This window comes from Pseudomonas sp. R3-57, from assembly GCF_051132065.1.
Classification (GTDB): domain Bacteria; phylum Pseudomonadota; class Gammaproteobacteria; order Pseudomonadales; family Pseudomonadaceae; genus Aquipseudomonas.
The window spans coordinates 4635766-4750093 of sequence record NZ_CP071655.1; the positions used below are offsets into that span (position 1 = coordinate 4635766).

The window sequence follows — 114328 nt, forward strand, 5'->3', positions numbered from 1 at the left end:
GGTTGGGGCGAGCGCTGGCTTTGGGGCTCGCTTGTTTCCACTACAGCCTTGAACGGGCGCCCGCTGATCGTGTTTGAGTACAGCGATGAGGCGAAGAAAAAAGGCCTGGAACTGTCCTCCCTTCGCCTGCCGTTAGCGGGTGGGAAGCTGAGGCGAGATTTTCCATCGCATCAAATGGGTCTCCCCGGCCCGGTCTATGACGCGTTGCCGGATGGTTGGGGCATGCTTCTGATGGATCGCTTGTTCAAACGTCGTGGCCTCAACGCCGCGCGCATCGGCCCCTTGGAGCGTTTGGCCTATGTCGGCGCGAACGCGATGGGCGCCATGTCGTTCGAGCCTGTCGCTCCTGAGTTAATGGTACCGGCCACCCATGACTCGATTGAGCTGCTGGCGGCTGAAGTACGCGAAGTGCTCGACGGCGACGGTGCACAGTTGCTGCAGAAATTATTATTGGTGGGTGGCTCGCCGCAAGGTGCCAGACCCAAGGCGTTGATCTATCGCGATCCCAAAACCGGGACGTTTACCACGGCGACTGTCTCTGGATTCGAAGCCTGGCTGGTGAAATTTCCCGGCCAGGGCGAGCATCCCGAAGTTTGCGCAGTCGAAATGGCCTATTCAGAATGCCTGCGTTTGTGTGGCATCGAGACGCCCGACAGCCAGCACTTCCGCCTGCCTGATGGAATGGCCGCTTTCGCCAGCAGACGCTTCGACCGACAAGACGGTCTGCGCATCCCCATGCAGAGCCTGGCAGCCTTGACGGGAGCCGACTTTCGTTCTCCAGGCGCATTGGATTACGTGAATTTTCTCCGTGCGACCCATCACTGCACTAACGACGTGCGCGAGAAAGCGCTGGCCTTCGAACGAGCGGTTTTCAACGTCGCGTTCAACAACCGGGATGATCATCCGAAGAATTTTGCCTATCTCATGTCGTCTTCCGGCAAGTGGAAGTTGTCGCCTGCCTTCGATGTGACCTTTTGCGAAGGGCCCGGCGGTTATCACCAAATGGACGTCATGGGTGAAGCTTTGGAAATTGGCCGCAAAGAGATGCTGAAGCTTTCGCAGGAGGCGGAAGTAGCAATCGATCAAGCGGAGGATATGATAGAGCGAATATGCGCCGTCGCCAGCCGGTTTTCGGCAATTGCTGCCGAGCTGCTTCCGAACGAAATAACCCCAGAGACATTGCAAGTCATCCAAGGCAGGATCGATAGCAACGTCGCCCTCCTTCGTTGAACCGGCAGATTCCGGCGCTCAGCAAACTGAGCCTGCATGCAGGACATAAAAGCGAGCCTGCTGAAGGAGTGTTTCAACGCGTCGCTACAATAAACAACCGTGGAAACGGCAACAGCACCGAGCCGTCAGCCAATGCTGGATAAGCCTCTTCAACCGCTGCCAGATATTGCTGCAGATACTGCGTCCGTTCCTCTTCGGTCAACGGGCTCAGAAACGGAATCAACCCGCTCCCCTTGAACCACTCCACGACGCCGGCCGCCCCGCCAGACAACTGATGGTGATAAGTCGTACGCCATACATCCACCCGCGCACAGTACGGACGCAGCATTGAAAAGTACTCGCTGGCACTGGCCATGTCGGTGCGCTGTCCGGCCGCGCCAGCGAGTTTGCTTGCCCACGGGCCATTGGCGGCGACTTCGCGCATCAGTCGGTGTGAGGGTTCGTTGAGGTTGTCGGGCATCTGGATCGCCAGACTGCCACCCGCTGACAGCTTGCCCGCCAGTGCCGGCAGCAACGTCGCGTGATCAGGCACCCATTGCAGCACGGCGTTGGCGAAGATCACATCGAACGGACCTGCATCCGCCCATTGATCAATCTCGGCCACGTCGAACTGCAACTGCGGCAAGCGCTGGCGTGCCGCATCGATCATGTCCGCCGAGCTATCGAGTCCACTGACTTTTGCCGCAGGAAACCGCTGCACCAGCAACTCCGTGGAGTTACCAGGACCGCAACCGATATCGACCACCGTTTGCGCATCAGCGGTAGGAATCGCCGCCAGCAAATCACGGGCCGGGCGGGTGCGTTCATCTTCGAAAGCGACGTATTGCTTGGCAGACCAGGTCATTGCGTTCTCCTGTCGGGGCGGTTCAGCGGTGGGTCACCATACCGCGATCCGAAGCACCTGCCTTCCCTACCAACGTCCAGTGTTCAGAGTCGAATTGTAATTAGAATTTTCCAAGCGCAGCGACTGTCTCAATTTCAAGCTCGCTGAAAAGGAACGCTGTCATGAAATTCGCAAAAATCGCCCAGAAACTGGCCCTGTGGGCCGGTAGCCCGAAGACGTTCATGGGCGCGTTGATCCTGATCGGATTATGGGGTTTGAGCGGTCCGATCTTTGGTTACAACGACACCTGGCAATTGATCATCAATACCTCGACCACAATCATTACGTTCCTGATGGTTTTCCTGATTCAGAACACGCAAAACCGTGACACCGACATTCTGCATCTCAAGCTTGATGAGTTGTTGCGGGTCAACAAGGAAGCGCAGAACGCGATGCTCGGGCTGGAAGCGCTGGACCTCAAGCAACTGGAGGAATTGCGTAAGCACTATCGCTCGCTGGGCGAAAACCAGGTGTTCGAGCTTGAGGGGCTCGGTGACAAGAGCAAGCCAAAGCAGGATTTGAATGAGTGCTGAGCACTCGAGCAGGCTCGCTCCCACAGGGGGCGCGTCGCAGGCGTAAAAAAACCTTCGGCAGTGCCTGCATCAAGCAGGCGCTGCGAAGGTTTCGGTGATGCCTGGATCAGCGTGAGATTTAGCGACTGGCTTGCAACGCGCGGGCCTTCTCCAGATGGCTTTGCAGTTTCGGCAGAGTCTCATCGGCAAACGCTTTGATTTCGGGCACGTCGGTGGTCTGCGCCTGTTGCTCGATCTGGGTGATGGCTTCTTCGGTGGCCTTGACCTGACTGGCCGCGTAGGCCTGATCGAAGGTCGCGCCATCCTTGACTTCCGGTATCAGCTCCTTGGCCTTGTCGGCAAGTTCTTCGCGCGGCGCAACGGGTAAGTCGAGCTTCTTGGCGATTTTCGCCAAATGCTGGTTGGCCGTGGTGCGGTCGTTGATGACGACGATGGTGTAATCCTTGACCTCTTTCGATTCGGTCTTGCCGTGGGCCTGACGACTGGCTTCGATGTCGGCCATGCCTTTGGCGGAAGCATCGTTGATGAATTCGGCAGGCGACTGGGCGAACGCACTGCTGGCGCAAAGGCCCAGTAGCGTTGCAAAACTGGCGTTACGTAAACGGGTGGCCATCCGGCTCATGGTCGCGCCCTCCTTCAATGAATATTCAAGCGGGCCATGTTTCACCCGCTGCTTAAATCCTCGCGGCAGACAATCGTCCGCCTCAGTTAGGAATGCTTTGACGCTTAAAGGTTTAGAAAAACTGGCCCAGGCGCGACGAACGGCGCGTCGAGCAAGTCCAGCATCAACCCTTGTTCGACATCAAACCCGGCAGCGCATGCATCAGCGCGTTGATGGCGAAACCGATGAACATCACCCCGCACAGGCGAGTGATCAACAGTTCGTGACGCTGATAAACCTTGCGCACGCGATGTGCGCCGACCACGCCCACCAGAATTGCGTAAGCCAGCGCGCCGCCAACGAAACTCAGGGCAATCAGCGCTGGCAGCATTGACCAGTTGAGTAGTTCGGCGCGGCTCGACAGCAGCGCCGTGAACGTCGCCACGGCCACCGGGTAGGCTTTGGGATTGGTCAGACCGAAGACAATGCCGTGCCAGAACGGCTGTCGCGCGGCGCCTTGCGCTTCGTCGCCGTTGCGCCGTTGGGCACGCACCGCACGCCAGCCGAGCCAGAACAGGTACAGCGCGCTGAGCACACCGAGCACATCGAACGCCGTGCTGCCGATTTCACGGGCGCCGACAATCGCGATCAACGCCGTGCTGCACCAGACCACATCACCGAGCAAATGCCAACAGAGAAACCCCGCCCCGGCCCGCCGCCCATGCGCCGCACCGATGCCGAACACTGCCAGCACGCCGGGCCCCGGGGTGATGCCGTAGATGAAACCCGAGGCCAGCACGGCCATAAGCAACGATGGAGTCATGGGGAACCTGCAAGCGCCAGAACACGTGGCGGCCAGTCTATATCAGCCGCTTGCGCGAGATCACGGCTCGTCGTGAAAACCCATGCCGGCGAGTGTGCGCAAAGTAGCCAGCAGTTACAGCGGATGAATCAATAACCCCTGAATTCTTCGGGAACGACATATTGCTCGCCGTCGTAAGTCAGGGTGATTCGGGTCTGTTTCAGTTGGGTCGTGTTGGACACACATTGCTGACCCGACCGGGTGTTTTTCGTCTTGCTGCCACGGGTAGTGACAATCAGATCAGCCAGACCATGGTGGCTGGTGGGGCCGATTTCGACGCTGCGGCGAATCGTTTTCTCGTAGCCTTCGCAATCCACAAACTCGCCGTTGCTCTTGGCAATCACCAGCCCCTCCAGCACCGGGCGCAGCGCATTGCCTTCGCGCACATACAGGGCCAGATCGGTTTTTTTGTAGGGGTTGGCCTGGGAGCTGTGCGAAAACCTCGAGTGCAGGCCAAAAGCCCGAGTCTCCGGCGCCAGTCGATAACGCGCCGTGTCGATACGCAGGTCGTCAAAACGCACGGCATCAGAGTTGTACGCCCCCGGTTTGCGGTAGGTGGCGATGGGTTTGGCGCTGCTCGCATCGACAATTGCCAGGTCCAGATCGAACACACCGGCCTCATCGTCACCAGGGTCGGCCAGATACGTCGAGGTCACCGCGATCGCCTGGTTCTGCACCGCAGGCCAGACCTTGCAGCGTGACAGGGATTTGCCGTCGAAGGCCTTGATGTCGCACGCGGCCTGGGCCTGGAAGGCACAGGCGAGAAAACCAACGGCAATCAGCAGTCTGGTGGGCGGGAGCATGGTTCTTCCTTGATAACAGTCGTGTGAATACAGGTCGGTTAAAGCCCTTTGAAACCTTGTGGCAGAACGTAAAATGTGCCGTTGTACCGCAAGGTTGTCGAAACGGGTTTGGACTCGGTGATTTTATCCTTGCAAGCATCACCCTTGCCCACACTGGAAGTACCTGTTTCTCTGGTTCTTACGATAAGGTCCGCGTAGCCATGGGAGCTGGTTTTGGCGATCTCTACGGTTCGGGTGATCTCACTGCGCTCGCCCTCGCAACTACCGTCCCACTCGCCGCCATATTGATAGACCAATAATTGCTGCAACACGGGGCGCAGCGCTTCACCTTCTCTGACGTAGAGGGTGAGCTGAGTTTCATCCAGCGGATTGAGTCGAGAGCTATTGGTAAAACGGGTACGAACGCCAAAGGCGCGCACTTCGGGAGCGACCGCATAACGGGCGGTATCCAGCGTCAGCTCATACAACGCGACGCCATTTGATTCGAAGGCGCTGTCCTGATGCAGGGTGGCGATTGGCCCGGCTTGCCCGTCCTGCGCAATAGACAGGTCGAGATCATAAAAGCCGCTCGTGTCAACATCAGAGCCGGCTGCGCGCTCGAACGTGGCTTTGGCGCTGATGGACTGCCCCGGATAAGCTGGCCAGTCCTTGCACACAGCGAAATCAAGATCACCGGAAAGGTTGGGTGGCCCGCACTGGGCAATGGCCTGTCCTGCCATCAACGCTGCGTACAATGCCGCACATGCGATTCTTGCCGACGTCAATGTCACTCCCCTCCTTGATCACGTTTCAGCCGCGCACTATCCCCTTCCCCATCAGTCGTTTCAACCCGTTCGATGCGTGATCAACCAGCCAGTGTGAGCAATTCACTTCAAATCAGGCTTTCGTGCAGCATGACTGGGGTTCGTCCGGGTCGGCAGGACAGCCCGGATTCCAGTCACCCCCACAATGTGATTGCCCGCCGTCAGCCAACCGCTGCGGTCAATAATCGCACCACATAAGCTGCACCGTCCTTGTGCCCCAGCACCAGCACCGAAGAATCCTGCAGACAGGCCGCCTGCGCCGTCCATTCGATCCGGGCAGTGCCTTCGACGTCGAACGCGGGGTCCACGGCGCCGTCGATCAGGAAGCCTCCGGTCAGCAAGCGTCGTTCGCCGTGCGAGGTCTGTCCGACCGTGACGACTCGCATGTGATCCGTGTCGTCCAGCGCAAAACCTGCATTCCAGCTACGCAGGTCCAGTGCTTCGGTGGCCGCGGTGATGACCGGTACACCGGCGTTGAAGTCGCGGTCGAGTTGGCCATTTTTCAAGATTCCACTCATGAACGCGTGCTGAACCCCGCCGGCGTCAACAGCCGAACCGATCAAGAGCAAGTGCTCCGCCGATTGCACAATGATATGTTTCACCGTGCTTTTGAGCGGTGCACCATCCTTCTCGATCAGCAAACGCAACACACCCCCCTCGCCAAATTCCGCGACCGCTCCGCTCTGGTCGAACGCCATGACCAAACCCTGACCGAGTCCTTCGAGCCCGCCGTTCACAAGAATCAGCCCATCGTTCAGCTGCGTGACTCCATGCAAGGTGATGCCAAGCTTGGGTACTTCCAGATGTTTCCAGCCTTTACCGTCGAACGTGTCGTCATCCTTGCCATCGAGATGGAAACGCGCCAGCAGTCCGTTTCCGTTTCGCGAAGTCATGAACAGCAATCTGTCAGGCTCCGCAACCTGAGGATCCGATTTTGCCAAAATAAGGCTTCCGCCAGTGGCACCGAACAGTGAGGGAATGCGCATGGGCACTTCGCGATAACCCGGCTGCGGACCACCGAAATAGACGTCGGGCGAGCCATCAGAATTGAATCGAGCGATAACCTGTTGGTACTCGGTGGTTATGCCGCTTTTCACGCCACACATCCAGATGCGCTCATGCTTGTCAACGAACACCTGCCCGCCCCGCGAGGCCGCATCATGATTGAATTGGCCGGTAAGGTAGCCCGCCGTACCAAAGTTCAAGTCTGGATGACCTTCGGCGTCCAGACGCGCAAGCCCGTGACTGGATTTTCCCGCTGCATCGATGACGGTCGCGCTGACGATAACTTGCCCCGACGGCGTCGTTGCCACACCTTCGCCTATCGTTCTGCCCTCGCCTGAAAAACGCAGCGTGCACAAACCTGAGGTACCGAAGGTGAGATCCATCTCTCCCGCTGACTGTGCGATTGGGGCTTCGTTGTTTGACATGTTGGTGCGCTCCTCGAAAGATCGATTGCGTTCCCGCTGTGCAGGACATTCGATCCGAAGCACTCCCGCCCGACAACTGATAGAAATGACAGTTTTTAAACACCTAATGCGATAACACTTAAATCAATAAAACCTAAAGGACTGTTATTTCTTACAGGTTTCAAACTCAGGCGAAGCTGTAACGCTGGGATCCCCTGTTTTCAAGTGAGCAAACCGGTCATGACTAGCGCGCATCAAACAAGCGGCCAGCCGCGGATCTTGTCGATCGTGTTCCCGTTCGAGGGCAGCAAGACCGCACGCCGACCGCATCTTTTCGGTACGGGCCAGGCTGGCGGTCTGATCGAGATATGGGACGCCAGGGAAAACTTTCACTATGCGTCGGGTCCGATCGATTCCGACGGACGCTGGACAGTTGATGTGTTTGAAGAACTCTCCCCGGGTCCACATCGAATCCGCGCACGTGTCATCGCCGGAACCACTTCGGACTGGTCTGCCGACCGCTCATTCGAAGTCACCGCCACGGACGACGCGCCTGTGATCGTTTCTCCTGAAGAAAACCAGAGAGTCAGTGACGTTGTGACGTTTGAGGGAACAGTGCCGCGCGAAGGCGGTTACGTCGATATTGTCGATTTGAACAACGGCCGTCACCTCGCCGAAGTGATAGTTGAGGCTGACCGTACCTGGTTCACTCAACTGACCAATATCGACGCTGCGCAACAGCAGCGGATCTGCGCCAGTCATCGCTTGAGTGGCATCGCGTCGAACTGGTCCCGCGTGCGCACATTCACCGTGCTTGTGGAAGCACACGGAGGACTGTTCGACTTCGCTCGCCTTCGCGCCTTTTATCAAAACGCGTTGCGGAAGATTTCCTCGATCTGGCGCTGATCCGCCGCCCGTGGATTGGTCAATCCGCAAGCGTCTTTCAAGGCGTTGGCGGCGAGCAGCGGAATGTCGCTGAGTTTGGCGCCCAGCTCACGCAGGCCACCGGGGATCTCGACGTCTCTGGCCAGGCTGCGGATCGCGCTGATCGCGGCCTGCGCGCCCTGCTCCGCGCTGAATCCGCGAATATCCGCCCCCATTGCATGGGCGACGTCTCTCAGTCGCTCAGCACACACTTGCGCATTGAACGCCTGCACATGCGGCAGCAACACCGCATTGCACACGCCGTGCGGCAAGTCATAGAAGCCGCCCAACTGGTGCGCCATGGCATGGACGAAACCCAGCGAGGCATTGTTGAAGGCCATGCCCGCGAGGAATTGCGCGTACGCCATGTTTTCCCGTGCGGCGAGGTCGCTGCCGTCGCGCACGGCCAGACGCAGGTTGTTGCTGATCAGGCTCATGGCCTTGAGCGCGCAGGCATCGGTGATCGGATTGGCGGCCGTCGAAACGTAGGCTTCGATGGCGTGGGTCAGCGCGTCCATGCCGGTTGCCGCAGTCAGGCCTTTGGGCATGGCGACCATCAGTTGCGGGTCGTTCACCGACAACAGCGGTGTGACGTTGCGATCGACGATGGCCATTTTCACGTGGCGCGATTCGTCAGTGATGATGCAGAACCGGGTCATCTCGCTGGCGGTGCCGGCGGTGGTGTTGATCGCGACCAGCGGCAGCTGCGGCTTTGCCGATTGATCGACGCCTTCGTAGTCGCGAATGTGCCCGCCATTGGTCGCGCAGAGAGCGATGCCTTTGGCGCAGTCGTGGGGCGAGCCACCGCCCAGCGAGACGATGAAATCGCAGTCGCTGGCCAGCAAAAGTGCCAGCCCGGCCTCGACGTTGGCAATGCTCGGGTTGGGTTTGGCACCGTCGAAAATTACCGAGTCGATGTCCTGCATCGCCAGTTTCTCCGCCACCCTAGTCGCAACGCCGGCCTTGGCCAGACCGCTGTCGGTGACGATCAACGCCTTGCGAAAAGCATAGTTGCGGATGGCAACCATGGCCTCGTCGAGGCAACCGCTGCCCATGATGTTGACCGCCGGAATGAAGAAGGTGCTGCTCATCGTTTGTCTCCTGACTGGGCCGGTTCGAGCGCTGCGCTCCGGCGGATGCACACAGGATCGACCGATCGGTCACGACGGATGTTGATCTGGCTCAATGCCCGCTCGTGATAAAGTCGCCGCCCATCTGCCCCTTTGTTTTGAGACGCCTGCGCAATGACTGATTTTCTGAATGTCGACGCCACCCTCGAAGACTGGAACGCCCTGCGCGCCGCGACCGATTTCAACGGTTTGCTGGTGGGCAACGGCGCCAGCCGCGCGGTTTGGGACGACTTCGGCTACGACTCGCTGTTCGAAAATGCCCGCACCGTGGAAGAAAAACCCCTGAGCGCCTCGGAGCTGGCGGTGTTCGATGCGCTGCAAACGCGCAGTTTCGAGCAGGTACTCGGCGCACTGAAAACCACCAGCCGGGTCAACAAGGCACTGGCCGTCAGCTCGGCGGCGCCGCGCAATCGCTATTACGCGATCAAGGAAGCGCTGATCAACACTGTGCACGCCATGCACATCCCGTGGCGGCTGGTGCAGCCGTCAACGCTGGCGACGCTCAATGAAGAACTGGCGCGCTATCGCACGGTGTTCACCACCAATTACGATTTGCTCAACTACTGGGCACTGCAACACAACAGCGCAGTGATCGACGATCTGTTCAACGGCCCGAACGCCAGTTTCGACCTGAGCGACAGCGCCACTGACAAACCGCGCTTGCTCTATTTGCATGGCGGCCTGCATCTGGTGCGTAACCAGGACGGCACGGCGCGCAAACTGACCTCGACCGAAGGCACACTGCTCGGCAGTTTCGCCATCAATAACACGCTGAAGACGCTCGATGACGTACCGCTGTTCGTCAGCGAAGGGCCAAGCGCGGACAAGCTCAAGACCATCCGCAGCTCGGATTATTTGTCGTTCTGTTATCAGCAGTTATTGGGACACGGCGGCAGCCTGTGCATCTTCGGTCATGCCTTGGGTGAGCAGGATGCGCACATCGTCCGTGCGCTGCGCCTGGCGAAACCGGCGAGCGTGGCGATCTCGATTTACCCGCGCAGCGCGGCGTTCATCCAGCATCAGAAGCGCCATTACCGCAAGGTGTTCGACGGCACCGGGGTCGAGTTGCGGTTCTTCGATGCCAAGAGCCATGCGCTGGGCAATGCGAAGTTGTCGGTGCCGGTCGAGATTTAGTGGCGCGGCCACCGACGCCATCGCGAGCAGGCTCGCTCCCACAGGGGATCGCATTTCAACTGTAGGAGTGAGCCTGCTCGCGATGGCGGTCTATTGTTCGGCATCTCTTTCGAAGCTGATGGCCTCATCGCGAGCAGGCTCGCTCCTACAGGGACCGTGTCATGTTCAGAGGACGGGCACGGTCTTGTCCTTGATCACCTTGGTGGCGCCGTTGCTTTTGACGCTGGCGATACCCTTATCGCAGGCGGCATCCGAGGAGTAGGCCTCGCTGCTGCCGATGACCTGATGGTTGGCCGCTTTCAGATTGAAGTAGGGATGGCCGTCCTTGGTCGACTTTTTTTCGTAGCGCTCGTCCACCGCGCTGTTGCTCTGCACGGCGGCGATGCCACCGTCGGCGCCGGCGCGTGTGGTGTACAGCTCGCTGGTCAGAATCGTTTCGGCATTCGCCGCTTTGAGCACGAACCTGAACTGGCCGTTGCTGCTCTTGCTGACTTCGTACCATCCGGACATGCGTATTGCTCCTTGGCGATTTAGGCAGAGTGCGCTTCAGAGTAAAGACCAGCGCGGGCTATCTGTCGCCTGTTGCAGCGCCACCGCCAGCAAGCTGGCTCACACACCGGAACGCATTCCCCTGTGGGGGCGAGCCTGCTCGCGAACGGGCATGACCGCTCACTACAAAATGATTTGCGTGCCGAGCAACCCGAGGAACCCGGCCAGCCAGTTAGGGTGGGCCGGCCATGCCGGTGCCGTGGCCAGATTGCCCTGCACGTGGCCGTCGGTGACTGCGATGTCGATGTAGGTACCGCCGGCCAGCCGCACTTCCGGCGCGCAGGCCGGGTAGGCGCTGCATTCGCGTCCTTCGAGCACGCCCGCCGCGGCCAGCAGTTGCGCGCCGTGGCAGACCGCGGCGATCGGTTTGCCGGCGTTGTCGAAAGCGCGCACCAGTTCGAGGACTTTCTCGTTCAGCCGCAGATACTCCGGCGCGCGCCCGCCGGGGATCAGCAGCGCGTCGTAATCGGCTTCGCTGACCTTGGCGAAGTCGAAATTCAGGGCAAACAGATGGCCGGGTTTTTCGCTGTAGGTCTGATCGCCTTCGAAGTCATGAATCGCGGTGCGTACGGTTTGCCCGGCAGCCTTGTCCGGGCACACGGCATGCACGCTGTGGCCGACCATCTGCAGAGCCTGGAACGGCACCATTACTTCGTAGTCTTCGACGTAATCGCCGACCAGCATGAGGATTTTTTTGGCGGGCATGGGGAGGTCTCCTGCGGGAAAGGTCTGGGAGTATTCAAGGTAGACCGAATCTGGCTGTTTGGTGGTGGGGGTTCCAGACCGAGTCATCGTTCATCGCGAGCAGGCTCGCTCCTACATTTGGAATGCATTCCCCTGTAGGAGTGAGCCTGCTCGCGATGGCGTCGGCAAACTGTACGCCTGAATTTGTGTCTGGCTGTAACAGCCTGAACCGTGCGGTTTATGGCTAGATGGAGGACTCCCAGCCACCCTCAATTCCGGTCCCTCTCATGTCCTCGCGCGAAAACACCGGCATGGCCCTCGGCCTGCTCGGTGTGGTGATTTTCAGCCTGACCCTGCCCTTCACCCGCATCGTGGTGCAGGAACTGCATCCGCTGCTCAACGGCTTGGGGCGGGCGCTGTTCGCAGCGATTCCAGCGGCGCTGCTGCTGTTGTGGCGTCGCGAGAAGTGGCCGAACTGGCAGCAAGTCAAAGGCCTGAGCCTGGCGATCGCCGGGGTGATTCTGGGTTTTCCGGTGTTGTCGGCGTGGGCCATGCAAACCTTGCCGGCGTCCCACGGTGCGCTGGTCAATGGTTTGCAGCCGCTGTGCGTGGCGCTGTACGCGGCGTGGCTGTCCCATGAGCGCCCGTCGAAAGCCTTCTGGGCTTGCGCCGCGTTGGGCAGTGCGTTGGTGCTCGGTTATGCCTTGTACACCGGGGCGGGCAGCATTCAGGCCGGTGATTTGCTGATGCTCGGGGCGATTGCTGTCGGTGGGTTGGGTTATGCCGAGGGCGGCCGCTTGGCCAAAGAAATGGGTGGCTGGCAGGTGATCTGCTGGGCGCTGGTGCTGTCGACACCGCTGCTGATCGGGCCGGTTGTGTACCTGGCCTTGCAACATCAGGGCGCAGTGTCGGCCAAGGCCTGGTGGGCGTTTGGGTATGTTGCGCTGTTCTCGCAGTTTCTCGGATTTTTCGCTTGGTACGCCGGGCTGGCCATGGGTGGCATCGCCCGGGTCAGTCAGATTCAGCTGTTGCAGATTTTCTTCACCATCGCTTTTTCGGCGATGTTCTTTGGCGAACACGTCGAGCCGGTCACTTGGGTGTTTGCCTGCGGCGTGATTGCCACGGTGATGCTCGGGCGCAAGACCGCAGTTAAATCAAATGTGGGAGCGAACTTGCTCGCGAAGGGGCCGTAACAGGCAACTTCATTGTCGACTGTCAGCCCGCTTTCGCGAGCAGGCTCGCTCCCACAAAGGCATTACCCAATCAAAGGTCAGGCCAGATAGCCGTCGGCGCGCAGCAGGGTTTCCAGGCAGTGCTCGCTGATGTGGTAGAAAGCTTTCAGTTCTTCAATTTTCGCCAACAGCTGCGCCGGCGCCACCGGCTCGGCGCGTTTCACCGCCAGGATCATCTTGTTCTTGTTGGTGTGTTCCAGCGAAATGAACTCGAACACCTTGGTCTCGTAACCACAGGCTTCGAGGAACAGCGCACGCAGGCTGTCGGTGACCATTTCCGCTTGCTGGCCCAGGTGCAAACCGTATTGCAGCATCGGTTTGAGCAGCGCCGGGCTCTGGATCTGCAGGCGGATCTGCTTGTGGCAGCACGGCGAGCACATGATGATCGACGCGCCCGAGCGGATGCCGGTGTGGATCGCATAATCGGTGGCAATGTCGCAGGCATGCAGGGCGATCATCACGTCCAGCTCGCTCGGTGCCACGCTGCGCACGTCACCGCACTTGAACACCAGCCCCGGATGCTCCAGCTTGGCCGCCGCGGCATTGCATAGATTGACCATCTCCTCGCGCAACTCGACGCCGGTGACTTCGCCTTCGGCTTTCAGGGTGTTGCGCAGATAATCGTGAATCGCGAACGTCAGATAGCCCTTGCCCGAACCGAAATCCGCCACCCGCACCGGCTTGTCCAGCGCCAGCGGCGACGAAGTCAGGGCGTGGCTGAAGACTTCAATGAACTTGTTGATCTGCTTCCACTTGCGCGACATCGCCGGGATCAGCTCGTGCTGGGCATTGGTCACGCCAAGGTCTTGGAGAAACGGCCGGCTCAACTCGAGAAAGCGGTTTTTCTCGCGGTTGTGCTCGGCGGACGGCGCCTCGCGCAATTGCTGAGGTTTGCTCTTGAACAGCGAAGACTTGCCCTTTTTGCTGTATTCCAGCTGGGCTTCGTCGCTCAGCGCCAGCAAATGCGCATTCTTGAACGCGGTCGGCAACAGCCCGGCGATCGCCGCTACGCCTTCAGTCAGGGGCAGGTTCTTGGTGATGTCGCGGGTCTTGTAGCGGTAGACGAAGGACAGGTGCGGCTGTGCCTTGACCGTCACCGGTTTGATGATCACCCGCTGCAGATCCGCCTCGTCACCGACGTACTTGGCCAGCACCAGTTTGATGAAGCCGTTCTGTTCCAGGCTGGTTTGCAGCAGCTCGAGGAACTGGGCGTGGTGGTCGGGCGCAGGCTTTGTGGACGGCGCGGATGGGGCGGTGACAGACATGAAAAAGCGGCCTCGGACGGGCGAAATCGGGAATGGCGGGTATTTTAGGGGGGATGGGGGTTGGGGACACGTGCTTATTTGCTGAACGGTGGTTTCAACAGTTAAAAAGCTACCCTCACCCCAGCCCTCTCCCGGAGGGAGAGGGGGCTGACCGCGTTGTTCTGTCGAGTTACACCGACCTGAAATACCGAGTCGAACTCAGGTCTGAAGCATCATCACAACGACTCGATCGACGCGGTTTTCCAGGTCGATATCGAGCGCAAGACACCTCGGTCTGCTCCCTCTCCCTCTGGGAGAGGGCTGGGGTGAGGGGCTTCTCAGCCCAACACCACCAACCGATTCGGCAACTCATTCCTCACCTGCGTCACCGGCACATGCACTTTCAACAACTCCCCACATGCCTCGATACAGGTGACAAACCCCTCCAGCGTGCGCCCCTGCCTTACCTGCTCGGTGAACGCCGCAACAATCACATCCCAGTTTTTATTGTCCAGTCGCCGGGAGATCCCCTCATCCACCAGAATCTCCACATACCGCTCAGCCTCGCAGACAAAAATCAGCATGCCGGTGCTGCCGACGGTGTGGTGCAGGTTCTGTTCAAGAAACTGCCGCCGCGCCAGATTCGAAGCGCGCCAGTGGCGCACGCGACGCGGGACCAGATGGGTGGTGATTTTAGGCAGACGGAACAGCAGGCACAGCACAATGAACAAGCCCCACTGCACCATCAGCAGACTGCGCAGGGTCAGCCAGCCGGTCAGGTAATGCACGACGCCCGGCAGCACCAGCGCCAGCAGGCTGGCCCAGAGCAGCGGAATGTACGCATAGTCGTCGGCGCGGGCGGCCAGCACCGTGACCAGTTCGGCGTCGGTGTCGCGTTCGACCCGGGCAATCGCCTCGGCGACTTTGCGTTGTTCGTGTTCAGTCAGTAATGCCATTCGAAAAATGCCTGCTCGTTATTGTTCTGTGTTCACCAGCCGCCGGACGAACCACCGCCGCCGAAACTGCCCCCGCCGCCGCTGAAGCCGCCTCCGCCGCCACCGCCGAATCCACCGCCACCCAAGCCGCCCCCGCCTCCGGAGCCGCCACGACCGGCGGGCAGGATACCGAGCATCTGGCAGACAAACACCGTCAGGATGAACAACATCACCAAAAACATGAACAGCGCCGGATGCCGCGAGATGAAATCATCGGCCGGGTCGCCGCTGGATTCGTACACCGTCGATGGCTCGTCGAGCGGGTTGCCGCCCAGCACCACCAGCATCGCCGCCACCCCGTCGCTGATGCCTTTGCTGAAATTGCCGGCCTTGAATGCGGGCGTGATCACCTGATGAATGATCACCGAGGCCTGCGCATCGGTCAGCCGGTCCTCGAGGCCATAACCGACCTCGATGCGCAGCTTGCGCTCGTCACGGGCGACGATCAGCAGTGCGCCATTGTTCTTGTCCTTCTGGCCGATGCCCCAGTGCCGGCCCAGTTGAACGCCGAAATCTTCGATGGTGGTGCCCTGCAGATCGGGCAGCGTGACCACCACCAATTGCTCGCCGGTCGCCTGTTCGTGGGCCTGCAATTGCTGGCTCAGTTGCGCGCGCAGCGACGGCTCGAGCATCTGCGCCTGATCCACAACGCGCCCGCTCAGCGTCGGGAACGTCAATTCGGCCTGGGCGCTGACGGCGAACAGCCAGAGCATCAGCACCAGGCCCGTTTTCAACACGCGCATGCATAACCTCATCGCCAACATCGGTTCAGAACTTCACTTCCGGGGCCTTTTCCGCGCCGGGCGTGGTGGCTTCGAAGGTTTCGCGCATCGGCAGATCGCTGTACATCACGCTGTGCCACAGGCGCCCGGGGAAGGTGCGGATCTCGGTGTTGTATTTCTGCACCGCCAGAATGAAATCGCGGCGCGCCACGGCGATGCGATTTTCCGTGCCCTCGAGCTGCGATTGCAGGGCGAGGAAGTTCTGGTTGGCCTTCAGGTCCGGATAGCGCTCGGAGACCACCATCAGGCGGCTCAGCGCGCCGGTCAGCTGATCCTGCGCCTGCTGGAACTGCTTGAGTTTCGCTGGGTCGTCGAGGGTGCTGGCATCGACCTGGATCGACGTGGCCTTGGCCCGCGCTTCGATCACGGCGGTCAAGGTCTCCTGTTCATGGGCGGCATAACCTTTGACGGTTTCCACCAGATTGGGGATCAGGTCGGCGCGGCGCTGGTACTGGTTCTGCACCTGGCCCCAGGCGGCTTTGGCCTGTTCGTCGAGCGTCGGGATATTATTGATGCCGCACGCGGTCAAGAACGTAGCCAGCACCAGCAGCGTGGCCACTTGCAAACGTGAGCGGTAGGTCGGGCTGATCGTCATTGCGGTGATGCTCCTTTGATTAAAAACTCCGCGCTGAATATTCCGGCACGGCGGTTGGGGCATAATCGGCCCCGCCACTGGATTGCGACGGGCTTATGGGCTAAAAAGTGCCCTTCGCGTTCACGCTGCCGCTGTCGGCTGTGGTTTTTTGGCTCTGAATATTCGAGCCGGCACCCGAACAACAATAGTCGCTCCTTACATTTTGGCTGGCCGGTGTTCCGTCACCGTTTGGGCCCTTGAGAAAAATATTCATGAAGAAGCTGTGTTTGCTGGGTCTGTTCGTCAGCCTGGCCAGTCATCAGGTATTGGCCGCCACGACTCCGGTCCCTCTGGAAAACAAGGACGCGTTCATCAGCAACCTGATGGGCCAGATGACCCTCGATGAGAAGATCGGCCAGTTGCGCCTGATCAGCATCGGCCCGGAAATGCCTCGCGAGCTGATCCGCAAAGAGATCGCCGCCGGTAACATCGGCGGCACCTTCAATTCGATCACCCGCGCGGAAAACCGGCCGATGCAGGACGCCGCCATGCGCAGCCGCCTGAAGATTCCGATGTTTTTCGCGTACGACGTGATCCACGGTCACCGTACGATTTTCCCGATTCCGCTGGCCCTCGCCTCAAGCTGGGACATGGACGCCATCGGCCAGTCCGGTCGCGTGGCGGCGAAAGAAGCCGCCGCCGACAGCCTCGACATCACCTTTGCGCCGATGGTCGACATTTCCCGCGACCCGCGCTGGGGCCGCAGCTCCGAAGGTTTCGGTGAAGACACCTACCTGACCTCGCGAATTGCCGGGGTCATGGTCCGCGCTTATCAGGGAGCAACCCCGAGCGCGGCCGACAGCATCATGGCCAGCGTCAAGCACTTCGCCCTGTACGGCGCGGTCGAGGGCGGTCGCGACTACAACACGGTCGACATGAGCCCGGTGAAGATGTACCAGGACTATCTGCCGCCGTACCGCGCCGCGATCGATGCCGGCGCCGGAGGGGTGATGGTCGCGTTGAACTCGATCAATGGTATTCCGGCCACGGCCAATACCTGGCTGATGAACGATCTGCTGCGCAGAGATTGGGGCTTCAAGGGCCTGGCAGTCAGCGACCACGGGGCGATTTTCGAGCTGATCAAACACGGCGTCGCTCGCGACGGTCGTGAAGCAGCGAAGCTGGCGATCAAGGCCGGCATCGACATGAGCATGAACGACACGCTGTACGGCAAGGAACTGCCGGGGCTGCTCAAATCCGGCGAAATCGAACAGAAAGACATCGACAACGCGGTGCGCGAAGTGCTCGCCGCCAAGTACGACATGGGTCTGTTCAAGGACCCGTACCTGCGCATCGGCAAGGCGGCGGATGATCCGGCCGACACCTACGCCGAGAGCCGTCTGCACCGCGCCGAGGCCCGTGAAGTGGCACGACGCAGTCTGGTGCTGCTGAAGAACCACAACGAAACCCTGCCGCTGAACAAAGACGCGAAAGTCGCGCTGGTCGGCCCGCTGGCCAAAGCCCCGATCGACATGATGGGCAGTTGGGCCGCCGCCGGCCGCCCTGCGCAATCGGTGACGCTGTTTGACGGCATGAGCGCAGTGATCGGTGACAAATCGAAGCTGATCTACGCCCGTGGCGCCAACATCACCGGCGACAAGAAGGTCCTCGACTACCTGAACTTCCTCAACTTCGATGCGCCGGAGGTGATCGACGATCCGCGTCCGGCCAGCGTACTGATCGACGAAGCGGTCAAGGCCGCCAAGGATGCCGACGTGGTGGTTGCGGCGGTGGGCGAATCCCGTGGCATGTCCCACGAATCCTCCAGCCGTACCGACCTGAACATCCCGCAAACCCAGCGTGAGCTGATCCGCGCGCTGAAAGCCACCGGCAAACCACTGGTGCTGGTGCTGATGAACGGCCGCCCGCTGACCATTCTCGAAGAGAACCAGTCGGCTGACGCGATTCTGGAAACCTGGTTCAGCGGCACCGAGGGGGGCAACGCGATTGCCGACGTGCTGTTCGGCGACTACAACCCGTCGGGCAAACTGCCGGTGACCTTCCCGCGCTCCGTCGGGCAGATTCCGACCTACTACAACCACCTGAGCATTGGCCGACCGTTCACTCCGGGCAAACCGGGCAACTACACCTCACAGTATTTCGATGACACTACCGGGCCGCTGTTTCCGTTCGGTTATGGCCTGAGCTACACCACGTTTGCCTTGAGCGACATGGCCTTGTCGTCGACCACGCTGAATGCCACCGGCAAGCTCGACGCCAGCGTCATGGTCAAGAACACCGGCAAGCGTGACGGCGAAACCGTGGTGCAGCTGTACATTCAGGACGTCACCGGCTCGATGATCCGCCCGGTGAAAGAACTGAAGAACTTCCAGAAGATCATGCTCAAGGCCGGCGAACAGAAAGTCGTGCACTTCACCATCACTGAGGATGACCTGAAGTTCTACAACGCCCAGCTCAAGTACGCGGCAGAACCCGGCAAATTCAACGTACAGATCGGCCTGGATTCGCAGGACGTGACGCAACAAAGCTTCGAATTGCTCTAATTTTTTCAGGTAACACATAAACCTGTGGGAGCTGGCTTGCCAGCGATGGCGGCCTGACAGTCAACTGATATGTTGAATGTGATGGCCTCATCGCTGGCAAGCCAGCTCCCACAGTGTTTTTGGGTGTGCCCGCTACCCGCGTCTATCGAGGATGTTCACCACCAACCGATCCACCCAGCCCCACACCCGCTGCTTGACCCGCCGCCACAACGGCCGGCGCTGCCATTCCTCGAGGCTGACCAACTGACTCAGCCCGAAGTCCCTGACAAAACTCGCCTGCACCGCTGCCGTCAACGATGGATCCAGCGCCTCCAGGTTCGCCTCGAGATTGAAGCGCAGATTCCAGTGATCGAAGTTGCACGAACCGATGCTCACCCATTCGTCCACCAGCACCATTTTCAGGTGCAGGAAGCACGGCTGGTATTCGAAGATCTGCACCCCGGCCTTGAGCAGTCGCGGGTAGTAGCGATGCCCGGCGTAGCGCACTGACGGGTGGTCGGTGCGCGGCCCGGTCAGCAGCAAACGCACGTCGACCCCACGTGCGGCGGCCTTGCGCAGGGAGCGACGGATTTTCCAGGTCGGCAGGAAATACGGCGTGGCCATCCAGATGCGTTTCTGCCCGCTGTTCAGCGCGCGAAACAGCGATTGCAGAATGTCGCGATGCTGCCGCGCATCGGCATAAGCCACGCGGCCCATGCCCTCGCCCTTGTCCGGCACACGCGGTAAACGCGGCAGGCCGAAATGCGCCGCCGGACGCCAGGCGCGGCGGTAACGGTTGGCGAGCCACTGGCGGTCGAACAGCAATTGCCAGTCGATCACCAGCGGGCCGCTGATCTGCACCATCACTTCGTGCCACTCGCTGGTGTCCTCGCCCGGCGTCCAGAATTCATCAGTGACACCGGTGCCGCCGACCACCGCCAGACATTGATCGACCAGCAGCAATTTGCGGTGATCGCGATAGAAATTGCCGACCCAGCGCCGCCAGCTCAAGCGGTTGTAGAAACGCAGTTCAACCCCGGCAGCGCTCAGGCGCTGACGCAAGTGCAGGGTAAACGCGAGGCTGCCGTAATCATCGAACAGGCAGCGCACGCGCACACCGCGCTCGGCCGCCGCCACCAGTGCCTGGACGATGGTGTCGGCGCAGGCGCCGGCCTCGACCAGATACAGTTCCAGTTCGATCTGTTCTTTGGCGGCGGCGATGTGCTCGAGCATCCGTGGAAAGAATTGCGGGCCATCGATCAACAGCTCGAAGCGGTTACCGTCGCGCCAGGGAAACACTGCGCCGCGCATGTCAGCGCGCCGTGAAAATCAGCACCGCACCCACCGGCACCGACAGGCTGATGGCCGACAGATCGGCGAGTTTGCGCAGGCTTTCCAGCCCTGGCGCGAGGTCGAAATCCGCCGCGTTGATCACCAGCGGCTCGAGGGTCACCACCTGAAAACGCCGGTCATCGAGGCGTGTCGCCAGCAGCTCGGCGGGATATTCGTGTTGCTTGCCATGCAACTTGACGGTCAGCGGCAGACGCAATTCCAGCTGCGCACCGGGGGCCAGATCGTTGATCGGGCGCAGGTCGATCTGCGTAGTGATCGTCGCTTCCGGGAACTGCTCGATCTGGAACAACTCTTTGCGCATACGCTCATCGCGCAGGGGAATGCCGCTGTTGATCGACTCCAGCTCGACCTCGACTTCGGCCCGTCCATTGGGATCGACCTTGCCGTGCAGCACCAGAAAGCGCTGCACTTCAGAGACACTGGCGTTTTTCGTGCTGACGAACGACAGCCGCGACGACTCGCCGTCCAGATACCAATTGGCTTGAGCCGGCAATGCGGCGGCGGCCAGCAGCAGGCTAGAAAGGGTTGTGTACAGGGAGCGGTTGAACATTGAGCACTCGTGGGGGCGATAAACCTGCACGAACCTTAACCGCCTCCACGTTTATTGCAAACTGGAGATCACCACAGATACATGTACTGATAAGACCCTTGTGGGAGCTGGCTTGCCAGCGATAGCGTCGTCACAGGCAAAATTTTCGCTGGCTGACCCACTACAATCGCTGGCAAGCCAGCTCCCACATGATCTCCATTCACAAGGGGATGGGGTGTGGTCAAGGAGTCAGGCGGCAGCCGTGGCGTTCGTTTTGCCACTTCGCGCTATTGCTGCGGCCGATGCCGCTGACCGTGATGGTTTTGCTGGCGCTGTCATCGGTGAACTGGCTGATCGGCAGCCACTGCTTTACATAGCCACGGCAGTATTGCGCGTCGTTGTTCATCACATACCGGCACGAGCAATATTCCTTGGCGGTGTAGGCGCTGATGATGTCTGGAAAAGCCCAGAGATTTTCACGTTCGTAAGCGATCCAGCCGAGCAGCATCACCAGCAGCAACAGCAATAAGCGCTTCATGGCTGCACCGCCTTGAGCACGCGCGCGAGCAGTTCGTTGTGGCGGTAGCTGCCGTCGCGATCATCGGCGTAGCGCACAACAACCAGTTTCTGGCTGGGAATCACATACAACGCCTGGCCCCAATGGCCGAGCGCGGCGAAGGTGTCGGTTGGCGCGGCGGGCCACGGCGATGACGCGCCGTCCACCGCGCGATTGAGCCACCAGTGGCCGCCGGGCACGGCTTCGTCCTGACCCGCCTTGTAGCTGGCGAAGGGTTCCCGGTTGAACGCGACCCAATCCTGAGGCAGCAATTGCCGATCCTGCCAGCGCCCGTCGCGCGCCATCAGCAGCCCGACCCTCGCCAAATCCTGCGCGGTAAGATAGGCGTAGGACGAGGCGACGAACGTGCCGCTGGCATCGGTTTCCCAGACGGCGTGACGAATGCCCAGCGGTTCGAACAATGCCGTCCACGGGTAATCGGCATAACGCTGCGGGCCGAGCATGCCTTTCAACGCAGCGGCGAGCAGGTTGCTGTCGCCACTGGAATAACGAAACGCCTGACCCGGTTCAGCGTAGGACGAATGATCAGCGGCGAACGCGGCCATATCGCGATGACCGCGGGTGTAAAGCATCGCCACCACCGAGGATTTCAGCGGCGCGTATTCGTAGTCTTCCTGCCAGTCGATGCCCGAGGCCCAGTGCAGCAGGTCGGCGATTTTGATCTCGGCGTGGTTTGCCAGCGGCGGGTAATACTGTGCGGCCGGGTCTTCGAGCTTGAAGCGGCTTTCGCCATAGGCCACGCCGAGCACGGTGGCCATCAGGCTTTTGCTGATCGACCAGGTCAGGTGCGCGGTCTGCGCGGTGGTCGGGCCGGCGTAGCGTTCGTAGATGATCTGGCCGTCGCGGATGATCAACAACGCGTCGGTGCGGATGCCTTGGCGGGTGCTGTCGTCGCGGGGCGGGAAGGCGTAGGTTACCAGCGCCTCTACGGCTGGGCCGGTGATCTTCGGGCCGGTAGACCATTGCTCGCCGGGCCATTGTTCGGCGCTGGCGGTGAAGCTGATGAGCAGCAGGAACAGCAACAGGCCTTTGCGCATGGTGTGGGCTCTGGAAAAGAACCTGCTGAGCCTAGTTGGGGTTTATGACAGGACGGCGGCGTTTCGTGAATCGCTATCGCGAGCAGGCTCACTCCAGGTTGATCGCATTCCAATTGAAGAAACACGGTCCTCTGTAGGAGTGAGCCTGCTCGCGATGAGGCCCTTTAAATCGCCGCCAAAGCCTTGGCCAACCGCTTCGCCCGAGCCCCCGCCGCTAATTGCATCACGCCCTTGTCCCGCTGCCACATCTGCGCCCATTCCACCGGGCCAGCCGCCAGCGCCTGATCCACCTCCCCCGCCAGCGCCTCGAACTGCGCAAACAACCCGCCCAGCAACACATGCCCGGCCGGATTATCCGGCGCTTGCCGGCTCGCTTCGGCACACCCCGCCAACAGCGCCAGCAAACGCAATTGCAAGGTCTGTGGCCAGTCGCTGTGCTGGCCGACGCCATACAGCCACGCGGTCATCGCGCTCAGCACGCACACGTCTTCAAGGGTGCGAAACGGTTTGACGTACGCATCCCAGCCATCGCCAGCGAGCAGTTCGCACAACGCGCCGTCCAGGTGCAGACGACCGTGGCTGATGTCCGGCATCGACGGCAGCGCCGGCAGTGTTTCCACGGTCACGCCGGGCTCGCCGGGGTAGACCACCGCCAACGTCAGGCGCGGTGTTTCGTCGGGCTGCTCGCTGCGCGCGGCCACCAGCAGCCATTCAGCCGCATCGCCGGCGGTGACGAAATCCTTGTGTCCGCTCAGGCGCAAGCCGTTCAGCCGCGTTTGCATATCCGCCGGGCGCAGGCTGCGCTGTTCGGTGGCGCACAACGCGCCGAGGCTCAATGGCGCGCTCGGCCAGAGCATGCGCAACGCCGCTTGATAGCCGACCAGAAAGGCCAGCCCCGGCGTCGCCATGCACCGCCCGCCCGCGACCGCCAGTTTAAACGGCGAGACAGTGCCCAGCGTCTGCAACAGCGTCGCGAAACCCTCCGCGAGGTCGGCGGCGGCGGGCAAGCGTTCACAACGTTGCAACAGATCTGACCAGGGCACGGGCGGCTCCTTCTGGGCTGTCATATAAGCATCACCGAACGTTCATGGCGATGACACCGGGGCTACATAGCCTGACTTTGCACAACACGGCTGCATAAAGAAAGTCGATCGGCTGCAACCCACGACGGGTTCAAGGCCCGTACGGAGATTCACATGACGCAAATCGCCCGCATCAGCGACACCGGCAATGAACGCCGCCTGCAAGCCGAACGCCTGATCGGCGCCGAAGCCTTGCAGCAAGCCCAGGCCCTGCGCTTCGCCGTTTTCAGTGGCGAGTTCAACGCCAAACTCAAAGGCGCGGAACTGGGTCTGGACATGGATGACTATGATGTTCACTGCAGCCACATCGGCGTGCGTGACCTGAACACCGGGCGTCTGGTCGCGACCACGCGTCTGCTTGATCACACCGCCGCCAGCAGCCTCGGCAAGTTCTACAGTGAAGAAGAATTCAGCCTGCACGGCCTTGCGCATCTGCAAGGCCCGATCCTGGAAATCGGCCGCACCTGCGTCGACCCGGCCTACCGCAACGGCGGGACCATCGCCGTGCTCTGGGGCGAGTTGGCCGAAGTGCTGAATCAGGGCGGCTACAGCTACCTGATGGGTTGCGCGAGCATTCCGATGCAGGACGGCGGCATTCAGGCCCACGCGATCATGCAGCGTTTGCGCGAACGGTATCTGTGCACCGAACACCTGCGCGCCGAGCCGAAAAATCCGCTGCCGACGCTGGATATCCCTTCCAACGTGATCGCGGAAATGCCGCCGCTGCTCAAGGCCTACATGCGCCTGGGTGCGAAGATTTGCGGCGAGCCGTGCTGGGACGAAGATTTCCAGGTCGCCGACGTGTTCATCCTGCTCAAGCGCGACGAACTCTGCCCGCGCTACGCCAAACACTTCAAGGCGGCCGTGTGATGAGCCGGCTGCGGGTGTACGCGCGAATCGCGCGGGTGCTGCTGGTGGTCTCGCTGGGCTTGAGCATGGCCAGCGTGTTCGGGGTGTTCGAGCGCATTGGCCTGGCGCATTCGATGGAGCGGCGCCAGCGCTGGTCGCGCTTTTTCATGGCGCGCCTGAGCAACGCCCTGCCCTTTCGCGTGAGCGTACATGGCGAGCTGCCGAAACAGCCGATGCTGTGGGTGAGCAATCATGTGTCCTGGACCGACATTCCGCTGCTGGGCATGCTCACGCCGTTGTCGTTTTTGTCCAAGGCCGAGGTGCGCACCTGGCCGGTCGCTGGCTGGCTCGCGGCCAAGGCCGGCAGCCTGTTCATCCGCCGCGGCTCGGGCGACAGCCAGTTGATCCGCAAACAGATGACCCGCCATCTGCAAAGCGAACACGCCTTGCTGATGTTCCCCGAAGGCACCACCACCGACGGCCGCTCGCTGCGCACTTTTCATGGGCGCTTGTTGGCGGCGGCGATTGATTCCGAAGTGATGCTGCAACCGGTGGCGATTCGTTATCTGCGCCATGGCGAAGTCGATACCTTGGCGCCGTTCATTGGCGACGACGATCTGCTCTCGCACCTGATGCGCCTGTTCAGCAATGACTGCGGCGATGTCGAAGTGCATTTGCTCAAGCCGATTGCCTGCGAGGGTCGCGAGCGTGCGGCACTGGCTTTCGAAGCGCAGCAGGCGGTGCAGAAGGCGTTGTTTGGCTCGATTCCTGAGACCCGACAGTCCCCAATGCGCCCGGCAATCGCTGCCTGAAACACATTTCCCCATTCACCTTGCCCACTGTGGGAGCGGGCTTGCCCGCGATAGCGGTGGGTCAATCAACATCAAAGTTGAATGTGCCGACGCTATCGCTGGCAAGCCAGCTCCCACAGGGATTCAGGTGGTATGTGATTGCAGTGCGAAGTCCTGCAGTTGCGGATAAAACAGACTGAAGTCTTCACTCAACGGTTCATACAATCGCCGCAACTCCTGCATTGCCCCGGCCAACTCTTCGGGCCGGGTAAGCCGCCGCGAAATTCCCCTCAACACCTGCTCCAGCACCTCAAACTCGCGATACGACCCCAACCAGTCATTGGCAACCATGTGCGGCGCGATCTTCGCCAAACGCTCCGGCAATTGCTGCTCACTGGAAAGCACCCGGTAAACGCCAGCGGTAAACACTTCCAGCGGTTGCTCGGCATACAGCGACCAGTCCCGCGCCAGGCAATGATCGAAAAACACATCAAGGACGATTCCCGCATAACGCCGGCGGGTTTCGGTGAAGCGCCCAAGGGCAATGTCCACCAGTGGATGGCGGTCGGTGAAAACGTCAATGCGGCGATGCAGCTGGATGGCCGCTTCGACCTCCGGGGCAAACTGCCCCTGCAGCCGGCCTTTGACGAAATCGCCATACAGGCTGCCGAGTAACTGGCCAGGGCGCTGACCGCCCAGATGCAAATGTGCGAGATAGTTCATGGGCGCAGCTTAGCACTGCGCCAGGCGGGCCGGCAGCCCTATATCGTTATAACCCGATATAGCGATTCATGCGCTGATCAGAACCAATTCATATTGGTATATCGCGATCCAACGATTTAAAGTTCGCCTCATCGCGATATATCGCCACTGCCAACACGAGCCCTGCCATGAACCTCGACCTCGACGAAATAATAAAAGCCCTGGCGCACCCAGTACGGCGAGACATCCTCAACTGGCTGAAAGACCCCAAGAAGGAATTCCCCGAGCAGTTGCACAACCACGAGTACGGCATCTGCGCCGGGCAGATCGATCAGCGTTGCGGCCTGTCGCAATCGACCGTTTCCGCGCATCTGGCGACCCTGCAACGCGCCGGTCTGATCAGCAGCCAGAAGGCCGGGCAATGGCATTTTTTCAAACGTAACGAGGACGTGATCCAGGCGTTCCTCAGCACCCTCAGTAAAGAGCTCTGACCCTTGACGTCAGTCAGCCGCAAGGAAACCCGCATGCCCCTTTCGCTCCTCATCCTCGCCTTGAGCGCCTTCGCCATCGGCACCACCGAGTTCGTCATCATGGGCCTGTTGCCCGATGTGGCGGCCGACCTCGGTGTGTCGATTCCCGGCGCTGGCTGGCTGGTGACCGGTTACGCCCTCGGTGTGGCCATCGGCGCGCCGTTCATGGCGATGGCCACGGCAAAGCTGCCGCGCAAGGCGGCACTGGTCGCGCTGATGGGCATCTTCATCGTCGGCAATCTGCTTTGCGCCATTGCCAGCGATTACAACGTGCTGATGTTCGCCCGCGTGATCACCGCGCTGTGCCACGGTGCGTTCTTCGGCATCGGTTCGGTGGTGGCGGCCAATCTGGTCGCGCCGAACAAACGCGCTTCCGCCGTAGCGCTGATGTTCACCGGCCTGACCCTGGCCAACGTGCTCGGCGTGCCGCTCGGTACCGCGCTGGGTCAGCAAGCGGGCTGGCGCTCGACCTTCTGGGCGGTCACGGTGATTGGCGTAATTGCGCTGATCGGGCTGATCCGCTTCCTGCCAGCCAAGCGTGACGAAGAAAAACTCGACATGCGCGCCGAACTCGCTGCCCTCAAAGGCGCCGGTATCTGGCTGTCGCTGAGCATGACCGCGCTGTTCGCCGCCTCGGTCTTCACCCTGTTCACCTACGTTGCGCCGCTGCTCGGCGAAGTCACTGGCGTCTCGCCGCGAGGCGTGACCTGGACACTGATGCTGATCGGCCTCGGTCTGACCGTCGGCAACATCATTGGCGGCAAACTCGCCGACAAAGGCATGGCCGCCACGCTGATCGGCGTGTTCATCGCCATGGCCGTGATCTCCACGGTGCTGAGCTGGACCAGCGTGGCGCTGATCCCGAGCGAAATCACCCTGTTCCTCTGGGCCACCGCGTGTTTCGCCGCGGTGCCGGCGCTGCAGGTCAACGTGGTGACTTTCGGCAAGGCTGCACCGAACCTCGTCTCGACTCTGAACATTGGCGCGTTCAACGTCGGCAACGCCCTCGGCGCCTGGGTCGGTGGCACGGTCATCGCCCACGGTTACGGCCTGACCAGCGTTCCGCTGGCCGCCGCCGCGCTGGCCGTACTGGCTTTGCTGGTGACCCTGATTACTTTCCGCCAGAACGGCAATGCCGAGCTGGCCGCTGCATCCAACTGATCAACTTCCTTAATTAAGAGAGGCTTGTAGACATGGCGACTATTTTTGACCCGATCAAACTCGGCGACATCGAGCTGAGCAACCGCATCATCATGGCCCCGCTGACCCGCTGCCGCGCCGACGAAGGCCGCGTGCCGAATGCGCTGATGGCCGAGTACTACGTACAGCGCGCCTCGGCCGGTCTGATCCTCAGCGAAGCCACCTCGGTGACGCCGATGGGCGTCGGCTACCCGGACACCCCAGGTATCTGGTCCAACGACCAGGTGCGTGGCTGGGCCAACGTGACCAAAGCCATTCACGGCGCCGGCGGCAAGATCTTCCTGCAACTGTGGCACGTCGGCCGTATCTCTCACCCGACGTACCTCAACGGCGAAGCGCCGGTGGCGCCGAGCGCGATTCAGCCAAAAGGCCACGTCAGCCTGGTGCGTCCACTGGCCGACTACCCGACGCCGCGTGCGCTGGAAACCGCTGAAATCGCCGACATCGTCGACGCCTACCGCACCGGCGCGGAAAACGCCAAAGCCGCCGGTTTCGACGGCGTGGAAATCCACGGCGCCAACGGCTACCTGCTCGATCAGTTCCTGCAAAGCAGCACCAACCAGCGCACCGACCAGTACGGGGGCTCGCTGGAAAACCGTGCACGTCTGCTGCTGGAAGTGACCGACGCCGCGATCGAAGTCTGGGGCGCTGGCCGTGTCGGAGTGCACCTCGCGCCGCGCGCTGACTCCCATGACATGGGCGATGACAACCTGGCAGAAACCTTCACCTACGTCGCGCGGGAACTGGGCAAGCGCGGCATCGCGTTCATCTGCTCGCGTGAAAAAGAAGGCGCTGACAGCCTTGGTCCACAATTGAAAGAAGCGTTTGGTGGCCCGTACATCGCCAACGAGAAATTCACCAAGGACAGCGCCAACGAGTGGCTGGCGGCTGGCAAGGCGGATGCGGTGGCATTCGGCGTGCCGTTCATTGCCAACCCGGATCTGCCGGCGCGCTTGAAGGCCGATGCGCCGCTGAATGAGCCGCATCCAGAGACTTTCTACGGTAAGGGGCCGGTGGGTTATATCGATTATCCGACGTTGTAAGTAGGATCTCGTAGCAACGCAAAAGCCCCCGACTTGTAGAGTTGGGGGCTTTTTTGTGTTCGGCTGGAAAGTGGTTGTGTGGCTTGAGACGTAGCCCCTCACCCCAGCCCTCTCCCCTAGGAGAGGGGGCCGATCGGTGTGATATTCAAATCCTGAGTTCGACTGGATATTTCAGGTCGGCGTATCTCGAAAGAACACCTCGGTCAGTCCCCTCTCCCTCCGGGAGAGGGCTAGGGTGAGGGCCAAGCAGCCAACTCGATTTCACAAGAGCGACACAATTTCCCTACAAAATGCGCAGCTTGCTACGTATAAACTCCCCCGCTGCCAACTTGTATAAAGGCCGGCCAATTGACATAAGCTGTGTCAATTACGCATTTTGTTTCATTTGCGCAGGCTGGGGCTCAGGCGCAGCATGTCCAGCCCGGTGTCGACCCAACGCTCGGCCTCGGCGTGCAGTTCGAAGCTGTCCGGTGCGAGCAGCCAGCCATACAGCAAGCCGTCGATATAGGCGTGAATGCTGACAGCCGCACGGGCGGTGTCGAGATCTTCCGGCAACTGGCCGCGATTCACCGCATTACGCAGGGTCAGGCCGATGCGCACGTTGCATTCGAGACTGGCCGTCCGGCGCTGCTGGCGCAGATCGCACATCTCATCGGTGAATTCGCACTTATGAAACAGAACTTCGTTGATGCGCCGGGTTTTCGGGTCCAGCGCAACTTGATGAAACAAATGAATCAGCAACTGCCGCATGCAGCCCAGTGGGTCCGGTTCGTCCTCGCTTTCGCTGGCCTTGGCCAGTTCTTCCAGCGGCTCGTGCAGGCTGTCGAGCATCGCCTGGACCAGATCGGCCTTGTTGCTGAAATGCCAGTAGATGGCACCGCGCGTCACGCCGGCCAGGGTCGCGATGTCCGCCAGGGTCGTGCGCGCAACCCCCCTTTCATAGAAGGCTTTCTCGGCCGCTTCCAGAATCTGGCTGCGGGTTTCCTGAGCTTCTTCTTTGGTACGACGGACCATGGCAGTAAAACCTCAAACAGGATGTTTCAGGGATGGCTGAATATCCGCTGAATAAAGAGGGGGCGATCTCTCATGAACCGTCTCCCCAGCCTACAATTTCGAACCTTGCGACGACTTTTGTAACAGGGTGGGTACGCGCCGAAGGTATTTACAAACAACCATGAACGTAAGTATATTCCTTAGCAAGCTACTTATCCACCCGGTACGAATTTTTTACCCTTTCACACTTCTTGTGCGCTTTGTGCGCGCCTGACCCGAGGATTTTCATGCAATTCAAGCCAGCTGTTACCGCTCTGGTCACTGCCGTCGCCCTGGCATCGCTGCTCAGCGGATGTAAAAAGGAAGAAGCGGCTCCGGCCGCTCCGCCCCCTCAGGTCGGCGTCGTCACCCTGCAACCCCAGGCCTTTACCCTGACTTCCGAACTGCCGGGCCGCACCAGTGCGTTCCGCATCGCCGAAGTGCGTCCACAGGTCAACGGCATCATTCTCAAGCGTCTGTTCAAGGAAGGTGCCGACGTCAAAGCCGGCCAGCAGCTGTATCAGATCGATCCGTCGGTCTATGAAGCGACCCTGAAAAGCGCCGAAGCCAACCTGCGTTCGACCAAGTCGATCTCCGACCGCTACAAGCAACTGGTCGATGAGCAAGCCGTCAGCCGTCAGGAATACGACACCGCCGTGGCCAACCGCATGGAATCGGAAGCGTCGCTGCAAACTGCGCAGATCAATGTGCGTTACACCAAGGTCTACGCGCCGATCTCCGGCCGTATCGGTCGTTCCGCAGTCACCGAAGGTGCGCTGGTCAGCAATGGCCAGGCCGATGCGATGGCGACTATCCAGCAGCTCGACCCGATCTACGTCGACGTGACCCAGTCGTCGGTCGAACTGCTGCAACTGCGCCGCGAGCTGGAAAGCGGTCGCCTGCAAAAATCCGGCGACAACGCCGCAGCGGTGAAACTGACCCTGGAAGACGGCACCCAGTACAAGCTGGACGGCAAGCTGGAATTCTCCGAAGTGACGGTCGACCCGACCACCGGCTCGGTGACCCTGCGCGCCGTGTTCCCGAACCCGGATCACACCCTGTTGCCGGGCATGTTCGTGCGCGCCCAGTTGCAGGCCGGCGTCAACGCCGCGGCCATTCTGGCGCCGCAGCAAGGCGTGACCCGCGACCTCAAAGGCACGCCGACCGCACTGGTCGTCGGCCCGGACAACAAGGTTGAACTGCGTCAGCTCAAGGCCAGCCGCACCGTCGGCAGCCAGTGGCTGATCGAAGACGGCCTGAAGGCTGGTGATCGTCTGATCACCGAGGGTCTGCAGTACGTTAAACCAGGTGTGGAGGTCAAACCGACCGAAGCGACCAACGTCGGCACCAAGAACCCGGCCCCCGCACAGGCAGCTGACAAAGCCGCCGGCGGCAAAGGGGAGTAATCCATGTCAAAATTCTTTATCGACCGTCCGATTTTCGCCTGGGTAATCGCCCTGGTGATCATGCTGGTCGGGGCACTTTCGATCCTGAAATTGCCGATCAACCAATACCCGAGCATTGCGCCACCGGCCATTGCGATCTCCGTGACCTACCCGGGCGCTTCGGCGCAAACCGTGCAGGACACCGTGGTCCAGGTGATCGAGCAGCAGCTCAACGGTATCGACAACCTGCGTTATGTGTCCTCGGAAAGTAACTCCGACGGCAGCATGACCATCACCGCGACCTTCGAGCAAGGCACCAACTCCGACACCGCGCAGGTGCAGGTCCAGAACAAGCTGAACCTGGCCACCCCGCTGTTGCCGCAGGAAGTGCAGCAACAAGGTATCCGCGTCACCAAGGCAGTGAAAAACTTCCTGCTGGTAATCGGCGTGGTCTCGCGTGACGGCAGCATGACCAAGGACGACTTGTCCAACTACATCGTGTCGAACATGCAGGACCCGATCTCGCGGACCGCCGGTGTCGGTGACTTCCAGGTCTTCGGTGCCCAGTACGCCATGCGCATCTGGCTCGACCCGGCCAAGTTGAACAAGTACAACCTGACCCCGGGCGATGTCAGCACCGCGATCTCGGCGCAGAACGTCCAGGTGTCGTCCGGTCAGCTCGGCGGTTTGCCGGCGCTGCCAGGCCAGCAACTGAACGCCACGATCATCGGCAAAACGCGTCTGCAGACTGCCGAGCAGTTCAAGGCGATTCTGCTGAAGGTCAACCAGGACGGCTCGCAAGTGCGTGTCGGCGACGTCGCTGACGTCGGTCTGGGCGGTGAAAACTCCAGCATTTCTGCACAGTTCAACGGCAGCCCGGCTTCGGGTCTTGCGGTAAAACTGGCCAACGGTGCCAACGCCCTCGACACCGCCAAGGCGCTGCGCAAGACGATTGACGACCTCAAGCCGTTCTTCCCGCAAGGCATGGAAGTGGTGTTCCCGTACGACACCACTCCGGTGGTGACCGAGTCGATCAAGGGTGTGGTTGAAACCCTGGTCGAAGCGATCGTGCTGGTATTCCTGGTGATGTTCCTGTTCCTGCAGAACTTCCGCGCCACCGTCATCACCACGATGACCGTGCCGGTGGTATTGCTGGGTACGTTCGGCATCCTCGCGGCGTTCGGTTTCAGCATCAACACCCTGACCATGTTCGGTATGGTGCTGGCCATCGGCTTGCTGGTGGACGACGCCATCGTCGTGGTGGAAAACGTCGAGCGGGTGATGAGCGAAGAAGGCTTGTCACCGAAGGAAGCGACCAAGAAATCCATGGGCCAGATTCAGGGCGCCCTGGTCGGTATCGCGCTGGTACTGTCGGCGGTACTGCTGCCGATGGCGTTCTTCAGCGGCTCTACCGGTGTGATCTACAAGCAGTTCTCGATCACCATCGTTTCGGCCATGGCCCTGTCGGTGCTGGTGGCGTTGATCTTCACCCCAGCCCTGTGCGCGACCATGCTCAAGGCGATTCCAAAAGGTGAGCACGGCACGCCGAAGAAAGGCTTCTTTGGCTGGTTCAACCGCACGTTCGACAGTGGTGTCAGAAGCTACGAGCGCGGTGTCGGCAACATGCTCCAGCGCAAGATCCCGTATTTGCTGGCCTACCTGCTGATCGTCGTCGGCATGATCTGGCTGTTCACCCGCATTCCGACCGCGTTCCTCCCGGAAGAAGACCAGGGCGTACTGTTCGCCCAAGTCCAGACCCCGGCCGGTTCGAGCGCCGAGCGTACTCAGGTAGTGATCGACGAAATGCGCAGCTACCTGCTGGATAAAGAAGCAGGCGCAGTGTCCTCGGTGTTCACCGTAAACGGCTTCAACTTCGCCGGTCGCGGTCAGAGTTCTGGCCTGGCGTTCATCATGCTCAAGCCGTGGGATGAGCGTAACGCGGACAACAGCGTGTTTGCCCTGGCCCAACGTGCCCAGCAACACTTCTTCACTTTCCGCGATGCCATGGTTTTCGCTTTCGCCCCGCCTGCGGTATTGGAGTTGGGTAACGCCACCGGTTTCGACGTGTTCCTGCAAGACCGCGCCGGTATCGGTCACGACAAGCTGATGGAAGCGCGTAACCAGTTCCTCGGTATGGCGGCGCAGAGCAAAGTGCTTTACCAAGTGCGTCCGAACGGCTTGAACGACGAGCCGCAATACCACCTGGAAATCGACGACGAGAAAGCCCAGGCCCTTGGCTTGAGCCTCACCGACATCAACAGCACGCTGTCGATCTCCTTCGGTAGTAGCTACGTCAACGACTTCATCGACCGTGGTCGTGTGAAGAAGGTTTACGTACAAGGTCAGGCCGGTGCTCGCATGAACCCTGAAGACCTGAAGAAATGGTACGTGCGCAACAGCGCCGGGACCATGGTGCCGTTCTCCGCGTTCGCCAAGGGCGAGTGGATTTACGGTTCGCCGAAACTGGCGCGTTACAACGGTGTGGAAGCGATGGAGATCCTCGGTTCTCCGGCGCCGGGTTACTCCACCGGTGAAGCGATGGCCGAAGTCGAAGCGATCGCCAAGAAGCTGCCGGCCGGTGTCGGTATCTCCTGGACGGGTCTGTCCTACGAGGAACGTCTGTCGGGTTCGCAAGCGCCGGCGCTGTACGCCCTGTCGCTGCTGATGGTGTTCCTGTGTCTGGCGGCGCTGTACGAGAGCTGGTCGATTCCGATCGCCGTTATGCTCGTGGTACCGCTGGGGATTATCGGTGCGCTGCTGGCCACCAGCCTGCGCGGTCTGTCCAACGACGTGTACTTCCAGGTAGGCCTGTTGACGACCATCGGTCTGGCGGCTAAAAACGCCATTCTGATCGTCGAGTTCGCCAAGGAACTGCATGAGCAAGGGCGCAGCCTGCGTGACGCGGCGATCGAAGCCTGCCGCATGCGTCTGCGACCGATCATCATGACGTCGCTGGCCTTCGTCCTCGGTGTTGTACCGTTGGCGATCTCCACCGGCGCAGGTTCGGGTAGTCAGCATGCGATCGGTACGGGCGTGATTGGCGGTATGCTCACGGCCACGATCCTGGCGATCTTCTGGGTCCCACTGTTCTTCGTTACGGTTTCGTCCATGGGCCAGCGCAAAAACGCTGACACGGATGAAACGACTGAAACTCCTAAAGAGGCTGGCCAATGAGCAAGTCGCTACTCTCCATCGCAGTCGCCGCCTTCGTGCTGAGCGGTTGCTCGCTAATACCTGACTATCAGCAGCCTGAGGCTCCGGTCGCAGGCCAGTACCCGCAGGGGCCGGCGTATTCGCCGGCCCAGGCACCGGCGCAGACGGCTGCCGAGCAGGGCTGGAAGCAGTTTTTCCATGACCCGGCGCTGCAACAGCTGATCCAGGTGGCCCTGGAAAACAACCGCGACCTGCGTGTCGCGGCGCTGAACATCGACGCGTACGCGGCTCAATACCGCATCCAGCGCGCCGATCTGTTCCCGGCAGTCTCGGCCAATGGTGCCGGCAGTCGCCAGCGTCTGCCGGCCCGTGCCTCGCAGACCGGCGAGTCGGGCATCACCAGCTCGTACTCTGCCACCGTTGGCATCAGCGCCTACGAACTCGACCTGTTCGGTCGGGTGCGCAGCCTGAGCGAACAAGCGCTGCAACAATACTTCGCCACCGAAGAAGCGCGGCGCAGCACGCAGATCAGTCTGGTCGCCAACGTCGCCAATGCCTACCTGACCTGGCAAGCAGACAAGGAACTGCTCAAGCTGACCCAGGACACCCTCGGTGCCTTCGAAGAAAGCTACAAGCTGACCAGCCGCAGCAACGAAGTCGGTGTGGCCTCGGCGCTGGATCTGGCGCAGTCGCGCACTTCCGTGGAAAACGCCCGGGCCCAACTGGCGCGTTATACCCGCCAGGTTGCGCAGGATGAAAACAGCCTGACCCTGCTGCTTGGCACCGGTATCCCGGCCAATCTGCAGACGGCCAAGCCGCTCTCCGATGACTTGCTCAGCGATGTGCCGGCCGGTCTGCCGTCGGACCTGCTGCAGCGGCGTCCGGACATCCTTCAGGCCGAATACAACCTGAAGGCCGCCAACGCCAACATCGGCGCGGCGCGTGCGGCGTTCTTCCCGAGCATCAGCTTGACCGCCAACGCGGGCAGCCTGAGCCCGGATCTGTCCGGCCTGTTCAAGGGTGGTTCGGGGACGTGGCTGTTCCAGCCGCAGATCAACCTGCCGATCTTCAACGCCGGCAGCCTGCGCGCCAGCCTCGACTACGCCAAGATCCAGAAGGACATTGGCGTGGCGAACTACGAGAAGTCCATTCAGACGGCCTTCCAGGAAGTCGCCGACGGCCTCGCCGCGCGTCAGACCTACACCGAGCAGTTGCAAGCGCAGCGTGACTTCGTGCAGGCCAACCAGGATTACTACCGCCTGGCCGAACGTCGCTACCGCATCGGGGTCGACAGCAACCTGACCTTCCTCGACGCCCAGCGTCAGTTGTTCAGCGCGCAACAGGCGCTGATCACCGACCGCCTCGCGCAGCTGACCAGTGCGGTCAACCTGTACAAGGCCCTGGGCGGCGGCTGGAATGCGCAGACCGCGCAGAACGAACCGCTGAAAGAAGAAGCACCGAAGATGAAGCTGTTCTGATCATCATCCGGTGAACACAAGGAGCCCACCGAATGGTGGGCTTTTTGTTGCCTGGCAGAAAGCTCCATTGCCTGAACTGGCCCCATCGCTGGCAAGCCAGCTCCCACAGGGTTTGGGTTGTTCAAATCATTTGGGTACACCTGAGGACATTGTGGGAGCTGGCTTGCCAGCGATGGCGGCCGCCCAGCCACCACAAGACACGGCTGAATCTTGCGTTCGATAACCGCCCAAAACCCGTTTTCCCCAATTGAATCCAGCCCCGCGCGCCCCGCACCATTCAACCAACAAAACCAATAACATCAGGTTCGACACCATGCTCCCGCGCCCTGCCCCGCCCGGCTGATCAATCCGTTTCATCCTCCAATGTGTTTCCCGTCTGCGCCTTGAAAAACCGGCGCCAGCGCCCTCGTTTGCCCCAAAAAAACAAGAGAGACCCACGCCCATGAAAGCTTCCTCTGCGCCCTGCGCACTTCCTGGTCTGATCGCTTTGGCCCTGGCCGGCGCGGCCCTGCCCGCCGTAGCCGAAGAAGCCGGTTTCGTCGAAGGCGCCAAGGTCAACCTGAACCTGCGCAACTTCTACATCAACCGCAACTTCACCAATCCAACCAAGGCCCAGGGCAAGGCGGAAGAGTGGACGCAAAGTTTCATCCTCGATGCCAAATCCGGTTTTACCCAGGGCACGGTCGGCTTCGGCATGGATGTGCTTGGCTTGTACTCGGTCAAGCTCGATGGCGGTAAAGGAACAGGCGGTACGCAACTGTTGCCGCTCGATCGCGACGGTCGCCCGGCTGATAACTTCGGCCGCACCAACGTCGCTTTCAAAGCGAAGTTTTCCCAGACCGAAGTGAAAGTGGGTGAATGGATGCCGGTGTTGCCAATCCTGCGTTCGGACGACGGTCGTTCGCTGCCGCAGACCTTTCGCGGCGGGCAGATCACCTCGAAGGAAATCGCCGGCCTGACCCTCTATGGTGGCCAGTTCCGCGCCAACAGCCCGCGCGACGACAGCAGCATGAGCGACCTGTCGATGACCGGCAAAGCCGCGTTCACCTCTGATCGTTTCAACTTCCAGGGCGGCGAGTACCTGTTCAACGACAAGCGCACCCAGATCGGTTTATGGAACGCGCAACTCAAGGACATCTACAGCCAGCAGTACCTGAATGTGCTGCACAGCCAGCCGCTCGGCGACTGGACGCTGGGCGCCAATCTGGGCTTCTTCTATGGCAAGGACGACGGCAGCGCCCGCGCCGGTGATCTGGATAACAAAACCTGGTACGGGATGTTCTCGGCCAAATATGGCGGCAACACTTTCTACGTCGGCCTGCAGAAACTCACCGGCGACAGCGCGTGGATGCGGGTCAACGGCACCAGCGGCGGGACCTTGGCCAACGACAGCTACAACGCCAGTTACGACAATGCCCAGGAACGTTCCTGGCAACTGCGCCACGACTACAACTTCGCCGCCATGGGCATTCCCGGCCTGACCCTGATGAACCGCTACATCAGCGGCGACAACGTGCACACCGGTACTGTCAGCAACGGCAAGGAATGGGGTCGCGAATCGGAACTGGGCTACACCGTGCAGAGCGGCACGCTCAAGGACCTCAATGTCAGATGGCGCAACTCGACCATGCGCCGGGATTTCAGCAACAACGAGTTCGATGAGAACCGCTTGATCGTCAGCTACCCGATCAGCCTGCTGTAAACACCGATCCAAATTGTAGGAGTGAGCCTGCTCGCGATGGCGTCAGGTCAGTCGAATCATCTGTGACTGACACACCGTTTCGCGAGCAGGCTCACTCCTACAAGGGTTTGGCGTTGTACCCATAGCCTGCGGCCAACATTTAACCCTGTGGGAGCCAGCCTGCTGGCGATGGCGTCAGGTCAGTCGAATTTCATGTCACTGATGCACCGCTATCGCTGGCAAGCCAGCTCCCACAGGGATGTTCATTGAACACAAAATCTTGCGCACAACATAAAACCTGTGGGAGCTGGCTTGCCAGCGATGGCGGCAGCTCAGGCGTCATTACTCCCGGGATTCAACCCCGAGCTCATCCCACACCGATTCGGCCAGATGAAACGTCGCATTCGCCGCCGGAATTCCGCAGTAAATCGCGCTCTGCATGATCACTTCCTTGATCTCGCCGCGGCTCACGCCGTTGTTGGCGGCGGCGCGCAGGTGCAGTTTCAGTTCGCCTTCGCGGTTCATGCCGATCAGCATGGCGATGGTGATCAGGCTGCGGGTGTGCCGGGGCAAGCCCGGGCGTGTCCAGATATCGCCCCAGGCGTGACGGGTGATCATCTCCTGGAATTCGGAGTTGAACTCAGTCAGCGTGGTCAGGCTGCGGTCGACATGGGCATCGCCCAACACCGCGCGGCGGACCTGCATGCCTTCGTCGTAACGTTGTTTCTCGTCCACGAAAAATCCCCTTATCAAGCGTTCAGAAACGCCACAACACGATCACTGAAATCAGCGCCAGCCTGTACGTTGGACAGGTGCGCCGCGTAGAACTCGGCGTACTGCGCACCGCGTACATTGTCGCGAATGAAATGCCCACCGGACGGCGGCGTCACCGCATCTTCGCTCCCAGCAATCACCAGCAACGGCACATTGATCGAAGCCAGTTGTTCACGGAAATCGGCATCGCGCACCGCTGCGCAGTTGGCCGCATAACCTTGTGGATTTGTCGCGGCGAGCATGTCGGTAATCTTCTTCGCCGCTTCGGGATGCGCTGCTGAAAAGTCAGGCGTGAACCAGCGCGCAATCGACGCATCACGCAGCGCGACCATCGCTGCCGCACCGTCACGCAGTACGGTTTCGATACGTGGATTCCATACCGACGGGTCGCCGATTTTCGCTGCGGTGTTGCAGACGATCAGCTTGTGCAAGCGATGCCCGGCATTGATCCCCAGCCACTGACCGATCAGCCCGCCCATCGACAAGCCGCAGAAATGCGCACGCTCGATGTGCAGCGCATCCAGCAAACCGAGCACGTCGTGACCGAGCTGCTCGATGCTGTACGGCCCTTCGGTCACCAGCGATTGGCCGTGGCCGCGGGTGTCGAATCGCAGCACGCGAAAATGCTCGGTGAACGCCGGCATCTGCGCGTCCCACATATGCAGGTCGGTGCCCAGCGAGTTGGACAGCACCAGCACCGGCGCCTGCGCCGGCCCTTGAATCTGGTGATGCAGTTCGCCATCGGCGAGTTGAACGAAAGCCACAGCCCTCTCCTTCAGACAGTCAAAGCGTTGTGTTCGGCCACCGCGCGCTCGACCCAGACGTGGGCCTGACCGAGGTAATGCGCGGGGTTCAGAAGCTCATCGAGTTCGGCGCTGCTCAGCTCGGCAGTGACCTGCGGTTCGTCACCGAGCACCGCGCGCAGATGCCGTTGCTCGGCCACCGCGCGCTTGCAGCATTGTTCGAGCAGATGATGCGCCGTGTCGCGGCCGACCCGTTGCGCAAGCACGATGCTCACCGCTTCGGCCAGCACCAGCCCTTGGGTCAATTCGAGGTTGCGGCCCATGCGCTCGGCATCGACTTCCAGGCCGTCAGCCAGCAAACGTGCCTGTTGCAGCGAACCGGACACCAGGCAGCAGATCTCCGGCAGGGTTTCCCATTCGGCATGCCACAGACCGAGGCTGCGTTCGTGTTCCTGCGGCATGGCGCTGAACAGCGTCGAGACCAGCCCCGGCACCCGCGTCGCCGCACCGATCAACACTGCCGCGCCGACCGGGTTGCGTTTGTGCGGCATGGTCGACGAACCGCCCTTGCCCGGCGCCGCAGGTTCGAAGACCTCAGCGGCTTCGGTCTGCATCAACAAGCTGATATCGCGGCCGAACTTGCCGAGGCTGCCGGCGATCAATCCCAGCACCGCGCCGAACTCGACGATACGATCGCGCTGGGTGTGCCACGGTTGTTCCGGCAGGCGCAGTTGCAGCTCTTCGGCCAGGGCTTCGGCGATTGGCAAGGCGTGTTGACCCAACGCCGCCAGCGTCCCCGACGCACCGCCAAATTGCAGGACCAGCAAGCGCGGTTTCAATTCTTGCAGCCGTTGACGACTGCGCGTCACCGCGCCGAGCCATCCAGCGATTTTCATGCCGAGGGTCACCGGCGTCGCATGCTGCAGCCAGGTGCGCCCGGCCAATGGTGTCGTGGCAAACCGTTGGGCCTGAACGGCGAGCGAATCGGCCAGTTGCGCCAGTTCGTCTTCGATCAGCAGCAACGCCTGACGCAGTTGCAGCACCAGTCCGGAATCCATCACATCCTGACTGGTCGCGCCCAGATGCACATAGCGCTCGGCCTCGGCGTCTGTCGCGGCAATCTGCTTGCCCAACGCCTTGACCAGCGGAATCGCCGAGTTGCCGGCCGTGGCAATCGCCTCGCCGAGGGCGGCGAAGTCATACAGCGCTGCGTCGCATGCCGCCGCAATCGGTGCCACGGCTGACGCCGGAACCAGCCCGACGCGCGCCTCGGCCCGGGCCAGCGCGGCCTCGAAATCGAGCATCGCCTGCACCCGGCCGTGGTCGCAGAACACCTCACGCATATCGCGGGCAGTGAAATAGGCATCGAACAATTGATTGCCCGGTCGCTGAGTCATAAAAGTCCTTGCCGGCGCGGGCCATGGCGGCCCGCGCATTTCGGGTTAGAGATCGTGGTGCAAATACGCCGCCTGTTTCGGCAAGCGCAGGCTGAACAGGAACGCGATCGCCATCATCGCCGTCACGTACCAGTAAAACGAGTTTTCCATGCCGATGTTTTTCAGGCTCAGGGCGACGAATTCCGCCGAACCACCGAAGATCGCATTGGCCACCGCGTAAGCCAGGCCGACGCCGAGGGCGCGGACTTCCGGCGGAAACATTTCGGCTTTCACCAAGCCACTGATCGAGGTGTAGAAGCTGACGATCGCCAGCGCCACGGTGATCAACACGAAGGCGAGGAACGGGCTGCTGATGCTTTTCAGGCTGAGCAGAATCGGCACGGTGAACAGCGTGCCGAGGGCGCCGAACCAGAGCATCGAATTACGTCGACCGATTCGGTCGGCAAGCATGCCGAACAGCGGCTGCATGCACATGTACAGGAACAGCGCGCCGGTCATGATGTAGCTGGCGGTCTTGGCGTGCATGCCGGCGGTATTCACCAGGTACTTCTGCATGTAGGTGGTGAAGGTGTAGAAAATCAGCGAGCCACCGGCGGTGTAACCGAGCACGGTGATGAACGCGGCCTTGTGATCGCGGAACAGCGCGCTGATGCTGCCGGCGTCTTTGTGCGCGCGGGTTTCTTCGTTGGTGGTTTCCTTCAGCGAACGCCGCAGGAACAGCGAAATCAGCGCCGCCACCGCACCGACCACGAACGGAATCCGCCAGCCGTAGGCGCGCAATTCGTCTTCGTTGAGAAATTGCTGCAGCACCACCACCAGTGACACCGCCAGCAGTTGCCCGCCGATCAAGGTCACGTACTGGAACGAGGCGAAAAATCCGCGCTGGCCTTTAAGGGCGACTTCGCTCATGTAGGTCGCGGTGGTGCCGTATTCACCGCCGACCGACAGACCTTGCAGCAGACGCGCGAACAGCAACAGGATCGGCGCCCAGACGCCGATGGAGTTGTAGGTCGGCAGGCACGCGATCAGCAGCGAGCCGAAGCACATCATCAGGATCGAGATGAGCATCGACTTCTTGCGCCCGTGCTTGTCGGCGACCCGGCCGAAAATCCAGCCGCCGATCGGGCGCATCAGGAAGCCGGCGGCGAAGACGCCAGCAGTGTTGACCAGTTGCACCGTCGGGTTGTCGGAGGGGAAAAACGCCGGCGCGAAGTAAATCGCGCAAAAAGCGTAGACGTAGAAGTCAAACCATTCGACGAGGTTGCCCGACGAGGCGCCGACAATGGCAAAGATGCGCTTGCTGCGCTCCTCGCCGGTGTAATGGGAGGTCGTGGTGGTCATTGTTTTTCACTCGAAAGGAACAGTGAGAGTCTAGACATACTTTGCAACAGTCCCGTTCCACATCCGGTATCGATTGATCGCGGAGCGTCCATGGCGGCATTCCCACGCAGAGCGTGGGAACGATCATGCACTCAACTACACCGTTTCCCTTGTAGGAGTGAGCCTGCTCGCGATTGCGGTGTGTCATTCAGACAATTCAAACCTGACACACCGCAATCGCGAGCAGGCTCACTCCTACAGGGGGTTGGTGTTGTTGTTCAGTAATCGAAGAACACCGTCTCGGCCTCGGTACCCTGCAGGATCACATTCCACTGGTAAACACCCGAGGCATCCGGCTTGGCAAGCAAGGTCTTGCGGCGTTCGGCGGGTACGCATTCGAGCAGCGGATCATCGACGTTGGCCGGTTCGCCTTCGAAGTAGATCCGCGTGAGCAAGTGCTTGACCAGGCCACGGGCAAACACCAGCACCACCAAGTGCGGCGCCTGGGTCGTGCCTTTCAGGCCCGGCACGCTGCCCGGTTTGATCGTGGTGAAGCGGAACCGCCCTTCGCCATCCACCGGCACTCGGCCGAAGCCTTCGAAGTGGGGGTCCAGCGGTTTGTCCTGATGATCTTCCGGGTGGTCGTACTTGCCAGCGGCGTTGGCCTGCCAGACTTCGAGCATGGCGTCGTTGACGACATCGCCGTTGCCATCCACCACTTGCCCGGTGATCGCCACGCGCTCGCCGAGGGTCTGCTCGACAGTGAGGTCTTCGCGGTTCAGCCAGGTCAGGCCGATGTGGTAATACGGCCCGACGGTGTGGGACGTGGTCGCATTGAGCGTCATCTTATTTCTCCATCGGCGTGGCTTCACGCCCGCGCAGCACGATGTCCCAGCGGTAAGCGAGGGCGTAGGACGGAATGGTTTTGTCCAGATCGAAAGCAGCGATCAGGCGCTCCTTGGCCGAGGTGTCCGGCACGCAGTTATAGATCGGGTCGTACGCCAGCAGCGGGTCGCCTGGGAAGTACATCTGCGTGACCAGGCGGGTGAGAATGCTCGGCCCGAACAGCGAAAAGTGGATATGTGCCGGACGCCAGGCGTTGTGGTGGTTGCCCCACGGATAGGCGCCGGGCTTGATGGTCTGGAACTGATACCAACCGTCGGCGTCGGTGACGGTGCGCCCGGTGCCGGTGAAGTTCGGGTCCAGCGGTGCGTCGTGCAGATCACGCGCATGGTTGTAGCGACCGGCGGCATTGGCCTGCCAGATCTCCACCAGAATCCCCGGCACCGGCAAGCCGTCTTCATCGAGCACACGGCCGTGAATGATGATGCGTTCGCCCAACGGCTCGCCTTCATGCTGCGCGGTCAGGTCGTGGTCATTTTCCACCAGGCGCTCGGCGCCAATGGTCGGCCCAGTGATTTCCGACAGCGAGTGCGGCAGGTGCACCAATGGCTTGGACGGCGAGCGCAGGTTGGTGGATTGGTAGGTCGGGTGCAGGTACTCAGGCTGGGTGCCTGCCTGCGGGCGACGGTAACCAGGCTTGTCAGTCATTTCGCTTTCCTCAGTTCTTATAGATGCCGCAGCGCGTCAGACGCGTTCGATGGCCAGGGCCAGGCCTTGGCCAACACCGACGCACATGGTCGCCAGACCTTTCTTGCCACCGGTCTTTTCCAGGTGATGCAGAGCCGTCAACACCAGCCGCGCACCGCTCATGCCCAACGGGTGACCGAGGGCAATTGCCCCGCCGTTCGGGTTGACCTGCGCCGCGTCATCCGCCAGCCCCAGTTCACGCAGCACCGCCAGACCCTGGCTGGCGAACGCTTCGTTGAGTTCGATCACGTCGAAATCGCTGACCGCCACACCGAGGCGCTCAGTGAGTTTGCGCACCGCCGGCACCGGGCCGATACCCATCACCCGCGGCGCGACGCCGGCGCTGGCCATGCCGAGGACTTTTGCACGGGCGGTCAGGCCGTGTTTTTTTACCGCTTCGGCAGACGCCAGAATCAGCGCAGCAGCACCATCGTTGACCCCGGAAGCATTGCCGGCGGTGACGGTTTTGTCGGCACCGTTAACCGGTTTCAGCTTGGCCAGCGCTTCAATCGTAGTGTCGGCGCGTGGGTGTTCGTCCTGGCTGACCACGGTTTCACCCTTTTTGTGGGCGATGCGCACCTCGACGATTTCTTCAGCGAAGTAGCCGGCGGCCTGCGCGGCGGCGGTCCGTTGCTGACTGCGCAAGGCGAACGCGTCCTGATCTTCGCGCGAGACTTGATGCTCGTCGGCAACGTTGTCAGCGGTTTGCGGCATCGCGTCGACACCGTACTGCGCCTTCATCAACGGGTTGATGAAACGCCAGCCAATGGTGGTGTCTTCCAGTTTCATGTTGCGCGAGAACGCCGCGTCAGCCTTGCCCATCACGAATGGCGCGCGCGACATCGACTCGACGCCGCCGGCAATCGCCAGCTCCATCTCGCCACAGGCAATCGCCCGGAACGCCGTGCCGATCGCGTCCATGCCCGAAGCGCAGAGGCGATTGAGGGTTACGCCCGGCACGCTGTCGGGCAGACCTGCCAGCAACAGGGCCATGCGCGCGACGTTGCGGTTGTCTTCGCCGGCTTGGTTGGCGCAACCGAGGAACACCTCGTCGATTGCGTTCCAGTCGACCGAGGGGTTGCGCTCCATCAGCGCCTTGATCGGTATGGCGGCCAGATCATCGGCGCGCACGGCGGACAAGCCACCGCCGAAACGGCCGATGGGGGTGCGAATCGCATCGCAGATATACACGTCACGCATCATGCTTCTCCCGGGGCCTGGCCGTGGGCGGCGGCGGTGCGCGCTTCGAGATCGCGCAGCGCGGTCAGCTCGACGGTGGTCGGCTCAGCGGTGATTTCAACATTGTCGGCAAAACGGATCGCCCAACCGGTGGCGGCGACCACTTGCTCGCGAGTCACGCCCGGATGCAGTGCGGTGACCACAAATTCATGAGTGCCCTGCTCCGGTTCCATGATGCACAGGTCGGTAATGATCCCCACCGGCCCGGCGCCCGGCAGGCCCAGACGCTTGCGCGAATCGCCGCCCTCGCCGTGGCCGACCGAGGTGATGAAATCGAGCTTGTCGACAAACGAACGCGCCGACTGTTTAAGGATGATCAACACGCTTTTCGCCGAACCGGCGATCTCCGGCGCGCCACCGGCACCCGGCAGACGCACTTTCGGCGCGTGGTAGTCGCCGACCACGGTGGTGTTGATGTTGCCGAAACGGTCGACCTGCGCGGCGCCGAGAAAACCGACGTCGATGCGCCCGCCCTGCAGCCAGTAGCGAAAAATCTCACCGGTCGGGACCACGGTGTCGGCGGTTTCCGCCAGCTCGCCGTCACCGATCGACAGCGGCAACACGCTTGGCTTGGCGCCGATCGGGCCCGATTCGTAGATCAGCACCACATCCGGCGACGAAGTCAGACGTGCAAGGTTAGCGGCTTTCGATGGCAGGCCGATGCCGACAAAGCACACCGAGCCGTTTTTCAAGCGACGGGCTGCGGCGACAGTCATCATTTCATTGGTGGTGTAAGTCATTACTTGGCCTCCGAAGCAGCGGCCAACCTGGCCTGGAATTCGCTGAAATCAGCGCAGCCATGGATGTATTCGTCGATCCACGCAGTAAACGTCTCACGGTCACGAGCGATCGGGTCCCACGCCTGATAGAACCGATTGTCACGCTCGGTGTAACCGTGAGCGTAGGACGGATGCGCGCCGCCGGGCACGTGGCAGACCGCGCTCAAGGCCCAGGTCGGCAGGACGCAGGCGTTCATCGGTGCCTTGAGGTCGTCAACGATTTCTTCGACGGTGACGATGCAGCGCTTGGCCGCCAACGCCGCTTCTTTCTGCACGCCAAGAATGCCCCACAGCAGCACGTTGCCCTTGCGGTCGGCTTTCTGCGCGTGGATCACGGTGACGTCCGGGCGCACCGACGGCACGGCCGCAAGCACTTCGCCGGTGAACGGGCAGGTAACGGTTTTGATCAGTGGGTTGACCTTCGGCAGGTCGGAGCCGGCGTAGGCGCGCAGCACCGCGAACGGCAGGCCGGACGCACCCGCGACGTAGGCGTTGGCCAGGTCGGCGTGGCTGTGTTCTTCGATTTCCAGCGCATGCGGCCACTGCTTCTCGACCGCATCGCGCAGACGGTGCAGTGAGCCAACGCCCGGATTACCGCCCCAGGAAAAGATCAGCTTGCGTGCGCAACCGGCGCCGATCAGTTGGTCGTAGATCAGGTCGGGGGTCATCCGCACCAGGGTCAGATCTTTCTTGCCCTGACGAATGATTTCATGACCCGCTGCCGTAGGGATCAAGTGGGTGAAGCCTTCGAGCGCGACGGTGTCGCCATCGTTGACGAATTGCTTCACCGCGTCGTGCAGCGAAAGGATCTCAGCCATGGAGCGGGCTCCCGTTTTTATAGTGAATCGCCAGTGATAAAAAGGCGCGAGGTTCAGCGCCGAAGTCACTGAAGATTAAGCCTGGAGAAATGGCCAAACAATCCGATAATCGACTGAGTGTTCGTTTATCGAACAGATTGTTGTTTGCCTAATGATCGTTCCCACGCTCCGCGTGGGAATGCCTCAAGGGACGCTCCGCGTTCCAGACATTGAAAGGGACGCAGAGCGTCCCGGGCTGCATTCCCACGCGGAGCGTGGGAACGATCCTGAGTCTGCCTCAGGTAGCATCCGCATGGCTGACCATGCCCTTGATCACCACCGCCGCGGTCGCCAACCCGGCCGGAATCACCAGTGCGGTCAGCACCTGCTCGAAGTTCCAGCCCAGGCCCAGTAGCGTCGCGCCCATCCACGCGCCAAGAATTGCGCCGAAGCGGCCGATCCCGAGCATCCACGACACGCCGGTCGCCCGCCCCTGAGTCGGGTAGAACCGCGCCGCCAGCGACGGCATCGCCGATTGCGCGCCGTTCACGCACATCCCCGCCACCAACACCAAAGTCGCGAGCAAGGTGATGTTGCCCAGGCTCTGCCCTACCGCGTAGGCAAACACCCCGGCCAGCAGATAGAACGTGCCGATGACCTTGTGCGGGTTGAAGCGGTCCATCGCCCAGCCCACCGCCACCGCGCTCAACACCCCGCCGAACTGGAACAACGCGCCGATGAAGGCGGCCTGCTCCATGCTCGCGCCGCTGTCACGCATCAGCGTCGGCAGCCAGCTGGTCAGCAGGTAAACGATCACCAGGCCCATGAAGTAGGTCAGCCACAGCAGCAAGGTGCCGGTGCTGTAGGTGCCGGAGAAAATCACCGCGAAGACGTTGCGCGCCTTCACGGTTTTCTGTTCCGGCACGCTGAAGCTCGAGGCTTGGGCCACGGTCACCGGGTCGATCGGCGCCAACGTCTTGCGCACTTTGTCGGTGCCACGGTTGCGCACCACCAGATAACGCGCCGATTCCGGCAGCCAGAACAGCAGTACCACGGCGAGGATCAGCGGTAGCACCCCGCCAATCAGCAGCAGGCTGTGCCAGCCGAACGCCGGGATCAGCTTGGCGGAAATGAACCCACCGCCGGCCATGCCCAGGTTGAAGCCGCAGAACATGCTGGTCACCAGCAGGGATTTCTTGCGTTCCGGGGTGTATTCCGAGAGCAAGGTGGTGGCGTTCGGCATCCCCGCACCCAGACCGAGCCCGGTCAGGAAGCGCAGCACCAGCAGCTGTTCAACGTTGCTGCTGTAGGCCGAAGCCAGGCTGAAAGCACCGAACAACAGCACAGCGCCGACCAGCACCACTTTACGGCCGAAGCGGTCAGCCAGCGGGCCGGAACCGAGGGCACCGAAGACCATGCCGATCAGCGCGGCGCTCATTACCGGGCCGAGGCTGGCGCGGTCGATGCCCCAGTCCTGCGACAACGCCGGGGCAATGAAACCCATGGCGGCGGTGTCGAGGCCGTCGAGAAAGACAATCAGGAAACACAGGATCACCACCCGCCATTGATAGCGCGAGATCGGTTGGGCATTGATGAAGGTCTGCACATCGAGGCAGTTACCCACAGCGGACTGAGGCTGGTTCATTATTTTTATTCCACGCAAAAAACGCAGTCGAACGATGGCCGGCCAACGGGCGGCACGGTCATGAGAATAGAGGGTTTGAATCAGGCGTCGCGTCGCATCCGGCAACAGAGTCGGCAAGGCAGACAGTCGGGGAACATGTGCATGGTGAGGTGCCTCTTGTCATTATTATCGGAGTCGGCAGTCCGGGCTGACGCTGTTGGTCAGCGCCGGATGACGCTGCCGCGACATTAATGATCCGAGGGTTTTAGCGTCAATTCGATAAACGCAACACTGTGCGTTTATCGAACAGCTTCATCAGGCAAACAACTGCGCACTGAGGTCGCGACTGGCGCTGAGCAGGCCCGGCAGGAAGCGCTGCTCCAGCTCGCTGCGACTGACGCGCCCGGCGTGAGTGCTGACGTTGAGTGCGGCGACCACCTGGCCGGACGCGTCGTAGACCGGCACGGCAATCGAACGCAGGCCCTGCTCCAGTTCCTGATCGACAATGCACCAGCCCTGCTGTCGTACCTCTTGCAGGCAGGCGAGCAACGCGTCGGGGGTATGGATCGTACGGCTGGTCTTGGCCACCAGTTCAGCGTGATCGAGGTATTCGCCCAGCGACGTATCGTCGAGTGCCGCCAACAGAATGCGCCCCATCGACGTGCAATACGCCGGCAGCCGCCCGCCGACCGAGAGGTCCACCGAAATCAGTCGCTGCGTGGTTGCCGAACGGGCGATGTAAAGAATGTCGTCGCCCTCGAGCGTGGCCATGTTGCAGGCTTCGTGCAGCTGCTCGCTCATGCGGTCGAGGTACGGTTGCGCGGAGACGGCCAGCGGCGTCGATGACAAATAGGCGTGGCCGAGGGTCAACACTTTCGGCAGCAATGAATAGGTGCGACCGTCGGTGGTGGCGTAACCGAGCTTGATCAGTGTGTGCAGGCAGCGACGCACCGCCGCGCGAGGGATCTCGGTACGGTGGCTGATCTGGGCGATGGTCAAATGGCGCTTGCGCTCCTGAAAGGCCTGCACCACGGCCAGACCGCGGGCCAGTGAGGTCATGAAATCCGGATCACCGGTCAGGGCCTGGATGCGTTTGGCCGGTGAAGCGACGATCGGCGGCGCCACGGAAGTGAAGGAATTGCGCATTTGATCGTTCATCTAAGGTCCTTGGTCCGGCTCGGATCAGTGGCTATACAAACGGCTCACAGGCGAATGCACAAGCGCTGGGAACGCAACATTGGGCGATTATCGAACTGTCGACCGATAATCGCAATCAGTCATCTCGCACCGGGTCCACGTGTCCGTTTCGACCACGCCCGTTTTAGATGGATGAGTTAGTTGTTCATTTAATGGCGCCAGAAACTGATCGTCCGGCAAAAAGTCTCCAGCGCGCAGTGCAACTAATAAAACTTGCGCGCAACAAAACAATCACACATTCAGAACCGTTTTTAACTTGGCAAAGATAGTCATTCCTGAATCGATGGCTATAATGCACCTCAGTGGCGCCGCGTTTTCATTGACCGCGATCGCCACCCGCTGAGGTGATGTCCATCACCGACAGCCCGGCCAGCGCCAGACGCCATTACTTATGCAACGCCTGCGTTCGCCGAAACAGGAAACTGATGCTGCGTCAGTTTTATCGGGTGCCGTAGCCGCCTGACAGACGAAAGTCCCGTTCGCTCACCGATTCAACTAATGCCTGTCCAGGCATTGAAATGACGGGGGCGCTCGAGCGATTCGTTGCAGTGCGTTTCACCGGATATTCAACTCAACTCATACAGGTATCACTGTGACGAAAGACGAACTGCGCGCGGAACTTGAGCGCCAGGAACAACGTTACAAGGAAGTTTACGGCGGGGAAGTCACCACCTACGCCGCCCAGCCCGAACCGGAACGCAAAGCCTGGCGCAAGCGCCCGACCGTTCAGGATCAGGTGTTCAAGCAGGAAATCGAGAAAATCGAAAAGGAACTCAAAGCCGAAGAGCCTTGAACCCAGGCGGCGGTATTTGAAGGTTTGTGTCCGCACCGTTTACAAGCGCGGTGAAACGACGATGCCTTGCGCGCCCGCTACCCGCGGGCAGCGGCTATCCTGAGGTCTGACAGGCTGACGACAGACGTCCTACAGGTTTCACAGATATTTCAGACAAGCGTTTGAGCGTTCGCCCAGTCTCTCGAAATGCCGGTAAATTATTGGTTTTTTCAAGAGAATCAATGAGTTGTAAAACCCTGCTCACCGCTTGGTTTTAACGCGCTGCAACAAATTAACTCGAAGAAGAGTGTGACCAGTGAGCAGACAGGGCATCGATTTCCTGTCTTTTCTGGCATAATCGCGCCCCCTTACGACCGGGTCAGAAAACCTTCATGATCGATTTATTCAGCGGACTGGATGCTTGGGTGCTTGTGAGCCTCTTGCTCGCCCTGACGTTTGTCCTCGCCTTCGAGTTCATCAATGGATTTCATGACACCGCTAACGCGGTAGCCACTGTTATCTACACCAAAGCCATGCCGCCGCATCTGGCAGTGTTCTTTTCCGGCGTGTTCAATTTCCTCGGCGTGCTGCTGGGCGGCGTTGGCGTGGCGTATGCCATCGTCCACCTGCTGCCGGTGGAGCTGCTGATCAATGTGAACACCGGCCATGGCCTGGCAATGGTCTTCTCGCTGCTCGCCGCGGCCATCGCGTGGAACCTGGGCACCTGGTACTTCGGTATCCCGGCTTCCAGCTCGCACACCCTGATCGGCTCGATCCTCGGTGTCGGCCTGGCCAACGCCCTGATCAACGACATTCCGCTGGCCGACGGCGTGAACTGGCGCAAGGCAATGGATATCGGCGCCTCGCTGGTGTTCTCGCCAATGGCCGGTTTCCTGATCGCCGCGCTGGTGCTGATCGGCCTGAAGTGGTGGCGCCCGCTGTCGAAGATGCACAAGACCCCGGAACAGCGCCGCAAGATCGACGACAAGAAACACCCGCCGTTCTGGAACCGTCTGGTCCTGGTGATCTCGGCCATGGCCGTCAGCTTCGTGCACGGCTCCAACGATGGCCAGAAAGGCATCGGTCTGATCATGCTGGTACTGATCGGTATCGTACCTGCGCAGTTCGTCCTCGACCTGAACAGCACCACCTACCAGATCGAGCGCACTCGCGACGCGACCCTGCACCTGAGCCAGTTCTACCAGCGCAACGCCGATTCGCTGGGTGAATTCCTGGCCCTGGGCAAAAGCGTGGAAGGCGACCTGCCGGAGAAATTCCGCTGCAACCCGCAGCAGACCGAACCGACCATTTCCGCCCTGCTGCACACGCTCAAAGGTGTAGCGGACTACCATTCGCTGCCGTCGGAAAGCCGCATTGAAGTCCGTCGTTACCTGTTGTGCCTGGACGACACGGCGAAAAAAGTCGGCAAGCTGCCAGGCCTCGAAGCCCGTGAAAAGGCTGACCTCGACAAGCTGCGCAAAGACCTGACGACCACCACCGAATACGCCCCGTTCTGGGTGATTCTGGCAGTCGCCCTGGCCTTGGGCCTGGGCACCATGGTGGGCTGGAAGCGTGTGGTGCTGACCATCGGTGAGAAGATCGGCAAGCAAGGCATGACCTATTCTCAGGGCATGTCGGCGCAGATCACCACCGCCAGCCTGATCGGCATGGCCAACATCTTCAGCCTGCCGGTATCGACCACTCATGTGCTGTCTTCGGGTGTGGCCGGGACCATGGTTGCCAACAAGAGCGGCCTGCAGGGTGGCACGGTCAAGACCATTTTGCTGGCTTGGGTGTTGACCTTGCCAGCGACGGTGGCGCTGTCGGCCGGGTTGTTCTGGTTGGCTTCCAAGGCGTTGGGTAGTTGATCGATTGATGTAAATAAAAAGAGGCGCGATTCCTGGGGATCGCGCCTCTTTTTTTGGTTTTGGATTTGTGAGCATATCCGTTGCTGCGGTAACGGCTTCTTATGGTTTCGCTCTTACAGCGACTCACTTTTTCAAACGCCAAAAAGTAAGCAAAAGGCTTTGCCCCGGCGTTCGGCCCCTCGCTGGGGCTCGGGGTTCCTTCGTTACGGAATCGATCCGGGCGCAGCGGCTACGGTTTGCTTCGCTGCACCTACTTCCGCTGTGTACGACTTCGTCGTACGGTCGCTACGCTCCCACACCCGGATCGATCCCTTCACTCAGCCTGCCGAAGGGGCAAAAGATCAAAAGCGAGATCAAGAGCTAAAGCCAGATCAAAATCAAAAGCCCCTCACCCTAGCCCTCTCCCGGAGGGAGAGGGGACTGATCGTGGGGGATGTGGGAATACGCTGACCTGGGATATCGAGTTGAACTCAAGTTCTGAAAAACACACAAATCGGCTCCCTCTCCTCGGGGAGAGGGCTGGGGTGAGGGGCAGCCCCACCACAAATCCCAAGCCAACCACCCGCTTCTAACCACTCAACAATGAGCGCCAGCTCGAGTGCTTTTGATCTTGATCTTGCCTAACCAGCGACATCGGAAGGCTGAGTGGAGGGATTGATCCGGGCGTGGGAGCGCAGCGACCGTCTGGCGCAGCCAGACACAGCGGAAGTAGGTGCAGCGAAGCAAACCGTAGCCGCTGCGCCCGGATCGATCCCGGAGCGAAGGAACCCGAGCCTGCGAGGGCCGAACGCAGGAGCAAGCCTTTTTGGGTACTTTTTCGGCGTCTGGAAAAAGTGCCTCGCCGTAAGGGCGAAACCGCCAGAAGCAACACCCGAAGCAACGGATATTCACCCAAACCCCCAAGAGCCTGGTCGGCCCAAAGGCCGCCACGGCCAAAAAAAAGGGGCAACCGAAGTCGCCCCAAAATGCCTTGCGTGCCCATCAACCCGGAAGAACTCACTTGCGCCGCTTATGCGCATCCTTCCAGATAAAAAATCCAAATCCTGCAAAAAACAGCACCATCAGCCCAACCGTCAGGACCCCGGCAAACACCACGTTATCGAAAAACATGACTGGCCTCCTGGCCCCTGCTTTGCTGCGATGAGTGCAAATTAGCAGACACACGGACACGCACATTGACCAGGATCAATGTCCGCAACAAAGAGAGAAAAGAGGGAAAATTATATGACCTGCATCAAAGGACGCAGGGGAAGATCAGCGCTTTTTCGGCTTGTTCTTCGACTTTTTCTTGGCTTTTCCCAACGGCATCGCCTGCTCGAACGCCTGGCGAACTTCGTTCAGGCGCTTCTCGTTGAGGTCATGCACACGCTTGGCGCGCTCGCTGCTGAGGTCGATCAGTTTGTCGTCTTGGCTCATGGCATCAGTACATCGCAGAAAAGGATCACAACTGCCACATCACCGGCAGGACTGCGCCAATCATGCCGCCTGACGCCGGCGCTGACCAGCCACACCGGCATTGCAATCAAATCTCGATATCGACCCACAACCCCTGGCGCGGCTGATCGTCCATCAGCGGCACCACCGGCACGGTATTGTCGGCATTGAGTTCGGTACCGGGTACAGAAAGATGTTCTTCCGGGTCTTCATCAGCCTCGCGACGCCGACGTTCGCGCTCATGCTGGCGGCGCTGTTCCTCGCGCAGCAACAGGCCATCCTCTTCGGGATTGCGTTTTTGCAGATCGATCGTGCTTTCGTTGGAGCTTCCCTGCACCGGCACCACCGGAGGGATGTCCGGCCGCTGGCGGATCGGATCCTGCTGGGAAGTGATCGGCACGGCGCTCAAGGGGAGCATCGGTGGCAACATATATAAGTCTCCTGTGTGCAGGCTATCGGCTGCGCTACAGGCGCCTTGAGCCGCCCGTCGCAAACTTGTGACCCGGTTGGCACCCACAGGTGCCGTGCCGCTGGAAAAAACCGACGCCTGACGCTCCGGTACCCGCTTGCAGCTTGCAGCTAAAAGCTTGCCGCTGCTCCTATTCCTTTGGCCCTGAAGCCGTCATTCCGTTAAGATAGCCCGCTTTTTCAAGGTGGGAGTCAGGCAGCATGGCGCAGCAGTATCAACCGGGGCAACGCTGGATCAGTGACAGCGAAGCAGAGCTTGGTTTAGGCACCGTTCTGGCACAGGACGGCCGCTTGTTGACCGTGCTTTACCCGGCCACTGGCGAAACCCGCCAGTACGCGCTACGGAATGCGCCCCTGACCCGCGTGCGGTTCTCGCCGGGTGACAGCATCACCCACTTCGAAGGCTGGAAGATGACCGTGCAGCAAGTCGACGACGTCGACGGGCTGATGGTCTACCACGGTCTCAACGCGCAGAACGAAGCCGTCACCCTGCCGGAAACCCAGCTGTCGAACTTCATTCAGTTCCGTCTGGCCAGCGACCGTCTGTTCGCCGGGCAGATCGATCCGCTGCCGTGGTTCTCCCTGCGCTACAACACCCTGGAACACACCAGCCGCCAGTTGCAATCCTCGCTCTGGGGCTTGGGTGGCGTTCGCGCACAACCGATTGCGCACCAGTTGCACATCGCCCGTGAAGTCGCCGACCGCATCGCGCCGCGGGTACTGCTGGCGGACGAAGTGGGTCTGGGCAAAACCATCGAAGCCGGTCTGGTGATTCATCGCCAACTGCTGTCCGGCCGCGCCAACCGCGTGCTGATCCTCGTTCCGGAAAACCTCCAGCACCAGTGGCTGGTGGAGATGCGCCGCCGCTTCAACCTGCAGGTCGCGCTGTTCGACGAAGAACGCTTCATCGAAAGCGATGCCACCAACCCGTTCGAAGACACGCAACTGGCGCTGGTCGCGCTGGAATGGCTGGTCGACGACGAAAAGGCACAGGACGCACTGTTCGCCGCCGGTTGGGATCTGCTGGTGGTCGACGAAGCGCACCACCTGGTCTGGCACGAAGAAAAGGCCAGCCCGGAATACTCGCTGGTCGAGCAACTGGCCGAAGTCATCCCCGGCGTGCTGCTGCTCACCGCCACCCCGGAACAACTCGGTCAGGACAGCCACTTCGCCCGTCTGCGCCTGCTCGACCCGAACCGTTTCCATGACCTGGCGGCGTTCCGCGCCGAGAGCGACAACTATCGCCCGGTCGCCGAAGCGGTTCAGGAACTGCTCGACAAGGGCCGCCTCTCGCCCGCTGCGCACCAAACCATTCACGGTTTCCTCGGCAACGAAGGCGAAGCCTTGCTGACCGCGGTCAACGATGGCGACACCGAAGCCAGCGCGCGTCTGGTGCGTGAACTGCTCGATCGACACGGCACTGGCCGCGTGCTGTTCCGTAACACCCGTGCCGCCGTGCAGGGTTTCCCGGAGCGCAAGCTGCATCCGTACCCGCTGCCATGCCCGGCCGAATACCTCGAACTGCCGTTGGGCGAACACGCCGAGCTGTACCCGGAAGTCAGCTTCCAGTCCCAGCCGGAGGCCAGTGAAGAAGAACGCTGGTGGAAATTCGACCCGCGCGTCGAGTGGCTAATCGATCAGCTGAAAATGCTCAAGCGCACCAAAGTGCTGGTGATCTGCGCCCACGCGGAAACCGCGATGGATCTGGAAGACGCCCTGCGCGTGCGTTCCGGCATCCCGGCCACGGTGTTCCACGAAGGCATGAACATCCTTGAGCGTGACCGCGCCGCCGCCTACTTCGCCGACGAAGAGTTCGGCGCGCAAGTGCTGATCTGCTCGGAAATCGGCAGTGAAGGTCGCAACTTCCAGTTCGCTCACCACCTGGTGCTGTTCGATCTGCCGTCGCACCCGGACCTGCTTGAGCAGCGCATCGGTCGTCTCGACCGGATCGGCCAGAAGCACATCATCGAACTGCACGTGCCGTACCTGGAAACCAGCCCGCAAGAGCGCCTGTTCCAGTGGTACCACGAAGCGCTCAACGCTTTCCTCAATACCTGCCCGACCGGCAACGCCTTGCAGCATCAGTTCGGCCCACGCCTGCTGCCGCTGCTCGAAGAAGCCGACGACGGCGAGTGGCAAGCGCTGATTGACGAAGCTCGTACCGAGCGTGAGCGTCTGGAAGCTGAGTTGCATACCGGTCGCGACCGTTTGCTGGAGCTCAACTCCGGTGGCGCTGGCGAAGGTGAAGCGCTGGTCGAAGCGATCCTCGAGCAGGACGACCAGTTCGCCCTGCCGATCTACATGGAAACCCTGTTCGACGCATTCGGCATCGACAGCGAAGACCATTCGGAAAATGCGCTGATCCTCAAGCCGAGCGAGAAAATGCTCGACGCCAGCTTCCCGCTGGGCGACGACGAAGGCGTGACCATCACTTACGACCGCAACCAGGCGCTGTCGCGCGAAGACATGCAGTTCATCACCTGGGAACACCCGATGGTGCAGGGCGGCATGGACCTGGTGCTGTCCGGCTCGATGGGCAACACCGCCGTCGCGCTGATCAAGAACAAGGCGTTGAAACCGGGCACCGTGTTGCTCGAGTTGCTCTACGTCAGCGAAGTGGTCGCCCCGCGTTCGCTGCAACTGGGCCGCTACCTGCCGCCGGCGGCGCTGCGCTGCCTGCTCGATGCCAACGGCAACGACCTGTCGCCACGGGTGTCCTTCGAAACCCTCAACGATCAGCTCGAAAGCGTGCCGCGCGCCAGCGCCAACAAATTCATCCAGGCCCAGCGCGATCAGCTGACGCCACGGATCAACGCCGGCGAAGACAAGATCGCCCCACGTCACGCCGAGCGCGTGGCCGAGGCGCGTCGTCGTCTGGCCGCCGACACCGACGAAGAACTGGCGCGCCTGACCGCGTTGCAAGCGGTCAACCCGACCGTGCGTGACAGCGAACTGGACGCGTTGCGCACTCAGCGCGAGCAGGGTCTGGCGATGCTGGATAAAGCGGCGTTGCGCCTGGAAGCGATTCGGGTGTTGGTGGCGGGCTAATCCGCCCTGCTCCACCGCTGAAAACAACAAGGCCCGCAGTGATGCGGGCCTTTTTTGCGCGCGAAGATCGTTCCCACGCTCCGCGTGGGAATGCCTCTAGGGACGCTCTGCGTTCCAGCTTCGGTAGGGACGCGGAGCGTCCCGGGCTGCATTCCCACGCGGAGCGTGGGAACGATCATCTGGCAACGAGGCTGCTCGCGAAAGCGGTTAAGCAGTCGCCGCCGCAGCACCTGGCTCAACCACCGCCACCAAGCCCTCCTTCATCCGCTGCGCATCGCGCACAAAACACCGCGAGGCCAGAAACAGAAACACCATGGTCAGGAACAGCGCCACCGGAATCAGGTACATCGCGTCATGCAGGCCGACAGCCTTGAACGCCTCGGTCATCTGCTCCGCACCCGCCGACAGCATTGCCGTGTGCGCGAAATGGTCCGACAAACCACCGACCACCACTGGCCCCAACCCACCGCCCAGCAGATACAAACCGGCAAAGAACAACGCCATCGCCGTCGCACGCAGACGCGGTTCAACCACGTCCTGAATCGCCGTGTAGACGCAGGTGTAGAAGTTATAGGCGAACAGCCAGCCGACGCTGAACACCGCGACGAACACGCCGATCTCGATTCGCCCGGCATGCAGCGCCCACGCCGTGCACAGGGTCGAGATGATCAGACTGAACGCCGCAAACAGCAGTCGCCCGCTGGCCACGCGTTGGTGAATCTTGTCAGCGATCCAGCCGCCCAAGGTCAGCCCGACCAGCCCGGTCACGCCAACAATGATCCCGGTGGCCACCGCCGCTTCCTGCAACGGCATGAGGAAATAGCGTTGCAGCATCGGCACCAGAAACGAGTTGCAGGCATAGGTCGCGAAGTTGAAGCACAGCCCGGCCATCACCAGCCACAAAAAGGTCGGCACGGCCAGCACGCGGCGGATCGGCTTATCGACTTTCTCCTGCGAGACCTGCACGGTTTCCGCCGCGCCGCGCTTGGGTTCCTTGATGAAGAACATGAACACCGCAAGGATCAGCCCCGGCACCGCGGCAATAAAGAATGGCGCACGCCAACTGTCGAAGGCCTTGACCATCGCGCCGATGGTGAAGAACGCCAGCAGCAGCCCCAGCGGCAGGCCGAGCATGAAAATGCCCATGGCCCTTGCCCGACGGTGCGCCGGAAACAGATCGCCGATCAGCGAGTTGGCCGCTGGTGCATAACTGGCTTCGCCGATGCCGATGCCCATGCGCACGATCAGGAAGCTCCAGAAACTGCCGACCAGACCGTTGACCGCGGTCAGCGCACTCCATGTTGCCAGGCCCCAGCCCATCAGTTTGCTGCGCGAACCGGTGTCGGCCATGCGCCCCAGCGGCAGGCCGGCAATGGCATAAACGATGGTGAACGCGGTACCGACGATACCCAGCTGAAAGTCGCTGAGGTGCCATTCCATGCGGATCGGCTCGATGATGATCGCCGGAATGGTGCGGTCGAAGAAATTGAACAGATTGGCGAGGAACAGCAAAAACAGAATGCGCCAGGCATTCGCCGCTTGGGTCGAGTTCTGCATGGGTCCGTCTCTTTATTGTTATGGGGCTTCACTGCCAGCGCGTTCGAGCCCGGAACCTGCAATCTAGTCAGCCGCGCGAGGGCTGTCTGTGATCATTCGTCAGCCTGATATCGACCCATCGCACTGTAACGAAACGTAAGCCCTTGATAATCCTGAAATCTCCCGTCATACGGGGCTTTCACGGCAAAATCCGGGCACAAAAAAATACTTCCGCGGCCCCCTTCCCAAGTCCATGGCAAAGCCTAGAATGGCCGCCGGATCCGTCCGGATCTGCCGATCAATCCCTTTGATACCCTCGCCCATGTCTGAAGTCAGTCCGTGTCTGAATTGCGGTGCCTGCTGTTCCCATTTTCGCGTGTCTTTTTTCTGGGGTGAATGTGCTTCCTCCGGCGGTACCGTGCCCGATGAACTGGTCGAGCAAATCACCCCTAGCCGTGTGGCAATGATCGGCACTGATCGCAAACCCACACGCTGCATCTCCCTGGCGGGAGAAGTCGGCGGCAACGTAGCGTGCACGATCTATGAGAAGCGCTCGAGCCCATGCCGCGAGTTCGAGGCGTCGTGGGAGAACGGGGAACACAACCCCGACTGCGACAAGGCCCGCGCCGCGCATGGTCTGCCGCCGCTTGATCCGCACTGGAACGATCTGCCACTTGAGCGCATTGCCTAAGTCTTAGCGCGAATCGCTATGACGCTAATGCCAAAATCATTAGCGCCAATGTGCCACTACCGCTTGCGCACAGAAATCGGCCTCTATACTCCAGTCATTCGCCTGCGTTGATCACGCAGTCAGGACGACTTCAGAGACGGGGCACGCTATGGAGTGGCTTGGTTTGCATTTTGTTACCGAGCTGCCGGCGCGCGGGCAGGTCATTCTCGATTGCACGCACAATCCGTTGCTGGTGCTGGCGGCCTATCTGGTCGCCTGCGCGGCGAGTTTCGCTACGCTCGACATGGCCGAGCGTGTGGTGCATGCCGAAGACATGGCCTCGCGGCGGCTCTGGCGCTGGATCGGCGCGACCTGTCTGGCCGGCGGCATCTGGGCCATGCACTTCATCAGCATGTTGGCTTTTCAGACGCCCATCGATATCGAGTACGACCTCGGCATCACCCTCTTCTCCCTGCTGATCGCCCTGCTCGCCTCGTGGCTGGCCATGCAAACCCTGAGCGAGGTGCAGCCCAGCGCGCTGCGCTGCCTGAAAACGGCGTCGGTCATTGGCCTGGGTATCGCCGGCATGCATTACGTGGGCATGGCGGCGATGAAATCGAGCGCCAGCGCCTATTACCATCCGGGGCTGTTTGCGCTGTCGGTGCTGATCGCCATCGGTGCCAGTTTCGCCGCGCTGTGGGTCGCCCGCTATCTGAGCGAAGGCAACGGCGTGGCCCATCAGTTGCTCAAATACAGCGCTGCGCTGATTCTCGGCGCAGGCATCATCAGCATGCATTTTACCGGCATGGCTGCACTGAACCTGGTCATACCCGAGGGCGACCTGGCCGCGAGCGGCGGCGCAACCGGGCATCTGCAACTGGGCCTGACCGTGGCGCTGATCATCCTGTTGATACTGGGCAGTGCGATCAGCGCCGCCCTCGCCGACAAGAAGCTGCAAAACAAGGAGCACGACCTGCGCCGGGTCAACGCCTTGCTCAGTCAGCTTGACCAGGCGCGCATGTCGTTACAGCAAGCGGCCAATTACGACGCGCTGACCAATCTGATCAACCGCCGCGGCTTCAACCAGATCTTCGCCGAAAAACTCAGCCAGAAAACCAGCGAGGGCGGCATGCTCGCGGTGATGTTCCTGGACATCGATCACTTCAAACGGATCAACGACAGCCTCGGGCATGACGCCGGCGACGCGCTGCTCAAAGTCATCGCCAGCCACATCAAAGGCTCGGTGCGCAGCCATGAAGACGTGGTCGCGCGCTTCGGCGGTGACGAGTTCTGCATCCTGATCAGCCTGCACGACCGCGAAGAGGCGCGGGGCATGGCGCAGCGCATCATGCTCAAGATGAGAGAGCCGATCGAACTGGCCGGCCGGCGCATGGTGATGACCACCAGCATCGGCATCAGCCTGTTTCCTGAAGACGGCGCGACTTGCGAAGAGCTGCTCAAGCACGCCGACCTGGCGCTGTACCAGTCTAAAGGCGCGGGGCGCAACGGCCTGCACTTTTTCAATTCCAGCCTGAAAAACCGCGCCACCCTGGAATTGCAACTCGAAGAAGAGTTGCGCCAGGCCCTGCGCGAAGAAAACGGCCTGACCCTGTATTACCAGCCGATCTTCGAGCTGAAAACCGGGCGTGTCACCAAGCTTGAAGCGCTGATTCGCTGGCAGCACCCGCTGCACGGTTTGCTCACCCCGGATCGTTTCATCGCCATCGCCGAGAGCAACGGCCTGATCGCCGAGCTGGACAACTGGGTGCTGCGGCGCGCCTGTCGCGATCTCGGCGAACTCTCCAGCCATGGCTGCGAGGAGCTGAAAATTGCCTGGAACTGTTCACCATTGAATCTGGCCCGCGAAGAGCTGGCCGATGAAATCGAACACGCCCTGCGCAGCGCCGGTGTGGCGCCGGAACGACTGGAGCTGGAGGTCACCGAAAATGCGCTGATGGGCAACATCGCCAACACGCTGGTGTTGTTGCGGCAGATCCGCGCGCTTGGCGTGTCGCTGTCGATTGACGACTTCGGCACCGGTTATTCGTCGCTGGCCTACCTCAAGCGCCTGCCGCTCAACACCTTGAAAATCGACCGCTCGTTCATCCTCGACATTCCCAAAGCCACCGCGGACATGGAGATCGTCCAGGCGATCATCGTCATGGCGCACACCCTGCACCTGCAGGTGGTCACCGAAGGCGTGGAAAGCCTGGAGCAGTACGAGTTTCTCGAGCGCTCGGGCTGCGATTTCATTCAGGGTTACTTGCTCAGCCGGCCGGTGCCGCTCAACGAGCTGCGCCCGGTGCTGGAGGAAATCAACCAGCGCAAGGCGTCGCCGGCGTTCAATCCGTTGCTGCTGGCGCGCGGTACATTTGCACCAGTGTCGCTGGGTCCTGCGCCAGATAGCCCTGCGCCCCATGCAGGCGCATCAGTTGTGCGGCCAATCCGCTGAGCGGCGTCGCCGAGCCCTGTTCACGGGAAAATTTCACCGCCGTGTCGAGATCCTTGAGCAACGTGCGCACATGCCATTTGATCGGTTCAAAACGACTCTCGGCCATTTGCGGCGCAAGAATCTGTAGCGGTTTCGAATCGGCAAACCCGCCGGCCAGCGCTTCGGCAAGCAGGCTGGCATCGACCCCGGCCTGTTCGGCCAGCGCCACCACTTCGGCGATTACCAGCGCGTTGCAGGCGACAATCATTTGATTACAGGCCTTGCTCACCTGGCCGGCCCCGACACCGCCCATGTGCGTGACACGCTGGCCAAGGCTCAGCAGCACCGGACGCACCCGCTCGAGATCCGCCGCCGCGCCGCCAACCATGATCGCCAGAGTGCCAGCCTCGGCACCGACCACTCCGCCGGACACCGGCGCATCGAGCCAGCCCATGCCGGTTTGCTGCGCCAACTGCGCGGCCATCTCGCGGGTCGCCGTTGGTTCGAGGCTGGAAAAATCCACCAGCAGTTGCGCGGGTTTCGCCCCCTCGACGATACCGCCAGCGCCAAACACCACCTCGTGCACCACTGCCGTATCGGCCAGGCACAGCATCACGATGTCAGCGTGTCCGCACAACTCGGCGGGGCTCGTGACTTGCCGGGCGCCGGCCTCGACCAGTGCCGCGCACTTGGCCGGGTTGCGGTTCCACACGGTCAGCGGGTAGCCCGCCGCCAACAGACGCCGGCACATCGGCAGGCCCATCAGGCCGATTCCGGCAAACCCCAACGAAGGTAGCGTTGACATCATTTTGCCTCTTTTCCATTAAAGATCGCCGAATAATGGCCGATTCAACAACGATCAGGAAAGGATTCCCCCCAGCGACAGTCAGGCCACCGCCCTGACGCTCGGGCTCAATTCGCGCAAAAAAGGCGCGAGATCCTATTCCGTGAGGTTCGCTGACATCGGTCATCGGGCCAACCCAGTCCAGGTACATGGCGCACCATGACATCCAAAAACAATCCTGCCACTGCGATTTCCGACCTGACCTCCAGCCCCGCCGCCAACAGCCCGACCAAGCCTGCGCAACCCGCGCGTCCGCTGTCGACCCAGCAATATCTGTATTTCACCGAAACCAATACCGACCGCATCCTCGACAACCTCGACGGTTTGCGTGATCTGGTGTTCCCGCGCCCGCCGCACCTGGAAGGCGATAACGAACAGCACAACGATCAGGAATTTCCCTCGGTGTGCCTGATCGGCCTCGGTCGCTGCGGCTCCAACATCGCCCTCGACGTCGCGGAGCTGGTGTACAACGCGCGCAAGTTCTACCTCAACGAATTCAACAACGAAGACCGTCCGGCCGACCGCCGTCTCGCCGACAAGGGCTACAGCCCGGCGCAGTGGATCAAACAGAACCTGCGCCTGGGCCCGAACAAATCGGCCAAACCGGTGTTTCTGGTGGAGCCACTGGTGATGCTCGGCGACCTCGACAAGGACATCGCCGGGCGCATCCGTTTTTCCCGCAAAGGCGAGAAAAGCGGTTTCCTGCGTGACTACAGCAAGATGAAGATCATGGACTTGTCCGAAGTCCACGCCGGTGGCGCCGGTAACGCGCCGATCCTCGGCCAGTACCTGGCGAAGATCATCCTCAACAAGGACACCCAGCGTTTCTCCAGCCCCGACTGGAAAATGATCCACTCGTACCTGATCGACAGCTGCGGCATCAAGGCCAACCAGTCGCGCCTGTATTTTTCGATTTTCAGTGCCGGCGGCGGTACTGGTTCGGGCATGGCTTCGGAGTTCGGCCTGGCCCAGCAGCACTCGTACATGAACAAGACGTTCGACACCAAGCCGATGGATGAGCATGACGGCAAGAGCGGTCATTCGTTCGTGTTCGAGCCGATCTTTACCAGCGGCATCTGCGTGCTGCCGAACATTTCCGATCACCGCAGCGAAATGTCCGAAGCGCTGCACATCAACGCCGGGCGTCTGCTGTGCAAATACCTGTCGGAGGAATGGGATTTCTCCTACAACTTTGCCAACGAAGACAGCAGCGAAGCCAGCGTCATGGGGCGGATTCGCCCATGGAACGCGATGATGCTGATTTCCAACGACATCATGCGTTACGCCGAAGAAAGCGATGACGGCAACATCCAGAACATTGATGTCAATGCGATGGAAAAGCACGCCAACCAGTACATCTCGCAGCAGATCTTCAACATTCTCACCGCGCAGGCAGTCACCACCGACTACGACCAGAACTACTTCCGTCGCGCCGGCATCGACATCGGCGAGACCATTCGCCTGGACGCCAACGACCTGTTCATGAGCCTGGCTGGCCCGGTGGCGATCGCCTACGCCGAATCGGTGGTGCCGGAAACTCCGCCGCCGAGCAGCGACAAATTCAAGGTCTTCGAAAAAGAGCCGCAACGTCTGAACATCGACGATCTGTTCTTCCGTTCAATCGACCTGCCGCACTTCAACAAGGTCACCCAGGCCATCGAAGGCATCAGCCTGCTGCCGATCGAATCCAAGCGATATCGCGCGTCGCTGGAGCAGTACAAGAATTCCGGCTACGACGCCGCGGCCCTGCATGACCTGCACTTCTTCAAGAACTGCTCGTCGGTGGTCTCGATCGTTTCGCTGCCCAAGGACTACAAGCTGTCGTACATGGACCTGAACCGGCTGAAGACCCACCTCAACAGCCTGTTCCCCAACACCACGCTCAAGCGTTACGCGCTGGTGATCGGCGCTTCGGCGAACCTGTCGCTGACCACCCTGATTGCCAAGAGCCCGTGCCTGTCGGATGACTTCCTGACGTTGATCGTGGCGTTCATCAAGCGTTGCTTCGCCAAGACTCCGTACCGTTTCGACGAGACGCTGGACAACTCGATTCTCGATTTCATCATTCAGGAAGAGTTTGACGAAGATCGCATCGACGACCTGCTCAACGAGTTCGAAAACCCGGCGAAGATTCTCGACACCAACTGGTACGCGATCAAACCGATGTACGAGAAGAAGTACCGCGAACTGATCAACGACAAAGACAAGTTCGTCTCGATCAACGACATCCGCCTGTCGCGCGATTGTGTGAAGAAGTCGATCAAGTACCTGCGCGAGATCTACCGTCACCGGATTGGCAAGACCAAGGTCATTTCGCTGAATAACCATACCGGGAAGACTTATTCGGTCTGATCAGAGACCGAGTCGCCTCTATCGCGAGCAGGCTCACTCCTACATTTTGGAATGCGTTCCCCCTGTAGGAGTGAGCCTGCTCGCGATGAGTACCATCCGAACGATACAAATCCCACTGAACCAACATTCAGAAACAATTAAGCGACCCTCAGGCCGCTCAATAAACTGTTCCCGTTACGTTTACGTCACCGTGAAGTGAGACGCGCCTGTGGCGTTTCTCCACGGCAACGTGCCATCACGCTACTCCGCTACACACTTTTCGTGGATAGCTGCTCGCACCATTAGGGTGCGACGCTCGGAGCGGCCGCCCTTTCCTGGATCATAATCCACGGCGAAACCACCACTGCCCACAGCGGCGGATCGCGTTCGAAAATATCCAGCGCCCGCGTTTCAGACAGTTTGGCGACCTTGTCTTCGGCCAGCCAGGCAGCGACTTTGTTGCCATCATCGGTTGCCACGGCTTCGGCGGCGGCGATCAAATCCAGCGCTGGGTCGACCCACAATAGGGCACCCTTGGCGAAGAACGGCTCCAACTCTTTCCAGGTAATAGATGCGGTTTCCCCAAGCAGCTTGGCATAGAGGGTGCTAGGTTCTTGATTCATGGGCTCTGTCCGGAAAAGAAATCGACGCGAATCATAACGTTGGTGGTCCGCCAGAAAAACCCGGTTGCAAATGGCTGCACCGAACGAAAAGAGCAGGAACGCCAGGGAATGCTGCTGATTGGGCTATATGCCCGCGAAAGCCCCGCCGCAATTCTGTCTTTTTCATTCAAAAATGCGACACCCCCAGGTTTTGCCCCTTGGCGCCTGCTTCCCAGTTGAACAAGCGGCGCTCTACACTGTACCGGTACAGTTGCCGGGGGCATTTCCGGAGGATGTCGCAAAGATATCTGACCCGGTTCTGCTGCTAAGGCGCCAGGACTCTAAAAAAATACAACAGTAAGAGTGGAGCACTATGACTAAGGCTACTAAGCAGATTTCCAAACTGTTTGCCGCTATGGTTCTGGCCGGGGTTGCCAGCCATTCGTTCGCAGCTGACACCATCAAAATCGGTATCGCCGGTCCCAAGACCGGTCCAGTAGCCCAATACGGCGACATGCAGTTCAGTGGCGCGAAAATGGCCATCGAGCAGATCAACGCCAAGGGCGGCGTCGACGGCAAGAAACTCGAAGCCGTTGAATACGACGATGCCTGCGATCCGAAACAAGCGGTAGCGGTAGCGAACAAGGTCGTCAACGACGGCGTCAAGTTCGTGGTCGGTCACCTGTGCTCCAGCTCCACTCAGCCAGCTTCGGACATCTACGAAGACGAAGGCGTGATCATGATCACCCCGGCTGCCACCAGCCCGGACATCACCGCCCGTGGCTACAAAATGATCTTCCGTACCATCGGTCTGGACAGTGCCCAAGGCCCTGCCGCCGGCAACTACATCGCCGATTACGTGAAACCGAAAGTGGTTGGCGTGCTGCACGACAAACAGCAGTACGGTGAAGGCATCGCCACCGCGGTGAAATCGACCCTGGAGAAGAAAGGCACCAAGGTTGCCGTGTTCGAAGGCGTCAACGCCGGCGACAAGGACTTCTCGGCAATCATCGCCAAGCTCAAGCAAGCCGGTGTCGACTTCGTCTACTACGGCGGCTACCACCCGGAGCTGGGTCTGATCCTGCGTCAAGCCCAGGAAAAAGGCCTGAAAGCCAAGTTCATGGGTCCAGAAGGCGTGGGTAACGACTCGATCACTCAGATCGCCAAGGACGCGTCCGAAGGCCTGCTGGTGACCCTGCCGAAATCCTTCGACCAGGATCCGGCCAACGTTGCCCTGGCTGACGCGTTCAAAGCGAAGAAGGAAGACCCGAGCGGCCCGTTCGTGTTCCCGTCCTACTCCGCGGTTGAAGTGATTGCCGCCGGTATCACCGCTGCCAAGTCCGAAGACGCCACCAAAGTGGCCGAAGCGATCCACAAGGGTTCGTTCAAGACCCCGACCGGTGACCTGAGCTTCGACGACAAGGGCGACCTGAAAGACTTCAAGTTCGTGGTTTACGAGTGGCACAACGGCAAACCTAAAACTGAAGTTTCGCCTCAGTAAGGCGCTGCCTGACTGACTGCCAATAAAGCCCACGGCGTGCCGTGGGCTTTGTTTTACGAATGTATGGGCCGCGCTGGCGTGATCCGCCAGTCTCCCCACCTGAAAATCTCAAAACCGTCATCAGCGGTTCGCTGGCAAAACCCGGATTCGAAGTGGATAGAGATCCACGGGGCCGGGCGGGAAAATGACTCCACCAGTGAAATGCGTATCAGGTTTTTAGGAGCGCTGTAATGCCTGACCTCTATCACTTCTTCCAACAGCTGGTTAACGGCCTCAACGTTGGCAGCATGTATGCCTTGATCGCCATCGGCTACACGATGGTCTACGGCATCATTGGAATGATCAACTTCGCCCACGGCGAGGTGTACATGATCGGTTCCTACGTGGCGTTCATCGCCATCGCCGGGCTGACCATGATGGGACTCGACAGTGTCCCGCTGCTGATGACCGCGGCGTTCATCGCCAGCATCGTCGTCACCAGTTCCTACGGTTACAGCATCGAACGCATTGCCTACCGCCCCCTGCGCGGCAGCAACCGTCTGATCCCGCTGATTTCCGCCATCGGTATGTCGATCTTCCTGCAGAACACCGTTCTGCTGGCGCAAGACTCCAAGGACAAAGCAATCCCCAACCTGATCCCGGGCAACCTCGCCTTCGGTCCGGGTGGCGCACAAGAAGTGCTGATTTCCTACATGCAGATCGTGGTGTTCGTGGTCACGCTGATCGCCATGCTCGGCCTGACCCTGTTCATCTCCCGCTCTCGTCTGGGCCGCGCCTGCCGCGCCTGCGCCGAAGACATCAAGATGGCCAACCTGCTCGGCATCAACACCAACAACATCATCGCCCTGACCTTTGTCATTGGTGCTGCGCTGGCAGCCGTTGCGGCTGTGCTGCTGAGCATGCAATACGGCGTGATCAACCCGAACGCCGGTTTCCTCGTCGGCCTCAAGGCTTTCACCGCTGCGGTACTGGGCGGCATCGGCAGTATTCCCGGCGCGATGCTCGGCGGGTTGGTGCTCGGTGTAGCGGAAGCGTTCGGTGCCGATATTTTCGGCGACCAGTACAAGGACGTCGTGGCGTTCGGCTTGCTGGTTCTGGTGCTGTTGTTCCGTCCGACCGGCATTCTGGGCCGTCCGGAGGTTGAGAAAGTATGACTAGGAATCTTAAACAGGCGCTGTTCAGCGCTTTGCTGGTGTGGGCCGTGGCCTACCCGGTACTCGGTCTGAAACTGACCATCGTCGGCATCAACCTGGAAGTGCACAACACCAGCCCTGCGGTGCTCGCGACCATCGCGATCTGCTCGGTGCTGATGTTCCTGCGCGTGCTGTTCAACCAGCAGATCAGCAAAGCCTGGCGCTCCTCGCCCGGCATGCCGCTGATCCCGGCCAAGGCCAGCAACTTCCTGACCCTGCCGACCACTCAGCGTTACTTCATCATTGCGCTGATCATCGTTGCCCTGGTGTGGCCGTTTTTCGGTTCACGCGGCGCGGTGGACATCGCCACGCTGATCCTGATCTACGTGATGCTCGGCCTCGGCCTGAACATCGTGGTGGGTCTGGCCGGTCTGCTCGACCTCGGTTACGTCGGTTTCTATGCCGTCGGCGCCTACAGCTACGCGCTGCTGTCGCACTACTACGGCCTGAGTTTCTGGATCTGCCTGCCGATTGCCGGCCTGATGGCGGCGACGTTCGGCTTCCTGCTGGGCTTCCCGGTGTTGCGTCTGCGCGGTGACTATCTGGCGATCGTGACCTTGGGTTTCGGTGAGATCATCCGTCTGTTCCTGCGTAACCTGACCGATATCACCGGCGGCCCGAACGGCATCAGCAACATCGAAAAACCGACGTTCTTCGGCCTGACCTTCGAGCGTAAAGCGGCGGAAGGCCTGCAGACGTTCCACGAATATTTCGGCCTGCAATACAACTCGATCAACAAGGTGATCTTCCTTTACCTCGTTGCCCTGTTGCTGGCACTGGCTGCGCTGTTCGTGATCAACCGTTTGCTGCGCATGCCGATCGGCCGTGCGTGGGAAGCGCTGCGTGAAGACGAAATCGCCTGCCGTGCGCTGGGCCTGAACCCGACCGTGATCAAGCTTTCTGCGTTCACCCTCGGTGCCGCGTTCGCCGGTTTTGCCGGCAGCTTCTTCGCCGCGCGCCAGGGGCTGGTCACACCGGAGTCGTTCACCTTCATCGAGTCGGCGATCATTCTCGCCATCGTCGTGCTGGGTGGTATGGGCTCGCAGCTCGGCGTGATCCTGGCGGCGATCGTGATGATCCTGTTGCCGGAAATGATGCGTGAGTTCAGCGAGTACCGCATGTTGATGTTCGGTGCCCTGATGGTGTTGATGATGATCTGGCGTCCACAAGGTCTGCTGCCGATGCAACGCCCACACATGGAGTTGCGCAAATGAGCCGCGAGATCCTTAAAGTCGAAAACCTGAGCATGCGCTTCGGCGGCCTGCTCGCGGTCAACGGTGTGGCCCTGACCGTCAAAGAGAAACAAGTGGTTGCGTTGATCGGGCCGAACGGCGCGGGCAAGACTACCGTGTTCAACTGCCTGACCGGTTTCTACCAGCCAACCGGCGGCAGCATCCTTTTGGACGGAGAGCCGATACAGGGCCTGCCCGGTCACAAGATCGCACTCAAAGGCGTGGTGCGTACGTTCCAGAACGTGCGTCTGTTCAAGGACATGACCGCGGTCGAGAACCTGCTGATCGCCCAGCACCGGCACCTGAACACCAACTTCCTGTCCGGTCTGTTCAAGACCCCCGCGTTCCGCAAAAGCGAGCGCGAGGCGATGGAATTTGCCGAGTACTGGCTGGAAAAGGTCAACCTCAAAGAGTTCGCCAACCGCACCGCCGGCACCCTCGCCTACGGTCAGCAACGGCGTCTGGAAATCGCTCGCTGCATGATGACCCGCCCGCGGATCCTCATGCTCGACGAGCCGGCCGCCGGCCTCAATCCGAAAGAGACCGAAGACCTCAAGGCGCTGATCGGCGTGCTGCGCGAGGAGCACAACGTCACCGTGCTGCTGATCGAACACGACATGAAACTGGTCATGAGCATTTCCGACCACATCGTCGTGATCAACCAGGGCACGCCGCTGGCCGACGGCACGCCGGAACAGATCCGCGACAATCCTGAAGTGATCAAAGCCTACCTGGGGGAAGCGTAAATGCTGCAGTTCGAAAACGTTTCCACCTTCTACGGCAAGATCCAGGCCCTGCACAGCGTCAACGTCGAAGTCCGTCAGGGCGAGATCGTCACGCTGATCGGCGCCAACGGTGCCGGCAAGTCCACGCTGCTGATGACGCTCTGCGGTTCGCCGCAGGCGCACAGCGGCAGCATCCGCTACATGGGTGAGGAACTGGTCGGCCAGGACTCGTCGCAGATCATGCGCAAGAGCATCGCCGTGGTCCCGGAAGGTCGTCGGGTATTCGCCCGTCTGACCGTCGAAGAAAACTTGTCCATGGGCGGTTTCTTCACTGACAAGGGCGATTATCAGGAGCAGATGGACAAGGTCCTCGGCCTGTTTCCGCGCCTCAAGGAACGCTTCAACCAGCGCGGCGGCACCATGTCCGGTGGCGAACAGCAAATGCTCGCCATCGGCCGCGCGCTGATGAGCAAGCCCAAGCTATTGCTGCTCGACGAACCTTCGCTGGGCCTGGCACCGATCATCATCCAGCAGATCTTCGACATCATCGAACAGCTGCGCAAGGACGGTGTGACGGTGTTCCTGGTCGAGCAGAACGCCAACCAGGCGCTGAAGATCGCCGACCGCGCCTACGTTCTGGAGAACGGCCGCGTGGTCATGCAAGGCACCGGTGAAGCACTGCTGACCGACCCGAAAGTGCGCGAGGCGTATCTGGGGGGTTGAGCGTTATCGCTGAACAAAAACGGCCTTCGGGCCGTTTTTTTATGCCCGACGCAAACCTCGAACCCACCGCAAATCCCCTGTAGGAGTGAGCCTGCTCGCGATAGCGGTGTATCAGTTGCAACAATATTGACTGACGGTCCGCTATCGCGAGCAGGCTCACTCCTACAGGGGAACGAGGCGGTTCCAAGATTTTTTTTATAAAAATTTCAACCCCACCTGTAACGCATCCCCCCGACCTTTCTCTAGAGGGACAAGCAAGCGCAAAAGCACTTGCAGACACCCTGATAAAACCTGGAGAAACATCATGACTGCTACCACCCGCACCCTGTCCGCCACCGCTCTGGTTCTGGCCCTTGGTTCCGCGCTGAGCGTCGCCACCGTCTCCACCGCCCAAGCCGCCGATGCCAACATGGAAAAATGCTTCGGCGTGGCCATGAAAGGCAAGAACGACTGCGCCGCAGGTGCAGGCACCACCTGCGCCGGCACAGCGAAAATGGACTATCAGGCCAACGCCTGGAAAATCGTTCCGAAAGGCACCTGCGCCACCACCGAAAGCAAAACCTCGCCAACCGGCTTCGGCCAGCTCGAAGCCTTCAAAGCCAAGTCCTGATCCGCGGCCTGCCTGAGTGACGATCATGTTCAGCGACCACGACCATATCCTTGCGCGCACTCAGGCAGCCCTCACCGGGCTCCCGCCCCGTGCCGGGCTGGGCCTCAAGACCGGGCACTTTCAACAGGTGCTCGGTTCATCACCGGACCTCGGTTTCTTCGAAGTCCACGCCGAAAACTACATGGTGGCCGGCGGCCCGTTTCATCATTTTCTCGGTTTGATTCGTGCGCAGTATCCGCTATCGCTGCACGGTGTCGGCTTGTCCATCGGTGCTGAAGGGCCGCTGGATCAACAACACCTCAAGCGCCTGGCTGAGCTGATTGAACGCTATCAACCGCAATCTTTTTCCGAACATCTGGCGTGGTCGAGCCACGGCCCGGTGTTTCTCAATGACCTGCTGCCGCTGGCCTACGACACGCCAACGCTGAACCGCGTCTGCGCGCACATCGATCAGGTCCAGAACGCCCTCAAGCGCCCGATGCTGCTGGAAAACCCGGCGACCTATCTGGCGTTCGAACGCTCGACCATCGATGAGCCAGATTTCATCGCCGAGGTGATTCGCCGCAGCGGCTGCGGCCTGTTGCTCGACGTGAACAACGTCTATGTGTCGTGCATCAATCATCAACGCGATCCGCTGGCCTACCTCGACGTCCTGCCGCTGCATGCGGTCGGCGAGATTCATCTGGCCGGGTTCGCCGAAGATTGCGACAGCCTCGGCGATCGTTTGCTGATCGACGATCACGGCGCGCCAATCGACCAAGCGGTCTGGCAGTTGTACCGCCAGGTGCTGGAGCGCATCGGCCCGGTGGCAACGCTGATCGAGCGTGACAACCAGGTGCCGGCGTTTGAGGTATTGCTCGCCGAGGCGCAGCAGGCCGAGCGGCTGTTGCTGCAAAGCGGAGGCCGCGCATGAGCACACAAAGCGCTTTCGCCGCCGCACTGATCGATACGCGCCTGCCCTGCCCCGATGGTCTGCGCAGCGCCAACGGTGCCGACCCGGCGAGCCGTTTCGCGGTGTATCGCAACAACGTGCAGGCGTCGCTGATCAATGCCTTGGCCGACAGTTATCCGGTCGTACAGCAGCTGGTTGGCGAGGAGTTTTTCCGCGCCATGGCCGCGATTTTTATCCGAAGCCAACCGCCAAAGGGTCCGCTGATGAGCCGCTACGGCGAAACGTTCGCCGACTTCATCGCACAGTTCGAACCGATTGCCGGCGTGCCGTATGTCGCCGACGTCGCGCGCCTCGAGTACCTGCGCGTGCTCGCCTACCACGCCGCCGACGCGCAGCCGATCCGGCCGGAGCACGTCAGCGCCGCCCTCGCCAATCCGCAAACCATCGGCGAACTTACGTTCGGGTTGCATCCATCGCTGCACCTGCTCGACTCAGTGTTTACCGTGGTGGCGATCTGGGCTGCGCATCAGCAAGAGCAAAGCCTGGCGGGCATTGGCCTGAATCAAGGGCAACACGCACTGGTGTTGCGCAACGGCATCGATGTCGAGGTGTTCACTTTGGAAGCCGGCGCCAGCGTGTTTATCCGTCACCTGAACAATGGAGAGCCGTTGCTCGCGGCAGCCGAAAACAGCCCGCCCTTCGACCTCCCCCAAACCCTGGCCTTGCTGATCGCACACAACGCGATCATTCAACTGACCTACAAGGAGTTGCCATGAACACCCTTATCCCGCGTGCCATCAGCCTGCTGGAAAAAATCCCGCACAGCCTGGTTGCCTTCATTGCGCGTTTCTCCATCGCTGCGGTGTTCTGGAAGTCCGGGCAAACCAAGGTCGAAGGCCTGGCGATCGACTTGATTGACGGTACGTTTGAACTGGGCTGGCCGCGTCTGGCGGACTCGACGGTTCCGCTGTTCCAGAGTGAATACAACGTACCGCTGCTGTCGCCTGAAATCGCTGCGCATCTGGCGGCGTTCGCCGAACACTTTTTTCCGCTGCTCATCCTGATCGGCCTGGCGACACGTTTTTCGGCGCTGGCGCTGCTGGGCATGACCCTGACCATTCAGATTTTTGTCTATCCGGACGCGTACCCGACCCACGGCACCTGGGCGGCGGTGTTGCTGTATTTGATGACGACCGGGCCGGGAAAACTGTCGCTTGATCACCTGATCGCCCACCGTTTCGTAAAATAGGATCACCTCTGTGGGAGCGAGCCTGCTCGCGAAAGCGGTGTGTCATTCAACATCGGTATCGCCTGAACTGACGCATTCGCGAGCAGGCTCGCTCCCACAGGGTCACGATCAGCGCTGGAGTCGATCCAGCGCCTCGCCACTGCGCTTGAACCAGCCCATCAGATAGTCCGCCAGCACCTGCGTCCGTTTCGGCAAACCGCCCTGATACGGATGCACCAGCAGCATCGGCATGCGCCGGGTCTGAAAATCGCGCAGGAGCCAGCGCAAGCGCCCGTCGGCCAATTCCGTCTGCAGCAGGTAGGAAGGCAGCCGGGCGATGCCGGCACCGGTGAGCGCGGCTTTTTTCAGCAGGCTGTAATGGTTGCTGGCGAACGGGCCGGAGACCCGCACCCGCAATAACTCATGCTGCTGGTGATACAGCCATTCTTCACGCCCGCTGTAATGGCTGTTGAGCAGGCAGCGGTGCTCGGCCAGCTGCTGCGGCGTCGTCGGCTCGCCGTAACGCTCCAGATAAGCCGGGCTGGCGCAGGTCATCTCCTGCCACGCCAGCAGCGGCCGGGCCACCAGGCGTTGGTCATTGGCCACCTCGGAGCGGATCGCCAGATCGAAACCGTCGCGTGACAGATCGCGATAGCTGTTATTCAACTCCAGCTCGATCTGCACTTCGGGGTACTGCTGCGAGAATTCCAGCAGCAGACCATCGAAGAAGGTTTCCCCAAGCGACACCGGCACCGTCATCCGAACCGGGCCGGCCATGTCGTCTTTGAGCCGCGCCAGTGCCTGACGCGCCCGTTCCACCTGAACCACCAATGCCTGCGCTTGCGGCAACAACGCCGCGCCCGCCGCCGTCAGGCTCAAACGCCGGGTGGTGCGTTGCAGCAGGACCACCGAAAACTGCGCTTCGAGCTGGCTGATACGCTTGGACAACTGGCCCTTGCTGCAGCCCAACTGTTGTGCGGCCAAGGTGAAACTGCCGGCTTCGATCAACACGGCGAACGCCGCCAGATCATCCATTTCGCTCATGGATTGTTTCCATTTGAAAACCAAAGGTTGCCCATTAGTGCGCTTATCCGCGAGAAAAACCACTCTAGACTGAAACCTCGTTCAACCACTTGAGGTACAGCTTGATGAAGATTCTGTTGATAGGCGCCGGCGGCACCATCGGTTCGGCCGTAGACAAAGAACTGTCGCAACGTCACGAAGTCATTCGTATCGGCCGTAAAAGCGGCGACTTGCAGGTCGATATCAGCGACAACGCATCGATCCGCAAACTGTTCGAACAGACCGGCAAGTTCGACGCGCTGATCTGCGCCGCCGGCAACGTGACCTTCGCGCCGCTGAGCGAAATGAGCGACGACAGTTTTGCCCTCGGCCTCAAGGACAAGCTGATGGGCCAGGTCAATCTGCTGCTGATCGGCCGCGAATTCGCCAACGACGGCGCCTCGTTCACCTTCACCACCGGCGTGCTCAGCCACGACCCGATTCGCAGCGGCGCCTCGGCAGCTTTGGTCAACGGCGCGCTGGACAGCTTCGTCCGTGCCGCCGCGATTGAATTGCCGCGCGGTTTGAGAATCAACTCGGTAAGCCCGACCGTTCTGACGGAAGCCTTGGGTAAATACGCGCCTTACTTTCGCGGCTTCAAGTCCGTTCCTGCGGCGGACGTGGCATTGGCCTACGCCAAAAGTGTCGAAGGCCTGCAAACCGGCCAGACATTTCACGTCGGTTGACCCCTTGTGATGAACGGTCAGGCTGCGTAACGTGGCGGCACTTGTCTGGAGAGCCAAAGATGCGTGTCGCCCGTTCGTTAGTCATTGTTGCCTTGCTGCCGTTGTTTGCCGCCTGCCAGTTGTTCGATGGCCAGCGTGAAAGTGCTTCGCACGTTGGCCAGACGCGGATGCAGGGGCAACTGACCGCGGCTGACGGCAAACTGGTGTTCCAGCCGTGTCAGGAGCAGCGTCAACTGGTAATCAATGACATCGGCGGCACCAGCGTGCTGCAGGAAGCCGCAACGCTGGCCGATGAGCAAGGCAAGCTGTTTGCCGATGTGCGCGGCAAGGTCGTTGGCGATCGCCTCGATCTGACCCAGCTGTATCGGGTCGAACGCGCCGGCAGCGCTTGCGATGATCCGAATTTCAAATTGCTCATTCTGCGTGCTGCCGGCCACGGCCCGGAATGGAACGTCAAGGTCAGCGGCAAGGGCATGATCATCGAGCGTGAGGGGCAGCCACCGCTGGCCGTGCCTTATGTCGAGGAACAACTGGGAGACGGTCGTTTCAACCTCAGCAGCGAAGCCAACAACCAGCGCATCGAATTGTGGGTCGCGCCGCAACGCTGCGTCGACAGCAGCACCGGCAGCGTGCAGCACATGAGCGCCGAGTTGCGCATCGACGGCCAGGTGCAGCGTGGTTGCGGGTATTTCGGCGGATCGCGCAACGACTGAGCGTTTTAGCCTCACCCGATCCGGCCGTTGCGGCTTATAATCGCCGCCTTCAAACGCCCTGGCGCAGTTGTGCGCCCCGCGAACCCGGATCCCCGCCATGTTACGAATCACCGAACTCAAGCTGCCCATCGACCATCCCGAAGAAGACCTGCGCGCGGCCATCGTGCAACGCCTGGGCATCGCCAGCGATGAGCTGCTCGACTTCACCTTGTTCAAGCGCAGCTACGACGCGCGCAAGAAATCCTCCGAGCTGTGTTTCATCTACACCATCGACCTCAGCCTGCAAGACGAGGCGCGGGTCTTGGGCAAGTTCGCCGATGATCGCAACGTCAACGTGGCGCCAGATGTCAGCTACCAGTTTGTCGGCCAGGCACCTACCGACCTGGGCCAGCGCCCGATCGTCGTCGGTTTCGGCCCGTGCGGAATTTTCGCCGGCCTGCTGCTGGCACAAATGGGCTTCAAGCCGATCATTCTCGAACGCGGCACCGAAGTGCGTCAGCGCACCAAGGACACCTGGGGCCTGTGGCGCAAAAGCGTGCTCAACCCCGAGTCCAACGTGCAGTTCGGCGAAGGCGGCGCGGGGACATTTTCCGACGGCAAGCTGTATAGCCAGATCAAAGATCCGAAGTTCCTTGGGCGCAAAGTCCTGCACGAGTTCGTCAAGGCCGGTGCGCCGGAAGAAATTCTCTACGTCAGCAAACCGCACATCGGTACGTTCCGTCTCACCGGCATGGTTGAAAACATGCGCGAACAGATCCGCGAACTGGGCGGTGAAGTGCGCTTCCAGGAGCGCGTCAGCGACGTACTGATCGATGACGGCCAACTGGTCGGCGTACAACTGGCCAGTGGCGAAACTCTGCATTCGCGGCATGTGGTTCTGGCCCTCGGCCACAGCGCCCGTGACACCTTCCGCATGCTGCACAGCCGTGGCGTGTTCATGGAAGCCAAACCGTTTTCGGTGGGTTTCCGTATCGAACACCCGCAATCGCTGATCGACCGTGCGCGTCTGGGCAAGTACGCCGGGCACCCGAAACTCGGCGCCGCCGATTACAAACTGGTGCACCACGCCAAGAACGGCCGTTCGGTCTACAGTTTCTGCATGTGCCCGGGCGGCACCGTGGTCGCGGCGACCTCAGAGCCGAACCGCGTGGTCACTAACGGCATGAGCCAGTACTCGCGTAACGAGCGCAATGCCAACTCCGGCATCGTCGTTGGCATCACCCCGGAAGTCGATTATCCGGGCGGCCCGCTGGCCGGCATCGAGTTGCAGGAACGCCTGGAATCTCATGCGTTCATCCTCGGCGGCAGCGACTACAAGGCCCCAGCGCAACTGGTTGGCGACTTCATCAATGGCACGCCGTCGACTGAACTGGGTGAAGTCGAGCCGTCGTACAAACCGGGGGTGGCGTTGGGCGATCTGGCCCTGGCCCTGCCGGACTTCGCCATTGAAGCGATCCGCGAAGCGTTGCCGGCGTTCGAGAAGCAGATTCGTGGTTATTCATTGCACGACGCGGTGCTGACCGGGATCGAAACGCGCACCTCATCGCCGCTGCGCATCACCCGTAACGAATCGCTGCAGAGCATGAACGTCAAAGGCTTGTTCCCGGCCGGCGAAGGCGCGGGTTATGCCGGCGGAATTCTTTCGGCGGGCGTGGACGGGATCCGGATTGCCGAGGCCGTGGCGCGGGATATTCTCGGCCTCACTGACTGACATAAATCCCTGTAGGAGTGAGCCTGCTCGCGATAGCGCGACAACATTCAACAATAAGTTGACTGGATTACCGCTATCGCGAGCAGGCTCACTCCTACATTTGATTGCGGTGTGTCAGATATTGGCGCGCAGGACTGAGGTCGGCAGCGCCTCCCCACGCTCGGCACTCGCCGTTACGGCGTCTATCAACTCATCCAACTCATACCCCTGCGCCTTCAACCAGGCCTCATCGTAATAGGTGTCGGCGTAGCGCTCGCCACCATCGCACAGTATCGCCACGATCGACCCCGACTCCCCCGCCGCTTTCATCTGCTGCGCCGCCATCAGCGCGCCGATCAGGTTGGTCCCGCTCGAGCCCCCGACATGCCGGCCCAGGCGCTGCGCCAGGTAATGCATGGCCGCCAGCGACAAGGCGTCTGGCACCTTGACCATTGCATCGATCACCTTGGGCAGAAACGACGCTTCCACCCGCGGCCGGCCGATGCCTTCGATGCGCGAACCGCACTCCAGCCGCAGACTGGCATCGCCGCTCTGGTAATAATCGAAGAACACCGAGCGCTCGGCATCGGCGCACAACACGCGGGTGCCGTGCTGGCGATAGCGCACGTAACGGCCGAGCGTTGCGGTGGTGCCGCCAGTGCCGGGGCTGGAAATCAGCCAGCTCGGTTCCGGATGTTTTTCGTAGCGCATCTGCTGAAAAATCGATTCGGCGATATTGTTGTTCGCCCGCCAGTCGGTGGCGCGTTCGGCGTAAGTGAACTGATCGATGAAATGCCCGCCATGCTCGCGGGCCAGGCGCTCGGATTCGGCGTAAATCTGCGTCGGGTCTTGCACCAGATGGCTCTGGCCACCGTAAAAAGCGATCTGCGCAATCTTCTCTTTCGACGTAGTCGCCGGCATCACCGCAATGAACGGCAAACCCAGCATCCGGGCGAAGTACGCTTCGGAAATCGCCGTCGAGCCGCTGGACGCCTCGATCACCGGCGCGCCAGGCTTCAACCAGCCGTTGCACAGCGCATACAGAAACAGCGAACGGGCCAGGCGATGCTTGAGGCTGCCGGTCGGGTGGCTGGATTCATCCTTGAAGTACAACTCGATGCCCGCAAAACCCGGCAGCGGCAAGGGGATCAAGTGGGTATCGGCGCTGCGCTGGAAATCCGCCTCGATGATGCGGATGGCCTCGCGGGCCCACTGTCGGTTGTCGCTCATGGTCAGGCTTCTCGTCGAATCGGGCAGGAATCAGCCTCTTTATGAGGCTCGCTCATCAGCTTAGGAAAAATCCTCCAGCGCGCACAGGTACAGCTGAGTCTCAATGTGTCCGGCAACTGCTAGGCTCAGCGTGGCTGGGGTCAAAAGCCTTGTAACGACATATAACAAAAAAGAATATAACTTTTGTTTTAACAACTAACCGTACGGGTTAGGGTGTCCTACCTTTTTTGACGATTCGATGGAGAGCGACCTTGCCTCTGCGTAGCACTTTCACGCGTTTCTTTCAGTTGGAAGCTGCCAGCGGTCTGCTATTGATCGCCGCAGCCATTCTCGCGCTGATTATCAACAACTCGCCGCTGTCGTGGCTGTACACCGGCCTGCTCGACACGCCGGTGGTGGCGCAAGTCGGTGCGTTGAAAATCGCCAAACCGCTGCTGTTGTGGATCAACGACGGCCTGATGGCGATGTTCTTCCTGCTGATCGGTTTGGAAGTGAAGCGCGAAGTGCTCGACGGCCAGTTGTCCAAGCCGTCGCAGATCGTTTTGCCCGGTGCGGCGGCCGTTGGCGGCATGCTGATACCCGCGCTGATCTACTGGTTTCTCAACCGCGACAACCCTGCCGCCCTCAGCGGCTGGGCGATCCCGACCGCCACCGACATCGCCTTCGCCCTCGGCGTACTCGCCCTGCTCGGCAAACGCGTGCCGGTGTCGCTGAAGTTGTTCCTGATGACCCTGGCGATCATCGATGACCTCGGCGCCATCGTGATCATCGCAATCTTCTACTCCGGCGAACTGTCGACGCTGTCGCTGGGCCTCGCCGCTGCGTGCATCGCCTCGCTGGTGGCGATGAACCGCCTCGGCGTGGTCAAGCTCGGGCCGTACATGATCATCGGTCTGATCCTCTGGGTCTGCGTGCTCAAGAGCGGCGTCCACGCGACGCTGGCCGGTGTAACGCTGGCGTTCTGCATTCCGTTGCGCACGAAAAACGCAGAACCGTCCCCCCTGCTCACCCTCGAACACGCGCTACACCCATGGGTCGCCTACGGCATCCTGCCGTTGTTCGCCTTCGCCAACGCCGGTCTGTCGCTGAGCGGCGTCACCGTCGAGAGCTTCACCCACGACGTACCGATGGGCATCGCCATCGGCCTGCTATTGGGCAAAACCGTAGGCGTGTTCGGCCTGACCTGGCTCGCCGTTAAAGTCGGCATCGCTGCCCTGCCCCAAGGCGCCAACTGGGGCCAGATTCTCGGCGTGGCGATCCTCTGCGGCATCGGCTTCACCATGAGCCTGTTCGTCGGTTCGCTGGCCTTCGAGCCGGGCGTGAGCGACTACGCGGGCATGGACCGGATGGGCATCTTGACCGGTTCGATTCTGGCGGCGTTGATTGGTTATGCGGTGACGGCGGCGGCGAGTCGCAGGGGTGCGCAACAAACTTCCTGACGTTTGTTGCGGCTAATGGCACAGCCCCTTCAACAGACGAGGGGCTTAGCTATAAACCTTGCAAACGTGCTATATCTTGCGCAGGAAACAGACATCTACTCAGTACACCTTTTTGGAGTCATTCATGTCGCGCAAAACCGAAAAACGCCCAATGACTGACGATCAGATTGCCGTTCAGGAGTCGCGAATTCCCGACATCGCTCTAAAGGCCTTCAGCAACGCCTATAAAATGGCGCTCGCAAACGGCGCCGCGGTGCTTGTCGCTAAGGATGGCCAACTGCTTGAAGTGACCGAGAAAACTTCCATCGTTTTACGGTCGATTGGCGCCTACGGCAATCTGAAAAGCGGAACGCGTCTGCACATCAACAAATCCTCAAAACAGGTTACTTCTTGAGCACACCGAGAATACGGATATTTGCGGGACCGAACGGATCCGGGAAAAGCACATTCAATCGACTCGTCCCAGCGCACCTGTTGGGCAATTACATAAATCCTGACGACATCGAACGCTCAATCAAAGACACCGGGTACTTTGATTTCAGTTCTTATCGCATCGAAGCCCACAAAGCGGAGCTTTTCGACTTTCTCCGTGCTCACCCCCTGCTGAAAAAATCGCCTCACTCGCAAGCAAAGCTTGATGAGCTCGAAATTGATGGCGTCCGGCTCAACTTTTCGAATGTTCAAATTGACTCGTACGTTGCCTCAGCACTCTGCGACTTCATCCGTAGATCGCTGATAAAAGAACGCATCAGCTTCACGTTCGAAACCGTCATGTCCTCCACAGACAAAGTCAGCCTCCTCGCTGAAGCGAATAAATCCGGCGATAGGGTCTACGTCTATTACGTTGCAACAGCGGACCCGCAGATCAATATTGCGAGAGTTGCATACCGCGTTTCCCAAGGCGGGCATAACGTTCCTGCTGAAAAAATTGAAGCTCGATACTGGCGATCCCTGGAGCTTTTATCCGAAGCGATCCTGACCTCCAACCGAGCCTATATTTTCGATAACTCTGATGAAGGCAGTGGAGGCCTGACGCAGATAGCTGAAATTACGGATGGCGAACTGATAGAGATCAAATCAGACACCCAGCCGCCTTGGTTCAAGCAGTTCGTTCTGGATAAATTGCTTTAGGTTCGCCTCATTCAAGCTTGGCCCTAGCCCTGATCGAACTATCCCCACGTCTTTAGCGACACGTCCTACAGCCATAATTTTCCTGCTTCGTTAACGTCGTGCAGCTCCTTTCGAGGGGCTGTCGATGATGAGCGAAGGGACGATCTGTGGCGCAGAACAAGGACATTCCCCGGGTGCAAAACCCACCGGCGGGCGACGGGCATCACGTTACCTGGCGGTATATGACGGCCACTGAACTGGCCGAGCGCGAAGCGCGACAAAACGCCTACGACGCGATGCTGGCCCGGCAAGAGGCGTTTGAGCGCAACCGGGAAGTGGCTGCCACAAAACCTGAAGCCGTGCGTGCTGGCTGCGTGTTTGCCAAGTCCTGCAAGTTGCCGGACGCAATCATCGACTACGCCAACCCTTCCGGCATGGTGCCGACCGACAGCCTGAAGGATTACGGCGAGCTGATCCTGCTCGGCGCTCGCGAGGCGGATGAAAGCGGCGGCGTGCCCCTCAAGAAAATCAGCGCCAATACCCTCCCCGTCGGGTTTGGCAGCCTGACGCTGGCCGGCTCGGCTTTCGAAGCGCTGCCAGCGCTGGTATCCAGCGCGGCGGTCGCGCCTTTGCTCGGGTTGGTTGCGCTGCTGATGCCTTCAAATCTGGGTGACAGTGCGCTGTATACCGATGAGCAACTGAGCACGCTCAAACAAGCCCGGACTCGCGTGCGCCTGCGTGTCGAACAGCAGGCCGATGGCACGCTCAAGGGGTACGGTTTCTACACCGGCAAGAACCGCGATTGGGAAATGGTCGATGTCGTGCAGTTCACCGCTCGCGGTGACCGGTTCGTTGCGGATCTGGGTGAAGGCATCGAACTGCTGTGGACGCCGGCAGTGGATGGCTCGGACATCCTCGGCATCCCGGCGCTAGAGGCCGCACCACAGGCTCCGCACATCTGGGTGTACCCGCCGACGAAAGCGGCGGACGGGATTCTTGTGAATCCGGTTTATCCGCCGGAGTACAAAGATTTCATTCTGGTGTTTCCCGCCGAAACGCGAATTAGACCGCTATATATTGTGGCCAGCATTTCACAGGGAAATTACCATCAAAAACCTAAAAACTTACCTGCATATCCCGATGCTCGATGGGCTCCTCCAAAAACACCAATAAAGGGTGGCGGAGGGTTACGCCCGCGATGGAAAGACAAAGAGGGATTAATTTTTGAATGGGATTTCCGGCACGGTGCGGTTGAGAAATATACAAAGCGTGGGAGGCATTTGGGGGAGTACAACCATGAAACAGGCGAACAGACGAAATCAGCAGATCCTACAAGAAGGATAGAACCATGAAGCATCGAATCATGGGCGTGGTAAAGGGTGACGACTCAGCTGTATTTGAGCAAGCGCTCCCCATCGCTACGTCCAATTTAAAAGTCATTATGGGTTGGAGTGCGAGAGACGACTCTCTTTACGATTACAAGCTGACGGAGCAACAGATCACTGATATTGAACAAGCATGCGCCGTAAACATGCCTCGACACCTTGACCTATATCTTTCCTCTGAAGACTAATGACTTAGGTATCACAGGGGCCTCGAATACTTCATGGGCACCTGCGCCAAATACTGATTGCTCAAATCACAAGCAAAAAAAAACCCCGACCAGCACCTGATCGGGGTTTTCTTCACCTGCATCCCGCTTAATGCGAAACGCGGCTGGTCCCGCCAACGGTGGAAATCCGTACCCGCTCGCCGACGCGGAACACTTCATTTTCCTGAACCTGCTGCACGTAGGCGCGCATGCTGCCGTCGTCTTCACGGACGGTGATTTCCACGCCTTGAGTACGGGTCAGGCCTTCTTCGGTGGCCGAGCCGAGCAAGCCGCCCGCCACTGCACCGATGACCGCGGCGACGATGCTGCCCTTGCCGCCGCCGATGGCGCTGCCGCCGACACCGCCGACCACTGCGCCAGCCGCGCCGCCGATCGGGGTCTTGGTGCCTTCGATTTTCACCGGACGCAGGGATTCGATAGTGCCCATGCGAATCGTCTGCACGCGACGTGCTTCGTCACGGGAGTAGGAGTCACCGGTCAGGCTCGACTGGCAGCCGGTCAGCAACATTGCCATGGTGGAAAAGGAAGCAACCAGCAGAACAGACTTACGCATAGCATCAACTCCAAAAGAACATGTGTTCATTAAACTCCGTGGCTTGGCGCCTGTCACGACACCTGCCGGATAAATTGGCTTCCATTCAGGCCAGGTACAGACGGCAGCGAACGTCCACTTACAGTAGCGGCAAATCAGCCATCCTGCGCCGCCGGCGGCTATCTCGCTCGGTAGACTGCTCAGGGTGCCAGTCGTTCAAGAATCCAGGCGGAGCCCTGCGCGCGGTAGTTGAGGCGATCATGCAGACGGCTCGGACGGCCCTGCCAGAATTCAATGCGCTCGGGCAGCAAGCGATACCCGCCCCAATGTGCCGGGCAGTCGGGTTGGCTGTCGGAGAAACGCTGTTCGGTGGCCTTGAGCAAATCTTCCAGTTCACCGCGACCGTTGATTACGCGGCTTTGCGGTGAGGCCCAGGCACCGAGACGACTGCCCAATGGCCGTACCTGGTAGTACGCATCGGATTCCTGCGGCGTGACCTTGACCACCCGCCCTTCGATACGCACCTGACGCTCAAGCGTCGGCCAAAAGAACGTCATGGCGGCGACTGGATTGACCGTCAGCTGCTGGCCCTTGGCACTGTCGTAATTGGTGAAGAAGGTAAAGCCGTGTTCGTCCAGGCCCTTGAGCAGCAGAATGCGGCAGTGCGGACGCCCGTCGGCATCAACCGTGGCCAGGGTCATGGCGTTGGCCTCGACCGGCGCCTGTTCGGTGTTCACCGCATCGGCGAACCACTGGTGGAACAGGGCGAACGGCTCGGCCGGGGCTTGCGCCTCGGTCAAACCATCGCGGGTGTAATCACGACGCATATCTGCCAGAGCCTGGGTCATGGCGCATTCCTTTTGATTAGCGGATCACTTTTTGGTGGCGTCTGTCGCAGCGACTTTCTTGTCGGTCGTGGCGGCTTTGGCTGGCGCGGTTTTCTTTGCAGCGGGTTTGGCCGGTGCCTTTTTCGCAGGTGCCTTGGCCGCAGCTTTCTTGGCCGGCGCCTTTTTCGCCGCTGGGACAGCGGCTTTTTTCGCGGCTGGAGCCGGAGTCGCTGGTTTGGCCGCTGGCTTGACGTCTTGCGCGGCGACCAGGGTCACTGGCTTCGGCGCTGGCATGTTGTATTTGCTCAACAGCGCAACCATGGTGTTTTGTGGGGTCACCAGCAACTCAACGCGACGGTTCAAGGCGCGGCCTTCAACGCTGTCATTGGCCGCACGCGGCGCTTCGGAACCCATGCCACGCAGCATCAGACGATCACGCTGCAGACCGCTGAGGCGGAAGATTGCCGCCACCGATTGTGCACGTTCCTGGCTCAGCTTGATGTTGGCCGGCGCGGCACCGCTGGTGTCGCTGTGGCCGAGCACCAGCACGGCGGTTTTCGGGTCGGCTTCGAGAATTTTCGCTACGCGGGTGAATGGGCCGAGGGTGACCGGCAACAGCATCGCCGGACGGTCCGGGTTGAACGAGCCCTCAACTGGCGCGGTGACGACCAGTACGTTGTCGCGGCGCTCGAGTTGCAGGTTGCTGTCCTTGACCGCTTCGCGCAGACGCGGCTCGTAGTCGTCGAGCCAGGCCTGAGTCACCTTCGGATCAGGCATCGGCACGGCTTTGGCGGGAGGTTGGTCTTTACCGCCGAACGGCCACCACCATTTGCCACTGGACTCGGCCTCAGCCTTGGCGACAGTGACCGGTTTTTTCACTTCCGGAGCAACTTCAGCCTTCAGGTCCGCTTTGGTCGCTTCATCTCTGGAACCGAACGGCCAGTACCACGGATTGCTGCTCTCAGTCTTGGCGACCGGTGCAGTCGCGGCAGGTTTCAACGGGGCCGGGGCCGGTGCAGGCTCCTTGGCCGCGACGGTGTCGGAAGAACCGAACGGCCACCAACTGCCGCCGTCCGCGTCGTTTTTCGGGGTCTGTGCGCAACCGGTGATCGCTACACACAGGGCCAGGGCGAGGGTCTTTTTAGATGACATTGAAAATCCACAAATGAAGTAATGAAAAATCAGAGCACTTTCGCCCGGATAAACAGCCGTTTTGAATCGAAAATCCTGTTGAGGTTCCGCCCCTGGAACCTCTATCAACGCTTTACAGACAGGTGGCAAGCACCCGCGCGAGCTTTTGCGCGCGCGGATCCATCAATACATACGGCCCAAGGGTATTTGTCACAAAACCGAACGCGACATCATGCTCAGGGTCAGCAAAACCGATGGAGCCGCCCGCGCCCGGATGGCCGAACGCGCCCGGACCGAGGCCGTAGGTGGCGTTGGGCACGTCCGGTTGGTCGAGCATGCAGCCGAGACCGAAACGCGTGCGAGTCAGCAACGTCTTGTCGTCACCGAGGCTGTGCTCACGGGTCAGCTCCTGGAGCATGTCGCTTTCGAGCAGGCTGCCATCGAGCAAGCCGGCATAAAAACCGGCCAGACTGCGCGCATTGCCGTGGCCGTTGGCCGCCGGTTGCTGCATGCGTCGCCACTCCGGCTTGTTGGTGCTGGTCAGCACCGAAGGCGGATTGGTGAATGCACGGGTGGTCATGGCCGTCGGCTCGCGCATGGTCACTTGCAGCAAACGCTGGGCTGCGGCGTCGCCGGGATTGCCTTTGCCGCGCGCAATGTGCGCCACACGATAAAATTCTTCGTCGGCCAGGCCGACATGGAAATCCAGCCCCAACGGCTTGGCCACTCGGGCGACGATGGACTCGCCCGGCCCACGGCCGTCAGCACGGCGCAGCAATTCGCCAACCAGCCAGCCATAAGTGATCGCGGCGTAACCGTGACCGGCGCCCGGCGTCCACCACGGTGCTTCGGCGGCGAGGGCATCGACCATGGTTTGCCATTCGTACAGAGCTTCTGGGGCGAGCAGTTCACGCAACGCCGGCAGGCCGGCCTGATGGCAGAGCAATTGGCGCAGGGTCACCGATTCTTTACCGGCAGCGGCGAATTCCGGCCAATAGCGGGCGACCGGTGCATCGAGTTGCAACTTGCCTTCGGCCACCAGTTGCAGCGCGGTGACCGCAGTAAACGTCTTGGTGCAGGAGAACAGATTGGCGATGGTATCGCTGTGCCAGGCTTCGGCACCGTCCTTGTCGGCGGTACCGGACCAGAGGTCGACAACGGTTTGTCCACCGACCTGAATGCACAGGGCTGCGCCGCGTTCCTGGGGATCGTCGAAGAGTGCGGCAAATGCTTCGCGCACTGCTTCGAATTGAAGCTCGTAATGACCCTGAATCTGCACCCGCAACTCCCCCGCGAAAACGCTCTACAAAGAGGCCCGCATTGTTCCAGCCCTTGAGGGATTTGGGAACAGGCGCGGGCCAGACGGTTGTTCTGGAAATTTTGTCGAGGCGGCTGACGCCTTCGCGAGCAGGCTCCCACATTGGATTCCAGCGACACCTCATATCCTTTGTGGGAGCGAGCCTGCTCGCGAAAAACGATAACGCGGTCTGAAACCTAGTGACCGTTACCGGAATGCCCACCCGCATGTCCGGCCCCTGCCGCCTTACCCGCCTCCCCTTTGCGCCCGCCCTCAGCCTCGTGAGCCGGGGCTTTCTGCGCTTCTTTACCCAGTTGCGCAAGCGCCTGCAGGTTGCTCTTGCGCACGGTTTCGACAAAACCCTGATACGGCAGATCTGTTACCCCGACCAGTCCGAAATGCCCGTTCTCGCCGTCAAGCAAACGCCCGGTTACCGGTTGGTCCAGATACTGGAACCAATGCACGCCAACGATCGACGGCTCGTTCAGTGCCTGTTTGAGGAAGTTGGCATAGGCCGGGCCGCGATCATCTTCGCGCGCGACTTGCGTGACACCGCCCCAGAGCGGGCCACGATCGGTCGAGCCGAAATTGAACTCGGTGATCAGCACCGGTTTGTCCAGCGCAGCGAGGGCGGCGAAGTCATGTCCATCCTGCGGTTTGAGCGTGTACATGTTGAAGCTCAGCACATCGCAATACTGCGCACAGGACGCCACGGCTTCCGGCGTGCTGACGGCGAAGCGCCCGCCGAGCAGCATCTGGTTCGGCGCGTGCCACTTCAAAGAGTCGGAAATGGTCTTGAAGTACGTGTCGGCAAAAACCTTCTGGAAGTATTTGAAATCAGCCTCGATTTCCGGGTGTTCCGGATTCGGCAGCGGCGGCACGAAGCCCGGATCTTCCATCAATTCCCACGCCGGCAGATCGATGCCCCAAGCCTTCGACAGCCCGGCCTGATTGCGGTACTTGTCGCGCAGTTGCTTGAGGAAGGCGCGTTTGGCCGGCACGTCGGTGGTCATTTTCAGCGTGCCGTAGGCGAGCGCGTAACGCGACTGCGGATCATCGCCGGGACCGGCCCAGGCCAGTTCGTTGTCGGCGTAATAGCCGATCAGCCACGGATCGTCGCGATGATCGCGGGCGGCAATCGCCACCGCACGTTCGGTAGCCATGGCAAAACGCGGATCGAACGGGTCGGGCATGCCGCCCCACCAGTCGCTGCCGGTACTGATGCTGGTGTAGTCGCCGACGATCGACAGCGGCAAGGTGTACGGCACGCGTTCGGCCTCGCCAAGCACCGGTGCGCTCCAGTTGCCGATGGTGTTGAAGCCCCAGGCTTGCAGACGATCAAGGGTGTGAGAGGCCCATTGCTGTTCGTCGACAGTCGCTTGGCACGGTGCGGCGGTTTCGGCGCGGGCGATCTGCGCCGCGTCGGTTTGAGCGGCTTCGGCCACGCCGGATTTCGGCTCGACGACAGCGACGGCGCCAGGCGCCGCGGTTTTCTCGGCGGACGTTTCGGCGGCTTCGGACTTGGCCGCCTCTGCCACGCCGGATTTGCCTTCGCTGTCCGCCTTGCACGGCGCACCGTACAGGCGTTGCAGGTTAGCGGAATAGAAGTCATACCAACGGCCATTGGCATAGCCTCGGCCCTGATCGACGCCATTGCCACCGCGATTGTCGCCCTCGCCAGAATGACTGGCCAGCGGTTCGTTCGGCTTGGGCAGCGCTTCGAACATGTATTCGCGACCGCTCACGTAGGTGCGATTGACGTCGGGGCTGACGGTGTTGACGCCGAGGGAGTAGAACGGATGTCCTTCAGGAGTCACCAGATACCAGCGGCCATCGCGCTTTTCGCTGCGGAAGAAACCGCTGGCCTTGAACGCCGGGCCCTGGTTCCAGCCGCCAAACTTGTCCAGCGACGACTTCTGGCGCTCGGCCATCCAGCTCTTCAGTTGCTGCTGTTCCTTGGCGGCGGCGGATTTCAGTTGTTGGTCATCGGCGACCTTTTCCGGCCACTTGCCGCGGGTCGATTGTCCATACGCGTCGACCAGATTGCCGTACACCGCCTGGTTGATCCCGTCGTCGCTCTGCACGCCGAAACGCTCGAGCAGCAGGCTCTGGGCAACCTTCGGCTGATCCATGGACAGGCTGACCGAGACCACTTGGCTGCGATCGATCACACCACTGCTGCTGGCCAGCAGGATGCGTTGACCTTCGACGGTCATCGGCATCGGCGGACCGGCCTTCATGCCCTGGCTCAACGGCGTGGTGGCGACCAAGGGCACCAGCAGCGTTTGCGCCGGACCGGCCGGCAGATCGACGCGGCTGACCAGGGTTTTGCCATCGTTGCTCTGAATCTGCACGTAAACCGTCACGGCCCAATCCATCGCGCTCTGCAGCCGCAGGGTCATCATGCCGGACTGCGACCAGTCCCAAGCGCCGGTCTGCGGCGTCAGGCGCAAGGTCGGGCGAGCCGCCGGGTTGAACGTGACGCGGCGCAGCACCTCGCCTTCTGCGGTCTGCTCGGCGTTGGCTTGTGGCAGATCGGCGTTTTCGGTGACAACCTTGACCACGTCGGCCGGGCGCACGAAGTTGAACAGGGTCTGTTGACCGGCAGGCGCGGCGCACAACGGCGCAGCGAAGATCAGGGCGAATACAGCGGGCAACGAACGGCGAATCATAAGAACGGAGTTCTCCCTAACGACCCATCAAGGCCAGTGGAAAAGCGGTGGCAAGGAGATAGACAACACGGTGGGCGAAACCGCCCACCGTTGTCTCAGGATATTTCGCGGCGGAACGGCGGCAGTGCGTTGAGGATCGCCTTGCCGTAGCGCTGGGTGACCAGGCGCCGATCAAGCAAAGTGATTGTGCCGCGGTCTTCTTCGGTGCGCAGCAGACGCCCGCAGGCCTGGACCAGTTTCAGCGAAGCGTCGGGCACCGAGATTTCCATGAACGGATTGCCGCCGCGGGCTTCGATCCATTCCGACAGCGCGGCCTCGACCGGGTCATCCGGCACCGAGAACGGGATCTTGGCGATCACCACGTGCTCGCAGTAAGCCCCCGGCAAGTCGACGCCCTCGGCAAAACTGGCAAGGCCGAACAGCACGCTGGAATCGCCGCCATCGACCCGCGCCTTGTGCTTGTTCAAGGTTTCCTGCTTCGACAGGTTGCCTTGAATGAATACTTGCTTGCGCCAGTCGCGGTCGAGGCCGTCGAACACGTCCTGCATCTGTTTGCGCGAAGAGAAGAGCACCAGCGTGCCGCGCGAGCCCTCGACCAGATCCGGCAATTCGCGAATGATCGCCGCCGTGTGCGCCGCCGCATCGCGCGGGTCGGCCTTCAGGTCGGGCACGCGCAACACCCCGGCATCGGCGTGATGGAATGGGCTCGGCACCACGGCGGTGACGGCTTTTTTCGGCAGACCGGCGCGCATGCGGAATCGGTCGAACGTGCCCAGCGCAGTCAGAGTGGCCGAGGTCACCAGACAGCCGTAAGCCACGTTCCACAGGCTGCGGCGCAAGGTTTCCGCCGCCAGAATCGGGCTGGCATTGACCTCGATGTCGAACAGCGAACCGCTTTCGGCGAGGGTCAGCCAGCGCGCCATCGGCGGGCTGTCTTCCGGATCCTCAGCGGTGAACGCGGTCCACAATTCCCAGTTGCCGGAAGCACGCGACAACAGGCTGCCGAACAGCGGATACCATTCTTCGGCCTGATTGCTGGCGATGCCGATGTTGACCTCGCCGTCCATGCCTTCCTTGAGCAGGTCGGTCAGGCGCTGGAACAGATCGTTGAGCCGCGAAAAGCCTTTCTTCAGCTCGATGCCCATTTCGCGCATGTGCTCCGGAATCACCCCGCCGACAAAGCGATGGCGTGGGCGCTCGCGGCCCTCGACGTCTTCACCGGGTTTGAAATCGGCCACCTGCTCGCAGGCGCTGAACATGAATTGCTGCTGCGCCTTGATCTCGCGCGCCAACTCCGGCACCTGCTCGATCAGCTTGCCCAGATCGCCCGGCAACGGGTGCTGAGCCAGCAGTTTGGTGAGGTTCTTGGCGGTGGTTTCCAGCCAATCGGCGGTGGAACGCAGGCGCGTGTAATGGGCGAAGTGGCCGATGGCCTTGTCCGGCAGGTGGTGGCCTTCGTCGAACACGTAAATGGTGTCGCGCGGATCCGGCAGCACCGCGCCGCCGCCCAGCGCCAGATCGGCCAGGACCATGTCGTGGTTGGTGACGATCACGTCGACCTTGCCCATGCCTTCGCGCGCCTTGTAGAACGCGCACTGGCCGAAGTTCGGGCAATGCCGGTTGGTGCACTGGCTGTGATCGGTGGTCAGACGCGCCCAATCGGCGTCTTCCAGCGCATTCGGCCAGCTGTCGCGGTCGCCGTCCCACTTATTGCCGGCGAGCTTTTCGATCATGCTGGTGAACAGCTTCTGGCTGGCCTCGTCGACCTCGATCCTGAAGCCTTCTTCTTCGAAGAGCTGCGCGGTGGCGGTCTGCGCGTGGCCTTCCTGCAACAGCATGTCGAGCTTGGACAGGCACATGTAACGGCCACGGCCCTTGGCCAGCGCGAAACTGAAATTCAGCCCGCTGTTGCGCATCAGGTCGGGCAAATCCTTGTAGACGATCTGCTCTTGCAGGGCCACGGTCGCGGTGGCTATCACCAGACGCTTGCCGGCCAGCTTCGCGGTCGGGATCGCGGCGAGGCTGTAGGCCACCGTCTTGCCGGTACCGGTGCCGGCTTCCACCGCGACAATCGCGGGGTCGCCACTGCGCCGGCCTTCGTCGTCAGTGTCGATATCACCGAGGACTTTCGCGATTTCGGCGATCATTAAGCGCTGACCGTAACGCGGCTTGAGGCTCTTGGCCTCTAGAAAACGCGAATAGGCGCCCTGGATCGTGGTTTTGAGTTCAGTGCTGATCATTGAGTGTCGGGCGCAAAAACGCTGGATAAATTTTCAGTGGTTTGATTCGGCGGCTATCATACCCCGCTAATCGATCCTGCGCAGAACGGAGTGCCCGAATGACACCTTTTAGCCTCGTTTACCCCCTGCATGTCCTCGCCGCACTGGTGTGGGTCGGCGGTATGTTTTTCGCCTGGATGGTCTTGCGCCCCGCGGCTGTGAAGGCCCTTGAGGGGCCTGCCCGACTGACCCTGTGGGTGGAAGTGTTTCAAGGTTTTTTCCGTTGGGTCTGGGTGGCGGTGATCCTCCTGCCGATCTCTGGCGTGGGCATGTTGCATCTGCAGCAGGTCGGGTTCGAAACCGCGCCGAAGTATGTGCAGGTGATGATCGGTTTGTATGTGGTCATGACCGCACTGTTCATCCGCATTCAGGGGCTGATGCTGCCTGAGCTGCGCAAAGCGGTAGAGACGCAGGACTGGCCGGCGGGTGCGGCAGTGCTGGGGCGGATTCGTCGGGTGGTGGGGATTAATCTGCTGGTCGGGGTGGTGCTGGTGGCGATTGCGGCGGCCCGGCCTTGATCGTTCCCACGCTCTGCGTGGGAATGCCGCAAGGGACGCTCTGCGTCCAGTGACGCGGAGCGTCGCGGGCTGTGTTCCTTTGCTGCGCGTGGGAACAATCAGCGGGTAGGCTTTTACAGGCGCTGCACAGTCACAGCCCCAGCCGCCCCCACCGGCCCGGGCTGTCCATCCGCGCCGGCCTTGCCGTTCTTGCCGCCATCGGCGCGATACACCAGGCAGCCCTTGGACTTGCCGCCCTTGCCCGCCTTGCCGCCAACGCCTGCCGGCCCACCGGCGCCGCCCGCCACGTTGACCTTGATCAGCTCGGCCGGAAATTCACGTGGTACTTCAAGGCGCACCAGCGCTCCCGGTGCACCTGGCTGGCCGTCACTACCGTTGCTGCCATCGGAACCATGCCCGGCGGCGCCATAGGTGCAACCCGGATCTTCGCCATTACCGCCGTCAAGCCCGACAAACCCCGGTGCACCGGTGCCGCCACGGGCGTCGACCAGCAACTGCGGCGCGTTCAACGCCTTGAATTGCAGATTCAGATTGCGTCCGGCACGGGCAGCCTTTTCATAAGTGCCCGGTGCCCCGCGCGCGGTGATCTGGCTACCTTCGCTGAGGTCGGCGCGCGCCACCTTCATTTCCAGCGCCTGTTCGGCCGGAACAATCGCAATGCGCGCTTCATGGCCGAGGCGCAATTCACCGACGTTCAATTCGGTCACGTTCGAGGGAATCAGCAAGGTGCCGTAATCGGCGACTTCCAGCTTCTCCAGTTGCAAGGTGCTGGCAGTGTTGGGCAGACGCATCAGCGAGTTGGCTTCGACGCTGACCACCTGGGCGCAGGCCAAGGGACTGATGAATGCAGCGAGCAGGCAGAGTTTACGCATGGGAAGAAGCCTCCGGAGCGGCCGGGGCCGGGATGGTTTGCAGGTGGAAGATGCCGAACAACAGGATGCGGCCACGATCACGCCAGGGATGCGGGCGACCTTTGAGGCTGCGGTTGCACAGCAGCACTTCAATGACATGAATCAGCAACAACAGGCCGCCGGCCAGATTGACCAGCAGGTGCAGCGGATGAACGAACGGCACCAGTTGATTGGCCAGCACCACGCAGCAGAACAGCAGGGTCAACAACCGCCCCAGCCACCAGAACACTTTCATACGCCCCCCGTGTTGCGAATTATTCTTTGCGCGCACAGTACCGGCTTCTACGGGGGATAAGCCAGAGGGTCAAATGAAAAAACTTCGCTGTGCCGCTAAATGGCTGCCGGCGCGATAACGATCGCCCGGCAGCTCTAGCCTGCGCCCTGCAGCGGCGCGCTAACGATTGATGTGCAATTCCACGCGACGGTTCTGCGCGCGCCCGTCATCCGTGGCGTTATCCGCCACCGGCTCGCTTTCGCCGCGCCCTTCGCTGGTCAGTTTGTTCGGCGCCAGGCCCTGACTGAGCAGATAGGACGCGACACTGCTGGCACGGCGTTCCGACAAGGCCTGGTTATAGGCGTCCGAGCCCTTGCTGTCGGTGTGGCCGATGACCTTGATGCTGACCACGTCGGCGTTGCGCAACTTGTCCATCAGCGTATCGAGCTGCGCCGTTGCAGCCGGGGTCAAGTCGGATTTGTCGAAATCGAACAGCACGTCGCCGGCATCGCTGAGGGTGATGACTTCCGTTTGCGGCGCCGGCTCCGGCGCTTTGGTCGCAGCCGGGTACACCGGCAGCGGGCAACCGCGATGATCGACCTCGGTGTTTTCCGGGGTATCCGGGCAACGGTCGCGGCGGTCGAATACACCGTCGCTGTCTTCATCGCCGTCCTGGGCGTAACAGATCAAGCCTCCGGTGAGGATGCCCAATGCCGCGCCGCCACCGGCCCAGCCAGCGCTTTCGATAGCGCCGAGGCCGCCACCGACCAGCCCGCCGAGAAGGCTGCAGATCGGCCATGTACGTTGATTGAGGGGTGCAGTGCCATCGCTGTGCGTGGCGCAACCGGTGAGCAGGCTGCCGAGCAGCAGTACCGGCAAGACGGACCTTGCGAAAACAGTCATGGTGAAAGCTCCTGTGTCACCGGCCCATACCGGTTACACAGGAGTAAAGACCCGCATCCGCGACTGCACAAGCCGCGGATGCGAGAGGGCTTAGCGGACGATTTTGATTTCGGTGCGACGGTTCTGCGCGCGACCATCGGCCGACTTGTTATCCGCCACTGGCTGACTTTCACCCAGACCGGACACCGAGACGAAGCTGGCACGTGGCACGCCCTGCTGGATCAGGTATTCCACCACCGAATGCGCACGGCGATCCGAGAGTTTCTTGTTGTAGGCATCGCTGCCGACACTGTCGGTGTGACCGGTCACGGTCAGTTGCGCGGTCGAGGACTCCTGTTTCAGGCGGTCGGCAACCTTGTCCAGTACCTGTTTGTCAGGACCGGTCAGCGTGGCCTTGTCGAACTGGAAGTGCACATCACGGATGACGATGGTTTCTTCCTTGACCACTACCGCTTCTTCAACCACTGGCGCAGGGGCAGGTGGCGGGCAACCGTCAGCATCGACCTGAACGCCTTTAGGCGTGCCCGGGCACTTGTCGCGGCTGTCCGGCACACCGTCGCCGTCTTCATCGCCATCACCGTGAACCCAGCAATAGGCCGCTGCCGTACCACCGACCAGCAGCGCACCGTAACCGGCCCAGGCAGCGCTTTCGGTGGCACCGAGACCGGCGCCGACCACGCCACCGACCGCCGCACAGGTCGGCCAGTCGGTTTTCTGCAAACCTGCACAACCAGTCAACACACTGGTTAGCAGAACCAAGGGTAATGCTGTCCGAACTATGCTCATCTAGTTTTCTCCTGAGGGATCGGCTTAAAACCGATTCAGGGAGTAAAGACCGGAGTTTTAATCTCCGCCAGCAATAGGCCATTGCTGTTTGCGACCGTGTTCACAGGGCTTGGCCAGATTGTCGGGCAAGCGCGCCGACGCAACGCTTTGCCACCGTGCGCAGGCAGGCTAGTCTTGGCGGTCTGATTGAGGAGCATTGATGAACGTCGCCATTTCTTCCCGCACGCCGCAACAGGCATTGGCTGCCTTGCTGGATCGCTACGCGCCGGCGCGCCTGCTGCTGATCGGCGCCAGCGAGTTTCCGGCTTTGAACGCTTTCAAAGAGGCGCATCCGGATACCGTCGTTGCCCATGCGGCACCCGGTACATTGCCCGCCGAACTGGCGGCGCAACGCTTTGATCTGGCGCTGGTCGTCGATTGCCTGGAACATTTGCCCAAGCGGGACGGCCTGAACCTGTTGGGCGGCATCCGTAACCTGAACGCCAGCCGCATCGCAGTATTGGCGGACCTGAGCGCCAGCGGCTGGCAGGAAACCGACTTCTATTCGCTGGCGCTGCAAGCCAGCGAACGTTTCCAGCGCGACGATCAGGTGCTGACCCTGTTCACCTACGATCTGCTTGACTACAAACAAGTCCCCGACTGGCTCAATTCGCGATTCTGGGCCAATCCGGAAAACTTCGGGAAATACTGGTGGTAATGCAATGAGTACAGCCATTTGCCCTTGCGGCAGCGGCAATCTGCTGGAGGCCTGCTGCGGCCATTATCACGAAGGCCACCCGGCACCGTGCGCCGAAGCGCTGATGCGTTCGCGCTACAGCGCTTATGTGCTGGGGCTCATCGATTATCTGGTGGCGACCACCCTGCCCGCTCAGCAAGCAGGGCTGAATCAGCAGGCGATCCGCGACTGGAGCGCGCAGAGCACCTGGCTCGGTCTGGAAGTGGAAAGCTCGGAAGTCTTTGGCGGCCAGCCGGAACACGCCTTCGTCACCTTCACTGCACGCTGGCACGACGACCAGGGCGAGCACAGTCATCGCGAGCGCTCCTCGTTCGTGCAGAACGGCGACCGCTGGTATTTCATCGACCCGACCGTGCCGATGAAGCTGGGGCGCAATGACAATTGCCTGTGTGGCAGCGGGCAGAAGTTCAAGAAGTGCTGCTCGGGGTATTTCGGCGCGTAGACCGGTCGGCGACTAGACTGAGGGTCAAAGGGAGTTCTGCTCGATGCTCGGTCAACGTCACACACTGCAATGGCTGCTTCTGATGCTGGTGCTGAACCTCGGCGGTTGCGCGTCGTGGTTCGGCGACGACAGCGTCGACCCCGCCGTGCATCTGGTGAAAGTCGAAGTGGTGCGGGCGAAACTGCTCGAGCAGAAATTCATCCTGCACTTTCGCGTCGACAACCCCAACGACAGCGAACTGACCGTGCGCGGTCTGGAATACCGTATCCATCTGGCTGACATGCTGCTGGTTGAGGGTGAACACGAGCATTGGTTCAGCGTCGGACCGAAACACAGTGCATATTTCAAGGTGCCGATCCGCACCAACCTGTGGCCGAAGGTCAAGGACGTGGTGAAAATGCTGAAAAAATCCGATCAGCAGATTCCTTATCGCTTGGAGGGCGAAATGGAAACCGGTTTATTCATCGCCCACTACGTGCACCTGAAGCGCAATGGCGTGATAATCCCCGCCGATTTAATTCCGGAGCAACACCGATGACCCAGCAACCCCATGTCCACGGCCCTGACTGCAACCACGATCACGACCATCATCACGAGCATGACCACGGCCACGTGCACGGCCCGAACTGCGGCCACGCCCACCAGGAACCGGTGCGCAACGCCCTGAAAGACGTCGGCCGCAACGACCCGTGCCCATGCGGCAACGGCAAGAAATTCAAGAAGTGCCACGGCGCCTGATACGCCGGGCGAAGCATCTCTTCGCCCGTTAGATCGCCATCGCGAGCAGGCTCGCTCCCACCTTTGCCCGCGTTATTCAATTGCAATGCGGTCCACTGGGGGAGCGAGCCTGCTCGCGAAGAAGCAGGCACATCCAGCAGGGTTGTCGCCTGATCCACCGCCATGGCTTGCAGGCAAGCTCCCACAAAAAACCGCCGCTTTCTCAGGCCGAGTGTCAGCTCGCCTGCTGTTGATCTAGATCACCGGCGATGTCGAAGGCTTCGGAGCCTGAAAATCAAAAGCCCCTCACCCTAGCCCTCTCCCGGAGGGAGAGGGGACTGACCGTGGTGGTTGGGCTAGATACGCAAATCTGAGATACCGAGTCGAATGCGAATTTCGAATCCAACCAAAATCGACTCCCTCTCCCTCGGGAGAGGGCTGGGGTGAGGGGCGAATCCAACCCAAATACCAAGCCAACCACCCGCTTCTAACCACTCAACAATGAGCGTTAGCTCGAGTGCTCTTGATCTTGCTTTTGATCCACCGGCGACGTCGGAAGGCTGAGCGCAGGGATTGATCCGGGCGTGGGAGCGCAGCGACCGTCTGGCGCAGCCAGACACAGCGGAAGGAGGTGCAGCGCAGCAAACCGTAGCCGCTGCGCCCGGATCGATCCCGGAGCGAAGGAACCCGAGCCTGCGAGGGCCGAACGCAGGAGCAAGCCTTTTCGGTTACCTTTTTGGCGTTTGAAAAAGGTGACCCGCTGTAAAAGCGGAACCCTAAGCGGTCGTTACCGCAGCAACGGATATGTACACCGCAACCAAAAAAAAACCAGCGCCTGAAAGAAAGCCATCGCTTGCAGGCAAGCTCCCATATTTGGAATGCATTCCATCCGGAAGAACACGGTCCCCTGTGGGAGCCAGCCTGCTGGCGATGACGCCGGCATCTCCAATAGAGACATTCAGCCAGCCGCCAGAACCCGGGCACTGCTGACAACCGTCGCATACTCCCCGTGCAAATTCCCCAGCGACATCCCGTGCACCTCCTCAGCCGTACGCGGTGTGCCGAAATAATCGGCCTTGTCGAAAGTAAAACACCCGTCTTCCACCACCCACGCGTCGAACCCCAGATTGCCAGCGGTGCGCGCGGTTGATTCCACCGAGTTGTGAGTGGCCACGCCGACAATCACCAGTTGCCCAATCCCCGCCCCGCGCAATCGTGCCTCCAGTCCAGTGGCAGAAAACGCATCCGGCACCTGCTTCTGAACCAGCCACTCGCCCTGCTGCTGCACAAATCGTGACTGAAACTCAACACCCTCCTGCTCCGGCGAGAACACCGAATCCGGCGAGCGCGACAGATGCTGGACATGGATCACCGGGCGCGCGGTCCGGCGCCATAGCACCAACAGATCAAGCATCCGTTCTTCTGCCTGCGGGTTATTTCTGCGCCCGAGACGCAGATGCAGAATGCCTTTTTGTTGATCAATGATGATCAATGCAGCGTTGCCCTTGCGCTCCATGGCGATTTTTCTCACGAGGTTTGATCGGTTTTCCTCAGTTCACCATCACCGCTTCGCGTCAGGCAACTGCAAACGCGTCGACTGACCGCCTACCACTGAAGAAATAACCGCTCACCCCGCTTGCGCGGCCCTCGCCTGCTCACTAACGTAGCGCCTTTATTGCGCCCCCAGCCTTTGTCCCTCCAGGAGCTTCGCCCATGGCCTCGCCAGCCCTTACACATTTTCTTCCCCGGTTCGGCGTTGCCGCAGCAGTGGCCGGTGTCCTGGGCCTGTCCGGTTGCCAGACCTGGAACGCGCAAGACAGCCTGCCACCGGCCTCCGGCGTGCAGCCACTCAAGGGCCTGGCGCAGAACGTTTCGGTACGCCGCAACGCCATGGGCATGCCGTTGATCGAAAGCAACACCTTCCACGATGCGCTGTTCAGCCTTGGCTACGTGCACGCCAGCGACCGCATCAACCAGATGGTCACCTTGCGTCTGCTGGCGCAGGGCCGTCTGGCGGAAATGTCCGGGGCCTCGCTGCTCGATGCCGACCGCTACATGCGGGCGGTCAACCTGAAGAAGAGCGCTGGCGAGTTGTACAAGGCTTCGTCGCCACGCCTCAAACGCTTCTTCGAAGTCTATGCGCGGGGCGTCAACGCCTACCTGTTCCGCTACGCCGACAAGCTGCCGGGCGATCTCGCCGCCAGCGGCTACAAGCCTGAATACTGGAAACCGGAAGATTCGGCGCTGATCTTCGCCCTGCTGAATTTCAGTCAGTCGGCCAACCTGCCGGAAGAAATCCAGTCGCTGGTGCTCGCACAAACCGTCACCAGCGACAAACTCGCCTGGCTGACGCCCTCCGCGCCGGATGAAAACCTGCCGTTGGCCGAGGCCGACAAGCTGCAAGGTCTCAAGCTAAACGGGCAGATTCCCGGGCTGAGCGAATTGAGCAACGCCAGCCAGCAACTGTCGGCGCTGAACCTGCTCGGTGCGACGTCGGCGAACAACTGGGCGATCGCCCCGCAACGCAGTCGCAGCGGCAAGAGCCTGCTGGCCAGCGACGCCCACGGGCCGCTGATGGCGCCGTCGCTGTGGAGCTTCGTGCAGATCCGCGCGCCGAAATATCAGGCGGCCGGGGTGACCATCGCCGGTTTGCCGATGGTGCTGGGCGGTTTCAACGGCAAAGTCGCTTGGAGCATGACCAGCGTGCTCGGCGACAATCAGGACCTGTTCCTGGAAAAAATCCGCCGCCAGGGCAGCAGCCTGACCTACGAGGTCAACGGCAAATGGCAGCCACTGGGCATGCGCAACGAAACCTATTTCGTCAAAGGCCAGCGACCGATTCGCGAAGCGGTGTATGAAACCCGTCACGGCGCGCTGCTCAACAGCGCTCAAGCGGCGGCGCAAGGCAGCGGTTTCGGCCTGGCCTTGCAAACCCCGAGCTTCACCGACGATAAATCGCTGGACGCGTTTTTTGACCTGACCCGCGCGCAAACCGTCGAACGTGCTTCCGACGCCAGCCGCGAAATCCGTGCTATCACCACCAATCTGGTGTTCGCCGATGCGAGCAACATTGGCTGGCAGGTCACCGGACGCTTCCCCAACCGCCGTGAAGGCGAAGGCCTGCTGCCCTCGCCGGGCTGGGAAGGTCGGTATGACTGGGACGGTTACGCCGACCCGATGCTGCACCCCTACGATCAGGATCCGGCGCAAGGCTGGCTCGGCACCGCCAACCAGCGCGTGATCCCCGACGGTTACGGCATGCAGTTATCGAAATCCTGGGCGGCGCCGGAGCGCGGCGAGCGCCTGGCGGAACTGCCCGGCAGCGCAAAGCACGACAGTCGCAGCGTGATCGCCATGCAGTACGACCAGACCACGACTTTTGCCACCAAGCTGAAGAAGGTCTTTGAAGCGCCGGGCATGAAACAACCGCTGAAGCAGGCGATTGACGCCCTGCCGGAAGCCGAGCGCAGCAAGGCCCGCGAAGCCTTTACGCGACTGATGGCGTTCGACGGCAAGCTCAGCCCGACCTCGGCGGATGCGGCGCTGTATGAATTGTTCCTGCAGGAAAGCATGAAGCAGATCTTCCTCGACGAACTGGGTCCGCAATCGAGCCCGGCGTGGAAAGCGTTTATCGCCAACGGTGACACATCCTACGCAGCGCAGGCCGACCATTTGCTCGGTCGCGAGGACAGCCCGTTCTGGGATGACGTGCGTACGCCGCAAAAAGAAGACAAGGCGCAGATTCTCGCTCGCAGCCTCGCCGCTGCGATCAGTGCGGGCGACAGTCAGTTGGGCGGCGATCACCGCGCCTGGCAGTGGGGCAAATTGCACAGCTATCAGTGGAGCAATGCCAACGGCCAGACCGTGCGCGGGCCGCTGGCGGCAGGTGGCGATCACACGACGCTGAACACGGCGGCGTTCGCCTGGGGGCAGGATTTTGCGACCACGCGAGCACCCTCGATGCGTTTCATCGTCGACTTCGGCCAGGCGGAACCGCTGATGGGGCAGAACGGTACCGGGCAGTCGGGCAATCCGCTCAGCCCGAATTACCTCAACGGCATCGATGCGTGGCTGAAGGGGCAGTACATCGGCTTGCCGATGCAGCCGCAGAATTTTGACCGGGTGTATGGCAAGACCCGACTGACTCTGACACCCGGGAAATAGGCCACGGATCAAGAGCCCCTCACCCTAGCCCTCTGCCAAAGGGAGAGGGGACTGATTGGGGGATGCTTGAGAAATTCGCCGACCTGATCGAGCGAGGCTGAATCCGGCATGGATTTCATTTTGCCGAAACCGGCACTGATCGTTCCCACGCTCCGCGTGGGAATGCCTCAACGGACGCTCCGCGTTCGGCTCTGGAGGGGACGCGGAGCGTCCCGGGCTGCGTTCCCACGCAGAGCGTGGGAACGATCAGAGTGGATCGGCTTCCGGGCGAGGTCAGTCCCATATTCAGCTCGGTCCATCAGGTCGATATACCTCGTCAGACACTTCGCTCGGCCCCCTCTCCCTCTGGGAGAGGGCTGGGGTGAGGGTAGCGCGGCAAAACCGATCGAACTTCCAGCCTCACGCCCGCCTCATAACTAACAAGCCCCCCATTCCGGTCACGACATGGATCTTGTTATCGCCCGACCCGAAGGTCTCTATTGCCCCGCCGGAGATTTCTATATCGATCCGTGGCGCCCGGTCCAACGTTCGGTCATCACCCATGCCCACGGCGACCATGCGCGCACGGGCAATCAGCATTACCTGTCCAGCAGCGCCAGCGAAGGGATTCTCCGTGCACGACTGGGGCAAGACATCAACCTGCAGACCCTGCCCTACGGCCAGCGCCTGACGCACCACGGTGTCACCTTGAGTTTTCACCCGGCCGGCCATGTGCTCGGTTCAGCGCAGGTGCGCCTGGAATACGGTGGCGAAGTCTGGGTCGCGTCGGGCGACTACAAGGTCGAACCGGACGGCACCTGCGCGCCGTTCGAACCGGTGCGTTGCCACACGTTCATCACCGAATCGACCTTCGGCCTGCCGATCTACCGCTGGCAGCCACAAGCGCAGATATTTGCCGAGATCAATCAATGGTGGGCCGCCAACATCGCCTCCGGCAAAGCCAGCGTGTTGCTCTGTTATTCATTCGGCAAGGCTCAGCGAATTCTGCACGGCATCGACGCCAGCCTCGGGCCGATCCTCAGCCACGGCGCAGTCGAGCCGCTGAACCGGGTCTATCGCGAAGCCGGCGTGTATTTGCCACCAACCCTCTACGCCGGAGACATAAAGAAAAGCGACCCGATCATGCGCCAGGCACTGGTCATCGCCCCGCCTTCGGCCGGTGGCAGTACGTGGATGCGCCGTTTCGGTGAATTCAGTGACGGTTTCGCCAGTGGCTGGATGCGTTTGCGCGGTACCCGGCGGCGGCGTGGCGTCGATCGCGGCTTCGTCCTTTCCGACCACGCCGACTGGCCGGGCCTGCTGTGGGCCATCGAACAGACCGGCGCAGAACGGGTGATGGTCACTCACGGTTCGATCGGCGTATTGGTGCGCCACCTGCGTGAAAAAGGTCTGGATGCGCAAGGCTTCAGCACCGAGTACGGCGATGATGAAGAAGAAAGCAGCGCCAGCGAGCCCGCCCTCGCCGAGGTGCCGACATGAAAGCGTTCGCCGAGCTGTACGCCGAACTCGACGCAACCACCTCAAGCAACGCCAAACTGACGGCCATGCAGGCCTACTTCGCCCAGGCCGAACCCCAGGATGCGGCGTGGGCGGTGTACTTTCTTTCCGGCGGCCGGCCCCGGCAACTGGTCCCGGTAAAAATCCTGCGCGAGTTGGCGGTCGAGGTCTCCGGTCTGGAACCGTGGCTGTTCGAGGAGAGCTATCAGGCGGTCGGCGATCTGGCGGAAACCATATCCTTGGTGTTGCCGGAAAACCCGCACAGCTCCGAGGCCGGTCTCGCTGAGTGGATCGAAGACAAACTGCTGCCGCTGCGCGGCGAAACCCCGGATTATCTGGCGCGGCAACTGCCGGCACTGTGGGTGCAACTCGATCGCGCGAGCCTGATGCTGTGCATCAAACTGATCACCGGCAGCTTCCGCGTCGGCGTGTCGAAACTGCTGGTCACCCGCGCGCTGGCATCGATGGCCGGGCTCGACAGTAAACGTGTCGCGCAGCGACTGGTCGGCTACACCGACCTGTCCAACCGGCCGAGCGCCGCCAGTTATCTGAAACTGATCGCCGCCGAATCGGCTGACGAACATGCCCAACGCGGCGGTCAGCCCTACCCGTTCTTCCTCGCCCACGCCTTGTCGCAACCGGTCGATCAGTTCGACGCATTGCTCGGCCCGGTCAGCGACTGGCAGGTGGAATGGAAGTGGGATGGCATTCGTGCGCAAGTGGTCAAGCGTGACGGCCGTTTGTGGGTGTGGTCGCGGGGTGAGGAACTGGTTACCGAACGGTTTCCCGAACTTGACGTGCTGGTGCATGGATTACCGGATGGCACGGTCATCGACGGTGAAATCGTTGTCTGGAAAAGCACCCATCCGAGCACCGAAGACGCCTTCAATCCGCAGTCCACGGCGCCGCCGGCGGTTCAACCCTTCGCTCTGCTGCAACAACGCATCGGCCGCAAGACCCTCGACAAGAAAATTCTCGAAGACGTGCCGGTGGTGGTGCTGGCCTACGACCTGCTGGAATGGCAGGGCGAAGACTGGCGCAACCAGACCCAGGCCAGACGCCGCGAACAACTGGAAGCCGTGATCGCGCGCTGCAACAGTCCGGTGCTGTTGCCGTCGCCGGTGCTGACCGGCGGCGACTGGGCCGATCTTGCCCAACAACGCGAGGCCTCGCGGCGCCTCGGAGTCGAGGGCATGATGCTCAAGGCACGCGACGCGCTGTATGGCGTCGGACGGACCAAGGACATGGGCGTGTGGTGGAAATGGAAAGTCGACCCGTTCAGCGTCGATGCGGTGTTGATCTACGCACAACGCGGTCACGGTCGCCGCGCCAGCCTGTACAGCGACTACACCTTCGCCGTGTGGGACGGTCCGCCGGAGTCGAGCCAACGTTCGCTGGTGCCGTTTGCCAAGGCCTATTCAGGGCTGACCGATGAGGAGATGCGCCAGGTCGACAGCATCGTGCGCAAGACCACGGTGGAGAAGTTCGGCCCGGTCAGCAGCGTCAAACCCAGCCTGGTGTTCGAACTGGGTTTCGAAGGCATCGCCCTGTCACGGCGACACAAGAGCGGAATTGCCGTGCGCTTCCCGCGCATGCTGCGTTGGCGCAAGGATAAAACCGTCGAAGAGGCTGACAGCCTCGCTACCTTGCAAGATCTGCTGGCCTGATCCTGGCCCCGCCCCGGTGATCGCGGTCATCGCGGTGATCGTTCCCACGCTCTGCGTGGGAATGCCTCAACGGACGCTCCGCGTTCGGTTTTGGAAGGGACGCAGAGCGTCCCGGGCTGCGTTACCACGCAGAGCGTGGGAACGATCAAGGTGAGCAGTCGAGCGCCGAGCAGTGCAAAGCCCCAAAACTGTGCAAGAATCCAGACCCAGCCCAGCGCACGCACCAACCGCGTGCTCGCCCTCGTGTCTCAATCTTTTAAAACACCTGTTCGGCACTCTGGTTCGGAAATTGCTACTTTCTATAGGTCGTAAGCGTTGCAGTAACAATAATTCTGCGCCACAAGCGCTCATATTGGTTCTTAGGGATTGAATAATGAAAAAAGCATTGCTGACCCTTTCTGCACTGGCGTTGTGCATGGCCGCCGGCTCCGCGCTGGCCAAGGAATACAAAGAGCTGCGCTTTGGCGTTGACCCTTCGTACGCACCGTTCGAGTCGAAAGCGGCCGATGGCAGCCTGGTGGGCTTCGATATCGATCTGGGTAACGCGATCTGCGCCGAACTGAAGGTCAAGTGCAAGTGGGTCGAAAGCGATTTCGACGGCATGATTCCGGGCCTCAAGGCCAACAAGTTCGACGGTGTGATCTCGTCGATGACCGTGACCCCGGCGCGCGAGAAAGTCATCGACTTCTCCAGCGAGCTGTTTTCCGGCCCGACCGCTTACGTGTTCAAGAAAGGCTCGGGCATCACCGCTGACGTAGCGTCGCTGAAGGGCAAAACCGTCGGTTACGAGCAAGGCACCATTCAGGAAGCCTACGCCAAAGCCGTGCTGGACAAGGCTGGGGTAAAAACCCAGGCCTATCAGAACCAGGATCAGGTTTACTCCGACCTGACTTCCGGTCGTCTCGACGCCGGTATCCAGGACATGCTGCAAGCCGAACTGGGCTTTTTGAAGTCGCCTAAAGGCGCCGAATATGAAATCAGCCAGCCGGTCGACAGCGAACTGCTGCCAGCGAAAACGGCTGTCGGTATCAAGAAAGGTAACACTGAGCTGAAAGCGCTTTTGGATAAAGGTATCAAAGCGTTACACGACGACGGCAAATACGCCGAGATTCAAAAGAAACACTTTGGCGATCTGAATCTGTACAGCGGCAAATAATGCCCCGGCGCCCATCATTGATGGGCGCCTTTTCCATCCGTTCAGGTTGCTGATTTATGTTTGAAACCCTTCTGCAAAATCTGGGGCTGGCCTCCTTCAGTCTGCAGGGCTTCGGCCCGTTGCTGCTGGCAGGCACCTGGATGACCATCAAGTTATCGGCGATGTCGCTGCTGGTGGCCGTGTTGCTCGGCCTGCTCGGCGCCAGTGCCAAACTGTCGAAAGTCAAACTGCTGCGCCTGCCCGCCCAGCTCTACACCACGCTGATCCGCGGCGTGCCGGACCTGGTGCTGATGCTGCTGATCTTCTACAGCCTGCAAACCTGGCTGACGTCGCTAACCGACTACATGGAATGGGAATACATCGAGATCGACCCGTTCAGCGCCGGCGTACTGACCCTGGGCTTCATTTATGGCGCGTATTTCACCGAAACCTTCCGTGGCGCGATCCTCGCAGTGCCGCGCGGTCAGGTCGAAGCGGCCACCGCCTATGGCCTGAAACGCGGTCAGCGCTTTCGCTTCGTGGTGTTTCCGCAAATGATGCGTTTCGCCCTGCCGGGCATCGGCAATAACTGGATGGTCATGCTCAAGGCCACCGCGCTGGTGTCGATCATCGGCCTCGCCGACCTGGTCAAAGCCGCGCAAGATGCCGGTAAAAGCACCTATCAACTGTTCTACTTCCTGGTCCTTGCCGCGTTGATCTATCTGCTGATCACCAGTGCGTCCAACTTCATTCTGCGCTGGCTCGAGCGTCGCTACGCGGCCGGTGCGCGGGAGGCCGTGCGATGATCGAACTCCTCCAGGAATACTGGCGCGCCTTCCTGTATACCGACGGCCAGAACATCACCGGGCTGGCGATGACGATGTGGCTGCTGACCGCCTCGATCTGCATCGGCTTCATCGTCTCGATTCCGCTGTCGATTGCCCGCGTCTCGCCGCACTTCTACATTCGCTGGCCGGTGCAGTTCTACACCTATCTGTTCCGGGGCACGCCGCTGTATATCCAGCTGCTGATCTGCTACACCGGGATCTACAGTCTGGCGGCGGTGCGTGAACAACCGCTGCTCGACAGTTTCTTTCGCGATGCGATGAACTGCACGATCCTCGCCTTTGCCTTGAATACCTGCGCCTACACCACGGAGATTTTCGCCGGGGCGATTCGCAGCATGAACCACGGCGAAGTCGAAGCGGCCAAGGCTTACGGCCTGACCGGCTGGAAGCTGTATGCGTATGTGATCATGCCATCGGCGCTGCGCCGGTCGTTGCCGTATTACAGCAACGAAGTGATCCTGATGCTGCACTCGACCACCGTGGCCTTCACCGCGACCATTCCCGACATCCTCAAAGTCGCGCGGGACGCCAACTCGGCAACGTTCCTGACTTTTCAGTCGTTCGGCATTGCCGCGCTGATCTACCTGACCATCACCTTTGCGCTGGTCGGCCTGTTCCGTCTCGCCGAACGGCGCTGGCTGGCCTTCCTCGGGCCGACGCACTAGGCCCAGCTCAGGAACTAAAGAGATAAACCATGCGCCACCTGATTCATGACTTGCTGGCCCCGCTGCCGGGGACCGCTCGACAGATTCACAGCTTTCACTTCGGCCCGGAGCAGGCCAAGGGCAAGGTGTACATCCAGTCCTCGCTGCATGCCGACGAACTGCCCGGCATGCTGGTGGCCTGGCACCTCAAGCAACGGCTGGCCGAGCTGGAAGCCGCCGGCCGCCTGCGCAGCGAAATCGTGCTGGTGCCAGTGGCCAATCCGGTCGGCCTCGAGCAAGTACTGATGGACGTGCCGCTGGGTCGCTACGAGCTGGAGAGCGGGCAGAACTTCAACCGCCGGTTCGTCGACCTCAGCGAGGAAATCGGCAACGCCATCGAAGGCCAGCTCAGCGACGACCCGCAACACAACCTCGAACTGATCCGCGCCAGCCTGCGCGCCGCCCTCGCACGCCAGACCGCTAGCACGCAACTGCAATCCCAGCGCCTGACTCTGCAACGGCTGGCCTGCGACGCCGACATGGTGCTCGACTTGCACTGCGACTTTGAATCGGTGGTGCACCTTTACACCACGCCCGAAGCCTGGCCGCAGGTCGAGCCGCTGGCGCGTTACATCGGTGCCCAGGCGAGCCTGCTCGCTACTGACTCTGGCGGTCAGTCCTTCGACGAATGCTTCACCCTGCTCTGGTGGCAACTGAAGGAACGCTTCGGCGAACACTTCGAGATTCCGCTGGGCAGTTTCTCGGTCACCGTCGAGTTGCGCGGTCAGGGTGACGTCACTCATCCGCTGGCCAGCCGCGACTGCCAGGCGCTGATCGACTATCTGATCCAGTTCGATGCGATCGTCGGCGAAACCAAGCCGCAGCCGTCCTTGCCCTACCCTGCCACGCCGTTGGCCGGCGTCGAGCCGGTGACCACCCCGGTCGGTGGCCTGCTGGTGTACACCGCCACTGCCGGGCAGTACCTGGAGGCCGGTCAGCAGATCGCCGAAATCATCGACCCGATCCACGATCGCGTCACCCCCATTCATTGCACCGCCGCGGGCCTGCTGTATGCACGCTCGCTGCGACGCATGGCCACTGCCGGCATGGTCATCGCCCACGTTGCGGGCGCCGAAGCCTACCGCAGCGGCTACCTACTTTCGCCTTGAGGATGTTCGTCCCATGTACAAACTGACCGTTGAAGGCCTGCATAAAAGCTATGGCGACCATCAGGTGCTCAAAGGCGTTTCGCTCAAGGCCAGGACCGGCGACGTGATCAGCCTGATCGGTGCCAGCGGCTCGGGCAAAAGCACATTTTTGCGCTGCATCAACTTTCTCGAGCAACCCAACGACGGCGCCATGAGCCTCGATGGCCAGTCGATCCGCATGGTCACCGATCGCCACGGCATGCACGTCGCCGACGCCAATGAACTGCAGCGCTTGCGCACGCGACTGGCCATGGTGTTCCAGCATTTCAATCTGTGGAGCCACATGACCGTACTGGAAAACATCACCATGGCCCCGCGCCGGGTGCTGGGTTGCAGCAAACAGGAAGCCGACGACCGCGCCCGCCGCTATCTGGACAAGGTCGGCCTGCCGGCGCGGGTCGCCGAGCAATACCCGGCGTTTCTCTCCGGCGGCCAGCAACAGCGCGTGGCGATTGCCCGGGCGCTGGCGATGGAACCGGAAGTCATGCTGTTCGACGAGCCCACCTCGGCGCTGGACCCGGAACTGGTCGGCGAAGTGCTCAAGGTGATTCAGGGCCTGGCCGAGGAAGGCCGGACCATGATCATGGTCACCCACGAAATGAGTTTCGCGCGCAAGGTGTCGAACCAGGTGCTGTTTCTGCACCAGGGTTTGGTCGAAGAAGAAGGTGCGCCGGAGGATGTGTTGGGCAATCCGAAAAGCGAACGGCTGAAGCAGTTCCTCAGCGGCAACCTGAAATAACGCCGTACACGATTCCCCTGTAGGAGTGAGCCTGCTCGCGATAGCGTCATACCAGTCGATGCATTTGTGACTGTTACACCGCTATCGCGAGCAGGCTCACTCCTACATAAAAGCATTCCGCGCCTGCCTTAAAAATCAAACTTGTCCCCCCGCTTCGCTGTCTCTGAAAAAACCCCTCCTGAGCGTACGCAGCCGGCATGGCGAAATCCCCCGACCTTGCAAAAACCTGGTTCAGCGCCCGCGGCTGGAAGCCGTTCGCGTTCCAGAAGCAGGTGTGGGCCGCGGTGAAAAACGGCGAGTCCGGGCTGCTGCATGCCAGCACCGGTGCCGGTAAAACCTACGCTGTGTGGTTCGCAGCGCTCAACCGCTACGCCCGTGCGCGAACTGCCGTCGAAACACCGCGCAAACGCAAACCACCCGCCGAACCGCTGACCGTGCTGTGGATCACCCCAATGCGCGCGCTGGCCGCTGACACCGCGCGCGCCTTGCAGGCACCGGTTGATGACTTGAACCTGCCCTGGAGCATCGGCCTGCGCACCGGCGACACCAGTAGCAGCGAGCGCGCCCGTCAGGGCCGGCGCCTGCCGACTGCGCTGATCACCACGCCAGAGAGCCTGACGCTGCTGCTCGCCCGTGCCGATGCGCGCACGGCGCTGTCGACCTTGCGCATGATCGTCGTCGATGAATGGCACGAGTTGCTCGGCAACAAGCGCGGCGTGCAATTGCAACTGGCCCTCGCCCGCCTGCGTCATTGGCAGCCGGAGCTGATCGTCTGGGGCGTCTCTGCCACGCTCGGTAATCAATCCCACGCTGAACAGGTGCTGATCCCACAGGGTGGGGGCGTGAGTGTGCAAGGACAAAGCGAAAAAGCGCTGGCCGTCGACACCTTGCTCCCACCGGCCATCGAGCGCTTTCCGTGGGCCGGGCACATCGGCCTGAAGATGCTGCCGCAAGTGGTCGCCGAACTGGATGCCTGTGCCAGCAGCCTGGTGTTCACCAATACCCGAGCGCAATCGGAAATCTGGTATCAGGCCCTGCTTGAAGCACGGCCGGATTGGGCCGGGTTGATCGCCTTGCATCACAGCTCGCTGTCGCGTGACACCCGTGACTGGGTGGAGCAGGCACTGAAGGCCGGGCACTTGAAAGCCGTGGTGTGCACCTCCAGCCTAGATCTGGGCGTGGATTTTCTGCCGGTCGAGCGCGTGCTGCAGATCGGTTCGGCCAAAGGCGTCGCACGTCTGATGCAACGTGCCGGGCGTTCCGGTCACGCACCGGGGCGCACCTCGCGGGTGACGCTGGTGCCAACCCACAGCCTGGAACTGATCGAAGCGGTGGCCGCCCGCGATGCGGTCGAGCAGCGCCGCATCGAGCCGCGTCTGTCGCCGCACAAGCCTTTGGATGTGCTGGTGCAGCATCTGGTCAGCATGGCCCTTGGCGGTGGGTTTATTCCTGAAGATTTGTACGAAGAGGTCCGCGGCGCCTGGGCTTATCGCGACCTGACGCTGGCTGACTGGGCCTGGGCGCTGGCATTCGTACGCCATGGCGGGATGTCTCTGACAGCCTATCCGGATTATCGCCGAGTCGAGCCCGACGAACAGGGCGTCTGGCGGGTGCCGGATGCGCGTCTGGCGCGTCGCCACCGGATGAGCATCGGCACCATCGTCAGCGATGCGAGCATCAACCTGAAATTCTGGAGCAAGGGCGGCGGTGGCAAGCAACTGGGCAGCGTCGAAGAAGGGTTTATCGCCCGGCTCAAACCGGGAGACGGTTTTTTGTTCGCCGGGCGCTTGCTGGAATTGGTGCGCGTGGAAAACATGACCGCCTACGTCAAACGCAGCACCGCGAAAAAAGCCGCGGTGCCACGCTGGAATGGCGGGCGCATGCCGCTTTCAAACGAGCTGGCCGAAGCCGTGGTCAGGCGCTTCACGGCAGCCGCTCAAGGTGAATTCGCCGGGCCGGAAATGCACGCGCTGCGGCCATTGCTGGACACGCAGATGCGCTGGTCCGGCCTGCCCACCGAGGAAAACCTGCTGGCCGAGGTACTGAAATCCCGCGAAGGCTGGCACCTGTTTCTTTACCCGTTCGCCGGGCGCCAGGTGCATCTGGGGCTGGCGAGTCTGTTGGCCTGGCGGGTCAGCCAGCGCCAGCCGGTGACGTTCTCGATTGCAGTGAATGACTACGGACTGGAGCTGCTCAGCGCTACGCCCGTCGATTGGGCTCAACACTTGAATGGCGCGCTGTTTAATCCCGATCATCTGTTAGCCGACGTGCTGGCCAGCCTCAACGCGGGCGAACTGGCGTTACGGCGTTTTCGTGAGATCGCGCGGATCGCCGGGCTGGTCTTCGCCGGTTACCCCGGCGCGCCGAAAAGCACCCGCCAGGTGCAGGCGTCGAGCGGTCTGTTTTTTCAAGTATTCAAACAATACGATGCCGAAAACCTGCTGCTCGCTCAGGCCGGCGAGGAAGTGTTGCGAGAAGAACTGGATATCGCTCGACTGGAGCAGACCTTGCAGCGGATCAACCGAATGAAACTCGATGTGCATTTAATCAAACGCCCGACACCGTTGGGCTTTCCGCTACTGGTCGAGCGCATGCGTGAAAGCATGAGTTCGGAAAAACTGGCCGACAGGATCAGAAGAATGGTGGGTGATCTGGAAAAAACCGCTGACAACGGCAAGTCGTCATGAGCGTGGCGTATCCGGTGCGCCTGGCCGGCGAGGAATTGTGGTTGCTGCCAGAAAAAGCCCTGTACTGGCCGGCGCAGGAGGCACTACTGATCGTCGATGTGCATTTCGGCAAGGCAGCGGCCTATCGCAGTCTCGGCCAGCCGGTGCCGCATGGCACCACTGCGAGCAATATCGCGGTGATCGATGCGTTACTGGCGAAGCTGCCCTGCCGGCAGTTGATCTTCCTCGGCGATTTCCTCCACGGGCCCGGCTCGCATGCGCCGAACACGCTGAACGCGTTGGCAGAGTGGCGGGCGCGGCACGCTGAGCTGCCGATGACGCTGATTCGCGGAAACCACGACAAACGCGCGGGCGACCCACCAGCCTCGCTGAATATTCGCGTGGTGCCAGAACCGCTGCTGCTGGGCCCTTTTGCCTTGCAACATGAACCCGACCCGCATCCCGAACGGCACGTACTCGCCGGCCATGTGCATCCGGTCTATCGACTGCACGGCAAGGGGCGTCAGAGCCTGCGTCTGGCCTGTTTCCGGCTGGGCGAGCGCATCAGCCTGATGCCGGCGTTCGGGGCGTTTACCGGGGGTTTTCAGGTCGAGCGCGACGAAACCTGCAGAGTCTTCGTGATCGGCGATAACGAAATATGGCCCGTCAGTTAGTAACTGGCGGGCCATACCGGTGACAGTGGGTCAGGCGACAGGCGCCGGAGGCGGTTCGTCCGGCAGAGTTGGCTCGCCGGGTTCGGTCGGTTGTTCATTGGGAGTATCGGGATCGGGCTGACCGGGAACTCCGCCAGCCGCGCTCAGAGGCGGATGCGCCAACAAGGACCAGGCCAATACGCCAACCTGATTGGGCTCAAGCCTTGCCAGTTCGGCAGTGATTTGCGGATCGATCTTCATAGGGCACTCCTCGGCGAAGGCCCGTTTCGCTGGAAACAAAAACGGGCAGTACACCTCATAGAGTGTCTGCCCGCCGAAGAATTCCCGCGTTCCGTCGGATGACCGATCAGGTGCGCGGCAAGGTCACGCCACGCTGGCCCTGGTACTTGCCGCCGCGATCCTTGTAGGAGACTTCGCATTCCTCGTCGGATTCGAGGAAGAGCATCTGCGCCACGCCTTCGTTGGCGTAGATTTTCGCCGGCAGGTTGGTGGTGTTGGAGAACTCCAGCGTCACGTGGCCTTCCCACTCGGGTTCCAGCGGCGTGACGTTGACGATGATGCCGCAGCGCGCGTACGTGCTCTTGCCCAGACAGATGGTCAGCACATTACGCGGAATGCGGAAGTACTCGACGGTGCTGGCCAGGGCGAACGAGTTCGGCGGGATGATGCAGACGTCACTGTGGATATCGACGAAGCTGCCGGCGTCGAAGTTCTTCGGGTCGACGATGGCCGAGTTGATGTTGGTGAACACCTTGAAGTGGTTGGTGCAACGCACATCGTAGCCGTAGCTCGATACGCCGTAGGAAATCACTCGGCTGTCGTCGCTGCCGCGCATCTGGCGCTCGACGAACGGTTCGATCATCCCGTGTTCCTGCGCCATGCGGCGAATCCACTTGTCCGATTTGATGCTCATGGCGGGTTTGTCCTGAATAGCGAGGTGGAAAAATTCTGTCCGGCATCTTACCGGGCGCGCCGCCTCGTTCAAAGTGCGCACTGCAATTCTCGGCGAACACCCCGTATTTACGCGCTGTGGCGACGAACCGTCGCACCGCCGATCCCGAAAACACAGAAACCTTTGCAACAAGCATTGGCACGTTCCGGAAAAAGGGTTAAGGTGGCGTCACTGTGTTGCTTGTGTCACTGAGAATCTCTACACGATATGTTGAATTTCGATCCAACCATCTACAAGAATTTTTCCTGCTCTTTGCACTCAGTCTCGGCCAGGGTTCTTCCTGAGTCGCAGTTATCTTTGTTCAAGGAGTTACACCATGTCTAATCGCCAAACCGGTACCGTTAAGTGGTTCAACGATGAAAAAGGCTTCGGCTTCATCACTCCACAATCCGGTGACGACCTGTTCGTTCACTTCAAAGCTATCCAATCCGACGGCTTCAAAAGCCTGAAAGAAGGCCAACAGGTTTCTTTCATCGCTACCCGCGGTCAGAAAGGCATGCAAGCTGAAGAAGTACAAGTTATCTAACTTGTAGCTTCTTTAGAAAAGAGCCCCGCCCTTAAAAGCGGGGCTTTTTTGTGGGCGTCTGTTTTGTCCAGGCAAAAAAAATCGCAGCCCGACAACCGCTGCGATTTTTTATCGATGACTTACCAGGCCACGCCAAACCCTGCGGTATAGCGTGTCTTGTTCAGATCGGCATCGTTGGTACCGCTGATGATGTCGCGTTCGGCCTTGAGGTTGAGCGACGCCCAGTCGGTGACCTTGTAGCGCAGACCCAGCTCGGCATCCAGCGCGTAATCGGCCACGCCCGAGAGTGGCTTGCCGACTTCACCGTTGGTGAAGAACTCGACTTTCTTGCCGATCAGGTAGCGGTTGTAGTCCCACTTCATGGCGACGGAATAGAAGTTGTCCTTGCTGCCATCGCGGTATTCGTAATCGGTGCGGTTGAGCAGCGAGCCCAGCGAGAACGCCCCCAATTCATCGTCCCAGAACTGGTAGCCAGGACCGGTACCGACCACCCGCTGGCGCGCCAGCTCTTCGATGTGGTCACGCTTGTAGTTCAGGCGACCCTGCCAGAACCACTGATCGGTAATGAAGCGGTCGAGGGAGTACTCGGCGCGCCAGTTGTTGGTGGTGGTTTCGGCATCCTGCACTTCGCGGTTGTACTCACCTTCGGCGGTATGGCGCCAGCGACCGTGGCGCGCCGAGGTCTTGAACGCGACATCGTAGTCATCGGTGTCTTTCTCGGCGCGCTGATAATCCAGTGCCAGGTCGACATTGCCCTTCCAGACCAGGTCAGTGACGATCGGTTTTGGCTTGAGGATCTGTTGAATGCTCGCCAGCTCGACGGTTTTCGGCGCGTCACCGTTGGCCAGGGTGACCTTGCCGTCGTCCGCCGCAGTCAGCGATTTGGAGACTTCGCCGGTGTAAGCGTCCTGCTTGACCAGCAGGTGCTGCTCGCTCTCCAGGGTCTTGACCTCTTTCCAGTCGATGGTCACCGCACCGGCATATTTGGTCTGGATCAACAGCTTGCCGCCATCGAAGACGCTGATGGTGCCGCTCAACTTGTCACCGTTCTTCAACCAGACGGTGTCGGCAAGCAAGGGCGTGGACGCACTGAAAACAGCTAGGCACAGCAGGGATCTGGAAAACATAGGCGAATCGAGGGCTCAAGTTGTCGGAAAAAGGTCGGCATTATCCGTAGGAATAAGACCCTGACAAGG

General features: G+C 60.8%; 107 protein-coding genes (1 of these 107 cut by a window edge). 54 read left to right on the plus strand and 53 right to left on the minus strand.

Annotation, left to right across the window (positions count from 1 at the left end):
• Positions 1-1230: the 3' portion of a type II toxin-antitoxin system HipA family toxin gene (locus J3P93_RS20860; RefSeq protein ID WP_434591418.1), read on the plus strand. It extends 30 nt beyond the left edge of the window; only the last 1230 of its 1260 coding nucleotides appear in the window; its start codon lies beyond the left edge, outside the window; its stop codon occupies positions 1228-1230.
• Positions 1231-1303: 73 nt separating this feature from the next.
• Here the strand turns inward: J3P93_RS20860 and tam are convergent, their stop codons facing one another.
• Positions 1304-2074: a trans-aconitate 2-methyltransferase gene (gene tam, locus J3P93_RS20865; protein WP_434591421.1), complete on the minus strand. Its 771-nt coding sequence runs from the start codon at positions 2072-2074 to the stop codon at positions 1304-1306.
• A 161-nt stretch (positions 2075-2235) separates the two neighbouring features.
• On the opposite strand from tam, the gene J3P93_RS20870 reads away from it, so the two are divergent.
• Positions 2236-2646, plus strand: a complete 411-nt coding sequence (locus tag J3P93_RS20870) for a low affinity iron permease family protein (RefSeq protein WP_090282181.1) — start codon at positions 2236-2238, stop codon at positions 2644-2646.
• Positions 2647-2764: 118 nt separating this feature from the next.
• Here J3P93_RS20870 and J3P93_RS20875 read toward each other — a convergent pair whose 3' ends face one another.
• From J3P93_RS20875 to J3P93_RS20895, 5 genes are all read right to left on the minus strand, one after another.
• On the minus strand, positions 2765-3268 hold the full coding sequence (locus J3P93_RS20875) for a DUF4142 domain-containing protein (RefSeq protein WP_434591424.1): 504 nt from the start codon (positions 3266-3268) through the stop codon (positions 2765-2767).
• A 163-nt stretch (positions 3269-3431) separates the two neighbouring features.
• Entirely contained in the window at positions 3432-4070 is a 639-nt protein-coding gene (locus tag J3P93_RS20880) for a LysE family translocator (RefSeq protein WP_434591428.1), read from the minus strand.
• A gap of 128 nt (positions 4071-4198) precedes the next feature.
• Positions 4199-4912 carry a hypothetical protein gene (locus tag J3P93_RS20885; protein ID WP_434591431.1) on the minus strand — a complete coding sequence of 238 codons (714 nt, stop codon included), beginning with the start codon at positions 4910-4912 and terminating at the stop codon, positions 4199-4201.
• Between the two features lie 38 nt (positions 4913-4950).
• On the minus strand, positions 4951-5682 hold the full coding sequence (locus tag J3P93_RS20890) for a hypothetical protein (protein WP_434591434.1): 732 nt from the start codon (positions 5680-5682) through the stop codon (positions 4951-4953).
• A 194-nt stretch (positions 5683-5876) separates the two neighbouring features.
• Positions 5877-7145 carry a hypothetical protein gene (locus J3P93_RS20895; protein ID WP_434591437.1) on the minus strand — a complete coding sequence of 423 codons (1269 nt, stop codon included), beginning with the start codon at positions 7143-7145 and terminating at the stop codon, positions 5877-5879.
• A 219-nt stretch (positions 7146-7364) separates the two neighbouring features.
• On the opposite strand from J3P93_RS20895, the gene J3P93_RS20900 reads away from it, so the two are divergent.
• Complete coding sequence (locus tag J3P93_RS20900; protein ID WP_434591440.1) at positions 7365-8030, plus strand: hypothetical protein; 666 nt, start codon at positions 7365-7367, stop codon at positions 8028-8030.
• On the opposite strand, the gene yiaY is transcribed toward J3P93_RS20900, so the two are convergent.
• Positions 7991-9139 carry an L-threonine dehydrogenase gene (yiaY, locus tag J3P93_RS20905; RefSeq protein WP_434591443.1) on the minus strand — a complete coding sequence of 383 codons (1149 nt, stop codon included), beginning with the start codon at positions 9137-9139 and terminating at the stop codon, positions 7991-7993. The two genes, J3P93_RS20900 and yiaY, sit on opposite strands and share 40 nt — an antisense overlap.
• Positions 9140-9292: 153 nt before the next feature.
• Between yiaY and J3P93_RS20910 the strand changes: the two genes are divergently transcribed.
• The gene (locus J3P93_RS20910) at positions 9293-10312 is read left to right on the plus strand and encodes a DUF4917 family protein (RefSeq protein WP_434591446.1); all 1020 of its coding nucleotides are present in this window, start codon (positions 9293-9295) and stop codon (positions 10310-10312) included.
• Between the two features lie 165 nt (positions 10313-10477).
• Here the strand turns inward: J3P93_RS20910 and J3P93_RS20915 are convergent, their stop codons facing one another.
• Both J3P93_RS20915 and J3P93_RS20920 read right to left on the minus strand, forming a co-directional pair.
• A complete protein-coding gene (locus J3P93_RS20915) occupies positions 10478-10822 on the minus strand; it encodes a YegP family protein (RefSeq protein WP_394506161.1) in 345 nt (114 codons plus the stop codon).
• A 162-nt stretch (positions 10823-10984) separates the two neighbouring features.
• Entirely contained in the window at positions 10985-11566 is a 582-nt protein-coding gene (locus J3P93_RS20920; RefSeq protein ID WP_203421064.1) for a DJ-1/PfpI family protein, read from the minus strand.
• A gap of 266 nt (positions 11567-11832) precedes the next feature.
• Between J3P93_RS20920 and J3P93_RS20925 the strand changes: the two genes are divergently transcribed.
• Positions 11833-12738 (plus strand): DMT family transporter, encoded by a 906-nt coding sequence (locus J3P93_RS20925; RefSeq protein ID WP_434591450.1) that lies wholly within the window; start codon positions 11833-11835, stop codon positions 12736-12738.
• A 77-nt stretch (positions 12739-12815) separates the two neighbouring features.
• Here J3P93_RS20925 and J3P93_RS20930 read toward each other — a convergent pair whose 3' ends face one another.
• From J3P93_RS20930 to J3P93_RS20945, 4 genes are all read right to left on the minus strand, one after another.
• A complete protein-coding gene (locus J3P93_RS20930) occupies positions 12816-14042 on the minus strand; it encodes a class I SAM-dependent methyltransferase (RefSeq protein ID WP_434591453.1) in 1227 nt (408 codons plus the stop codon).
• A gap of 317 nt (positions 14043-14359) precedes the next feature.
• Positions 14360-14977 carry a TPM domain-containing protein gene (locus J3P93_RS20935; RefSeq protein WP_090282170.1) on the minus strand — a complete coding sequence of 206 codons (618 nt, stop codon included), beginning with the start codon at positions 14975-14977 and terminating at the stop codon, positions 14360-14362.
• A gap of 32 nt (positions 14978-15009) precedes the next feature.
• Positions 15010-15759, minus strand: coding sequence for a TPM domain-containing protein (locus tag J3P93_RS20940; protein ID WP_434591457.1), 750 nt, complete (start codon positions 15757-15759; stop codon positions 15010-15012).
• 25 nt (positions 15760-15784) lie between these two features.
• The gene (locus tag J3P93_RS20945) at positions 15785-16393 is read right to left on the minus strand and encodes a LemA family protein (protein WP_203421059.1); all 609 of its coding nucleotides are present in this window, start codon (positions 16391-16393) and stop codon (positions 15785-15787) included.
• Positions 16394-16644: 251 nt separating this feature from the next.
• On the opposite strand from J3P93_RS20945, the gene bglX reads away from it, so the two are divergent.
• Positions 16645-18936 (plus strand): beta-glucosidase BglX, encoded by a 2292-nt coding sequence (gene bglX / locus J3P93_RS20950; RefSeq protein ID WP_434591460.1) that lies wholly within the window; start codon positions 16645-16647, stop codon positions 18934-18936.
• Positions 18937-19068: 132 nt separating this feature from the next.
• On the opposite strand, the gene J3P93_RS20955 is transcribed toward bglX, so the two are convergent.
• The 5 genes from J3P93_RS20955 to J3P93_RS20975 form a co-directional block, all read right to left on the minus strand.
• Positions 19069-20226, minus strand: coding sequence for a phospholipase D-like domain-containing protein (locus J3P93_RS20955; protein WP_434591463.1), 1158 nt, complete (start codon positions 20224-20226; stop codon positions 19069-19071).
• Position 20227: 1 nt separating this feature from the next.
• Complete coding sequence (locus J3P93_RS20960) at positions 20228-20818, minus strand: YceI family protein (protein ID WP_208938406.1); 591 nt, start codon at positions 20816-20818, stop codon at positions 20228-20230.
• Positions 20819-21038: 220 nt separating this feature from the next.
• Positions 21039-21335 carry an amidase gene (locus tag J3P93_RS20965; protein WP_434591465.1) on the minus strand — a complete coding sequence of 99 codons (297 nt, stop codon included), beginning with the start codon at positions 21333-21335 and terminating at the stop codon, positions 21039-21041.
• Positions 21332-22411: a serine hydrolase domain-containing protein gene (locus tag J3P93_RS20970; protein WP_434591468.1), complete on the minus strand. Its 1080-nt coding sequence runs from the start codon at positions 22409-22411 to the stop codon at positions 21332-21334. Before J3P93_RS20970 ends, J3P93_RS20965 begins: the two co-directional genes overlap by 4 nt.
• Before the next feature lie 164 nt (positions 22412-22575).
• Positions 22576-23454 (minus strand): acyl-CoA dehydrogenase family protein, encoded by an 879-nt coding sequence (locus J3P93_RS20975; RefSeq protein ID WP_434591471.1) that lies wholly within the window; start codon positions 23452-23454, stop codon positions 22576-22578.
• Between the two features lie 153 nt (positions 23455-23607).
• On the opposite strand from J3P93_RS20975, the gene olsB reads away from it, so the two are divergent.
• Together olsB and J3P93_RS20985 are read left to right on the plus strand one after the other, a co-directional pair.
• A complete protein-coding gene (gene olsB, locus J3P93_RS20980) occupies positions 23608-24363 on the plus strand; it encodes an L-ornithine N(alpha)-acyltransferase (protein ID WP_016771324.1) in 756 nt (251 codons plus the stop codon).
• Entirely contained in the window at positions 24363-25154 is a 792-nt protein-coding gene (locus J3P93_RS20985; protein ID WP_434591474.1) for a lysophospholipid acyltransferase family protein, read from the plus strand. Before olsB ends, J3P93_RS20985 begins: the two co-directional genes overlap by 1 nt.
• Before the next feature lie 123 nt (positions 25155-25277).
• On the opposite strand, the gene J3P93_RS20990 is transcribed toward J3P93_RS20985, so the two are convergent.
• The gene (locus J3P93_RS20990) at positions 25278-25856 is read right to left on the minus strand and encodes an ACP phosphodiesterase (RefSeq protein WP_434591476.1); all 579 of its coding nucleotides are present in this window, start codon (positions 25854-25856) and stop codon (positions 25278-25280) included.
• A gap of 167 nt (positions 25857-26023) precedes the next feature.
• Between J3P93_RS20990 and J3P93_RS20995 the strand changes: the two genes are divergently transcribed.
• From J3P93_RS20995 to J3P93_RS21005, 3 genes are read left to right on the plus strand one after another with little or no spacing between them, the layout of a single operon-like run.
• Entirely contained in the window at positions 26024-26326 is a 303-nt protein-coding gene (locus tag J3P93_RS20995; protein WP_434591479.1) for an ArsR/SmtB family transcription factor, read from the plus strand.
• A 33-nt stretch (positions 26327-26359) separates the two neighbouring features.
• On the plus strand, positions 26360-27526 hold the full coding sequence (locus J3P93_RS21000; RefSeq protein WP_090282158.1) for an MFS transporter: 1167 nt from the start codon (positions 26360-26362) through the stop codon (positions 27524-27526).
• Between the two features lie 32 nt (positions 27527-27558).
• Positions 27559-28608: an alkene reductase gene (locus J3P93_RS21005; RefSeq protein WP_434591482.1), complete on the plus strand. Its 1050-nt coding sequence runs from the start codon at positions 27559-27561 to the stop codon at positions 28606-28608.
• A 381-nt stretch (positions 28609-28989) separates the two neighbouring features.
• Here J3P93_RS21005 and emhR read toward each other — a convergent pair whose 3' ends face one another.
• On the minus strand, positions 28990-29622 hold the full coding sequence (gene emhR, locus J3P93_RS21010) for an efflux system transcriptional repressor EmhR (protein WP_090282156.1): 633 nt from the start codon (positions 29620-29622) through the stop codon (positions 28990-28992).
• Positions 29623-29888: 266 nt separating this feature from the next.
• On the opposite strand from emhR, the gene emhA reads away from it, so the two are divergent.
• The 4 genes from emhA to J3P93_RS21030 all read left to right on the plus strand — a co-directional run bounded on the left by emhA (position 29889) and on the right by J3P93_RS21030 (position 37358).
• Positions 29889-31046 (plus strand): efflux RND transporter periplasmic adaptor subunit EmhA, encoded by a 1158-nt coding sequence (emhA, locus tag J3P93_RS21015; protein WP_090282155.1) that lies wholly within the window; start codon positions 29889-29891, stop codon positions 31044-31046.
• A gap of 3 nt (positions 31047-31049) precedes the next feature.
• Positions 31050-34199, plus strand: a complete 3150-nt coding sequence (gene emhB, locus J3P93_RS21020; protein ID WP_434591486.1) for an efflux RND transporter permease subunit EmhB — start codon at positions 31050-31052, stop codon at positions 34197-34199.
• A complete protein-coding gene (emhC, locus tag J3P93_RS21025) occupies positions 34196-35656 on the plus strand; it encodes an efflux RND transporter outer membrane subunit EmhC (protein WP_434591488.1) in 1461 nt (486 codons plus the stop codon). Before emhB ends, emhC begins: the two co-directional genes overlap by 4 nt.
• A gap of 442 nt (positions 35657-36098) precedes the next feature.
• Positions 36099-37358, plus strand: coding sequence for an OprD family porin (locus J3P93_RS21030; protein ID WP_434591490.1), 1260 nt, complete (start codon positions 36099-36101; stop codon positions 37356-37358).
• Positions 37359-37679: 321 nt separating this feature from the next.
• Here J3P93_RS21030 and pcaC read toward each other — a convergent pair whose 3' ends face one another.
• The 11 genes from pcaC to pcaR all read right to left on the minus strand — a co-directional run bounded on the left by pcaC (position 37680) and on the right by pcaR (position 48758).
• Complete coding sequence (gene pcaC / locus J3P93_RS21035; RefSeq protein ID WP_007917093.1) at positions 37680-38072, minus strand: 4-carboxymuconolactone decarboxylase; 393 nt, start codon at positions 38070-38072, stop codon at positions 37680-37682.
• Between the two features lie 14 nt (positions 38073-38086).
• Entirely contained in the window at positions 38087-38875 is a 789-nt protein-coding gene (pcaD, locus tag J3P93_RS21040) for a 3-oxoadipate enol-lactonase (protein ID WP_434591493.1), read from the minus strand.
• A gap of 11 nt (positions 38876-38886) precedes the next feature.
• Positions 38887-40251, minus strand: coding sequence for a 3-carboxy-cis,cis-muconate cycloisomerase (locus tag J3P93_RS21045; RefSeq protein ID WP_434591496.1), 1365 nt, complete (start codon positions 40249-40251; stop codon positions 38887-38889).
• Positions 40252-40296: 45 nt separating this feature from the next.
• Positions 40297-41592 carry an MFS family transporter gene (locus tag J3P93_RS21050; protein ID WP_434591498.1) on the minus strand — a complete coding sequence of 432 codons (1296 nt, stop codon included), beginning with the start codon at positions 41590-41592 and terminating at the stop codon, positions 40297-40299.
• A 257-nt stretch (positions 41593-41849) separates the two neighbouring features.
• Complete coding sequence (gene pcaG / locus J3P93_RS21055; protein ID WP_434591500.1) at positions 41850-42416, minus strand: protocatechuate 3,4-dioxygenase subunit alpha; 567 nt, start codon at positions 42414-42416, stop codon at positions 41850-41852.
• A 1-nt stretch (position 42417) separates the two neighbouring features.
• Positions 42418-43122 (minus strand): protocatechuate 3,4-dioxygenase subunit beta, encoded by a 705-nt coding sequence (gene pcaH / locus J3P93_RS21060; protein ID WP_434591503.1) that lies wholly within the window; start codon positions 43120-43122, stop codon positions 42418-42420.
• Positions 43123-43158: 36 nt separating this feature from the next.
• A complete protein-coding gene (gene pcaF / locus J3P93_RS21065; RefSeq protein WP_434591506.1) occupies positions 43159-44364 on the minus strand; it encodes a 3-oxoadipyl-CoA thiolase in 1206 nt (401 codons plus the stop codon).
• Positions 44361-45140: a CoA-transferase subunit beta gene (locus tag J3P93_RS21070; RefSeq protein WP_434591509.1), complete on the minus strand. Its 780-nt coding sequence runs from the start codon at positions 45138-45140 to the stop codon at positions 44361-44363. Before J3P93_RS21070 ends, pcaF begins: the two co-directional genes overlap by 4 nt.
• On the minus strand, positions 45140-45997 hold the full coding sequence (locus J3P93_RS21075; RefSeq protein ID WP_434591511.1) for a CoA transferase subunit A: 858 nt from the start codon (positions 45995-45997) through the stop codon (positions 45140-45142). Before J3P93_RS21075 ends, J3P93_RS21070 begins: the two co-directional genes overlap by 1 nt.
• 277 nt (positions 45998-46274) lie before the next feature.
• The gene (locus J3P93_RS21080; protein ID WP_434591513.1) at positions 46275-47621 is read right to left on the minus strand and encodes an MFS transporter; all 1347 of its coding nucleotides are present in this window, start codon (positions 47619-47621) and stop codon (positions 46275-46277) included.
• A 294-nt stretch (positions 47622-47915) separates the two neighbouring features.
• Complete coding sequence (gene pcaR, locus J3P93_RS21085) at positions 47916-48758, minus strand: pca regulon transcriptional regulator PcaR (protein ID WP_090282140.1); 843 nt, start codon at positions 48756-48758, stop codon at positions 47916-47918.
• Positions 48759-49389: 631 nt separating this feature from the next.
• Between pcaR and J3P93_RS21090 the strand changes: the two genes are divergently transcribed.
• Together J3P93_RS21090 and J3P93_RS21095 are read left to right on the plus strand one after the other, a co-directional pair.
• Positions 49390-49590 (plus strand): hypothetical protein, encoded by a 201-nt coding sequence (locus J3P93_RS21090; RefSeq protein ID WP_008080067.1) that lies wholly within the window; start codon positions 49390-49392, stop codon positions 49588-49590.
• A gap of 371 nt (positions 49591-49961) precedes the next feature.
• Positions 49962-51437 (plus strand): inorganic phosphate transporter, encoded by a 1476-nt coding sequence (locus J3P93_RS21095; protein ID WP_434591518.1) that lies wholly within the window; start codon positions 49962-49964, stop codon positions 51435-51437.
• A gap of 996 nt (positions 51438-52433) precedes the next feature.
• Here J3P93_RS21095 and ccoM read toward each other — a convergent pair.
• The 3 genes from ccoM to J3P93_RS21110 all read right to left on the minus strand — a co-directional run bounded on the left by ccoM (position 52434) and on the right by J3P93_RS21110 (position 53301).
• On the minus strand, positions 52434-52547 hold the full coding sequence (gene ccoM / locus J3P93_RS21100) for a cytochrome c oxidase subunit CcoM (RefSeq protein ID WP_016771346.1): 114 nt from the start codon (positions 52545-52547) through the stop codon (positions 52434-52436).
• A gap of 144 nt (positions 52548-52691) precedes the next feature.
• Entirely contained in the window at positions 52692-52853 is a 162-nt protein-coding gene (locus tag J3P93_RS21105) for a hypothetical protein (RefSeq protein ID WP_203421035.1), read from the minus strand.
• Positions 52854-52959: 106 nt separating this feature from the next.
• On the minus strand, positions 52960-53301 hold the full coding sequence (locus J3P93_RS21110) for an aspartate-semialdehyde dehydrogenase (protein WP_434591521.1): 342 nt from the start codon (positions 53299-53301) through the stop codon (positions 52960-52962).
• 239 nt (positions 53302-53540) lie between these two features.
• Here J3P93_RS21110 and rapA point away from each other — a divergent pair, with 239 nt between their 5' ends.
• Positions 53541-56387: an RNA polymerase-associated protein RapA gene (gene rapA, locus J3P93_RS21115; RefSeq protein WP_434591523.1), complete on the plus strand. Its 2847-nt coding sequence runs from the start codon at positions 53541-53543 to the stop codon at positions 56385-56387.
• A 207-nt stretch (positions 56388-56594) separates the two neighbouring features.
• Here rapA and J3P93_RS21120 read toward each other — a convergent pair whose 3' ends face one another.
• Positions 56595-57944 carry a spinster family MFS transporter gene (locus tag J3P93_RS21120; protein ID WP_434591526.1) on the minus strand — a complete coding sequence of 450 codons (1350 nt, stop codon included), beginning with the start codon at positions 57942-57944 and terminating at the stop codon, positions 56595-56597.
• A gap of 301 nt (positions 57945-58245) precedes the next feature.
• Between J3P93_RS21120 and J3P93_RS21125 the strand changes: the two genes are divergently transcribed.
• Together J3P93_RS21125 and J3P93_RS21130 are read left to right on the plus strand one after the other, a co-directional pair.
• On the plus strand, positions 58246-58614 hold the full coding sequence (locus J3P93_RS21125) for a YkgJ family cysteine cluster protein (RefSeq protein ID WP_434591528.1): 369 nt from the start codon (positions 58246-58248) through the stop codon (positions 58612-58614).
• Positions 58615-58762: 148 nt separating this feature from the next.
• Positions 58763-61045 carry a putative bifunctional diguanylate cyclase/phosphodiesterase gene (locus J3P93_RS21130; protein WP_434591531.1) on the plus strand — a complete coding sequence of 761 codons (2283 nt, stop codon included), beginning with the start codon at positions 58763-58765 and terminating at the stop codon, positions 61043-61045.
• Here J3P93_RS21130 and J3P93_RS21135 read toward each other — a convergent pair.
• A complete protein-coding gene (locus tag J3P93_RS21135) occupies positions 60936-61832 on the minus strand; it encodes an NAD(P)-dependent oxidoreductase (RefSeq protein WP_434591534.1) in 897 nt (298 codons plus the stop codon). The two genes, J3P93_RS21130 and J3P93_RS21135, sit on opposite strands and share 110 nt — an antisense overlap.
• A 195-nt stretch (positions 61833-62027) precedes the next feature.
• On the opposite strand from J3P93_RS21135, the gene J3P93_RS21140 reads away from it, so the two are divergent.
• Positions 62028-64220, plus strand: a complete 2193-nt coding sequence (locus tag J3P93_RS21140) for a hypothetical protein (RefSeq protein WP_090282132.1) — start codon at positions 62028-62030, stop codon at positions 64218-64220.
• Between the two features lie 281 nt (positions 64221-64501).
• Here the strand turns inward: J3P93_RS21140 and J3P93_RS21145 are convergent, their stop codons facing one another.
• A complete protein-coding gene (locus tag J3P93_RS21145; protein ID WP_434591537.1) occupies positions 64502-64822 on the minus strand; it encodes a DUF2288 domain-containing protein in 321 nt (106 codons plus the stop codon).
• Between the two features lie 352 nt (positions 64823-65174).
• Here J3P93_RS21145 and J3P93_RS21150 point away from each other — a divergent pair, with 352 nt between their 5' ends.
• The 9 genes from J3P93_RS21150 (at position 65175) to J3P93_RS21190 (ending at position 72926) form a co-directional block, all read left to right on the plus strand.
• A complete protein-coding gene (locus J3P93_RS21150; protein ID WP_206416063.1) occupies positions 65175-66302 on the plus strand; it encodes a branched-chain amino acid ABC transporter substrate-binding protein in 1128 nt (375 codons plus the stop codon).
• A gap of 230 nt (positions 66303-66532) precedes the next feature.
• Complete coding sequence (gene livH, locus J3P93_RS21155) at positions 66533-67456, plus strand: high-affinity branched-chain amino acid ABC transporter permease LivH (RefSeq protein ID WP_090282129.1); 924 nt, start codon at positions 66533-66535, stop codon at positions 67454-67456.
• Positions 67453-68709 carry a high-affinity branched-chain amino acid ABC transporter permease LivM gene (locus tag J3P93_RS21160; protein WP_258450231.1) on the plus strand — a complete coding sequence of 419 codons (1257 nt, stop codon included), beginning with the start codon at positions 67453-67455 and terminating at the stop codon, positions 68707-68709. The genes livH and J3P93_RS21160 overlap by 4 nt, the downstream gene beginning before the upstream one ends.
• Complete coding sequence (gene livG, locus J3P93_RS21165; RefSeq protein ID WP_016771357.1) at positions 68706-69473, plus strand: high-affinity branched-chain amino acid ABC transporter ATP-binding protein LivG; 768 nt, start codon at positions 68706-68708, stop codon at positions 69471-69473. The genes J3P93_RS21160 and livG overlap by 4 nt, the downstream gene beginning before the upstream one ends.
• Entirely contained in the window at positions 69474-70175 is a 702-nt protein-coding gene (locus tag J3P93_RS21170; protein WP_003222380.1) for an ABC transporter ATP-binding protein, read from the plus strand.
• Between the two features lie 304 nt (positions 70176-70479).
• On the plus strand, positions 70480-70785 hold the full coding sequence (locus J3P93_RS21175) for a BufA1 family periplasmic bufferin-type metallophore (protein ID WP_434591543.1): 306 nt from the start codon (positions 70480-70482) through the stop codon (positions 70783-70785).
• A gap of 25 nt (positions 70786-70810) precedes the next feature.
• Positions 70811-71698 (plus strand): MNIO family bufferin maturase, encoded by an 888-nt coding sequence (gene bufB, locus J3P93_RS21180; protein WP_434591545.1) that lies wholly within the window; start codon positions 70811-70813, stop codon positions 71696-71698.
• The gene (locus J3P93_RS21185; RefSeq protein WP_434591547.1) at positions 71695-72453 is read left to right on the plus strand and encodes an HvfC/BufC N-terminal domain-containing protein; all 759 of its coding nucleotides are present in this window, start codon (positions 71695-71697) and stop codon (positions 72451-72453) included. The genes bufB and J3P93_RS21185 overlap by 4 nt, the downstream gene beginning before the upstream one ends.
• Positions 72450-72926, plus strand: coding sequence for a DoxX family protein (locus tag J3P93_RS21190; RefSeq protein ID WP_434591550.1), 477 nt, complete (start codon positions 72450-72452; stop codon positions 72924-72926). The genes J3P93_RS21185 and J3P93_RS21190 overlap by 4 nt, the downstream gene beginning before the upstream one ends.
• A 108-nt stretch (positions 72927-73034) precedes the next feature.
• Here J3P93_RS21190 and J3P93_RS21195 read toward each other — a convergent pair whose 3' ends face one another.
• Positions 73035-73949, minus strand: coding sequence for a LysR family transcriptional regulator (locus tag J3P93_RS21195; protein WP_434591553.1), 915 nt, complete (start codon positions 73947-73949; stop codon positions 73035-73037).
• Between the two features lie 104 nt (positions 73950-74053).
• Here J3P93_RS21195 and J3P93_RS21200 point away from each other — a divergent pair, with 104 nt between their 5' ends.
• The 3 genes from J3P93_RS21200 (at position 74054) to J3P93_RS21210 (ending at position 77077) form a co-directional block, all read left to right on the plus strand.
• Complete coding sequence (locus J3P93_RS21200) at positions 74054-74653, plus strand: short chain dehydrogenase (RefSeq protein WP_434591555.1); 600 nt, start codon at positions 74054-74056, stop codon at positions 74651-74653.
• 59 nt (positions 74654-74712) lie between these two features.
• Entirely contained in the window at positions 74713-75366 is a 654-nt protein-coding gene (locus J3P93_RS21205) for a COG3650 family protein (RefSeq protein ID WP_434591557.1), read from the plus strand.
• Positions 75367-75463: 97 nt separating this feature from the next.
• A complete protein-coding gene (locus tag J3P93_RS21210; RefSeq protein WP_434591559.1) occupies positions 75464-77077 on the plus strand; it encodes an NAD(P)/FAD-dependent oxidoreductase in 1614 nt (537 codons plus the stop codon).
• 114 nt (positions 77078-77191) lie between these two features.
• Here the strand turns inward: J3P93_RS21210 and J3P93_RS21215 are convergent, their stop codons facing one another.
• Positions 77192-78286 (minus strand): PLP-dependent cysteine synthase family protein, encoded by a 1095-nt coding sequence (locus J3P93_RS21215; protein ID WP_434591562.1) that lies wholly within the window; start codon positions 78284-78286, stop codon positions 77192-77194.
• Between the two features lie 251 nt (positions 78287-78537).
• Between J3P93_RS21215 and nhaA the strand changes: the two genes are divergently transcribed.
• The 5 genes from nhaA (at position 78538) to J3P93_RS21240 (ending at position 82408) form a co-directional block, all read left to right on the plus strand.
• The gene (gene nhaA, locus J3P93_RS21220) at positions 78538-79725 is read left to right on the plus strand and encodes a Na+/H+ antiporter NhaA (protein WP_434591565.1); all 1188 of its coding nucleotides are present in this window, start codon (positions 78538-78540) and stop codon (positions 79723-79725) included.
• Positions 79726-79849: 124 nt separating this feature from the next.
• On the plus strand, positions 79850-80119 hold the full coding sequence (locus J3P93_RS21225; protein ID WP_434591568.1) for a hypothetical protein: 270 nt from the start codon (positions 79850-79852) through the stop codon (positions 80117-80119).
• A complete protein-coding gene (locus J3P93_RS21230) occupies positions 80116-80856 on the plus strand; it encodes a zeta toxin family protein (RefSeq protein ID WP_434591571.1) in 741 nt (246 codons plus the stop codon). Before J3P93_RS21225 ends, J3P93_RS21230 begins: the two co-directional genes overlap by 4 nt.
• 146 nt (positions 80857-81002) lie before the next feature.
• On the plus strand, positions 81003-82187 hold the full coding sequence (locus J3P93_RS21235; RefSeq protein WP_434591574.1) for a colicin E3/pyocin S6 family cytotoxin: 1185 nt from the start codon (positions 81003-81005) through the stop codon (positions 82185-82187).
• Positions 82184-82408 (plus strand): hypothetical protein, encoded by a 225-nt coding sequence (locus tag J3P93_RS21240; RefSeq protein ID WP_336355035.1) that lies wholly within the window; start codon positions 82184-82186, stop codon positions 82406-82408. The genes J3P93_RS21235 and J3P93_RS21240 overlap by 4 nt, the downstream gene beginning before the upstream one ends.
• 127 nt (positions 82409-82535) lie before the next feature.
• Here the strand turns inward: J3P93_RS21240 and J3P93_RS21245 are convergent, their stop codons facing one another.
• The 6 genes from J3P93_RS21245 to dinG all read right to left on the minus strand — a co-directional run bounded on the left by J3P93_RS21245 (position 82536) and on the right by dinG (position 91146).
• Positions 82536-83000, minus strand: coding sequence for a glycine zipper 2TM domain-containing protein (locus J3P93_RS21245; protein ID WP_016771369.1), 465 nt, complete (start codon positions 82998-83000; stop codon positions 82536-82538).
• A 179-nt stretch (positions 83001-83179) separates the two neighbouring features.
• Entirely contained in the window at positions 83180-83827 is a 648-nt protein-coding gene (pdxH, locus tag J3P93_RS21250) for a pyridoxamine 5'-phosphate oxidase (protein ID WP_434591578.1), read from the minus strand.
• A 24-nt stretch (positions 83828-83851) separates the two neighbouring features.
• A complete protein-coding gene (locus J3P93_RS21255) occupies positions 83852-84958 on the minus strand; it encodes an OmpA family protein (protein WP_434591581.1) in 1107 nt (368 codons plus the stop codon).
• Between the two features lie 112 nt (positions 84959-85070).
• On the minus strand, positions 85071-86216 hold the full coding sequence (locus J3P93_RS21260) for a serine hydrolase domain-containing protein (RefSeq protein WP_434591584.1): 1146 nt from the start codon (positions 86214-86216) through the stop codon (positions 85071-85073).
• A gap of 215 nt (positions 86217-86431) precedes the next feature.
• Complete coding sequence (locus J3P93_RS21265) at positions 86432-88906, minus strand: beta-galactosidase (protein WP_434591587.1); 2475 nt, start codon at positions 88904-88906, stop codon at positions 86432-86434.
• A gap of 95 nt (positions 88907-89001) precedes the next feature.
• Positions 89002-91146: an ATP-dependent DNA helicase DinG gene (dinG, locus tag J3P93_RS21270; protein WP_434591590.1), complete on the minus strand. Its 2145-nt coding sequence runs from the start codon at positions 91144-91146 to the stop codon at positions 89002-89004.
• A gap of 98 nt (positions 91147-91244) precedes the next feature.
• On the opposite strand from dinG, the gene J3P93_RS21275 reads away from it, so the two are divergent.
• Positions 91245-91703, plus strand: coding sequence for a CopD family protein (locus J3P93_RS21275; protein WP_434591593.1), 459 nt, complete (start codon positions 91245-91247; stop codon positions 91701-91703).
• Between the two features lie 113 nt (positions 91704-91816).
• Here the strand turns inward: J3P93_RS21275 and J3P93_RS21280 are convergent, their stop codons facing one another.
• The 4 genes from J3P93_RS21280 to J3P93_RS21295 all read right to left on the minus strand — a co-directional run bounded on the left by J3P93_RS21280 (position 91817) and on the right by J3P93_RS21295 (position 94517).
• Entirely contained in the window at positions 91817-92575 is a 759-nt protein-coding gene (locus J3P93_RS21280; RefSeq protein WP_434591596.1) for a collagen-like protein, read from the minus strand.
• On the minus strand, positions 92568-92849 hold the full coding sequence (locus tag J3P93_RS21285; protein WP_434591598.1) for a DUF1145 domain-containing protein: 282 nt from the start codon (positions 92847-92849) through the stop codon (positions 92568-92570). The genes J3P93_RS21280 and J3P93_RS21285 overlap by 8 nt, the downstream gene beginning before the upstream one ends.
• Positions 92850-93008: 159 nt before the next feature.
• Positions 93009-93731, minus strand: a complete 723-nt coding sequence (locus tag J3P93_RS21290; protein WP_093104040.1) for an OmpA family protein — start codon at positions 93729-93731, stop codon at positions 93009-93011.
• Between the two features lie 90 nt (positions 93732-93821).
• Positions 93822-94517, minus strand: a complete 696-nt coding sequence (locus tag J3P93_RS21295) for an OmpA family protein (RefSeq protein ID WP_090282103.1) — start codon at positions 94515-94517, stop codon at positions 93822-93824.
• Between the two features lie 199 nt (positions 94518-94716).
• On the opposite strand from J3P93_RS21295, the gene J3P93_RS21300 reads away from it, so the two are divergent.
• Genes J3P93_RS21300 through J3P93_RS21315 form a run of 4 tightly spaced genes read left to right on the plus strand, consistent with a single transcriptional unit; the run spans position 94717 to position 96433 of the window.
• On the plus strand, positions 94717-95214 hold the full coding sequence (locus J3P93_RS21300) for a DUF6231 family protein (protein WP_434591601.1): 498 nt from the start codon (positions 94717-94719) through the stop codon (positions 95212-95214).
• A gap of 4 nt (positions 95215-95218) precedes the next feature.
• Entirely contained in the window at positions 95219-95695 is a 477-nt protein-coding gene (locus tag J3P93_RS21305; protein ID WP_434591604.1) for a YchJ family protein, read from the plus strand.
• A 43-nt stretch (positions 95696-95738) separates the two neighbouring features.
• Positions 95739-96233, plus strand: a complete 495-nt coding sequence (locus J3P93_RS21310) for an LEA type 2 family protein (protein WP_434591607.1) — start codon at positions 95739-95741, stop codon at positions 96231-96233.
• Positions 96230-96433 (plus strand): SEC-C metal-binding domain-containing protein, encoded by a 204-nt coding sequence (locus J3P93_RS21315; protein ID WP_034154967.1) that lies wholly within the window; start codon positions 96230-96232, stop codon positions 96431-96433. The genes J3P93_RS21310 and J3P93_RS21315 overlap by 4 nt, the downstream gene beginning before the upstream one ends.
• Positions 96434-97370: 937 nt before the next feature.
• On the opposite strand, the gene J3P93_RS21320 is transcribed toward J3P93_RS21315, so the two are convergent.
• Complete coding sequence (locus J3P93_RS21320; protein WP_434591611.1) at positions 97371-97928, minus strand: cysteine hydrolase family protein; 558 nt, start codon at positions 97926-97928, stop codon at positions 97371-97373.
• A 197-nt stretch (positions 97929-98125) separates the two neighbouring features.
• On the opposite strand from J3P93_RS21320, the gene J3P93_RS21325 reads away from it, so the two are divergent.
• The 10 genes from J3P93_RS21325 (at position 98126) to pdeM (ending at position 111654) form a co-directional block, all read left to right on the plus strand.
• Positions 98126-100576: a penicillin acylase family protein gene (locus J3P93_RS21325; protein ID WP_434591614.1), complete on the plus strand. Its 2451-nt coding sequence runs from the start codon at positions 98126-98128 to the stop codon at positions 100574-100576.
• A gap of 444 nt (positions 100577-101020) precedes the next feature.
• Complete coding sequence (locus J3P93_RS21330) at positions 101021-102055, plus strand: ligase-associated DNA damage response exonuclease (RefSeq protein WP_434591617.1); 1035 nt, start codon at positions 101021-101023, stop codon at positions 102053-102055.
• The gene (locus J3P93_RS21335) at positions 102052-103740 is read left to right on the plus strand and encodes an ATP-dependent DNA ligase (protein ID WP_434591620.1); all 1689 of its coding nucleotides are present in this window, start codon (positions 102052-102054) and stop codon (positions 103738-103740) included. Before J3P93_RS21330 ends, J3P93_RS21335 begins: the two co-directional genes overlap by 4 nt.
• Positions 103741-104113: 373 nt before the next feature.
• Positions 104114-104896: a transporter substrate-binding domain-containing protein gene (locus J3P93_RS21340; protein WP_217864204.1), complete on the plus strand. Its 783-nt coding sequence runs from the start codon at positions 104114-104116 to the stop codon at positions 104894-104896.
• A gap of 56 nt (positions 104897-104952) precedes the next feature.
• Positions 104953-105681 (plus strand): ABC transporter permease, encoded by a 729-nt coding sequence (locus tag J3P93_RS21345; protein WP_090282094.1) that lies wholly within the window; start codon positions 104953-104955, stop codon positions 105679-105681.
• On the plus strand, positions 105678-106388 hold the full coding sequence (locus J3P93_RS21350; RefSeq protein WP_090282093.1) for an ABC transporter permease: 711 nt from the start codon (positions 105678-105680) through the stop codon (positions 106386-106388). Before J3P93_RS21345 ends, J3P93_RS21350 begins: the two co-directional genes overlap by 4 nt.
• 29 nt (positions 106389-106417) lie before the next feature.
• Positions 106418-107536, plus strand: a complete 1119-nt coding sequence (locus tag J3P93_RS21355; RefSeq protein ID WP_434591625.1) for a succinylglutamate desuccinylase/aspartoacylase family protein — start codon at positions 106418-106420, stop codon at positions 107534-107536.
• 13 nt (positions 107537-107549) lie between these two features.
• A complete protein-coding gene (locus J3P93_RS21360; RefSeq protein ID WP_394599276.1) occupies positions 107550-108314 on the plus strand; it encodes an ABC transporter ATP-binding protein in 765 nt (254 codons plus the stop codon).
• A 197-nt stretch (positions 108315-108511) separates the two neighbouring features.
• On the plus strand, positions 108512-111001 hold the full coding sequence (locus J3P93_RS21365; RefSeq protein WP_434591628.1) for a ligase-associated DNA damage response DEXH box helicase: 2490 nt from the start codon (positions 108512-108514) through the stop codon (positions 110999-111001).
• Complete coding sequence (gene pdeM / locus J3P93_RS21370; protein ID WP_434591631.1) at positions 110998-111654, plus strand: ligase-associated DNA damage response endonuclease PdeM; 657 nt, start codon at positions 110998-111000, stop codon at positions 111652-111654. Before J3P93_RS21365 ends, pdeM begins: the two co-directional genes overlap by 4 nt.
• Before the next feature lie 30 nt (positions 111655-111684).
• Here pdeM and J3P93_RS21375 read toward each other — a convergent pair whose 3' ends face one another.
• Entirely contained in the window at positions 111685-111894 is a 210-nt protein-coding gene (locus tag J3P93_RS21375) for a hypothetical protein (RefSeq protein ID WP_090282088.1), read from the minus strand.
• Positions 111895-112000: 106 nt separating this feature from the next.
• Entirely contained in the window at positions 112001-112567 is a 567-nt protein-coding gene (gene dcd / locus J3P93_RS21380) for a dCTP deaminase (protein ID WP_007940589.1), read from the minus strand.
• 355 nt (positions 112568-112922) lie between these two features.
• Here dcd and J3P93_RS21385 point away from each other — a divergent pair, with 355 nt between their 5' ends.
• Positions 112923-113132: a cold-shock protein gene (locus tag J3P93_RS21385; protein ID WP_002554837.1), complete on the plus strand. Its 210-nt coding sequence runs from the start codon at positions 112923-112925 to the stop codon at positions 113130-113132.
• 119 nt (positions 113133-113251) lie between these two features.
• On the opposite strand, the gene J3P93_RS21390 is transcribed toward J3P93_RS21385, so the two are convergent.
• Positions 113252-114259, minus strand: a complete 1008-nt coding sequence (locus J3P93_RS21390; protein ID WP_203421000.1) for a DUF481 domain-containing protein — start codon at positions 114257-114259, stop codon at positions 113252-113254.
• Positions 114260-114328 lie beyond the last annotated feature (69 nt).

Coding starts and splice junctions, on each gene's coding strand:
- tam (WP_434591421.1), bottom strand. CDS start 2,074: ATGACCTGGTCTGCCAAGCAATACGTCGCTTTCGAAGATGAACGCACC.
- J3P93_RS20870 (WP_090282181.1), top strand. CDS start 2,236: ATGAAATTCGCAAAAATCGCCCAGAAACTGGCCCTGTGGGCCGGTAGC.
- J3P93_RS20875 (WP_434591424.1), bottom strand. CDS start 3,268: ATGAGCCGGATGGCCACCCGTTTACGTAACGCCAGTTTTGCAACGCTA.
- J3P93_RS20880 (WP_434591428.1), bottom strand. CDS start 4,070: ATGACTCCATCGTTGCTTATGGCCGTGCTGGCCTCGGGTTTCATCTAC.
- J3P93_RS20885 (WP_434591431.1), bottom strand. CDS start 4,912: ATGCTCCCGCCCACCAGACTGCTGATTGCCGTTGGTTTTCTCGCCTGT.
- J3P93_RS20895 (WP_434591437.1), bottom strand. CDS start 7,145: ATGTCAAACAACGAAGCCCCAATCGCACAGTCAGCGGGAGAGATGGAT.
- J3P93_RS20900 (WP_434591440.1), top strand. CDS start 7,365: ATGACTAGCGCGCATCAAACAAGCGGCCAGCCGCGGATCTTGTCGATC.
- yiaY (WP_434591443.1), bottom strand. CDS start 9,139: ATGAGCAGCACCTTCTTCATTCCGGCGGTCAACATCATGGGCAGCGGT.
- J3P93_RS20910 (WP_434591446.1), top strand. CDS start 9,293: ATGACTGATTTTCTGAATGTCGACGCCACCCTCGAAGACTGGAACGCC.
- J3P93_RS20915 (WP_394506161.1), bottom strand. CDS start 10,822: ATGTCCGGATGGTACGAAGTCAGCAAGAGCAGCAACGGCCAGTTCAGG.
- J3P93_RS20920 (WP_203421064.1), bottom strand. CDS start 11,566: ATGCCCGCCAAAAAAATCCTCATGCTGGTCGGCGATTACGTCGAAGAC.
- J3P93_RS20925 (WP_434591450.1), top strand. CDS start 11,833: ATGTCCTCGCGCGAAAACACCGGCATGGCCCTCGGCCTGCTCGGTGTG.
- J3P93_RS20930 (WP_434591453.1), bottom strand. CDS start 14,042: ATGTCTGTCACCGCCCCATCCGCGCCGTCCACAAAGCCTGCGCCCGAC.
- J3P93_RS20935 (WP_090282170.1), bottom strand. CDS start 14,977: ATGGCATTACTGACTGAACACGAACAACGCAAAGTCGCCGAGGCGATT.
- J3P93_RS20940 (WP_434591457.1), bottom strand. CDS start 15,759: ATGCGCGTGTTGAAAACGGGCCTGGTGCTGATGCTCTGGCTGTTCGCC.
- J3P93_RS20945 (WP_203421059.1), bottom strand. CDS start 16,393: ATGACGATCAGCCCGACCTACCGCTCACGTTTGCAAGTGGCCACGCTG.
- bglX (WP_434591460.1), top strand. CDS start 16,645: ATGAAGAAGCTGTGTTTGCTGGGTCTGTTCGTCAGCCTGGCCAGTCAT.
- J3P93_RS20955 (WP_434591463.1), bottom strand. CDS start 20,226: ATGCGCGGCGCAGTGTTTCCCTGGCGCGACGGTAACCGCTTCGAGCTG.
- J3P93_RS20960 (WP_208938406.1), bottom strand. CDS start 20,818: ATGTTCAACCGCTCCCTGTACACAACCCTTTCTAGCCTGCTGCTGGCC.
- J3P93_RS20965 (WP_434591465.1), bottom strand. CDS start 21,335: ATGAAGCGCTTATTGCTGTTGCTGCTGGTGATGCTGCTCGGCTGGATC.
- J3P93_RS20970 (WP_434591468.1), bottom strand. CDS start 22,411: ATGCGCAAAGGCCTGTTGCTGTTCCTGCTGCTCATCAGCTTCACCGCC.
- olsB (WP_016771324.1), top strand. CDS start 23,608: ATGACGCAAATCGCCCGCATCAGCGACACCGGCAATGAACGCCGCCTG.
- J3P93_RS20985 (WP_434591474.1), top strand. CDS start 24,363: ATGAGCCGGCTGCGGGTGTACGCGCGAATCGCGCGGGTGCTGCTGGTG.
- J3P93_RS20990 (WP_434591476.1), bottom strand. CDS start 25,856: ATGAACTATCTCGCACATTTGCATCTGGGCGGTCAGCGCCCTGGCCAG.
- J3P93_RS20995 (WP_434591479.1), top strand. CDS start 26,024: ATGAACCTCGACCTCGACGAAATAATAAAAGCCCTGGCGCACCCAGTA.
- J3P93_RS21000 (WP_090282158.1), top strand. CDS start 26,360: ATGCCCCTTTCGCTCCTCATCCTCGCCTTGAGCGCCTTCGCCATCGGC.
- J3P93_RS21005 (WP_434591482.1), top strand. CDS start 27,559: ATGGCGACTATTTTTGACCCGATCAAACTCGGCGACATCGAGCTGAGC.
- emhR (WP_090282156.1), bottom strand. CDS start 29,622: ATGGTCCGTCGTACCAAAGAAGAAGCTCAGGAAACCCGCAGCCAGATT.
- emhA (WP_090282155.1), top strand. CDS start 29,889: ATGCAATTCAAGCCAGCTGTTACCGCTCTGGTCACTGCCGTCGCCCTG.
- emhB (WP_434591486.1), top strand. CDS start 31,050: ATGTCAAAATTCTTTATCGACCGTCCGATTTTCGCCTGGGTAATCGCC.
- emhC (WP_434591488.1), top strand. CDS start 34,196: ATGAGCAAGTCGCTACTCTCCATCGCAGTCGCCGCCTTCGTGCTGAGC.
- J3P93_RS21030 (WP_434591490.1), top strand. CDS start 36,099: ATGAAAGCTTCCTCTGCGCCCTGCGCACTTCCTGGTCTGATCGCTTTG.
- J3P93_RS21045 (WP_434591496.1), bottom strand. CDS start 40,251: ATGACTCAGCGACCGGGCAATCAATTGTTCGATGCCTATTTCACTGCC.
- J3P93_RS21050 (WP_434591498.1), bottom strand. CDS start 41,592: ATGACCACCACGACCTCCCATTACACCGGCGAGGAGCGCAGCAAGCGC.
- pcaG (WP_434591500.1), bottom strand. CDS start 42,416: ATGACGCTCAATGCGACCACGTCCCACACCGTCGGGCCGTATTACCAC.
- pcaH (WP_434591503.1), bottom strand. CDS start 43,122: ATGACTGACAAGCCTGGTTACCGTCGCCCGCAGGCAGGCACCCAGCCT.
- pcaF (WP_434591506.1), bottom strand. CDS start 44,364: ATGATGCGTGACGTGTATATCTGCGATGCGATTCGCACCCCCATCGGC.
- J3P93_RS21070 (WP_434591509.1), bottom strand. CDS start 45,140: ATGACTTACACCACCAATGAAATGATGACTGTCGCCGCAGCCCGTCGC.
- J3P93_RS21075 (WP_434591511.1), bottom strand. CDS start 45,997: ATGGCTGAGATCCTTTCGCTGCACGACGCGGTGAAGCAATTCGTCAAC.
- J3P93_RS21080 (WP_434591513.1), bottom strand. CDS start 47,621: ATGAACCAGCCTCAGTCCGCTGTGGGTAACTGCCTCGATGTGCAGACC.
- pcaR (WP_090282140.1), bottom strand. CDS start 48,758: ATGAACGATCAAATGCGCAATTCCTTCACTTCCGTGGCGCCGCCGATC.
- J3P93_RS21095 (WP_434591518.1), top strand. CDS start 49,962: ATGATCGATTTATTCAGCGGACTGGATGCTTGGGTGCTTGTGAGCCTC.
- ccoM (WP_016771346.1), bottom strand. CDS start 52,547: ATGTTTTTCGATAACGTGGTGTTTGCCGGGGTCCTGACGGTTGGGCTG.
- J3P93_RS21105 (WP_203421035.1), bottom strand. CDS start 52,853: ATGAGCCAAGACGACAAACTGATCGACCTCAGCAGCGAGCGCGCCAAG.
- J3P93_RS21110 (WP_434591521.1), bottom strand. CDS start 53,301: ATGTTGCCACCGATGCTCCCCTTGAGCGCCGTGCCGATCACTTCCCAG.
- rapA (WP_434591523.1), top strand. CDS start 53,541: ATGGCGCAGCAGTATCAACCGGGGCAACGCTGGATCAGTGACAGCGAA.
- J3P93_RS21120 (WP_434591526.1), bottom strand. CDS start 57,944: ATGCAGAACTCGACCCAAGCGGCGAATGCCTGGCGCATTCTGTTTTTG.
- J3P93_RS21125 (WP_434591528.1), top strand. CDS start 58,246: ATGTCTGAAGTCAGTCCGTGTCTGAATTGCGGTGCCTGCTGTTCCCAT.
- J3P93_RS21130 (WP_434591531.1), top strand. CDS start 58,763: ATGGAGTGGCTTGGTTTGCATTTTGTTACCGAGCTGCCGGCGCGCGGG.
- J3P93_RS21135 (WP_434591534.1), bottom strand. CDS start 61,832: ATGATGTCAACGCTACCTTCGTTGGGGTTTGCCGGAATCGGCCTGATG.
- J3P93_RS21140 (WP_090282132.1), top strand. CDS start 62,028: ATGACATCCAAAAACAATCCTGCCACTGCGATTTCCGACCTGACCTCC.
- J3P93_RS21145 (WP_434591537.1), bottom strand. CDS start 64,822: ATGAATCAAGAACCTAGCACCCTCTATGCCAAGCTGCTTGGGGAAACC.
- J3P93_RS21150 (WP_206416063.1), top strand. CDS start 65,175: ATGACTAAGGCTACTAAGCAGATTTCCAAACTGTTTGCCGCTATGGTT.
- livH (WP_090282129.1), top strand. CDS start 66,533: ATGCCTGACCTCTATCACTTCTTCCAACAGCTGGTTAACGGCCTCAAC.
- J3P93_RS21160 (WP_258450231.1), top strand. CDS start 67,453: ATGACTAGGAATCTTAAACAGGCGCTGTTCAGCGCTTTGCTGGTGTGG.
- livG (WP_016771357.1), top strand. CDS start 68,706: ATGAGCCGCGAGATCCTTAAAGTCGAAAACCTGAGCATGCGCTTCGGC.
- J3P93_RS21170 (WP_003222380.1), top strand. CDS start 69,474: ATGCTGCAGTTCGAAAACGTTTCCACCTTCTACGGCAAGATCCAGGCC.
- J3P93_RS21175 (WP_434591543.1), top strand. CDS start 70,480: ATGACTGCTACCACCCGCACCCTGTCCGCCACCGCTCTGGTTCTGGCC.
- bufB (WP_434591545.1), top strand. CDS start 70,811: ATGTTCAGCGACCACGACCATATCCTTGCGCGCACTCAGGCAGCCCTC.
- J3P93_RS21185 (WP_434591547.1), top strand. CDS start 71,695: ATGAGCACACAAAGCGCTTTCGCCGCCGCACTGATCGATACGCGCCTG.
- J3P93_RS21190 (WP_434591550.1), top strand. CDS start 72,450: ATGAACACCCTTATCCCGCGTGCCATCAGCCTGCTGGAAAAAATCCCG.
- J3P93_RS21195 (WP_434591553.1), bottom strand. CDS start 73,949: ATGAGCGAAATGGATGATCTGGCGGCGTTCGCCGTGTTGATCGAAGCC.
- J3P93_RS21200 (WP_434591555.1), top strand. CDS start 74,054: ATGAAGATTCTGTTGATAGGCGCCGGCGGCACCATCGGTTCGGCCGTA.
- J3P93_RS21205 (WP_434591557.1), top strand. CDS start 74,713: ATGCGTGTCGCCCGTTCGTTAGTCATTGTTGCCTTGCTGCCGTTGTTT.
- J3P93_RS21210 (WP_434591559.1), top strand. CDS start 75,464: ATGTTACGAATCACCGAACTCAAGCTGCCCATCGACCATCCCGAAGAA.
- J3P93_RS21215 (WP_434591562.1), bottom strand. CDS start 78,286: ATGAGCGACAACCGACAGTGGGCCCGCGAGGCCATCCGCATCATCGAG.
- J3P93_RS21225 (WP_434591568.1), top strand. CDS start 79,850: ATGTCGCGCAAAACCGAAAAACGCCCAATGACTGACGATCAGATTGCC.
- J3P93_RS21240 (WP_336355035.1), top strand. CDS start 82,184: ATGAAGCATCGAATCATGGGCGTGGTAAAGGGTGACGACTCAGCTGTA.
- J3P93_RS21245 (WP_016771369.1), bottom strand. CDS start 83,000: ATGCGTAAGTCTGTTCTGCTGGTTGCTTCCTTTTCCACCATGGCAATG.
- pdxH (WP_434591578.1), bottom strand. CDS start 83,827: ATGACCCAGGCTCTGGCAGATATGCGTCGTGATTACACCCGCGATGGT.
- J3P93_RS21255 (WP_434591581.1), bottom strand. CDS start 84,958: ATGTCATCTAAAAAGACCCTCGCCCTGGCCCTGTGTGTAGCGATCACC.
- J3P93_RS21265 (WP_434591587.1), bottom strand. CDS start 88,906: ATGATTCGCCGTTCGTTGCCCGCTGTATTCGCCCTGATCTTCGCTGCG.
- dinG (WP_434591590.1), bottom strand. CDS start 91,146: ATGATCAGCACTGAACTCAAAACCACGATCCAGGGCGCCTATTCGCGT.
- J3P93_RS21275 (WP_434591593.1), top strand. CDS start 91,245: ATGACACCTTTTAGCCTCGTTTACCCCCTGCATGTCCTCGCCGCACTG.
- J3P93_RS21280 (WP_434591596.1), bottom strand. CDS start 92,575: ATGCGTAAACTCTGCCTGCTCGCTGCATTCATCAGTCCCTTGGCCTGC.
- J3P93_RS21285 (WP_434591598.1), bottom strand. CDS start 92,849: ATGAAAGTGTTCTGGTGGCTGGGGCGGTTGTTGACCCTGCTGTTCTGC.
- J3P93_RS21290 (WP_093104040.1), bottom strand. CDS start 93,731: ATGACTGTTTTCGCAAGGTCCGTCTTGCCGGTACTGCTGCTCGGCAGC.
- J3P93_RS21295 (WP_090282103.1), bottom strand. CDS start 94,517: ATGAGCATAGTTCGGACAGCATTACCCTTGGTTCTGCTAACCAGTGTG.
- J3P93_RS21300 (WP_434591601.1), top strand. CDS start 94,717: ATGAACGTCGCCATTTCTTCCCGCACGCCGCAACAGGCATTGGCTGCC.
- J3P93_RS21305 (WP_434591604.1), top strand. CDS start 95,219: ATGAGTACAGCCATTTGCCCTTGCGGCAGCGGCAATCTGCTGGAGGCC.
- J3P93_RS21310 (WP_434591607.1), top strand. CDS start 95,739: ATGCTCGGTCAACGTCACACACTGCAATGGCTGCTTCTGATGCTGGTG.
- J3P93_RS21315 (WP_034154967.1), top strand. CDS start 96,230: ATGACCCAGCAACCCCATGTCCACGGCCCTGACTGCAACCACGATCAC.
- J3P93_RS21320 (WP_434591611.1), bottom strand. CDS start 97,928: ATGGAGCGCAAGGGCAACGCTGCATTGATCATCATTGATCAACAAAAA.
- J3P93_RS21325 (WP_434591614.1), top strand. CDS start 98,126: ATGGCCTCGCCAGCCCTTACACATTTTCTTCCCCGGTTCGGCGTTGCC.
- J3P93_RS21330 (WP_434591617.1), top strand. CDS start 101,021: ATGGATCTTGTTATCGCCCGACCCGAAGGTCTCTATTGCCCCGCCGGA.
- J3P93_RS21335 (WP_434591620.1), top strand. CDS start 102,052: ATGAAAGCGTTCGCCGAGCTGTACGCCGAACTCGACGCAACCACCTCA.
- J3P93_RS21340 (WP_217864204.1), top strand. CDS start 104,114: ATGAAAAAAGCATTGCTGACCCTTTCTGCACTGGCGTTGTGCATGGCC.
- J3P93_RS21345 (WP_090282094.1), top strand. CDS start 104,953: ATGTTTGAAACCCTTCTGCAAAATCTGGGGCTGGCCTCCTTCAGTCTG.
- J3P93_RS21350 (WP_090282093.1), top strand. CDS start 105,678: ATGATCGAACTCCTCCAGGAATACTGGCGCGCCTTCCTGTATACCGAC.
- J3P93_RS21355 (WP_434591625.1), top strand. CDS start 106,418: ATGCGCCACCTGATTCATGACTTGCTGGCCCCGCTGCCGGGGACCGCT.
- J3P93_RS21360 (WP_394599276.1), top strand. CDS start 107,550: ATGTACAAACTGACCGTTGAAGGCCTGCATAAAAGCTATGGCGACCAT.
- J3P93_RS21365 (WP_434591628.1), top strand. CDS start 108,512: ATGGCGAAATCCCCCGACCTTGCAAAAACCTGGTTCAGCGCCCGCGGC.
- pdeM (WP_434591631.1), top strand. CDS start 110,998: ATGAGCGTGGCGTATCCGGTGCGCCTGGCCGGCGAGGAATTGTGGTTG.
- J3P93_RS21375 (WP_090282088.1), bottom strand. CDS start 111,894: ATGAAGATCGATCCGCAAATCACTGCCGAACTGGCAAGGCTTGAGCCC.
- dcd (WP_007940589.1), bottom strand. CDS start 112,567: ATGAGCATCAAATCGGACAAGTGGATTCGCCGCATGGCGCAGGAACAC.
- J3P93_RS21385 (WP_002554837.1), top strand. CDS start 112,923: ATGTCTAATCGCCAAACCGGTACCGTTAAGTGGTTCAACGATGAAAAA.
- J3P93_RS21390 (WP_203421000.1), bottom strand. CDS start 114,259: ATGTTTTCCAGATCCCTGCTGTGCCTAGCTGTTTTCAGTGCGTCCACG.